Origin of the sequence: Nocardia panacis (assembly GCF_003598715.1) — a bacterium.
GTDB classification, from domain to species: Bacteria; Actinomycetota; Actinomycetes; order Mycobacteriales; family Mycobacteriaceae; genus Nocardia; species Nocardia panacis.
Genome location: NZ_QZFU01000006.1, coordinates 1 through 115,343 on the forward strand (window position 1 = coordinate 1; position 115,343 = coordinate 115,343).

Below are 115,343 nucleotides of genomic sequence, written 5' to 3' on the forward strand. Positions count from 1 at the left end.
GGTGGCACGGTTTTCTTGGTCGTTAACCTCTCTACCAGGAGTTCCGCTGTTCCGCGTCACGACATACCAACCACCACAGCAAGATCCACTTGCACTGCGCTCATCCGCGCTAACTGCGCGGCATTGGGTCTAGACCGGTTTCGGACCGGTCGCGCACGGTGGCTAGTCTGTGGCGCGTGGCAGCACACACCCCCGATCTCGACCTTGCCCTGCGCCTGGCCGACGCGGCCGACGCGATCACCGAAGCCCGCTTCGGCGCGCTCGATCTGCGGGTCGACGCCAAACCGGATCTCACCCCCGTCTCCGATGCCGACCTCGCGGTCGAGCAGGCGCTGCGCGAGATCCTGGCGCGGGAACGGGCCGGGGATTCGGTGCTCGGCGAGGAGTTCGGCGGCGCGGCGGAATTCAGCGGGCGAGGGTGGGTCATCGATCCGATCGACGGCACCAAGAACTTCGTGCGCGGCGTGCCGATCTGGTCCACGCTCATCGCACTGCTCGTGGACGGCATCCCGGTGGTCGGGGTGGTCAGCGCGCCCGCGTTGGCGCGACGCTGGTGGGCCGCCACCGGATCCGGCGCCTGGACCAGTTTCCAAGGTGGGGCGCCGAAATCGATCTCGGTCTCCGAGGTGGGCGCACTGGAGTCCGCGAGCCTGGCCTTCTCCAGCCTGTCCGGCTGGCGCGACCTCGGCATCCGCGATCGATTCCTGGAACTCACCGATGCGGTGTGGCGGGTGCGCGGCTACGGCGACTTCCTGAGCTACTGCCTGCTCGCCGAGGGGGCCGTGGATATCGCCACCGAACCCGAGGTCTCGCTGTGGGATCTGGCCCCGCTCGACATCCTGGTGCGCGAGGCGGGCGGGCGGTTCAGCGCGCTCGACGGCACGGCCGGGCCGCACGGCGGCAATGCGGTGGCCAGCAATGGCCTGCTGCACGACGAGGTGCTGGCGCGGCTGCGCTAATCGAGCAGCTTCTCCATCAGCGTGACCGTGCTGTTGCCACGGAAGCGCTCGGGCAGCGGCGCTTGACGCACCTCCCGAAAACCCTGTGCCACATAGAATTTCCGCAGCACCGGATTATCGGAGGCGAAGTCGAGCCGCTGCACCCCGATACCGCGCGAGCGGGTGCGCTCGGCGCAGAATCGCACCACCCGCGCGCCCAGGTCGTTGCCGCGGAATTCCGGAGCGACCATCAGGCCGTGGATATAGCCCGCCTCCGCGTCATCCGCGCCCCAGAAATCCGGATCGCGCCACACCAGTCGCGCGACGGCGGTGAGCGCGCCGGATTCGGCCCGCCAGATGAACCACTCGCCGCGCGCCACCTCGGCGGCGACCGCGTCCTCGGGATATTCCCCCGGCAACCACTGTTGGATTCCGCGCTCGACCATCCACTGAGCGAGGCGATCGCGCAGGGCGACGATCTCGGCGGTATCGGGCGGGGCGGCGGCGACCATCGGCGCGGCTGCGCTGCCGCTCGCGCTGCGCGCGGATTCGAGCACGGTCACTCCTTTTCGGATTCTGTGTAGTCGGCACCCTATCTCGCGACCGATCCCACTGCGCCGCAGTGGGATCGAGTGGGGATTCCGAAGTGGGGAATGGCGAAACCGCAGGTCGGGAAACCAAGGCGTAAGCTGCACCTCGACGTGGTTCTTACTCCAGAGTAAGATAAGCTTACTTCGGAGTAAGAAACCGGCAGACGGATTCACCCCCAGCGAGAAAACAGGTGATGATGAGTACTCGAGACAGCGCGACGACGCGACGTCCTGATACGTCGGCGGTCGGCACGAGCCACCCCAGGCGGGACTGGATGGGCGCCGCGATGCGGGTCATGACGACCCTGACCGGGTCGGAGCTGGCCGAGAAGTACAACCTGCGCAAACCCATCGAACGAGTCACCTACGAGGGCACCAAGACCGGCTTCCGCACCCTCGGCGCCGCCACCCGCGTCTTCAACCGGGTCGCAGGCGGTGGCGCGCCGAAACGCCTGGCCGACAACGAGTCCCGCACCAAAGACTACTTCGACCTCACCCCGAGCGACGAGCAGAAGATGATCGTCGAGACGGTGCGCGAATTCGCCGCGGAAATCCTGCGCCCCGCCGCCCATGAGGCCGACGCTTCCGCCAAGGCCCCGCGCGACCTGTTCGAACGCGCCGCCGAACTCGGCATCACCCTCATCAACGTGCCCGAGGAACTCGACGGCGCCGCCTCCGAACGCGGCGCCGTCACCAATTCCCTTGTCGCCGAAGCCCTCGCACACGGCGATATGGGCCTGGCCCTGCCCATCCTCGCGCCGAGCGGCGTAGCGATCGCACTGTCCCAGTGGGGTTCCGACGCACAGCAGCAGACCTACCTGCCCGCCTTCACCGGCGAGAATGTACCGCAGGCCGCCGTGGTGATCGCCGAACCACGCGCACTGTTCGACCCATTCGCCCTGCAGACCAAGGCTGTTCGCTCCCCCAGCGGCTACCGGATCAGCGGCGTCAAATCCCTGGTGCCCGCCGCCGCCGACGCCGAACTGTTCCTCATCGCCGCCGAACTCGACGGGCGGCCGGCGCTTTTCATTGTCGAATCCGACGCGGCGGGCCTGGTCGTCGAGGCCGATCCGAGCATGGGTCTGCGAGCCGCCGGACTCGGCCGCCTCATCCTGGACAACGTCGCCGTCGCCACGGACGCCGTACTCGGCGAAGGCGATGCCTCGCAGCGGGCCGAGGAGTACGCCGACGCGGTGCGGCTGGCGCGGCTCGGCTGGGCCTCGCTCGCGGTGGGCGCCGGGCAGGCGGTCCTCGACTACGTCACGCCCTACGTCAACGAGCGCGAGGCATTCGGCGAACCGATCTCCCATCGCCAGGCGGTGGCGTTCATGGTCGCCAATATCGCCATCGAACTCGACGGTCTGCGCCTGGTGACGCTGCGCGGCGCCGCACGCGCCGAACAGGGGCTGTCCTTCGCCCGCGAGGCGGCGCTGGCCCGAAAGCTGGCCTCCGACAAGGGCATGCAGATCGGCCTCGACGGTGTGCAACTGCTCGGCGGCCACGGGTTCACCAAGGAACACCCGGTCGAACGCTGGTACCGCGACCTGCGGGCCATCGGCGTCGCCGAGGGTGTCGTGCTCATCTGACCGGCCCGTTCCACACTTCAGGAGACCCCATGATCAATCTCGAACTCCCCAAGAAGCTGCGGGCCAGCGCCAACCAGGCCCATCAGGTCGGCCGCGAGATCTTCCGCCCGATCTCGCGCAAATACGATCTGGCCGAACACGAATACCCGGTCGAACTCGACGCCATGGCCGCCATGGTCGAGGGCCTGGCCGACTCGGGCACCCAGAAGATCGGCGGCGCGGCGGGCGGCCGCTCCGACGACAGCGATCCGCACGCCACCGAACTGCTCGGAAACTCCAACGGCGGCAATATGTCCGCACTGCTCAACGCGTTGGAAACCTCGTGGGGCGATGTGGGTTTGATGCTGTCGATCCCCTACCAGGGGCTCGGCAACGCGGCCATCGCCGCCGTCGCCACCGATGAGCAACTGCGCCGCTTCGGCAAGGTGTGGGCCGCCATGGCCATCACCGAACCATCCTTCGGCTCCGATTCGGCCGCCGTGTCCACCACCGCCGTCCTCGACGGGGACGAGTGGGTTCTCAACGGCACCAAGATCTTCGTGACCGCGGGCTCGCGCGCCACCCACATCGTGGTGTGGGCCAGCGTCGACAAGAGCCTGGGTCGCGCCGCCATCAAATCGTTCGTGGTGCCGCGAGACGCGCCCGGCCTCACCGTATCCCGGCTCGAGCACAAGCTCGGCATCAAAGCCTCCGACACCGCCGAGTTGCGGCTCGAGGACTGCCGGATCCCGAAGGACAATATCCTCGGCAGCCCGGAAGTCAACGTGGAGAAGGGTTTCGCCGGGGTCATGCAGACCTTCGACAACACCCGCCCGCTGGTGGCCGCCATGGCCGTCGGTGTCGCGCGCGCCGCCCTCGAGGAATTGCGCACCATCCTCACCGAGGCCGGCGTGGAGATCTCCTACGACATCCCCGCCGCCAACCAGCACGCCGCCGCCGCCGAATTCCTGCGCATGGAAGCCGATTACGAGGCCGCCTACCTGCTGTCGCTGCGCGCCGCCTGGATGGCCGACAACAAGAAACCCAACTCCCTCGAAGCCTCCATGTCCAAGGCCAAGGCGGGCCGCACCGTCACCGACGTAACCCTGAAGGCCGTCGAACTCGCGGGTCCCGTCGGCTACTCCCAGCGCACCCTGCTGGAAAAATGGAGCCGCGACGCCAAGATCCTCGACATCTTCGAAGGCACCCAACAGATCCAACAGCTGATCGTCGCCCGCCGAGTCCTCGGCAAGAGCAGCGCCGAACTGAAATAGGTTGGCGCACAACAGCTAGCCGGTGCGCTTCCGCTGGGATTCGCACCGGTTCGCCGGGGTGCCTCACATCTCCGATGGATAAATCAGACCCTTACACAGCCATTCCGGTTCGGCCTCGAGGAAATCCCACAGCGACTCGGAATAATCATGGTTGGCCCGTACGTTGTCAACCAGGTGTCCCAGGGTGAGCACCCAGGCCCAGGGAGTGTCTTTGTAGATGGTCTTGTCGGGCTGCTGCTGAAGTTCGCGGGGCGCTTCCAGGGATATGCGGTGATTGCGGTTCGAGATACGCCCATGATGTGCGCACACATTCCGAAGCACGGTCATGGCACGGAAGATTCGCCGCGACGCTCGGTGGCTGATACCGAACCTGGCCGCCAGCGGCTTGAACACCCCCTCGGCATCCTTGACCAAGCCGTACATTTTCGATGTGGTGCCGAACGACATCACCTCGACAGCCGCCCAGATCGGCATCGGCTCACCGAGCGTCGAATGGTGTTGGACAAACCGCTCGTTGGACCGTCTGCTCTCATTGCGGATGTCCTGGAGCAGCCGATCCCGTGCTCCGTTCTTGTCATCGTAGGTTTGCTCATCCAGATACGAGGTCGGACCTGCGGATCGCGCCATCAGGTAGGCCAGTTGGGAACGGAAGACGATCTCGAACTCGGCGAGTCCGGACTGGAGCCGCTGCGCGAGTCGCCGATCGAATTCGTATGCGGTCCGGATCTTCTCGAAGCTGGACTCCGATCTGAACTGATTCAGACCGGCAGGCGGGTTGACCTGGAAGTAGCGGAAGGAACCGCTGACTCGATAGTAGTTGTGGTCTCGGAGAAAGTGCTCAGCCACGACGCTTTCGTCCTCGCGTAGCGCAAGGCCGTTGTCGCGCAGCCTGTTTACTTGCTCCGTGACGCTGAGGAAGGGCTTCATACCGCCCGAGGATAGTAAAGAGCCCGCCGAAGTAAGGAAGCTTGCGCTCTAGCCTTGGCGGGCATCGTTGCCCCCATGTTAGCAAGGTTGGCGCGATGCGCCAAGTGATGCGCGCCGGGGTGCCCTGTTGGTTGGATTGGCGGCGACACGCGGGGCGTGTGCGGGTGGGCGGGGTTGGTTGGTATTAATGGGAGGCTTGGCGGCCGGTGGTCGTTGGGTTTTTGGTTGTACGGACGGAATATCGGTGAGCTGTACCAGGGGAACTTAGGAGAACTGGTTATGCAACTGAGAGGTATGCGTCGTATTGCCGCTGTTTTGGCTACTGCGGTGGCTTTGGCCGTCGCATTCGCCGGGAATGCGGTGGCCGGTCCACCGACGGTGGATTGGACCGCCGCCGCGCAGCGATTGCGGGCGGTGGCGGAGGGAAATCCGGCGGCTCTGCAGGCGGTGGACCGCCTGCTGGCGTCGGGAGCCATTCCGAGTGCGGGCGCGGTCGCGTTGCCCGCGCAACCGTTTCAGATTCCGGCCCAGTCCGATATCGGGCGCGATGGTTCCGGTCCCGGCGTTTACGGGTCCGGGATCGCGCTCGGGCTCGACGGGTTCCGATTGGCGTTCTTCGGTGGGCCGGGAAGCATCGCACCCGATCAGACCGGCGCGAAACTGCAAGTGCTGTGGATCAACCTGTCCAATGGGCGCAGCGGCACCGAAACGCTACTGGAACACGCCGATGTCCCGGTGGACACCACCATTCGCACCCGCGCGCTCGATATCGGGGGCGGAATGGTCGTGGCCGCCGTGTACGGCAGTCTCTGGCATCGATGGTCGGTGCCGGTGAGCGATGCGAATCCCGATGGGTACCAGTATCAGCTGGCCACCATCTCGATTCCGTCGTTCGGGGCGGTCTACAACTAGTTCGCGATCGGGGATGGGCCGGTGTGAATTTCACACCGGCCCATTCGCCGTATTCGGATACGGCCCGAGGCAAGCCGTCGGGCGACGCAGCGGGACTGTCCGGGTAGCAATGCGCCACCATGTCTGGATGGCCGAATTCCTTGTGCTGGTCAATGGTTTGCCGGGAGCTGGAAAGACGACGCTGGGCCGTGGGCTCGCGGGCGCGATGGGTGCCCGATTTCTGTCCAAGGATGCCGTGAAGGAGGCGCTGGCGGACTGTGTCGACGGCGCGGCGGACCTCGCGGAGCTGGGCGGGATCGCGATGGACGCGGTGTGGGCGCTTGCCCGCGCCTCGGCGGGGACGGTGGTGGTGGATTCGTGGTGGTTCAAGCCGCGCGATCTGCGGTATGCCGCGGCAGGGATCGCACGATCGGAAGCCCTTCGGGTGGTGGAGGTTTGGTGTGACGTGCCGGTGGAGACGGCGCGGGCGCGGTATGCGGGGCGGCGACGGGCCGGATTGCATCGGGATGGCGAGCGGCTGGTCGGGGTGTGGCAGGAGTGGGCGGATCGGGCGGAGCCGCTGGGGCCGGCACCGACGGTGGTTGTCGATACTTCAGGGGAGGTTGATTCTCTCGCGTTGGCGGCGCAACTTGTCAAGAGTTACGTAATTACGTAGATTCATACTCGTGGATCTCGAGGCACGGGTGGCGGAGTTGGAGCGGCGCATCGCGACGCTGGAGGAGCGCGGACGGGAGCAGCCGGCGATGACGTCGGAACCCGAAGAGCTCTGGGCGCTGACGCGCCTGCAGCATGATTTCGAGGCCGCCGGGCTCGCCGCGGGCGGAGTGCTGTTCACCGGGGCGCTCACCCTGCCGACCAGGGAACGCTACCGCTGGCAGATGACGTTCACGACGGACGCACTGCTCGAGGATGATGCCGATGAGGCCGCGGAATGCCTTGCGGCACTGGGCAGTCCGGTGCGGCTTCGCCTGCTGCGGGCGATCCTGGCCGGGCGTAGGACGGCGGCGGAGCTGACCGAACTCGACGGTGTGGGCACCTCGGGCCAGATCTATCACCATCTGCGGCAGTTGGCCGCGGTCGGCTGGTTGCAGACGGCGGGTCGCGGGCGCTTCGAGGTGCCCGCGGGGCGGGTGGTGCCATTGCTCGTCGCGTTGGCGAGCGCGCGAAGGTGAGAGGAAATACCGTGGCGCCGAAGGTTTTATCGATCCTGCACCGTATACAGGCGGTGTTCTTTGTTGCCGCGCTCGTCAATACCGCGACCGTGTTGGCCGGGTGGCATCCGACAGGGAATGCGAAGATCGTCCAGACCGTATTCCACGGGATTCTCGCGCTGACCGCGTTCGCCGTCGTGGCCGAACTTCTGTTCCGCGCGGTACAGCGCCGGATCCGGCCTGCACCGCTGCGCGAGGCAGTGGTCACGGATCCGCCGGTCAGCGGCACCTGGGTGGCCTGCAATAGTCCGGCGGACCGGATCCCGAGTCACGGCACACGCTGGGGCGGCCAGAGCCACGCCATTGATCTGGTCGAATCGCCCTACCGCACAAGGGGTTTGTGGCAGTTCCGCAAACCGGAGGAGTTCGCGGCCTTCGGTCGCCCGATCCTGGCCCCCGCCGATGCCACCGTGGTCGCCGTGGTCGACAAGCGCCGCGATCATCGCGCGCGCAACAGCGTGCTCGGGGTGCTGTATCTGTTCCTGGTGGAGCAGTTCGTGCGCTCGGTGGGTCCGCGCAGCTTCATCTTTGGAAACTCCATAACGCTGGAGCTCGCGGACGGAACATACGCGAAACTGTGCCACCTGAGACGGGGTTCGGTCAGCGTGCGCGTCGGCGAGCACGTCACCGCCGGTCAGCAGGTGGGCCGCTGCGGCAATTCCGGCAACAGCACCCAGCCGCACCTGCACTTCCATCTCATGGATACGATGAATCCCGATACCGCGCAGGGTATTCCGTTCGAGTGGCGCGGCGTCGGGGTGCCGCGCAACGATGCGGAGTTCACCGTCGAGCGGCAGCGCGATCAGCAGGCGTAGGCCCGTCCGGTGAGCCGGTCGGTGCGCTCGGACAGGCAGCCGAAAGCGACGATGCCCGCATCGCTCATCTTCACGCCCGCATTGCCATCCGGTGCGAGGCAGTACATCCCGGTGGTGTCCATTCGACAACTGAAGTCGTGCACGGTGATTCGGGATCCGTAGGGAAGTTCCGGTCCGCTGCCACGCAGGAATGCGCCCGGATCACCGTGGAAAGAACCGACATTCAGGTCCGAACCGCCGAAATCGACCCAACCGCCGACCCAGTTCCCGATGCCGCCGTCCGGACGCGGCGGCGGATCCTTCAGATCGACCCGGCAGATGAGCCCGGACTGTCCGTCCTGAAAGTTGGTGAGGCATTTGATTTTTCCGGTTGGACTGACGAAAGACAGATCCCCATTCCGCAATTGGGTGGACGTTCCGTCCTCTTCGCGAATAGCTATGCCGTACTTGGCCGTAGCGACCGAGCTGCCCGCCTCGACCCACCCGATGAAGGTCTTCATCGATGCCCCGGAAGCGGGTGGTCCGGCCTTGGACGGCGCGGCCGAGACCGTCTCCGGCGCCGCGGGCGCCGCATTCACGGCCTGCGGTGGGGTCTGGTCCTTGGACGCGGCGCAACCGGTCGCCAGCAAGAGGATGGCCGCGAGGGCCGCGATACGCATGGGTGCACCTTAGTGCCGCGTGCCACCTACCCTCGAAACATGATGGACAACCGACTGACTGCCTTCATCGATGACGCGCTGGGCCGACTGGACGCGGTGGCGATGGCCGCGGCCGTTCGCGACGGTTCGACCACGCCGGAGGAACTGGCCGCCGCGGCGGCGGCGCGCGCGCAGGCCGTCGACCCCACCCTGCACGCCCTCGCCTACGCGATCCACGAGCAGCCCCGCTATGCCGAGGGCAAGGACGGCGCGCTGTTCGGTGTGCCGACCTACGTCAAGGACAACACCGATGTGCGCGGTCTGCCCAGCAATCACGGCAGCGCCGCCTTCCGCGCGGCCCCCGCCCGCCGCGACGGCGCGTACACCAGCCAGTTGCGCAGCACCGGGTTGACCGTCCTGGGCAAGACCCGGATGCCGGAGTTCGGTTTCAGTCCCACAACGGAATTCATGACCGAGGAGCCCACGCGCAATCCCTGGCACACCGACTACTCGGTCGGCGCGTCCTCCGGCGGCGCGGCGGCACTGGTCGCCGCGGGCGTGGTGCCCATCGCGCACGCCAATGACGGCGGCGGTTCGATTCGCATTCCGGCGGCCTGCGCCGGGTTGGTCGGTCTCAAGCCGAGCCGGGACCGCCATGTCAACGGCGAGCAGTCCCGCACCATGCCGATCAACCTCATCTCCGAGGGCGTGCTCACCCGCAGTGTCCGCGATACCGCCGCCTATCTCGCCGCCATCGAGGATTACCGACGCAATCCGGCGTTGCCCCCGATCGGGTTGGTGCAGGGTCCGGCCCGCCGCCGCCTGCGGGTCGGTCTGATACTCGACACCATCACCGGCGCCCCGACCGATGACCAGACCCGTGCCGCCGTCCTGCGCACCGCGGCCCTGCTCGAGCAGGCCGGGCACCTCGTCGAACCGATCGAACTGCCGGTGGGCCGCCAGTTCGCCGACGATTTCCTCCAGTACTGGGCGCTGCTTGCCGATCTCGCCGCCTCGACCGGGCGCTTCGTCTTCGACCGCACCTTCGATATCGCGGCCCTGGATGGGCTGACGCTGGGCTTGCGTGCCCGCCACCGCGCCGCACCGCAACGCACGCCCGGCGCGCTGCTGCGACTGCGCGGCACCGCCCGCGCCTGTGCCCGCATGTTCGATCGGCACGAACTGGTGCTGTCCCCGGTGCTCAGCCACATCACACCCGAACTCGGGTACCTCAGCCCCACGCTCGATTTCGAGGAGCTGCGGGAGCGGCTGATCGGCTATGTCGGCTTCACCCCGCTCAATAATGTCGCGGGCACACCCGCCATTTCGCTGCCGATGGGGATGGCCGATACCGGGGTGCCGATCGGCGTCCAGTTGGCCGCCGCGTACGGCGATGAGCGCACCCTGCTCGAGACGGCGTACGAACTCGAGGCGGCACAGCCGTTTCCGCTGCTCGCCGAAGCCGTGTGAGCCACGCCACCGCACGGTACCGTGAGGTTCCGTTGTCTGGTGGAGGTGTTGGATATGAAGCTGGCGCACGCGCTGGAGGCCGTGAAGGCGCTGGGGATCCTGCGGGCCAAGGGGATCATCGACCCGACGAGACCGCGGGAGGCGCTGCGCGCGATCCAGGATTCGCACGTCTACGGACCCGCAGTCACGGCGTCCCGGCGCGCCGCGCGCGCCACCCCCGACGCACCGGGGCTGGTGGACGAGCACGGCGAGTTGACCTTTCGCCAGATCGATGACCAATCCACCGCTCTGGCACGCGGTCTGCGCACGGCTGGGATCACCGAGGGCACGGTCGTCGGTTTGCTGGCGCGCGATCATCGCGGCCTGGTGCTCGCGCTGATCGCCGCGGGCAAACTCGGCGCCAAGGTGGCACTGCTGAATACCGGCTTCGCCAAACCGCAGTTCGCCGAGGTGTGCGAGCGGGAAGGGGTGCGCGCCGTCCTGCACGACAGCGAATTCCTCGGTCTGCTCGACGCGCTTCCCGAAGAGCTGCCCCGCTATCTCACCTGGGTCGAGGGCGAAATCCCCTCGGGCGCACGGACTCTGGACGAGTTGATCGCCGAGAACTCGAGCGAGCCGCTGCCCGCGCCCGCGCACCCCGGCGGAATCGTCATACTCACCAGCGGCACAACGGGTCTGCCGAAGGGTGCGCCGCGCAGTCGGGTCAACCCGCTGGCCACCGCGGGCATGGTGGATCGAATCCCCTACCCGCGCCGAGGAACTCAGGTGATCGTCTCGCCACTGTTCCACAGCACCGGACTCGGCACCTGGCTGGTGGCCATGTCCCTCGGCACGAAAACGGTGCTGCGCAGGCGTTTCGACGCCGAGGCCACCTTGGCGCTGGTGGCCGAGCATCGGGCGCAGATGCTGGTCGCGGTGCCGACCATGCTGCATCGCATGGTCGAGTTGGATCCGGCGATCCTCGCGAAATACGATCTGTCCCAACTGAAGTGCATTCTGGTGGCCGGGTCGGCGCTGGCGCCGGAACTGTGTCAGAAGGTGGCCAAGGTATTCGGGCCGGTGCTCTACAACCTCTACGGCTCCACCGAATGCGCGGTGGCGACGGTGGCCACCCCCGAGGATCTGGCCCTGTCCCCCGGCACCGCGGGACGCTCGCCCATCACCTGCGAGGTCCGCCTCCACGACGACAATGATCGCCTCATCACCGCCCGCGAGACCACCGGCCGCATCTTCGTCCGCAGTGGCGCGCCGTTCGAGGGCTATACCGACGGCCGCAACAAGCAGATCATCGACGGATTCCTGGCCAGCGGCGATGTCGGACATTTCGACCGGCACGGGCTGCTCATGGTGGACGGCCGCGATGACGACATGATCGTCTCCGGCGGGGAGAACGTCTTCCCGCAGGAGGTGGAGAACCTGCTGCTGGAGCGCGCGGATGTCTTCGACGCGGCGGTGGTCGGGGTGGACGATGTCGAATTCGGCAAGCGCTTGCGCGCCTTCGTCGTGCCCGAACCGGGGCACACGCCGGAGGAGTCGGAGATCAAGGCGTTCGTCAAGGCGAACCTGGCCCGCTACAAGGTGCCGCGCGAGGTGTTCCTACTGGCGGAGCTGCCGCGCAATGCGACGGGCAAGCTGCTGCGGCGGGAGCTGATGGAGTACGAGCGGCCCAGCTGAGATCCGAGACACAGCGGTTTCACTATCGCTTGCTATTGTTAGCGGCAGCACTGGATCCCGAGGTTGCGGTCCACGCCACCCGCGTGCGGCGGGCGGGATCGCCGGAAGGTTGTTGTCGATGTCTGTGTCCTTCCCCGCGCTCACCGACGCCGTCCGCAAGGCAGGCGAAACCGCCAACGTGCTCGCCGCCAGCGTCAATGTCATGGTCAAACGGCAACTGTTCAACCCGTTACGACCCGATCACGCGGTGCGATCCGGGTTCAACATGCTCAAATTCGGCCCATTCGCGGGCGTCGTCATGCATGCCGCCCAGACCCGACCGCACGCCGGTGCGATCGTCGACGAACGCGGCGAGATGACCTTCGAACAACTCGACGAACAGTCCAACGCGCTGGCCCGCGGGCTCCGGGACATGGGCATCGCGCCCGGTGACGTCGTCGCCGTCCTGGCCCGCGACCATCGCGGCATGGTGCTCAGCCTCGTCGCCACCGGCAAACTCGGCGTGCGCGCCGTCCTGATGAACACCGGCTTCGCCAAACCGCAATTCGCCGATGTAGCCGCGCGCGAGCAGGTCAAAGCGGTGCTGCACGACAGTGAATTCCTCGACCTGATGAGCGCCATCCCGGCCGAGATCCCGCGCGTGCTCACTTGGGTGGATGACAAAGACGCCGAGGAGAAAAACACTGCTGACCCGGCCATCCCGACCGTCGACTCGCTCATCGCCGGACAGTCCACCGCGAAACTGCCCGCACCCGCCAAACCCGGCGGCATGGTCATCCTGACCAGCGGCACCACCGGAACTCCGAAGGGCGCGCCGCGCGACCGGGTCAGCCCGTTCGCCTCCGCGCAATTCGTGGACCGGGTCCCGCTACCCGCCAATGGCACCATGCTGATGGCCGCGCCCATCTTCCACGGCACCGGACTGTCGCAATTCACGATCGGAGTCGCACTGGGCAACCGGGTCATCTTCCAGCAGCGGCGATTCGACCCGGAGCAGACCCTCGCCAATATCGACGCCTACGGGGCGGATTCGCTGGTGGTGGTGCCCACCATGCTGCAGCGCATCCTCGACCTGGACCAGACCGTCCTCGACAAATACGACGTCTCCAGCATCAAGGTCATCTTCGCGGCGGGCTCGGCCATCGCGCCCGACGTGGTCACCCGCACCCTGGACCACTTCAACGACAGCCTCTACAACCTCTACGGCTCCACCGAATGCGCGGTCATGACCGTGGCGACCCCCGAGGATCTGCGCCGCTTCCCCACCACCGCGGGACGCGCGCCCGTCGGCATCCGCATCGTGCTGCTCGACGCGGACCGCAACCCGATCACCGAACCGAATATCACCGGAACCATCTTCGTGGACAACGGATTCGCCTTCGGCGGCTACACCGACGGACGCACCAAGGAGACCGTGCACGGCATGATGTCCAGCGGCGACGTCGGACACTTCGACGCCGAAGGTCTGCTCTACATCGACGGGCGCGACGACGACATGATCGTCTCCGGCGGCGAGAACGTCTTCCCGCTCGAGGTGGAGAACCTCATCGCCGCGCGAGCCGACGTCTTCGAGGCCGCGGTCATCGGCGTGGACGACCGGGAATTCGGAAAACGGTTGCGCGCGTTCGTGGTTCCCAGCCCCGAGTCCACGCGGGACCCGCAGGAGATCAAGGATTACGTCAAGGCGAACCTGGCCAGGTACAAGGTGCCGCGCGAAGTGATCTTCCTCGACGAGTTGCCGCGCAACGCGACCGGGAAACTGTTGCGCAAACCACTCGCCGAAATACCGGTCCAGGAGAACTGAGTTATCGCGCCCACCGGGTGGTAATTCGGTTCGTTATTCATCGGTTATCATCGGCGCGTGAGTTTCCAGGTCGGGTGCCGGAATGCGGCGCGCAGCGGTGCGGTGGCACGGCTGCGCGGCGCTACGGCCGGGACGACCTCGGGGGCTATCTCCGTCGCGGCCCACGGCTGGGCCGCAGGGGGCGCCGCACCCAGCGGGACCACGCTGATGCTGTTGGTCGCCGGAGCGGCGGTGATCGGGGCGCTGGTGGCGGGGGCCTTGGGCGAGACCGTCATCGGGTTGGTGACGGCGCTCGCCGGTGGGCAGGTGCTCGGTCATATCACCATGGGGTGGAGTTCCGGGCATATGCACCACGGGGATATGCAGATCTCACCCGCGATGGTGGGGGCCCATTTGGTAGCGGCTGTTATTGCGGCCGTGCTGATTCGGGGAGCCGAAGGGGCTTATCGATTCGGGTGTGCGGTGCTTTCGCGGGTCTTGCCGCGGAAGTATTGCCCGCCTGCGATTATCGGACCGGCGACGCTGCGGTTGGCACATCGGGACCGGGTTATTCTGCGGTTGCTCGCGGTGAACGGGCTGCGGAGTCGGGGGCCGCCTACGCGTTCGATATCCGGCCTGTTGGCTGTCGGTTGATTCGGCGCAATGGTTTTCGGGTTGGTCGAGGCGGATTTGTTCGGTCGTTCGACGTCGATGGTCGTGTGGTTCTGTCGTTGAAGTTGTAGTCCGGTCTGCTTGTTGATGAGGGGCGGAATCCGGGCCTGCGGAGACGGGTTGGATCTGCGCGATTGATGGGTTGGGGGCTCGATCATGGTGCGATTCCCTGGGATCGCACTGCGGTTCCCGGCTTCAGTTGGCAGTCGCGCTGCGATTTGCAGGGCACAATGGTCGGTCGCGATACGGCCCCGGCTTCAGTCGGTAGCCACACCGCGACTTCCAGGACTCAACGGTCGGTCGCGATACGGCCCCGGCTTCAGTCGGTAGCCACACCGCGACTTCCCGCGCTCAGTGGTTGGTCGCAATGCGACCTCCAGGGTCCGGCAGTCGCACTGCGATTCGACGATCGAGTGGTCGGTTGCGTTGTGGCAGAACATCGGGACACGATTGCGTTGCCACGCAATCCACCCTTTGCCCGGGCGGTCTACTACACAGATCGCCCGGAATTCGATTGATCCGCGAACTTCCGGTTCGGCGTCCAGTCGCGCTTCGGCGCAGGCTGTCCAGCCGCGATTGCCTTGCGATGCTGTTGTCGCGCGCTCGATTTCACAACGCAGGCCGTCATGCACTCCGGTGCCGGACGGCCTGCACGAACGCACCGCTGCGGGGCAGCCGCAGGACGCTCGATTGCGCTGTAGCACAAGTCGGCCACGTACTTCGGTACAGGTCGGCGCGGGTACCAGGCACTCGAATGCCTTGCGAGGCAGGTTGTCGTTAGCTCGGTTGGGCCTCAGCCCAAACAGTCGTGCACTCCGGTGCGGGACGGCATAGACGAACGCACGGCTGCCAGGCAGTCGTCGAGCGCTCGATCGCACTGTGACGCAAGTCCTCAGGTACTGAGGTACAGGTCGACACAGGCTTTCGGACACTCGATTGCCATGCCACGCAGACTGTCGTGACCTCGATTGGGCCTCGACCTAGGCCGTCATGCACTCCGGTCCGGGACGGCATGCACGAAAGCACTGCTGCCAGGCCGTCGTCGAACTATCGATCGCACTGTGACGCAAGTCGGCCAGGTACTTCGGTACAGGTCGGCACCGGCTTTCGGGCACCCGATTGCCTTGCCACGCAGGTCGTCGTGAGCTCGATTGCGCTTCGCCGTGCCGTCATGCACTCCGGTGCGGGACGACATGCACGAAAGCACTGCTGCCGGGTGGTCGTCGGACGCTCGATTGCACTGTCAAGCAGATCGTCATGCGCTTCGGTGCAGAACGACGCGGGCTATCGGGCACTCGATTGCCTTGCGACGCAGACTGTCGTGACCTCGATTGGGCCTCGGCCCAAGCCGTCGCGCGCTCCGGTGCATGACGGCGTGGACACGAAAGGCCGCCGCCGAACAGTCGTCGGACGCTCGATTGCGCTGTCGCGCAAGTCGTCATGCGCCTCGGTGCAGAACGACGCGGGCTATCGGGCACTCGATTGTCTTGCGACACAGACTCGTGGGCTCGATTGTGCTTCGACCCTGGCCGTTGTGCACTCGGGTGCGGGACGACGTACGCACGACAGTGCTGCCGGGCAGTCGTTGGACGCTCGACTGTGCTGTGGCGCAGGTCGTCATGCGCTTCGGTGCACGATTGACCTGCGACACAGACCGTAGGGCGCTCGAAAGCACTGCGCTTCACATTGTCGAGAACTCGATTTCGCGGCAGCGTGAAGAGTCCTGCGCTTCAGTGCAGGTCGGCGTGCACTCGATAGCACTGCGGCACCGATCGTCGTACGGCCCACTGGCACTGCGATTCAGGCCGTGGTGAGCTCGATTGCGCTGCGGCGCAGGTCGGCACACACTCCGGTGCAGGTCGGGACGCAATCGATTGGTCGGCGAGCGGATCGATCGACTCTTGAAGCAGTGCGATGCAGACTGTCGAGAAGTCGATTGCCCTGCGGCACAGGTCGACACGCACTCCGGCACAGGTCGGTACGCAATCGATTGGTCGGCGGCGCGGACCGGTGAACTCTCGAAGGCACTGCGGCGCAGGTTGTCGAGAACTCGACGGACCTGCGGCACGGGTCGTCGTGTGCTCCGGCACAGGTCGGCACGCGATCGATACGGCTGCGGCGCAGATCGTCCGACGCTCGAAGCACTATGGCGCAGGTTGTCGAGAACTCGATTGCGCTGCGGAGTCGGTTGCCCGGCACGCGACTGGTTCGGCTTGCAGATCCGGCGCGTGGGGTTCGCGAGTGTCGCGGTGCTGACATGCACCGCGCTGAGCAGCGATCGGTGTCGGGCTGTTCGGTTTCGCCGCCGTGCGATATCGGGTGATCCAGATGGATACGGGCCGCTCGGTAGCACCGCTCGGATAGTTCCGAACAACTCCGAGCCACACGATCTCGCAGCAGCGCCTGCTTGTGCAATTTCCGTCCTCACAGTTTGTTCCAATTCCCCACTCTCAGAAACGAATTACCGATGACAATTACCGAGGACCTGAGTGTCCCGGAAGTATCGCCGCGCACCGAACCGACTCGGCGCGCCCGAAACGGGCTGTATCCCTTGGCGATGCGCCTGCACTTCTATGCGGGGATCTTCGTCGCACCGTTCATCCTGATCGCCGCCGTCACCGGCGCGCTGTACGCGATCTCGCCGACGTTGGAGCAGATCGTCTCCCGTGATCTGCTTCAAGTCGCTCCGGAAGGTCCGGTCAAGCCACTGGCGGAGCAGGTTTCGGCGGCGGTGCGGACCAGGCCCGAGTTGTCGCTGGTCGCGGTCGCGCCCGCGCCGGACGCGGGCCGGACGACGCGGGTCCTTTTCGGGGATTCCACTCTCGGCGCGGGTGAGCGGCGCGCGGTGTTCGTCAACCCGCACACCGCCGAACCCGTCGGCGAATCCGTGGTGTACGGCAGTTCGGGTGCGCTCCCGTTGCGCACCTGGATCGACCATCTGCATCGGGATCTACACCTCGGCGAGTCGGGGCGGATCTACAGCGAGTTGGCGGCTTCTTGGCTGTGGGTGATCGCGCTCGCCGGGCTGGTGCTGTGGTGGCGGCGGGTGCGACGCAGGCGGCAGCGCGATGGGGTGGGCTGGCTGCTGGCGCCCGACCGTTCCGCGAAGGGACGCGGACGGACACTGAATTGGCATGGCGCCATTGGCGTTTGGACACTGCCGCTGATGCTGCTGCTCTCGGTGACCGGTATGACCTGGTCCACCTATGCCGGGGACAATATCGCCGAACTGCGTAGGCAACTCAGTTGGACCACACCCGCCGTCAGCACCAGCCTGCCGGGATCGACTGCGCCGGTGCAGCATTCGGGCGGTGAACATGCCGAGCACCACATGTCCGCGACCTCGCCCACCGATCCGACCGCACGCATTCAGCAGCTCGATTGGGTGTACGCGATCGCGAAGGGGCAAGGCGTCACCCAGCCTGCCGAGATCGCCATTCCGTCCGCGGCCGGGCAGGCCTTCGCGGTCAAGGAGCGGCGCATGTCGGGCACCTACACCGTCGATGCGGTGGCCGTGGACGGCGCGACCGGCGCCGTCACCGATTCGCTGCGCTACGCCGATTGGCCGTTGATGGCCAAATTCACCAACTGGGGCATCCAGTTCCATATGGGGTTGCTGTTCGGACTGCTCAATCAGCTACTGCTGCTGGCGGGCATGCTCGGGTTGATCGCGGTCATTGTGCTCGGCTACCGAATGTGGTGGCGGCGCAGGCCGACTCGTGGAGCCGGCTTCGCGCTCGGTCGGGGTCCGCGTCGGGGCGCGCTCGGGCAGACCGCGCCGTGGCTGGTCGCGCCGCTGGTGGTTGTCGCGCTGGTGGTGGCGTGGTTCCTACCGCTGGTCGGGCTGAGTCTGCTCGGATTCCTCGCCGTCGATGTGATCGTCGGCGTGGCCGGGAGGTGGCGCGCCGCGAAGTAGTCCTTCTTTGAATGTGTCTGGCTCCCAAGCCGCGCAGTTCGTCATCACCGCCCCGGTGGCGATCGCGGCGGCCGTTCAGTACTTCAGCACCATCGACTCCCCGATGCCGAATCTGAACAAATAAGTGTCCCGAATTGATTGGCTGCTTCACCCATTTCGGGTGGAGCAGCCTTTCTGTCTGCGGTGCCGAAAATTGTTCACATGACCAGCTTTTCGTGATTTCAACGCGACACGAACGTGATTGGACGCGAAACGCCGTCGTTGACCGAGCAAATTTCCAGCATCGAACAGATTTTCGAGAACCGCGAAGTACGTTGGCGGCCATGGTAAGTGCACAGCATGAAGCAATGCACCGGCTGTTCGAGCACGACCCCGGTGTGTTCACACGAATGTTCAAAGCCCTCGACATGGACTTCGGCGAGACGATCGACAACCACATGCTCTCAACGGATTTGACCACGCTGGAACCCCTCGAGCGCCGGGCCGACATGGTCATGCGTCTCGACACCACCACCGAGCCATTCATCCTGGTCATCGAATCGCAGCAGGAGAAGGAGGACAAAAAGCTGGATTCCTGGGCCTACTACCAGGCCTACCTCCGCAGCAAGTACAAGCTCCCGGTGGTGCTCGCAGTCGTCTGCCAAGACAACGCCGTAGAGCGGTGGGCAAACCAAGCCCACCTATATGGACCGTCGGCCTGGCGTAAAAGCCTCACCGCCTGGCCACTCGTCATCGGCCCCAGCAACGCCCCGCGCATCACCGATATCGAAACCGCCATCGGCGATATTCCGCTGGCCTCGCTGTCGGCCATCGCCCATGCGAAGAAGAAGGGCATCGATGAGATCCTGAAAACAGTGGCCGCAGCCCTGGAAACAATCAAGAATACTGATGATGCCCAAATCTGGATCGAAGTGATCGAAAACGGCCTGAAGGGCACGTCCGCCCTGGAAACGTGGAGGAATCTGGTGACTATTCACGAAAGCTGGTTCCGCGGGATCACCGCGCAGGCTATGCGCGAGAACGCAATGGCGAGGGGAGTGGAGCAAGCGACGGCGGCAACAACTCTGGCAGTGACACGGAGCCACATCATGCAGAACATGTCGTTTCGGGGCATCGCCGTCACCGACGACGCCCGCACCCGAATCATGAACTGCCAAGACCCCGCACAACTCCACCTCTGGTTCGCGCGATCCTCCGTCGCACGTTCGTTCGGCGAGGTGTTCGCATGATGACCCGGAAGATCACCCGACTCACGGATTCAGACCACCTCGTTCACAGTGGAGACCGCCGGTGACCGTCACAGACGAGTCGTCCACCGGCAGCACTCCGCAAACCCTGCGCGAGCACCCTGTGATGATGGCGGTGGTGAAAGTTCTGGTGGAGACGCTGCAAGAGAACATTCTGAATATCCTGGACGCTCGGGGCATCCCCATCGGCGATGGTGCCCGCTCCCGGATCATGGACTGCGAAGACGTTGTACGACTCAAGGACTGGGTGGTGCGATCCGCCACCGTCAAGTCCGCATGCGAGATCTTCTACGTGCTCCCCGATCTGACCTCGTGGCATAGGGGAGAGCCGACATCGAAGCTCGGCTTGCTTTGGATGAAGCTGATCGTGAACGCAATGGCAAATGCCGAAGAGGACAAGGTTGTCGACAGGGACAGGGAAGAACTCCTGCGGATCTTGGATGAGCGCGGTATCGATGTCCCGCCCGACCAGCTCTTCTTCATCAATATGACCAACGTGGCCACAGCGATGCGCCGCTGGCTCGGGAAAGCACACACGATCGAGCGCATCGACGAACTGTTCGTGAAGGACGAGGCCGTCGAGTAGTGCGGCAATACCCGCAACACCCTAGGTGTGAGGTACCCAACCCGAAGGGCGGGTACCTCACCCGCCGGGGTTCGACCGAACCGTGGGTTCGGTCGGGTTGATACCGAAAAGTTCTTCGCTGCTTCGGTTTTGATCGGCGAGTTGGTCGAGGGCGGTGGCGATGCGTCGTTCCTCCCATTGGAAGTGGGATTCGACGATGGCCGACAGCCCCGCCAGTTCGCTTCGGACATCTTGGGCATTGACGGGGGTGACTGTGGTGAGCAGGGATCGCATTCGGCCGAGGATGTCGGAGATGAACTGGTGGTCCTCGCTGAGGCCAGCCAGGACCGGGGCGAGTTCGGGGAATTGCCGTGATAGGGCGGGAAATGCGGTGCGGTCTTCGCTGCGGTGGTGGTCGGTCAGTGCTTGACAGAAGGCCAGGCAGTGGGCCTGTAGGTGGGTTGGTGGCGCGCCGCCGGTGAGGTAGTTGTCGAGTTCTGTTGCGACACGGGATAATTCGCTGCGCAGCCAGTTGTGGATGGCGGTGAGTTCCTTGCCGAGGGCGCGGGCGCGGTCGGCGGCACCGGGGGTGCGGGTGGGTTGGGTCACGACTCACCGCCGGATGCGGGGCGCGGGATCGGCAGAGTGCGGGCATATCCCGGCGATGGACGGATGCACCGACGGCTCGCCGGAAATTGGGGACTTTGTGAATCATCAACAGACATAAGAGATCTCCTGATCGAGGAAACAGCGACCACCGCCGTCGGCACCGAATACGCACCACGGCGAAGGAACTCGGAATGTGTCAGCGGACCCGTCACGAGACGGGCAGGCAGCGAAAACATCCAATGAGCAAACGACCGCCATGAGACGGGCGCGTAACCACGCTCAGACGAGCCGGGAATGTGGACCCATGGCAGCCTCCTCGATATGCGCGCCTCCATGTCGACCGCCGTCCACTCGGCGGCGACACGCGGCACGCGTCAACAGCTTTCACCCAACGGGGTCACCGGTCAAGTCGGGTTTCCCCTGCCCGAGGCGGGTGCTACAGTCTGCGGCGTGACTGCCGGGTCGGCGATATGCCGTGAGCGAGACGGGTTCCCGGCAGCTCCTTGACCTTGTGGCGGGCCAGAGGCCCGCCCCCTCCATGACACCACCGGTTCCGAGGTCCATGGAGGAAGGAGTTCATATGTCGCGTCCACAGGTGGATGTGCGTTTCGACCATACGATTATCGCCGCGCGGGATAAATACGAGTCCGCGCGGTTCTTCACCGAGATCTTCGGCTTACCCGAGCCGAAGGAAGCAGGGTTCTTCGTCGCCGTATATCTGACCGATGGCCGGGTGCTCGATTTCGCGGATCCGCCGATCGATTTTCCAGGGCAGCACTACGCATTCCTGGTCAGCGATGACACGTTCGATCAGATCATGGAGCGCATTCGTGCGCGGGACATCACGTACTGGGCCGATCCCCAGATGCGCCGACCGGGCGAGATCAACACGCACCACGGCGGCCGCGGCGTGTACTTCGACGATCCGGCCGGCCACCACCTCGAAGCGCTCACCGCCCGCTATGCCGGCTACCCGAGCCTGACCTGACGGCGACGGACTGCGCCGGACCCATCCCGGCGCAGCCCGGACCTCATACTGCCTGCGGTCGGCGAAGCACGCTGTCCGATAGCGACCGCGATAAAGGCGACCAGGCCGTGTTTTGAAAGTGGTTGGTGAGTCGGAAGGTGTTGTCCGCGTTGGTAAACAGATGAGGTCTCCGGTAGAGGAGTTGATCGCCCGATTCAACTGAACACCGGAGACCTCGTGATCGGCGTAGCGGTGACGGGGCGCGCAGATCTGACCGATGCCCAGTGGGCACGGCTGGCACGCTGCTGCCCCGGGGCAAGAAGACCGGCCGCCCACCGAAGTGGAGCAAACGACAGCTCATCGACGGGATCCGATGGCGCACCCGCGTCGGCTCGCCCTGGCGTGACGTGCCGGAGTCCTATGGGCCAAGGCAGGCGATCTACGGGCTGGTCCGCCGCTGGCAGCGTGCCGGGACCAGGGTCTTCATCCTGAGAATATTGCAGGCCTTCGCCGATGCGGCCGGTCGTATCGGCCGGCAGGTGCGCGTGGACTCCACCGTCGTGCGCGCTCATCAGCGTGTCGCCGGCGCGCGTCGTGATCCCGACACCCGACTCGAACCGCCCGGTGACGAGCCCGTCGATCGCGCGCTGGGCCGCTCCCGCGGCGGGTGGACGACCAGGCTGCACCTGGGCTGCGAGCAGGGCTGCCGACCACTCGCGCTGCTGCTCACCGCAGGTCAAGCCGCCGACAGTCCGCAGTTCACCGCCGTGCCGGCTGCTATCGCTGTGCCCCGTTTCGGGCTCGGCCGCCCACGCGTGCGCCCCGAGCGTGTCCTGGCCGACAAGGCCTACTCTTCTCACGCGAATCGCGCTCACCTGCGCCGACGCGGGATCAAAGCCACTATCCCGATCCCTGCCGATCAGTCAGGGCACCGCCGCAACCGGGTATCAACCTCCTCGAGCAAAACCGGGCCGTGGCAACATGATTCGACAAACTCGCCATCCGCTACCCGACCACCGTCCACGTCGCCGCAATCAACCAATGGCTACGACACGGATGAGTGTGGATCACGCGGGGCACGTAGTCTCGCGCGGTGCACTCTCATCGGAGCTTTGAGAACCCTCCCGCGCTGCCTCACCTGGTCGTGGTCGAGACGTTGGAGCGGGCTTTGCGTGACCGCACGGCCGAGGGGGAGGCCGCCAGTGTCCTGGTCGGAAGCGCGTTGAACGACGACGACGCGGAGTTCGTTGAGCACTGGTGCGTGCAGGTTGGGACGCAGGCTGTGCCGGGTAGTCCGTTGCTTGGACTGGCCGGCCTATGCCTGGGACACACCGCTCGGCGTTTCGGACGTCTCAGCGATGAAGCCCTCGCACTGGTGAAGTCGCTGGCGGCGCGTGCCGAGGCCGACCCGTCGGACGTGGATAGTCGGGCCGTCGACGGGTATGACGACGTCCGGAGCTTCCTGCACCTGTGGTGACGCGCCCCCGGTGCGGTCAGACGGCGCTGCCTGCTGCGACACCAGGCCGCGTGTGGCTACGACACAACTGAGGGCGGACACCCACCCGCCCTCACCCACTTTCAAACACGGCCTAAGCGTCGGGGTTGTCGGGTGTCTCAGGGGGCGGCGTGTGGATGGGGCGCAGGAAGACCCACACAACGAAGGCCAACGCCACGGCGATCATCGCCAACCCGGCCCACAGGTTGATATCGATACCGCCGGTTTTGGCTTTCTGCGCGGCGGTGTCGCCGACCCAAGAGGTCACGACGAGGATGACGCCGTAGCTCCCGAGCAGTGCGGCGATTATGGTTCGGATGTCGAAAAGCATTGGGAGACTTCCTTATCCGACGGCGATATTGAGCACGATTACCAATGCGAGCGCGATGCCCGCGAGCAGGACGGGGCGCTGATACCAGGGCAGGGTCGCGGCCTCCGGATCGGTGCGCCGTTGTTTCGGGGTTTCGGAGTAGACCAGCCCGACGAGTTCGGCAATGGGTTTGGGGGTGCTCACCCGACTGACGGCAATGCTGACGACGATATCGACCACGAACGCCACTCCGGCCGCGACGAAGCTCGATCCCTGACCGGAGAGGTGGAAGACGTCGGTCTTGTGCAGGATGAAAACGATGATGGCGGAACCGGTTCCGGCGACGAGGCCGATCCAGCCCGCGGCGGCGGTCATCCGCTTCCAGAACATGCCGAGGATGAAGGTCGCGAAGAGGGGCGCGTTGAAGAAGCTGAACAGTGTTTGCAGGTAGTCCATCATGTTCTGGAATTTGGCGGCGATGAACGAGGTGAAGACGGCGGCCACGGTCGCACCGACGGTGGCGTACCGGCCGACGCGCAGGTAGTAGCGGTCGCCGCGGCCGCGCCGCGCGTACTGCTGCCACAGGTCGTAGCTGAATACGGTGTTGAACGCCGAGATATTCGCCGCCATGCCCGCCATGAAGGCCGCGAGCAGACCGGCCAGGCCGACGCCGAGCAGTCCGTTCGGCAGTACTTCCTTCATCAAGTAGAGGATCGCCTGGTTGTAGGTGACGTCACCGGTCGCGCCGCCGGAGGTCTCGGCCTGCTTGTAGTCGATCATCTGCGGTACGAGTACGGCGCTGATCATGCCGGGAATCACCACGATGAGGGGGATGAACATCTTCGGGTACGCGCCGATGATCGGGGTGCGGCGCGCGGCGGAGATGGAGTGGGTGGCCAAGGCCCGCTGCACTTCCACGAAGTTGGTGGTCCAGTAGCCGAAGGACAGCACGAATCCGAGCCCGAACACGATGCCGAGTACGGACAGGAAGTCATTGGCGAATCCGCTGAGCGCGTTACCGGGCCACGAGGTCAACTGCGCGGCGCCGCCGGGCGAGTGGGTCACCTTGTCCCGCAGCCCTTCCCAACCGCCCACCTTGTGCAGCCCCACGAGGGTCAGCGGCAGCAGCGCCGCCACGATCACGAAGAACTGCAGCACCTCGTTGTAGATGGCGGCCGAGAGTCCGCCCAGGGTGATGTAGGAGAGCACGATCACCGCGGCGACCAGCACCGAAACCCACAGTGGCCAGCCGAGCAGCACATTCACGATGGATCCGAGCAGATACAGGTTGACCCCCGCGATGAGGATCTGCGCGACCGCGAAACTCAGCGCGTTCACCAGATGCGCCCCCGGTCCGAAACGCATGCGCATGAATTCGGGCACGCTGCGCACCCCGGACCCGTAGTAGAACGGCATCATCACCACGCCGAGGAACAGCATGGCGGGCACGGCGCCGATCCAGAAGTAGTGGAAGGTCGGGAAGCCGTACTCGGCTCCGTTGGCGGACATGCCCATGACCTCCACCGCGCCGAGGTTGGCGGAGATGAAGGCCAGTCCGGTCACCCAGGCGGGCAGCGACCGTCCCGACAGGAAGAAGTCGATACTGGAGGACACCCCCCGCCGCGCGAGCAGACCGATGCCGAGCACGAAGACGAAATACAGTGCGACCAGCGCGTAGTCGACGGGTCCCGCATCCAATCGCAGCGTCGACGCGGCGTGGACCATCGGTGAATCGGACAGCGGCACAGCGATTCCTCCTGGATCCTCCGGGGCACGCTCGATGCGGCGCACCACGTCGAGCACCGCTCAGTGTGCGTGATTGTGCCGCACTGTGGGCCGGGATCGGCGCATTGCGCACCGCCCGTCCGCGCCGGATTCCGGAGAGGTCGCCGTCTATTCGACTCGGTGCGCGCCCCTGGAGGGCACCGCGACGAAGGTGCGGGGTGCGGCGAAGCCCTTCAGGGCGAGGGCTTCTCGGATGGCAGCGGCGGTGCCCGCTGCGCGGTCGACCAGGGCGATGGCGCTGCCGCCGAAGCCGCCGCCGACCATGCGGGCGCCATGTGCCCCGGATTCCAGGGCGAGGGTCACGGCGGTGTCGAGCGCTGCGGTGGATACCTCGAAATCGTCGCGGAGCGAGATGTGGGATGCGGTGAGTTCCGGACCGATATCGCGCGGGTCCGCACCATCATGCAACTTTTCAGCAACCATGAGGACTCGGGCGTTCTCGCTGACCACATGCCGCGCGCGGCGACGCAGCAGCGGATCGGTCAGTCGCCCCACCGCCGCGGGCTCGGCATCGCGCAGTGTGGGCAAACCGAGGGCGTCGGCCGCGGCGGCGCATTCGGCGCGGCGGGCGGCATACTCGCCGTCGACGAGCCGGTGCGGATGACCGGTGTCGATGACCAGGAGTTCGAGGTCGAAGCGGGCGAGGTCGAACGGGATCTGTTCGGGGGAGCCGCCGTCGGCGAAGGCGCGGACGTCGAGGAATAGGGCGTGGCCCGCGGTGCAGAGGAAGGCGGCGGACTGGTCGAGCACACCGGTCGGCGCGCCGACGTAGGTGTTCTCGGCGGTGCTCGCGATATCGATGAGTTCACGGATGCCGACCTCGTGGGCGAACAGATCGCGCGCGGCGAGCGCGACCGCACAGGACAGCGCCGCCGACGAGGACAGTCCGGCCCCGATCGGCACCGCGCCGTCCACCTCGAGGTCCACCCCGGTCACGGCATGTCCGCGCCGCGCGAATTCGGCGATGACCCCGAGCGGGTATCGCGCCCATTCGGGCACCCGATCGCGTTGCGCCACAAGCTCGGTGCGCGGCACGCGGACGGCAGGGCCGCGACGCTGCCGCGAACGCACCGTCACCAGGGTGTCCCGCCGGGGTTCGGCCGCGCAGCGCACCACGTGCGGCAGGGCGATGGGCAGCACGAACCCGGCGTTGTAGTCGGTGTGCTCACCGATGATGTTGACCCGGCCGGGGGCCGCCCATATCCGCACCGCACCACCCTATGAGAGCCGACCTGTCGCACCTGAGAGCGGAGTGCCGGATGTCGCCCGGTTCGGCCAACTGTCCAACAGGACACCGCGATTCGTGCCATGATCAAGACAGTTGTCCAGGATTGGTGGCCGATCGCGCCGCGATCGGTTGGGGCCTCCACCGCGGCGACACCGGATTCCCGCGCTCAGCCGCGAACCGGTGCGCCCGCGCCCGGCGGGTGAGGATCGAGGGCACGGTGGCGGGTCGCCCAACGAATCCGGCGGTGGGATCGGGACGGTGCGACCGAGGGGGGCCTATGACCGAAATCGCGGGCCGGTTGTCCTTGCGCTGGTTCGCGGCGCTGCTCGGCGGCTGCGCGAGCGCCGTCGCACTCGCGCTCATCGCGACCTCCGCATCGTTGGCGCTGGGCACCGTGCTGGTGGTGATCGCGGGCGCGGTGACCATGATCGGGATCGGGCTGCGCCGTCATCGACCGAGACGGCCGCTGCCCTGGTATCTGCTCTCGACCTCGGCGGCCCTGTTCGCGCTCGGTGCGCTGCTGCGCGAGATCATCGGGAGCGCACCGCATCCGGTCGATGACGCCTGCACCTTGGCGGGCTACCTGTGCCTGGGTGCGACGGCGGTGCTGTGGTTGCGCCCGCGCCGCACCCGAGGCGACTACGACGTGCTGCTGGATTCGGCGCTGATCGGACTCGGGGCGCTGCTGGCTGCCTGGACCTTCCTCATCTCGCCGATCCTGCGCACCCCGGACCCGAATGTCGCCGCGCTGGTGGTGGCCGTGACCTATCCGGTGCTTGACGCGCTGCTGCTCACCCTGGTCGCGCATTCGATGGCCGCGACGGGGCGTTCGGAGACCTCGCTGCGGCTGCTGCACCTCGGCCTGCTCGCGGTGCTGGTCGGCGATATCGGGTATCGGCTGGAAACCGTTGGCGCGCCGGTGGTTCGGCATGAACTGCTGTTGGCCCCGCTGCTGCTGGCCTACACCTTGATCGGTGTGGCGGCGCTGCATCCCACCATGGATTCGCTGGGCGCGCCGCGCCGGCTGCATCCTCGGCATTCGCGGCAGCGGGCCTCGATGATCGCGGCGGCGCTGATCGTGGCCGCGCTGGTGCCGATGGTGGGCGCGGGTCTGAATTTCCTGGATCGGGCGGTGATCTCGACGCTGTTCGGACTGCTGCTGATCGGAGTGCTCGTGCGCAGCGAACGCGCCATCGTGCGCAGTGAACGCAGCGAGCGCCGCGCCCAATATCAGGCTGATCACGACATGCTGACCGGACTGCTGAATCGGGCCGCGCTGCTGCGCACTTCGCACCGCGAGACCTGGGCCGGTCAGCAGCTGTCGCTGCTGTTCATCGATCTGGACGGCTTCAAGACGATCAACGACAGCTTCGGACACGCCGTCGGCGATGAGCTGATCGCCGACGCCGCCGCCCGCATTCGGCGCGTCATCCGGCGCGCGGATGTGGCCGCCCGCTACGGCGGCGACGAATTCGTGGTGCTGGCGGCGCTGGCCCGACCGGAGGCGGTGGCGCTGGCGCAACGCCTGCTCGCCGCCTTCGAGCGCCCATTCGAACTGAGTGCGGGCGAGGTGCCGATCACCGCGAGTATCGGTCTGGCGTGCGGTGGTCCGCGCAGCTCGGACACCACCGTCTACGACCTGATCCGCGCGGCGGATTCGGCGATGTACCACGCCAAGCAGTACGGGCGCGGCTATACCTGCCACGACGAGCTCGGCGGGCCGCCCGCCACCGGACACCGGATCTGGCGCCGGGAGCGGGCGGTGTAGGCCCTGTCTCGCCGGACAGGACTGCGGCCCCGGCCGCTCAGTCGTCGAGATCCTCCAGGGCGCGCCGCGCGGCTTCGAGTTCGGCCTGCAACTGCTCCACCTTGGCCCGCTGCGCGCCGCGCACGGCCTCGAGCACACCCGAGACCACCTCGGCCACCTCCGGATGCAGCAGCTTGGCCGCCTGCGCCACCGACGAACCCGGTACCGAGAGCCCGCGAATGGCGCGCTTCTTGCCGTTGACCACGTCGACGGTCCAGTCGCCGTCGGCGGTGCCGGTAAGGGTGACGGTGACCTCCGGCGTCTTGGCTTTGGCGCGCGCGGCCGGCGCCTTGGCAGCTTTGGCGGCGGGTTTGGGCGCGTTCTTGTCCTCGGCTGAATCCTGCTGCGAGGGAACCGGTTTAGGCGCGGCAGGGGTAGCGTCGGGGACCGGGCGGACCGGGGCGGGGATCGGCGCGCTCGGCAGGGTCGACGGCTGGGTCACGGTGGATTCCTTCCTTGTTGTCGACTTCGGCTGGGCTGGTGCGTCTTCGGTCGCGACAGCGGCCTTGGTGGCCGCCTTCTTCGGAACCGCCTTGTCTCGCTGCGGTTTGGTGAGCGTGACTTCGAGGGGAGAGAAGGACAGTACATCCTTGGACCCGGTGGGTCGCACCTGCAGGAAATCCCCGTCGGACGGGTCGCCGAGCGCGACCACCTTACCGGAGCGGCCCGCCGGAATGCCCACCGCGGCGGCGGTGAACCAGACCATTGGCGGGCGGCCGTCGGCGACCTCGGCCGCGATCTGTTGAATTTCGGTGTCCGACAAGGGCTGTGGCTTGGTTCTGGGGGACGGCATGGTGCACTCCGAGCGATTTCGTGTGTTGGCTGCGTGCACAGATGATGCCGCACGGCACCGACACACCGGCACGCCGGCGTCCAATCCATGGCGCAGAACACGTGTCGCGCGCGTTTGGCCGCATGTCAGCGAACGATCGGCTACATTCCACGAAATTGACATGCCGACCCGCTTTGCGACAACTGCGAGGAGGAGTTCGATGCGTTCGTTCCACCGTGCCGTCGCCGTCTCGGTGCTGGCCGTTCCCGCGCTCGCCTGCGCGAGCTGCGCGGCGCAGCACCCGCGCGCCGACACGCCGCGCTCGGGCGCGACATCCGTGCTGAACTGCGTGGCCAGGGCTCGCGTTCGCCCCGCCGACATACCCATCACCTGCGCGGACCCGAATCACTTCATCACCGGAATCACCTGGGATATCTGGGAGGACGAGGCCGCGCGCGGCACCGGCACCGATGATCGCAATCTCTGTGTGCCCAACTGCGCCGCCGACAAGCGGCAGGCCGAGGCGGTCACGTTGGAGTTGACCAATCCGGTGCACGGGGTGTTCACACTGTTGACGATCACGGATTCCAGTGGGAAGCAGGGCAATTACGCATTGCCGGGGTGAGCGGGCTGCCTGCGGGACGCCGCTGCTGCGGCTCGGCCAGGGAATGCGGCGATGCGGCCGTCGACGATTGCGTGCCCGCTTTGCGCGAGGGAGTCCAGACCCTCGTCGACCCTGGCGTCAGATCCCAAGCAAATGCTAGGTTGTTGCCTACGTCTCGGATGAGGGAGCCGAAACATGGCACAACCTGGTGATCTCCAAGCCCTTGCGGCCGCTGCTCGCGCGCGTTTGACCGGCGCCGGTGCGGAATTCGAGTTGACGAGCGAACAGGTGCTCGGCGCGCCGACCACGGTGCTGCGGCAGCGCATGCCCTCGCTCGGCGAGGTGCTGCGGGCCTCCGCCGACTGGGGTGCGCGAGACTATCTGATCACCGAGGACCGGCGGCTGTCCTTCGCGGAGCACGCCGCGCAAGCTGCCGCCCTTGCGGCCGGTCTGCGGGCACGCTACGGCGTCGAAAAGGGTGACCGTATCGGGATTCTCGGCGCGAATACCCCGGAGTGGGTGCTGGGGTTCTGGGCCGCACAGGCACTGGGGGCGATCGCGGTGGGTTACAACGCATGGTGGATGCCGCCCGAAATCGCCTACGGGGTGGGGCATACCGAACCCGCCGTATTGATCGTCGACGCCAAGCGGGCCGCGCTCGTTGCGGAACTGGATCTTCGGATCCCCGTGCTCACGATGGAACGCGACGTCCCCGAACTGATCGCCGAGTACGCGGGTGCGGAACTCCCGGAAGTCGCCGTGGCGGAAGATGATCCATCCGTGGTCATCTACACCAGCGGCACCAGCGGGCGACCCAAGGGCGCGGTGCACACCCACCGGAATATGGTGGCCGTCATCGACTATCACCGCTTCAACTACGCACTCGCCGACCAGATCTCCGGCGCGCGGGAACGGCGATTCCTGATCACCTCGCCGCTGTTCCACATCGCGAGCCTGCACAACGGCGTGGTGCCGCGACTGCGCACCGGTGACGCGGCGGTGCTGTATCACGGTGCGTTCGAGGCGGATCGGGTGTTGGCGCTGATCGAGCGTGAACGCGTCACACAGTGGGGTGCGATGCCGACCATGGCCACCAGATTGTTGAAGGCGGACCTTTCGCGCTACGACCTGTCCTGCCTCACCGCGCTGTCACTGAACTCCGCGCCGTCGTCGGCGACCTTGCAGCAGCGGTTGCGCGAACGGATACCGGTGGCGCGGACCGCGCTCGTCACCAGCTATGGGCTCACCGAATGCAGTACGGCCGCCACCATTTCCAGTCCCGCCGAATTGGCCGCACAGCCACAGACCGTGGGCCGCCCTGTCATCGGTGCCGATGTGCAGATCCGGGACGCGGACGGCACTCGCGTTCCGGACGGGGACGAGGGCGAGATCTGGGTGCGCGGAGCGTATGTCATGCTCGGCTACTGGAACGATGCCGCGGCCACGGCCGCCGCGCTTACCCCGGATCGCTGGCTGCGCACCGGCGATATGGGCACGATGACCGATGGGCTGCTGCGATTGTCCGGTCGCCGTTCGGATCTCATTCTGCGCGGTGGGGAGAATGTCTATCCGGTGGAGATCGAGCAGTGCCTCGAGGCGCATCCCGCCGTGCGCGAATGCGCGGTGATCGGGATGCCCGATGCGGATCTCGGGCAGTCGATCGCGGTGCTCGTCGTGGTCGAAAGCGGCACCGCCACAACCGAAGCCGAATTGCGTGCCTTCGCCGCCGCGCGGCTCGCCTACTACAAGGTGCCCACCCGATGGCGGCTGACCACCGCGCCGTTGACCCGCAATGCCACCGGGAAAGTGGTGCGCTCCGGTATCGCCGTGTGAGGACCGCACGCGCCTGCAGGGCTACCGTGGAAGGACGACGCATCACCGCCGAGCGTCACCGAGGAGTCACCGTGCCGACCTTCCAGCATCGCGGCCGCACCGTCGTCTACGACCGATGGGGCGCGGGTCCGCCGCTCGTGCTGCTGCACAATGCAGGCACCCAGCGGCATATCTGGGACGAACAGGTCGCCGCACTGCGGCGCACCCGCGAGGTGTTCGCCCTGGATCTGCCTGGTTTCGGAGAATCCGACCAGCCCGCCGACGGCTATCGGCTCGCCGACTACGTGCACATGCTCGAGGATTTCCTCATCGAACAGCGGCGCACCGGTGTGGTGCTCGTCGGCAACTGTCTCGGTGCGGCCACCTCGCTGAGCTACGCGATGGCCCACCCGGAACTGGTGCGCGCGTTGGTTCTCATCAACCCGCTCACTCGCAATACCGTGTACGGCGGACGCTCCGCGCCCCTGGTGTGGGCGGATACCTTGCTTCCCCTCGGCCCGCTGGCCGAGCGACTGGAGCTGCCCCGACCGCTGATTTCGCGAATCATAAACGACCAGTTGGGTTCTCGCGGCCGGGCGCGCAAGCTGGGACGCGCCCCGAAGCTCACCGCCCACTGGGGCGATCGAGGCAGACTGCGCGCACTGCACGGCATGGTGCAGGACTTCGAGAACTACCGTGCGCTCGACACCTTCACTCCCCCATCGGATTTCCCGCCGCTCTGCACGATCTGGGGTGCGCAGAACCGAATCCTGTCCGCACGGGCGGGCGCTGACCTGAACCGGACGCTACGACCACAGGCGAGTGCGGTGCTGGACGACTGTGGTCATTTGCCGATGGTCGAGAACCCGGAGCGCGTCACCGCGATCATCACCGAGTTCCTCGCCTCGGAAGCGGTCGCGCGCCCACTCGCTCAGTAGGCCGGCAGGCACCGATGGACGCCGAGGTCGCCGACGAAGTCAACCGCGCGCTGATCGCGATGGACGCGGCTGTCGGCGAGCGTGCCACCGCGACGATCCTCGGACTCCGCCTGCGTGCCCGATTCGCCGCGGCCAGAGCATCCGAATAGTCAGTCGGCTCGGCCGCCCGCCTTGTCGGCGACGCTTCGCACCATATTGTGCAGCCAATCGGCGGAGTGGATCATCAGTTCCGCCAGTGCCTCGTCCAACCCGTGGGCTTCGGCGAGTGCCTCGCGCGGCATTCCGAGGAGGGTGTCGAGCACGGCGTACAGCTTTTCCCCTTTTTCCGATTCGTCGTCTCCGGATCCGCTTGGCCGCAGGTGCGCGATGAGCGCCTCGACGGTCGTGGGCAGGCCGATGCCGGTGAGTGTTTCCTCCGCGGCATGGCAGGTGCTCCGATAGCTCTCGGCGTCCTGCAGCAGTGCGATCAGGGTCGGTGTCGCCGGTGCGGCGGCAGGGCCGATCCCTTCGAGGGCGTGCAGGATTCGGATCTTGGTGTCCTCATCGTCGAACCAGTGGCCGGTGTTCTGACGGGCCGGGATCGGGAAGGAGAGCAAGGCCGAATGGAGGTGCGGCACCGCGGCTGCCCCGTGCTCGGCAATGGCCCACTGGGTCAGCACCCCGTGGAACCTGTCGCATTCCGACAGGTTCGCCACCAACGCCTCGACCGTCGGATCGGTGTCGCCGGTGAAGTGGGTGCGCAGGCGTCCCGCTACTCCATCACCGGCGCGGTGACGCCTGAACATCCGGTAACACGCGGTGGTGGCCTTGCTTTGGTCGATCGCCGCGAGCATGATCACCGCGTTCTCCCGTGTCGATGGATCGGATGCCTCGACCATCGCGGATTCCAGGGCATCGGTGATCTGTTCGACAAGTGGGTTGGCACCATCGAGGTTCGCGAGCTGGGCCAGGACCTCGTCGGCGGTGTCGATGCGACGGGCGCGAATATCCGCGAGGAGGGCCTCGAGATCAATCCCGCCGGGCACGCCGACCCGAGGCTCATCTGAGTGCTGCATCAGTCATGGGTAGCAGGTCCGGGACGGACCGGCGATCCAATAATTCTGTCGGCCCATCGAGCATTCAGTGGGCACACTCGGGTCGACTTCGATGGCAGCGCAGGTTCGTCGACCGTGCAGCGCGAGGACCGGAAACCCGAAGCGACAGAACAGGAGTAACGGGCGCGACAAGCCGAGGAGCATACTGCCGGGCGCTGCGCGGCACACCGCTCGAGGTGACGGCGCTCATCCAATACCGGATGGCACGAGAACTGACAGCCGAGCGCGGGGCAGCGATGGCGCGGACCGGAAGCAGAATATGCGGAGATCACGCATGCGACTTCCCGGAAACAGCACGGATTTTCGACCGTTGCGACGGGCGGGAGCACGCTCACGGTATGGGATCGAACGCGACTGAAGTGCTGTGGGATGCCGTACTGATCGGCGGTGGAGCCGCCGGATTGTCGGCGGCCGTCACGCTGGCCAGGGCGGGACGGAAAGTGCTTGTGGTGGACGAGGATTCGTCTCGCGCCGCGGCGACGGATCGGATCACCGGACTGTTCTCGCGGGAGGGGATCTCTCCCGCCGGGTTGCTGCGGCTCGGCCATGACGATGCCCAACGGTACGGTGCGACATGTCTCGATGGCCGGGTCACCGCACTGAACTGGCGCGGCGAGGACCAGGGGTTCCTGGTCGAGACGGCGACCGGGGAAGAAGTCGCGACTCGCGCCGTAGTCGTCGGCACCGGGTTGTCGGACCAATTGCCGGATATCACCGGGTTGCGGGAGCGGTGGGGCCGCGAGGTGCTGTTCTGCCCCTACATGGACGGCTACGAGGTGCGCGGTGAGCGCATCGGCTTGATCGGCGGACCCGACGCCGACGCCTCGGTGGCCTACGCGCAGTTACTGCGGCAGTGGACCGGCGACCTCATCTACTTCCCGCGCGGGGCGGCACTGACCGAGGAACACCGGAGCGCTCTGGCGGCCCGCGATATCCACCTGCTCGAGGGCGAGGTCGCGAATGTGGTGACCGTCGAGGACAGGTTGCGCGGCGTGGAACTCGACGATGGGCGTGCGGTGCCGCGCACGGTGTTGTTCGTCGCGCCGATACCGGTTCCGCAGGACGCGCTCTTGCGGACGCTGGGCTGCGATGTCGGCGAAAATGGTTTCATCGCTGCGGATTTCGATGGCGCGACGAGTGTGCCCGGCGTTTTCGCGGCGGGGGATGTGGTGCGGCCGTACGGTCAGTTGGTCGATGCCGTGGCGGCGGGCAACCGAGCGGGCGCGGCGCTGAATCACTATCTGGTGCGGCTGGATATCGCGGCGGCGCGGGCGAGCTACGAGGCGGAACAGCCCTTCTCGGCGGCGCTGGAATCACTCGCGCAGCGGGTGCGACAAACCACCGTCGAGCGCGGGATCTGAACTCGTGAACTGTTGATCGGGAGTGGAACGGCACCGCTTCGGAGATGCGGTGCGTTCGCCCGCATCAGCCGTGTCCCGTCGTTCGCCGAGCAGACCACAAAGCGCTCAGGGCTCCAGCTCAAACGAGCCCGGCGGCACTGCCCGATACCGATCCGGTGAAACGGGTGGAGCGTGAGACGGAGCAGCCCTTCCCGACCGCACCGATATCCCGCGCGAATCGGGTGCCACAAGGTAGCCGGTAGCACGAGATCATTTTCGTAACCCATTGCACAGCAGGTGTTTTCACCGCCGATGGTCAAGCGGGCAGACCTGGAACGCAAGTGGGGTAAACGGCGCGAATCACCGCGAATCAGCGCCGGGCGATGTCATACTTCGGCAAGGGTTTACCTACTCGTGCCGAGGTGGCGGCGACATGACTGTTGCTGAGATCCAGACCGTCCGGCCCTATCCGAAGCGGATGGGGCCGAAGGGTTCATTCCTGCACAAGATGGTGACGACCACCGATCCCAAGGTGCTCGGCATCCTCTACATCGTCACGGCGATGTCGTTCTTCTTCATCGGCGGGCTGATGGCGCTGCTCATGCGCGCCGAACTGGCCCGACCCGGATTGCAGTTCCTCTCGCCCGAGCAGTTCAATCAACTGTTCACCATGCACGGCACCATCATGCTGCTGTTCTACGCGACGCCGATCGTCTTCGGCTTCGCCAATTGCGTATTGCCGTTGCAGATCGGCTCGCCGGATGTGGCATTTCCGAGGCTGAACGCGTTCAGCTATTGGCTGTACCTGTTCGGCGCGACACTGGCCACCTCCGGATTCCTCACCCCCGGCGGCCCCGCGGATTTCGGCTGGACCGGGTATACGCCGCTCAGTTCCATCGTGCACGCGCCGGGGGTCGGCGCGGATCTGTGGATCATGGGGTTGGCCGTCTCGGGTGTGGGCACCATCCTGGGCGGGGTCAATATGATCACCACCGTCATCTGCCTGCGCGCGCCGGGTATGACCATGTTCCGCATGCCCATTTTCACTTGGAATGTCCTGGTCACGAGCGTACTGGTGCTGCTGGCCTTCCCGATTCTCACCGCCGCGCTCATGGCACTGGCCTTCGACCGGCATCTCGGCGGGCACATCTACGATCCGGCGACCGGTGGCGTACTGCTGTGGCAGCACCTGTTCTGGTTCTTCGGCCACCCCGAGGTGTACATCGTGGCGCTGCCATTCTTCGGCATCGTCTCCGAGATCTTCCCTGTGTTCAGCCGTAAACCGATCTTCGGCTATACCGCGCTGGTCTATGCGACGTTGGGTATCGGCGCATTGTCCATGGCGGTGTGGGCGCATCACATGTACGCGACGGGATCGGTGCTGTTGCCGTTCTTCTCGTTCATGACCTTCCTCATCGCGGTGCCGACGGGAGTGAAGTTCTTCAACTGGATCGGCACCATGTGGCGGGGTCAGTTGACCTTCGAATCACCGATGCTGTTCTCGGTGGGCTTCCTGGTCACCTTCCTGTTCGGCGGGTTGTCCGGTGTCATCCTGGCCAGTCCCCCGCTGGATTTCCATGTCACCGACACCTATTTCGTCGTGGCGCATTTCCACTACGTGCTGTTCGGGACCATCGTGTTCGCCACCTTCGCGGGCATCTACTTCTGGTTCCCGAAGATGACCGGGCGCATGATGGACGAGCGGCTGGGCAAGCTGCACTTCTGGACCACCTTCATCGGGTTCCACACCACCTTCCTGGTGCAGCACTGGCTGGGCGCCGAGGGTATGCCGCGCCGCTACGCCGACTATCTCCCGACCGACGGGTTCACCCTGCTCAACACCATCTCCTCCGTCGGCGCCTTCATCCTGGGCGCGTCGATGTTGCCGTTCCTGTGGAATGTCTTCAAGAGCTACCGCTACGGCGAGGTGGTCGCCGTGGACGACCCTTGGGGCTACGGCAACTCCTTGGAATGGGCCACTAGCTGTCCCCCGCCGCGGCACAACTTCTACGAGCTGCCGCGCATCCGCTCCGAGCGACCCGCGTTCGAACTGCACTACCCGCATATGGTCGAGCGGATGCGCGCCGAATCCGAGGTCGACTTCGGGTTCCGGCGATCGACGGAGGTCGCACCGGAGCACACGTCGCCCGAGAGGTGATTGCCGAAACGGCACAGATTGTTGCCGAAATCGGCCACAACCAGGACAGTGGCGGCCATGAGCGATGCACAGGGTGATGCGGGCACACGGGCCGAGTACTGGGAGAACTTCTATCAGGGGCGCGAGCAGGTCTGGTCCAAGGACCCCAATCCGCTGCTGGTGCGCGAGGTAGCGCGTTTGACGCCGGGCACCGCGCTCGACCTCGGCTGCGGGGAAGGCGGTGACGCGGTGTGGCTGGCCGGTCAGGGCTGGCAGGTCACCGCGGTCGACGTCTCCGATACCGCGCTGGAGCGGGCCGCCGCGCTCGCGGAGCACCAGGGGGTCGGCGCCTCGATCGGGTGGCAGCGCCACGATCTCGCCGAGACCTTCCCCGAGGGGCGCTTCGACCTGGTGTCGGCGCAGTTCTTCCACTCCCCCGTCGCCATCGCGCAGGAGCGGGACAAGGTGCTGCGGCGGGCCGCCGAGGCGGTCGCACCGAAGGGCACGCTGCTCATTGTCGGACACGGCGAATGGCCCTCCTGGGTACGCGACGCCCCGCACGAGCACGATGTCCCGGATATCCACTTCCCTACCAATTCCGAGGTATTGACCGCGTTGGGTCTGGCCGAAGGTGACTGGGTCGTCGAAACCGATGAAGCGGTGCTGCGGGACCTCACCGGACCGAACAGGCAGAACGGCACCCGCAATGACATTGTGCTGAAACTGCGCCGCACCACCTAGAATTCGGACACTCCTCGCTTGCCGGTGCCGGGAAGTTCATCGAACTTGTCGGCAACATCGGATGTCCTTCAGTTGAATTCATTGTGACGGTACGGATATTCATGTCCTCGCCAATCCCGCTGTCCTACCTCTGATTTCCACCACCCAACCCCATGGACCTGCGTCGGCGCGGGTCCGGCACGGTTGATGCGGGAGGCGAGATGCGCTCCGGCACAGTCGATATCGGCTCCGGCGCCAGACCGATCAGTCCCTAACGCTCGGCTAGGGTTGGCCCGTCGCACCGCCGGGCCGAGGAGACTGTGGTGAAAATCGAAACCGTCGAGGACCATAGGGCACGCGAGGCCAAGGCCATGCAGCGCGTGACCGACGCGCTGCATGAAACGTTCACCGGCGCACATTCTTCCGATCGGATCGAGCAGACCATCGCCGCGGCGCGAAACCGATTCGAAGGTGATCCCATTCGGGACTTCATCCCGATTCTGGTCGAACGTATTGTTCGTCGTGAGCTGGGGCAGGCGGAATCCGCTGCGGTCGTCGAATCCAACGAACCTGCGGATGCTCGAATTGGTCCTGCGACAGGCGTTACCGGGCCGAGTGGCTCCGAAGAGTCGTCCGGCGAGGTGATTTCGGCTGCCGAGGGCGACTCGACCGAGCTGATATCGGTGGTGGAGTCGAGCAGCGGCTCGGCAACGAATGTGGCATCGAGCAGCGAGGGCGCGGGTCCGGTGAAACCGAACGACGCCACCGCGAATGAGATCGAGGTCGGCGGCAACTCCGCGACGACCGCGACGACCGCGACGACCGCGACGACCGCGACGACCGCGACGACCGCGACGACCGCGACGACCGCGACGACCGCGACGACCGCGACGACCGCGACGACCGCGACGACCGCGACGACGATGCCTACCAGCGATGCCGCGCAGATCGCAACGGTCTCATCGAACGACGGCACGGAACGTCGCTCTGAAAACTCGCCTGCGGATGTCGAAACTCCCGCGCCGATCGGTGCCGGTGCCGGTGCCGGTGCCGGTGCCGGTGCCGGTGCCGGTGCCGGTGCCGGTGCCGGTGCCGGTGCCGGTGCCGGTGCCGGTGCCGGTGCGCCAGAGAACACGATCGGTGTCGTTGCCGCGACCAAGGAGAGCCTCGAAAGTGCCTCGGCGAACGGTGAATCCGCATCGACCCAACGTGATGCTCGAAGCCTGCTGCTGCGGAACAAGCGCGCCGCCGGAGTGATCGGCGCCGTCGCGGTGGTGATCGCCGCCGCGACTGCGATTGGACTCACCCGAGGCGACAAGCCGGTTGCCGCCACTGCTCCGGCTGCGACGCTCACCACGGTGCGCGGCGTGGTCGGTTCGGAGAAGATGCCCTTCTTCGCCGACCCGAATGTGGTCGATGCGTTGGCGCGCAAGGGTTTGCGGGTAGAGGTGACCGCGGCGGGTTCGCGGGAGATCGCCACCTCGGTGGATCTGGCCAACTATGACTTCGCCTTTCCTTCCAGTGAGCAGGCGGCGGAGCGAATTCAGCGGCAGCGCAAGGTGAATGCCAAGTACACGCCGTTTTCCTCCCCTATGGCGATTGCCACCTTCGGCCCCGTCGCGGATCTGCTGACCCGCGCGGAGGTGGTCCGGCCGGGTCCGGTGACCACTTTCGACATGGCCCGCTATCTGCACCTGGTGCAGGCGCGAACGCAGTGGAGTCAACTGCCGGACAATGCCGCGTATCCGGTGCGCAAGAACGTGCTCATCGCCACCAGCGATCCGCGCACCTCGAATTCGGCGGCCATGTATCTGGCACTGGCGGGATACGTCGCCAATGGGGATGCCATCGTGCAGGGCGCCAATGCCGAGCAGGCTGTATTGCCCACGGTGTCAAAGCTTTTCACGGGCCAGGGCTACACCGAGAACAGCACCGGTGGACCGTTCGAGCAGTATCTTTCGGTGGGGATGGGGCCGACGCCGCTGGTGTGGATCTATGAATCACAGTTCGTGGAGGCCGCCGCGCACGGCCGGGTCCGGCCCGACATGGTGTTGACCTATCCCTCGCCGACCGTACTGTCGCGGCATACGCTCGTCGCGCTGGGGCCGACTGGAGATGAGGTCGGCCGGGCGCTGTCCACGGACCCGCAATTGCAGCGCCTCGCCGCCGAGCACGGTTTCCGCACCGGCGATGCCGGTCAGTTCGCGAAGGTCGCCGCTCAGTACGGTGTCGCGGCGCCGGCGACGCTCATCGATGTGGTCGATACGCCCACCTACGACACGATCGAGCACCTGCTCGACGGGGTGGGCCGGACCTACAACTGAGATTCCGCCTGGAACTTGTTCTAGCATGGGCGACAGATCCTCGAAGTGGAGGTTGTGCCATGCCGCCGGAACCAACCGCCGCCGCGCTCGCCGCGGTGCTCGCCTCGCCGCGCGCCGTCGCCGCGCACGACAGGGCAGGCTGGGTGGCCCTGTTCACCGCCGAGGCAGTGGTCAATGATCCGGTGGGTTCGCGGCCGCACCTCGGCACCGCCGTGATCGCCCGCTTCTACGACACCTTCATCGCGCCCAATACCATCGAATTCCGGGTCGACCACGATATTGCCTGCCCGACAACGGTTTTCCGCGACCTGACCATCGAGACCACCATGTCGACCGGCGCGATGGTCGCCGTCCCCATGCATCTGAAATATGACGTCGTTCAACGGGACGGCGCCTGGCGGATCGCCGAACTCGCCGCCCACTGGGAACTCGGCCCGATGATCTGGCAACTCCTGCGCACCGGAGCCCCCGGCCTGCTCGCCGCGACCCGCCTCGGCCCGCAACTGCTGCGCCATCAGGGCTTGGACGGAGCGCTCGCCTTTCTCCGCGCGCTGATCAGCGTGGGCCGCACCGGCAAACGCAGGACAGCACGGATGTTCGCCGCCGCCGCGACCACCGATATCGCCACCCTGCGCATCCTCCTCGGCGACCACGCCACACTGGAACTTCCCGCAGGCCACCGCGTCACGCTGGAGGAGTTCACCAACCGCACCCGAAATATGCGATGGGACAAGCTCATCGCCGCCGGAAGATCGGTCACCGCGACAGTGTGGATCGGCACGGAACGTGGCATCGCGGTCATCGATTTCGCCGCGGGCACCGCGCGAGTCACCACCGTCCGCGTCTACCTCGATCACGCGAGTTGACGACACCTCCCAAAGGCTGACGCCAGCCACTATGAGTCGACACCGAATCGACGACACCCCCACAGGCTCACACAGCCACCATCAGCCGACACCCAGTCGACAACACCCCCACAGGCTCACACAGCCACCATCAGCCGACACCCAGTCGACAACACCCCCACAGGCTCACACAGCCACCATCAGCCGACACCCAGTCGACAACACCCCCACAGGCTCACACAGCCACCATCAGCCGACACCCAGTCGACAACACCCCCACAGGCTCACACAGCCACCATCAGCCGACACCCAGTCGACGAGTGTCTCGAGCCACCACAGTGACCCAACCTTTGATACGCCGCCGAGCGGTACGTATATGGACGGGACGACAGATGCCGACGAGCTATGCCGAGCCCGCAGTGCTCAGCGGCAGGTGGATGCGGACCACCGCACCGCCTTCGGGGCGATTGGCCGCCTCGGCGCGGCCGCCGTGCAGGGCGACGATCGAACGGACCATTGCCAGGCCGAGGCCGTGGCCGTGGCCGTGGCCCCTGGCGAAGCGGCGGAAGACGTGCGGGAGCATTTCCTGGTCGAAGCCGGGGCCATTGTCGGAGACGGTGACCACGGCTTCGGCGCCCTCGATCTGGACTCCGACCCACACGTGGGTCGCACGCTGGGAGGCATTGCGCACCAGGTTGTCGATGGCTTGGCGCAGCAGTACATCGTCGCCGTCGACCACGGCGCGACTGACCTCGGTCAGTTCCACGGCGGTATCGCGGGCGGCTTCGGTCGCCACGATCTCCTCGGCCAGCAGGTCCACCCGCAGTGGCGCGCGCACCGCCTCCACCTGGCCCGCCTCCAAGCGCGCGAGATCCAGCAGTTGAACCACGCCCTCACCCGCGCGCTCGGTGGCGTCGCGGATCTCGGTGAGGGTGCGCACGTACTGCTCCGGTTCGCGCGGACGCGCCAGCGCCTGGCTGGCCGCGGCCCGGATGACCGCGATGGGTGTGCGCAATTCGTGGGCGGCGTCGGCGAGGAAGTCGCGCTGAGTCTGCTGGGTCCGTACAAAAGGCGCGAGCATGCGGCCGCCGAGCAGCCAGGCGGCCAGGGTCAGCGCCGCGATGAGACCGAGCGCACCCAACCCGACCACCAGGTCGTGCCGGGCGGTGTCGGCGTCGTAGTCGTCCAACGACATGGCGGCGACCACCACCCGACCGTCGGATCTGGCGCGGGCGGCCTCGACGAAGTGGCTGTATCTGGTCCACACCTCGCTGTACTGCGCGCCGCCCTCCGGGTCCTCCTGCACGGCCTCGGCCAGGTCCAGCGGGACGCCGAGATCGGTCTCGCCGAGGGAGGTGAGTTTGCCGCTGGTCTCCAAAACCCACGCGTTGTATTGGAGGGATTCGGGTGCCTGATCGAGCCGCGGCAGCGCGGCCAGATCACCGACCCGCTCGGCTGCCGCCCGGTGCGCGGTCAACTCGGTGCGCTGATCCAGCACGGTGGACAGGTAATAGGAGAACCCACCGACCAAAACCAGCGACACCACCCCGACCACGAGCGTGAGCCGCACGCGCAGTCGCCGCAACTGCGTCATCTCGGCGCCGCTTCGTCGTGCAGGCGGAAGCCGACGCCGCGCACGGTGTCGAGTCGGGTCTTGGCGGTGGGCAGATCCAGTTTGCGACGCAGGGTGGAGACGAAGACGTCCACCACGTTCGAGGTGCCTTCGTAGTACAGATCCCACACCTGTTCGAGCAGATCGGTGCGGGTGACCGTCTGCCCGGCCTGGTGCATGAAGTACTGCAATACCGCGAATTCCTTGGCGGTCAACGGGATCAGCACGTCGCCGCGCCAGACCCGGTGGGTGACCATATCCAACCGGATATCGCCCACCCGCAATTCCGATCCGCCGACGGTGACCGGCCTGCGCAGCACCGCGCGCACCCTGGCGGCCAATTCGCCGAAATCGAAGGGTTTGGTGAGGTAGTCGTCCGCACCGGTGTCCAGGCCGATGACCCGTTCGGTGGCGCTGCCACGCGCGGTGAGCACCAGCACCCTGGTGCGGCCCTCGGCCTTCAGCCTGCGGCACAGGGTCAATCCGTCGCCGTCCGGGAGACCGAGATCCAGCACCACCAGCGCGTAGTCGTTGTACGAGCACAGGTCGTCGGCGGCGGCCAGCGTCGCGGCGTGATCCACCGCGTGCCCCTCCTCGCGCAGGCCGCGCACCAGCACCGGGGCCAGCCCTGCATCGTCCTCGACCACCAGCAATCGCACCGACACAGTCGACCACATCACGGGTCGGCGATGATGCCCGGCACCGGCTTGGGACGGCCGGGCAAAACCGGGTCGGCGGGGACTGTGAACCAACTCTCGGCGAGGGTCGCATAGAACTCGGTCATCGCGACGGTGGCCCGCAGATTGTCATCACGGTCCAAGCGGTGCAGTGCGGGGAGTTCGGCATGACGGCCGGGATGGACCGGGCCGGTCAGCAGTGCCGTGCCTGCCGCGCCGTGGTCCAGGCCGCCCGAACCGTTGTCGGGGACGCGGCGGCCGAATTCGCTGAAGGTGGCGATGAGGACCCGACCGGACAGACCGCGCCGATCCAGATCGGCGCGGAAGGCCGCCGGCGCGGCATCGAAGGTGCACATCATGGTGCGGAAGCGGCGCAGATGATCGGTGTGGGTATCGAAATCGTCGGCCAGCGGGACGAGCGCGTGCGTGCGCAGCAGTTGATGCTGCCGCCACATCAGCCGCCACTCCCCCACCTTCTCGTAACTCGAGGTCAGATGGGTGTGCCAGAACCACACCAGCTTCTCGTGCAGGCCCGCAGCGGGATCGGCCGTGCCGGCCAACCAGCAATCGATCGGCCCCCTACCGGAATTCTCGTCGGCCTCCCCGTCACCGAGGTCGGGCTCCTGCGGCCGCGGCGGTGGCGTATCGATCATCGCGTCGACCACCGCCGCGGCGCAATAGCCTTCCCAGCGGGACACCTGCCCCGGAAATGGCCCAAAGGTGGTGCGCCGCAGTATATGTGCGATGAGCGCCCGGTCGGCGCTCATCGCCGCGCCCGCTTACTCGCCGTCATGCCTCGACGATGACAGCGAGGGTATTAACCGATCGTGAAGGTGTGGGTGTCGAGTGTGAGTCGCGGGCCGGCGTGAATCGCCAGTCGACGGGCCATCGCGCGACAGGCATCGCATGATCGGCCGTAGGGCGTCGGTCGACAAGCGATGGACCAAGGGATACGAGGCGTGACGGCATCACACGACACGCGTCCGACCACAGGGGGACCAGGCGAGGCAATCGCGCGGATGCGCGGCGCGATTCGTCGGTGGTTCAGGGAGCGGTGTCTACCAGGCGCAATCGGGCCGCCCTGAATCGTCGGAATTCGCCTGCCGCGCCGGTGATCATCGAGCCGATATCGGATGGTTCGAAGGTTTGCGGCGCACCGCTCAGAGCGTCGAGCGCCCGAATGACGACCTCCACAACTTTCGGCAGGATCTATGGGCTCGCGTCGATGGCGATCATCTTGATCGGGCTCGATTCGGAGTGTGTCGGTGCCGGTTTTGGTAGGCGGGGTCGATCGGTGAATGGCGCTGCGCCCGAGCGGATGTCGCAGTCGTAGCGGTGGGCCACGTCGGCATATTTGTTGGCTCGCAGCGAGTCGGGATCAACGCGATCGCATGGTTGGGCGGCAGGCGCCCGACGAGCAACGGATGTCAGGCGATCGGCGTTGGTATCAGGGATCGGGCATCAGGCGGCGTAGTTGCGCAGAACGCGCAGTGCGGTGGCGGCGCGATCGTCGGTGGTTTGCAGGGCGGTGTCGGCCGGGCGCAGGCGGTGTGCGCCGACTCGACAGAATTCACCTGCCGCGCCGGTGATTACCGATTCGGTTTCGGGCGGTCCGAAGGTCCACGTCGCACCGCTTGGGGCGATGAGTTCGCAGCGGACCGGTCCGCCTTCCACCTGTGCGACGGCGAAGGCGTAGGGCAGGGTTCGGTGGGCGAGTCGGGCGATCAGCCAGAGGCGATCGGTGTCCGGATAGGGCAGGCCCAGGGGGTCGGCGATATCGAGCAGGTGTGCCCAGTGTTCGGCCAGGCGGGTCGCGGCGAGGGTGGGTGCCGATAGTGGGACCCGCACCCAGGTCAGGCGGGCGCCGGGCGGCGCGGAGCGCAGACTCGCCAATGCCGCGGTGCTCGCCCGACGCCACCTTTCGAAAACCTCGGTGCTCGGCGCACCGCGTTCGGCCTCGACCAGGCGCGCGACCGCGTCGTCGGTCGAACCCCCTGCCAACCAAGCCGAACCCATCTCGCCGGCTACCGAGGCGGTGACGAGTTCGTCGGTCTGCGCGAGATGTAGGACGGTGTCGCTCACCGTCCAACCTGCTGCGGCCGAGGGCGATTCCCACTGGGCGGGCGTCATTCGCGCGAGCAACCGATCCACCCGCTCGTACTCGGTCGCGAGCGCCGCCACCGCGTCGAGATCGACCATTCGATCACCTCCCGAAATCACAGAACCTCCCCGCATCATTACCGGCGCGCGCACTGTGCCGCAGCCGAACGGCTCACTCACCGGAATGCCGCTGGACGGGTCATCGGCCACGAACTGCCGTAGGGCGCACCTCCGGCCGCGGACGAACCTGCCATCCGATGGCAACCGCCGAATGCGCCCGAACCATGCCAGGGGGCGTTCACAGGGAAGTACTGCATAATGGGCGTGCGAGAGGTCCGGGTCGGCGGTGAGATGTGGTGGCGGGTCCGGAATTTCGGCGCGGAGCGACACACGGGGAGGCCAAATGGCTGGGTCCGGGAAGTATGGGGTGGCGGCGTTGCTCGCCTGCGGTCTGCTCGTGGCGGCGGGCGCGCCCGCGCGGGCCGCGACGGTATGGACCGCCGATCCGGGGCGCGGGGCGGCCTCCTTCGGGCCGCTGGACTGTGAGACGCCGGGCGGCGTCACGGTGGCGCAGGATCCCGAGCGCGGCGGCGTCTGGCAGTATCGAAAACCCTCGGGCGCCAAGCGGTGCGAGACCCGCGGCATCTCAGTCGACGGCACGAAGTACGCGTTCCAGAACAACGCCACCTACTACATCGGCTGGTGGAGCAAGATGTCCACCCTGGTCGACACCTATGCCACCTTCCAGTGGAAGTCCTACGGCACCGGCTCCACACAGAACTATCCGTTCGTCGTCGCGACGAAGAACGGTCGCACCACGGTCTTCCAACGCCAACCCGACAACAACGGCCTGACTGTTTGGGCATCGGCTCCGATCGCCGCCGACACCTGGTACCACTACGTCATCGGTGTGCACACCTCCGACGAGCCGACCGGCGGTTGGATCCAACTGTGGTTCAACGGAGAGCCGCAAACCTTCACCGATGGCTCCCCCCGCTACCGCTGCCGAACCTGGGACGTGGACAACGATCCCAAATGGGGCGTCTACGGCGCCCAGGCCACCGAGTTCGTCAACACCGTCGCCGCCCCGAAGATCGGAACCACCTACGAGGACGTAGCGAACTAGCCTGTCGCACCACGACTTAACGGCCCGGACCGCACTTCGGCAGCCGCCACCGATCGCCGCCACCGCCTGCTGAGCGAGCGCGGCATCGAATCCGTTGGTTCCGAGGTGATCCCACACCGGAGCCAACCGCGCTGTCGGCTGCGGCGGCCACCCTTCTCCGTTCCCCTGACCTCTGTTCCGGCCATTTCGCGCTAGGTCATGTCTCGGAGTCTCATTCGGATGCATTCGTGGTCGAGCTCGTCGCCTGGCAAGGCGGAGGAGTTCCCGAGACCGGGTGTTGTCTCGGGACGACGACTGCGGCCAGGCGGCGAGCTTGGCCGCGGAGGCACCGGATGAGACTCCGAGGCAAGGCATAGTTGCCACTCGATCCAGGGACCGCGGCCCGCCATCGCAATATGGCCGGGAGCACGGACCCTGGCACGAGATCGGTCGATAGCGCGCGCCCGCCTATCGCGTCGGCAGGCCGCCTCGCAGCACCGCCACCGCACCCACCCCACCGATTGGCTTTCGCGCCGCGTGCGCCCGGAGGCAATTCACGCCTCGGGTACACATCACCTCCTGCGTCCGATAGGCCCGCAGCCGATGGCGACTCGAGCGCAACCACCGCCGCCGCCAACCGAAGCGCGCCGCTGCGACGCGCCAAAGCCACCACGGCACAACATCAATCGATGGCGCGGCCCGGCCTTGGCTTACGCAGCGGACAGCCTGGTGGCCAAGCTGGTCGCGTTCCGCACGCACGGGCCTACCGCTGCTCATCTCACCGACCTGCCCGACCCGTGTGGTCTGGCTGTCGCTGAACTCGTCGGGCGTATCCGGGAACTCGACGCCGACATCATCTCCCGCCAGATCACCGACCACTGCGTCTCGACGGCTTTGCCCGATCGACATTCGCACCCGGCGCTGGCCTGGATAGCCGCCAGCTGATTCACGAGTTCTCGTGAATCACACCGCATTTCGAGTATGAGACAGATACGGGAGCGAACGACTCGCCCTGCCGCGCCGCCAACGCCATCCCACGACGTCACCCTCTTGCGACCCGGCCACTCGCGGATTGCCAAGCGCCGCTTCGGTGTCCATTGCTCGCCGGGCCGCCGAGAACGACCGTCCATCGACGCCGACAAACGCCGAGCCCACGTGAGCCAGGAAACAGATGGCCTAGGCCACAAGTCGCAAAACCCTTCCCAGAAATGAGAAAGCGGCGCGGCCGGATTGGTGGCACACTAGTCAACGTGCCGCTAGATAACGGCACGTTAAGTGCGAAGGGATCGGAACACTTTCCACCCACCGATCCCGCACACATGAACGAATGGAGCTGGACATGACCGTGAACATCACCAACGGCTGGGCGACCCGCATCCTCGCCTGCGCCGCGATCACGGGCGCACTGATGCTGGCACCGGCGAGCCTGGCGGCCCAGGGCGCCTTCGCCGAACCCCGCGACGCCGCGGGTAGCTCCGAAAGCCACGGTGGCTTCGGCGGATACGACCACGGCGGCGACTACGGCCACGCCTCCTACCCCGACAACGGCTATGCCAGGGGGCCGCTCGGCTACCACGACTACGGGTACGACTCGCAGGGCCTGGGCTGGGGCAGGAACTCCCACGGCGACTCCGATTCCGGTTCGAACCGCAAGGTCGACCAGCAGTCCCACACCGGCGGCAGCCGCAGCGACAACCGCCTCGGCGGCGAGACCGACTGGTGCACCGGCCCGCTCGGTATCAACCCGTGCTCGACTCTGACTTCGCACGGCCACTGAGCGCCATACCACACCGATCGCGCAAACTAGCCGCTAACTAACGTGCCGCCACTCAGCGGCACAACACGGCCAGAACTTGCCACATCTGGGAATATCGAGCGGAGAAAAATACGAAACGATGGGCATCGCGCGCGACGCCGCAGCCGTCCCGGCGCCGGGACCGCCGCCAATGCGACGCCGAGGATGTACCACTCGGTAACGGCGCAACCGATTCGAGGGATGAATTCCGCTGCACACCAGTCGATTACACGATCGAAACGATCGCGCGACGGCTAGCGGAACATGGCGGACGCCGACTTCCACCCGCCACCCTCACAACGTCATCAGGCCCCTGCGGAACGTCGCGGAAGCATTCCGCGGGGGCCACCCGAGATCGAGCAAACCACTCCGACAGGGTTCCGCCCCTCGGCCCGGAACCCGCATCCGACCGCCGCTCGCATGCCTCTCTACCAGGCAGTAGCGGCAAAGTCGGCGGATCGTTGCACCGGACCTTGACGAAACGTTGACCAACGGTTCGTTTCACCACGAGCCGTTTTGTACGAAAAGAGTATGGTTTGCTTGAATATGTGACTACTGAGGCGGAGTACACGATCGACGAGCTGGCACGGGTGGCCGAAACCACCGTGCGCAGCGTGCGCGTGTATCACGAGCGGGGGCTGCTCCCGTCGCCCGATATCCGGGGGCGGATCGGCTACTACGGATCCGATCATGTGCAGAGGCTCGAGACCATCGGGCGACTGCTCGGTCGGGGCATGAAACTCAATGGCATCAGGGAACTGCTGGATGCCTGGGATCGTGGCGACGGACTGGCCGATGTGCTCGGTGTACGGGATCAGGCAGCGGCCAATGCCCAGAACCCCGAGCCGACCACACCGGCCGAACCCGATCCCGACCTGCCCGACTATGTGAAGCAGGCGTTGGCGGCGAGCAATGACCCGATCGAGGCGTGCCGGGTGGTCAACCCGCGCTGCTCGGATCTGGCGACCCGGCTGGTCGACGCGGGTGTTCCGGTCGAGACCGCGTTCCGCATGATCGAGCAGATCCGCCTCGACTGCGACCGGATGGCCGACCGCTACGCACCCGAACTGTTCGACCGGCTGGCCGGACAGCCTTTCACGCGATCGAGTCGAACTCCCAAGGACCGCACCAAATTCGAGACGGACCTGGCCATCGCCCGGCTGATCGCGACCCGCGCGGCGACCGAACTGATCGATCAGAGCTTCGCCAAACACACCGAGCCGACCACCGAGCGCGCCTGACACCGAGGAAGATTCCGAGAAGCGGAAGCCGATTGGCTTGCCGCCCAACGGCGATCACCCCTTGATCACGGCTGGACACTGGGTATGCGCACGGGTGCGCGCCCGCACCGGCCGCCGCTCGGACTCCCGCCGCACCCGCTCGACCAGCTCGCTCGGAATATGGCGGGCGATCTCGGAGCGCGAGCCGATCATGAGCTTGTGCCGAATGGCAGCCACCTGCGCGTCGACCGTGCGCACCGAACTGTTGCGCTGCGCCGCGATCGCGCTATTGGGCCAACCTGCCGCGGCGAATACCGCGACCTCGCGTTCGGCCTCCGACAGCGCCGTCCAGCGGGAGTCCTCGCTCGCTGGCACCGCCACCGGCGTCAACCGCTCGGGGGGCAGTTGACCGCGCATATACCGTTGCAGCTCATCGTGTTCCGGCCGCAGCCCGGCCCCGTCTGTTTCAGCGGCGGCGTAGCGGGGCGCGCCGAGCACCTCGACCGCGACCCGCGTGGTGAACTCCATTTCCACCGCCACCAGCGGAATTCGATCGATGGCGGTGCCGAGAGAGCGGTGCGCGGTGCGGAATCCACCTATCAGCCTGGCGATTTCGGTCGCGGTGGTCACCGCGTCCATACCCCGCGCGGGTGCGTCGGCCAGTGCGCGGCCCAGCGCCACCGCCCTGGCCAGGGCCACCCAGCCCGCGATCCAGGTGTCGCCCTCCAGGAGATCCTCGGTGCACACGGTGTGGGTGAGCGAGAGCGCCTGATCGCAGAAACCGTGTCGGGCCAGCGCGACCGACCGCAGCACCCTGGCGATGCCGAGGGACCAGGTCGACCGCGCCGAAGTGGATCGCTGCAGGTAGACCTCGGTCTCGCCGAGCGCGACCCTGCGATCGCCGAGCATGGCCGCGCCGATGACCGCGAACATGCGCGCCCGCTCGGCGCCCTGCTGATCGCCCTCGGCCACGTATTTGGCTCTGGCGCGGGCGATTACGGTGATAGCCGTGATATCGCGATGCTGATGCAGCAGCTCCAGCGCCCACATCCACTCGACCGAGGCGGGTAGCCCGTGATCGATCTCCGGCGCGGCCCGCCAGAACAATCCCGGAAATCCGCGCGGCAACGTGGCGGCGACGGCATCGTCGAGCAGGGTCCTGGCCTCGGCGGTATTGCCCTGCCACATCGCCACCCAGCACAGCAGCGAGGTAGCCCGCAACTGCAATTGCCTGGGCACGGGCGTGACGGCGTTGGTCGCCTCGAGCGCCCGCTTGGTGAGTCTGCTGACCGCGCGCCCGCCGCATTTGACGAACGGAATCCACATGGTGAGCAGTTGGGTGGCCGCGTCGAGCGCGATCAGCGCCTCCTCCGGATCCGACAGACCCGTCTCGACCGCCATCATGATGTTGTCGCAGGCCGAACGCGCCCAATCCATCCACGCCTGCTCGCCCGGCCCGTACCAGTTGGCCCGACCGCGCGATACCCGATCGCGGTAGTAGCGCCGGTGCCGCCTGCCCACCTCGTCGGCCTCGGCGGGCGCCCGTCGCAGCAGCCGCTCGCGCGCGAAGACCCGCACGCTCTCCACCAGATACCACCGCACCGAGGACGCGGTGAGACAGGCAGTCACCAACGAACGCTCCACCAGCCGTTCGAGGGTGCGCTCGATCTCCTCGGCGGGCAGCGCGGCATCGGCGCAGACCTCGACCACGGCATCGAGTTCGATACCGTTGCGGGGAGATTCCTCCCGGTCGGTCTCGTAGCCTGCCGCGAAGATCGACATCCGCTCGAGCAGCAACTGCTCCTCCGGCGCGCACAGCGCGAAGGACCAGGCGATCACGTCGTAGACACCGCGGTGGCGGGTATCGGCACCCGACCGCGCGCCATGCGCCCAGGCCAGGCGTTTGTCCGCCGCGCCGCCGTCGAGTTCGCTGAGCACCTTGCCGGGCGGCTGATGCCGCAGCCGGGCCGCGGCCAACTGAATGAACAGCGGATTATGGTCCACGTGACGGCAGATCTCGGCCACTATCTCCCACTGGCGCGCTTTGTCGGGCACTGGGCGACCGGTGAGTTCGGCCCGGCGCAAGAACAATTCGCTCGCGTGCGTGGCCGAGAGCGGCGGCACCGCCACGATGTACTCGTCCACCCAGCCGATCGGTTCGCGGCTGGTGGCAACAATTTTCAGGCCGGGGGTGGCGGCCAGCAGGTCGCTGATCACGCGGCCGACGCTGGCCAGGACGTGCTCGCAGTTGTCGAGCACCAGCACCCTGTTGTCCTCCGGACCGTCGGAGGTGGTGACCGAGGTGGCCAGATCATTGGTGGTGAAGGTGCTCATCCGGAGGTCCTGCACCGAGCGCGGCCCCACATCGGTGCGCACTATGGAGTGTACCACATCCTCGGCGACCATGCCCCGATCCCAGCCGAGTTCGGCCAGTCGAGCCCAGTACACCGGCCGAGGCCGGGCGCGATGGGCGCGACGCAACGCCTCGGCTGCCAACCGGGTTTTGCCGATACCGCCTGGTCCGACCAGGGTTATCAGCCGCGCACCCGCGTCGAGCAGGCTCTCGATTCGCTCCAATTCCACATGGCGGCCGAGGAACTCAGCGGCCGAGGCCGGTGAGTCGCCGCCGGATTCTGCTAAGCCCGGCACACCGCAACGCTAGACGACGAAGCAAGTACACGGCGTAAATTTTTGTCTACCTTAAGATTGTCATCCTTCTCAAGCCGTACGTACGGCCTGCTGATAGTGCACCTGCACCACATCGCTGTCGAAGGTCATCACATCCACCACATGCAGTCCGCTCGCCTCGATCGGCGCGCGGAACAGCGGCACACCACCGCCGAGCAGCAGCGGATGCACGAACACCCGGTACTCGTCGACCAGCCCGTGCTCCATGAAATATCCGGCCATTTCGGTGCCGCCGAAAAGGACCATGTCGCAGTCGGATTCCGCGCGCAACCGCTCGACCTCGCCGATCACGTCGGTGCGCACGATCCGCGTGCCCCAGCCCGCCGAGCGCAGGGTGCGGGAGAAGACCAGTTTGGACGTCTGCTTCCAGCAGCGCGCGAAATCGACGTAGAAGGTGGAGATGGCCGGATCGGTATCGGCGGTCGGCCAGAAGTCCGCCATGATCTCGTAGGTTTTGCGACCGTAGAGGAACAGGTCGGCGGCGCGCAGTTCGTCCAGGAACGAGCCGCACAGTTCCTCGTCCACCACCGGCCAGTGGATCTCGCGATCCGGTCCCTCCGCGAATCCATCCAGCGACATCTGCATCCAGAGTGTCACGCTACCCATGTCCTCAAACCCATCTGCTGCCCCAACCGACAGTCGGATTGTGGTGCGGCCTCGCGCCGACGCGCATCGGTATGCGTCGGCGAAACTTGCTTAAGTAGGTTCCCCGGCGCGTTTATTCGCGGCTCAGCCGAGGACGCCGTCATCGCAGAGACTCGCCGAGCGCCAGGAGGGTCCGGGGCGCGGCGCACCCTGGTCGAAGGCCCAATTCCCGATCGGTCCTGCCGCCTTCCAGAAGACGAATCCGGTGCGATCGGCGACGGCCTCGTAGACGCTGTCCGCGCCCTCGATCAGCTGGGACCCGACGCAGTAGTCGTTGTAGTCGGTGCCGGGCTGGCGGGCGCCGAGGCTGAACCTACCGAATGGGTTGCCCGTCGACCCGGGGTTGGGAACAGTGCTCGCTCGGCGCACGGTCGCGCCGCGCTCCCAGCGCGGGACCGCTGCCGCGGTGGTGCAGGTGAAGACCGAGCCGCCGGCGATGATCTCGGCGCCCTGATGGTGCGAGGCGCCCGCCCAAAGGCAGTCCGGGCCGGGGTCGGCCGCGGCCGACGGTGCGCCTGCGGCGCCGAATCCGGACGACGCCAGGGCCACGACACCGAGCGCGCCGAGGGCCTTCAATACGGCGGTTCGTCGTGTGGTATTCCTGTATAGCGTCACGTTATAGACCGTACCGCTATCCAACGGCACGTTATTTCATGAATCGCCAGATATGGGAACTATCGGGCCTGCCGCGGCGGATCGACTCAGGATACGTCGCCCTCACCTGCAAGCTGGTCGAAATACCGTGCGGCATAGCGGTTCACGAGTTCGGCGGCGGCTTGACCGGGCAGCACCCGCCGCTCGGCCAGCCGCTTGGTGAACTCGGCCAGATCCCCCTCGCCCGCCGCCAACTGCTGCGCGCCGAGCACATACTCGAACAGGTCGGCGAAGCGGCGCGCGATCCGCTCGCAGTCGGTGCGCAGACGCTCCAGTTCGCCGAGGGCCTCGCCGAGCGGAATATCCAGCGCCACAAGGCGATCGAGGATCGCAACCAAGGCCGGGTCGGCGACGCGGTAGGTGGCGGCATCGACGGGTTCGTAGAGCCCGGCCGTGACCACCCTGGCCAGACCATTGGGCACTTCCTGATAGCGCTGAGCCAGTTCGACGGCCGCGATGGTCGCCACTTCGGCGGCGACCGGCGCGACGGCCTCCGAGATGCCGAGCACCGCGCCCAGATCCTCGCCGCGCTCGAGCGCCTCCAGCAACTCCCGGATGCCATTGAGCTTGATACCGCGCTCGAGCAACCTGCCGATGGTGTGTACCCGCCTCAGATGCTGCTCACCGTAGAATCCGGTGCGGCCCTTGACCTGCGGCGGGGGCAGCACCCCCCGCTCGTGATAGACACGGAGGCTGCGCACGGTCGTTCCGGCGGCGCGCGCCAACTCGTCGATCGTGTACTCCACACCCGCAGTCATACAACAAGAAAACCACACGGGGGAACGTATCGATCGGCACACGGGTGCCGTGGCCGAATTCGAGTGGCTCGTTATGCGACGTCACGACCGTGCGTGTAGAGATCATCCTATCCACTCCCCAACATGGGGAAGAAATTTCCCAGTGCGGGGAAGGTGACCGGGAAGACCCTCCCACCTGGGCTTACGCTTCGGTCATGACCGATGCACCGGAATCTCGGATCGGCGTCACGGAGCGGGAGCGGGCGTTGCGGGAGCTGGTGGCGCATCTCGGCGCGGGCCGACTCAGCCCCGCCGAATTCGACACGCGCAGCGCGGCCGTGGCAGCGGCGACCACAAAGCGGCAGATCGCCGAACTGTTCACCGATCTGCCCGCCGGGGCGCCCTATCCTCCGACGCCGCGGGTCCGACCTGTCCCGCGCTTCCCGATCATTGTCGGCATGTTCGCCGTGCTGTCCATCCTGCTGGCGGTCGTTTCCGGCAACGCGCTGTGGCTGCTGCTCATCATCGCCGGTCCGGCGGGCGCGGTCGCGATCGCCCACTACCGACGCGATCACCACCAGGTGCGCGGCCGCACCTGATTGGCCAGATCCACCAGCCGGTAGCGGTGCAGCCGATTGACGGTGCCGCTCGCCAGCGAACGCAGACTCGACTCCACGCCGCGACGCATCCCCGCCCTGGTCAGCGGGAAACCGAGCACCGACTTGTCCGGCTGCTCGGATCCGCTGGCCCGCAACCACTCCCGCGCCACCCCCATGAGCACCACCTGTAGCTGACGCGCCCGAGGCTCCTCGGCCATGGCGCTCAACCGCACCGCGACGGCATCCAGATCGCCGTGGGTGAGGGTGTTGAGCGGACGCGAGACCGCCAGCAGGCAGCCGGTCATCCTGGCCACGCCGAAATGTCGGGACGCGGCGGGCACCTGCTCGAGCACCGTGACCGCCTCCGACCATGCCCCGGCGGCCGCGAGCAGCCGGGCCAGGCCGAATCCCGCACTCACGATCCCGTGATTGGTGCGCCACACCGTGCGGTAGTGCTCGATCGCCACCTGCCGCCACGATTGTCCCGCCTCCGATTCCTGCAAAACCAGTTCCGCCGCCGCGGCCGAGGCGAGGGCGGGGGCGAGTTCGCCGGGCAGCATGGTCTGCACGCTGTCGAAATGCCGGAAGGCGCGCTCGGGGCGGCCGGTGAGCAGCGCGGTCATCCCGATGTACCACTCGATGCGCCAGTCCGCCTCGTACTTCGGCAGCAGACCGGCCAGCAGGCGGCTCGCCCGGTCGGTCGCGCCGAGATCCAGGAAGGCGCGCACCGCGGCCAGTGTGCCCTCCAGTTCGAAGGATTCGGGTGCGCTGATGGTTCCGGCCGCGATGCGGTCATTGGCCCGCTGCAGCGCGTCCAGCGCGTGATGCGGGTCGCCGTGCAGCAGCGTGGACAGCAGATCGACGCTGGGATCGGTGTTGTCGATGAGCGGAACCGGAAGTCCGGCAACAACACTCGCACCGTCCAAGGCGGGGCTGTGATTGCTGCCGTCGACCAGGCCATCGGTGCGACCGATCAGCGTCTCGATGCCGAAATCGTCGCGCATGGCGCCGAATTCCGTTGAGGGCTGCGGATGTTCGCGTCCGGTGTCGACCGCGAGGACCATGCGCAGGGTGCCCGCCAACTGGCAGTACATCGAATACGCGGACGGAAACCGCCGCGCGGGATCGGGATCGGTGGCGCGCAGCAGCAACCGATACAGGCTCGGATAGCGACGCAGCAGCGGTTGTTCGTCGGGACCGGGGATACCCGGCAGGTGGTGGCCGGACTTGTCACGTGGCAGATCCAGCATGAGCACGGCCAGCGTGCGCCCGACGGTGTAGATATCGGAGACCACGGTCGGACCGGTCTCGGTGATCTCCGGCGCCTGGTAACCGGGGGTGCCGTAGATGCTGCCGTAGGACTCCATGGCGGCCACCGCGCCGAGGTCGATGAGTTTGACCTCGTCCGGACCGACCATGATGTTGTCGGGTTTGAGGTCGTTGTAGGCCAGGCCGAAGGAGTGCAGGTAGTCCAGCGCGGGCAGCACCTCCATTATGTAGGCGATGGCCTCGACGACCGGAATTCGATTGGGGCGGCGCAGATCCAGGATCTTCTTTAGCGAGCGGCCGCTGACGTACTCCATGACGATGTAGCTGTCGGCGATCTCGCGGACGGACTTGTGCTTGACGAAGTTGTAAATCTTGACGACGCCGGGATAGGCGACCTCGGAAAGGAATTGGCGTTCGGCCAGGGCCACCACGTGCGCTTCGAAATCGAGCGGATTCTGCAGCCCCTTGAGCACGACCCAGCGGTCGCTGACATTGCGGTCGATGGCCAGATACAGCCAGCCCAGGCCGCCGTGGGCCAGACAGCCCTGGACCTCGTACTGGGCCGCGACCAGTTCGCCGGGTTCGAGCGAGGGCCGAAAAGTGAAGGGGGACTTACAACGTGGGCAGGTGCCGCTCACCGCGCCCGGCTGATTCCCACTGGCCCGGCCGACCGGGTCCTGACAATTCCAACAGAAACGTTTGGCCTCGGGCACCTCGGGATCCGACAGCACCGCGGTCATCGGATCGACGGGCGACACCCTGGGCATGGCCACCAGGCCCGCGCCGAGTCGGCGGGTGCTGGGGCGGGAACGGGCGCTGCGACCGGAACTCAGCTCGAGATCGAGTTCGGAATCGGGCTCGGTGCCCGCCTGCGAGGGAATGAGCGGATCGGTATCTGACGGCACGCTCGGTGGCGGCGTACTCAGCAATGGGACGCTCTCTGACGGTTCATGATTCGAGTCAGGATTCGAAGCCGGTGTCGAACGGCGCGTCGCCCACGGATGGGACAGCCGCCGGGGCACCTCGGTGCCGCGACGACGCCGATTCGCCCACGGATGCGGCAGCGGATGGTCGGGTGCACTGGCGTGCTCCGGCATACGAAACCTCTCGGAATGCGTGAACCGTGGCAATTCTGGTTCGCCGCTGCGAGATTCGCGCCTGCCCTGTTCCCCGCCACGGGAAACGCCACCCGCCCCGGACTCGCGTCAGGGGCGGGCGATTCGCCGCTCGCGCCTCAGATCTGCGCCTCCGGTGCGGGCAGCACCTGGACATCGCTGTGATATCCACCGAGCGGCCGCTCGGCCACCACCGGGAACTGGCCGGTGAAATCGTTGCGCATGGCCGCGATTCGAGCCACCCGAGCGCGGGCCAGATACCAACCCACCACCAGTGTCGGCCCGCCGATCAGTGCGGCGCCGATGAGCGCGCCACGCTGCACCCCATCGCCACTGAAGGCCATCAGCGCCACGATGCCGGCCAGGAAGACCAGCGTGGCGTAGCTGGTGTAGGGCGCGCCCATCAGCCGGAAGGCCGGGCGGTTGGCCTGACCGTCGCGCCAGCGGCGGTACAGCTTCAGCTGACAGACGATGATCGCCGACCACGCCGCGATGGTGCCGAGCGCCGACATGTTCAGCACGATCTCGAACGCCTTCTCCGGCACCACCGCGTTGAGTCCGACACCGGTCAGCGCGACCGCGCCGGTGGCCAGGATGCCGACGAAAGGCACCCCGCCCTTGGTCATTCGCGCGGCGATGGCGGGAGCGCTGCCGTTCATCGACATCGAGCGCAGGATGCGGCCGGTCGAGTAGAGGCCCGCGTTGAGGCTGGAGAACGCCGCGGTGAGAACCACCAGGTTCATCACCGAGCCCGCCCCTTGCACGCCGAGCCGGTCGAAGAAGGTGACGAACGGGCTCTCCCCCGACTTGAACGCGGTGTAGGGCAGCAGCAGGCCGAGCAGCACCAGCGAGCCGACGTAGAACAGCGCGATCCGGGCGATGACCGAGTTGATCGCCCGCGGCATGGTCTGCTGGGGATTCTCCGTCTCACCCGCGGCGGTGCCCACCAATTCCACACCGGCGTAGGCGAATACGACACCGGTGGTGACCACGACCAGCGGGATCACCCCGACCGGGAACAGCCCGCCATGACTGCTCAGCACCCCGAGACCCGTTGGCGCGCCGCGCAGTTCGAAGCGGCCCGCGAGGAAGACCGTGCCCACCACGAGGAAGGTGACCAGCGCGAAGACCTTGATGATCGCCGCCCAGAACTCCAGCTCGCCGAACCAGCGGACCGAGATCAGGTTGACCGAGACCACCAGGGCCAGCGCCACCAGCGCGATCAGCCACTGCGGGAGCACGTGGAACGCACCCCAGTAGTGCACGTAGGTGGCGATCGCGGTGATATCGACGATGCCGGTGGTGCACCAGTGGAAGAAGTACATCCAGCCCACGGTGAAGGCGAGCTTCTCGCCGTAGAACTCGCGGGCGTAGGAGACGAACGAGCCCGAGGACGGGCGGTGCAGCACCAGCTCGCCCAGTGCGCGCAGGACGAAGAAGACGAAGATGCCGCAGATGCCGTAGATCAGGAACAGGCCGGGTCCCGCGCTGGCCAACCGGCCGCCCGCGCCGAGGAACAGACCGGTGCCGATAGCGCCGCCGATCGCGATCATCTGCAACTGGCGCGGTCGCAGCGCCTTGTGATAACCGGCGTCTTCGTCGTGCAGCGCATCGGCTGGCGCCGATACCTGCGCGGGCGGTCGAACGGTTGTCATGGTGGCCCTTTCACGTGATGGCGATCATATCGACGATGAATGTACCGTTATCTAACGGCACGTTCAATAGGGAATTGAATGTTTAAGTGAGCCGGATCGCTTCCGGGCGGGGTTCACATCTGGGAAAACGCCCGCCTACCAGGTATTGCACAATGGAGCGAGCCGCTGGACAGCGGTACGCTAGTTGAGTCGCCTGCGGATGGAGCACCCATGGCCTGGTTCGAACGCGAGTTCATCGCGGTCCCGGAAGACCGCAAGAACCAACTGGTCTACAAGTGGCCGGATGTGAACATCCGGCGGTTCTCGCGGGTCATCGTCAACGCGGACGAGATCGCACTGTTCGTCAACACCGGCCAGGTGATCGGCGCGATGGGGGCCGGACGGCATCGGCTCGACGCCGACGAACTCCCGGTCCTCGGCGCGCTCGTCGATTCCGTCACCGGCGGCAACTACTACCGCGCCGAACTGTATTTCGTCTCCACCAGGGAGTATTCCGGTATCCGCTTCGGCGGCAGACTGGCCGATATCACCGACCCGGTCAGCGAACAGGTGGTGACGCTGCGGGTATTCGGGGAGTTCGCGCTCACGGTGCGCGATCCGGCCGAACTCATTGTCGCGCTCACCGGCACCGCCGACCTCGCCGATCCGTCCTCGGTGCAGACCTGGTGCTCGGATCTGCTGCTCAAATCCATGAAAATCGCGGTCGCGCAAGGGGTTATGCGCGGCGACTGGCCGGTGCTCGGCATCTCCGCCCAACTCGAGGCCATCGAGGCCGCGGTGCTGCGACAGACCAACACCACACTCTACGAATTCGGGCTGCGCATACCACGCATGGGCAACTTCGATATCTCACTCGCGCCCGACGACGCGGACCGGATCAAACGGTTGGCCAAGGACCGCACCTACATACGGCTCGCAGGCGACTTCCAGCGGTATGCCACCAGCGAAATGGCGCTCGGGGCAGCACAGGGGCTCAGCCACGGCCACGGAATGGACGGCGGGCTGCTCGGGACCGCGCTCGGGATCGGCGCGCTGCAACAGCCCCAGCAGCCGGTGCGCAGTTCTCCCTGGGCCAACGCGGCGCCCAACCCGGAACCCCCGTCCGCGCCGCAGGCAGATTCGACCTGCTCGTCGTGCCGGACGACGAATCCCGTTGGGGCTCGGTTCTGTATGGACTGTGGAGAGCGATTGGCAGCGGCGCTGCATTGTCACGGGTGTGGGGCGGAACTGGCGGCAGTCGCTAAATTCTGCGGTGCGTGCGGGCTGCGGGCCGGGAACTGATCGGGCGCCGATAAGAGTCGGCCGATGGCGCGACCTACGCTTGCCCGCATAGGTTGCGCGGCCGAGACCAGTCCGGAACGTTCAGGGTTGCGAGGTACCGAGTATCGCGGGTAAGCCACGCCCGCAGGCCCGTACGGCGCTCGAGACGATATCCCCGATAGGTGCCATCTCACCCGGCACTGTGAAGCAGCAACCCGCACGACGCGGATAGGACGGTGCCGCAGCGGTTTCCACTGCGGCACCGGATCAACGTCAGGCGGCGGAGTTCGGAACCTCCGTTCCGCTGATCATGCCGCGGACCTGGCGGGCGGCGACCGAGAGGGTGGCCAGGTCGAAACCGTCACCCGCGAAGATCTCGGTGAGGGCGGTGCGGGCGCGCGCGATGCGGGCGCGGTTGGTGGACTCCCAGTATTCGATCTTGTCGGCCACGGTGTCGCGGGATTCGGTGGCCACCAGGACATCCGAGGTGAGCGAGCGCAGGGAGTCGTAGAGGTCGGCACGGACGGACAGGCGGGCCAGGGTGCGCCAGCGGTCGCCGCGGTCGAGGGTGCCGACGGCGGTGAGCAGGCGATCGATCTCGAAGTGGGCATCCAGGGCGTAGTACAGCTCGGCGACCTCGATCAAGTCGCGACCCGCGGCATCGGCGATATCCACCACGTCGAGCAGCGGGAACAGGTAGCCGAGTCGGAATGCCGCCTCCGCCAACTCCTTCGGCATGCCGCGCTGGATGGACGGCTCCGCGCGGCGGGTCAGTTCCTCGGCGAAACGGGCCGGCAGCCAGCTTGGCGCCGTCTGCGCGAGGGTCCGGATGCCGTCCCGGTAGCGGGTGACGGCGGCCGCGACGGCAAGGGGCTGTGGGCGATTGGCCAACAGCCAGCGCGAGGCGCGATCGAGGGTGCGCTTGGTCTCGAGTTCGAGTTCATCCCGAATGGCCGCCGATATCGGTGCGGTGCGAATTCGCTGCCACAGGTCGCGCAGCTCGAAGATCTCGACGGCGGCGGTGTAGGCGCGGACCGCATCGGCCGCGTCCGCACCGGTCTGCTCGGCCAGACGGAAGGCGTAGGTGATGCCGCCGTGGTCGACCATATCGTTGACGACGGTGGTCGCGACGATCTCACGACGCAGCGGGTGTCGTTTGATCTCGGCGGCGAAACGCTCGCGCAGCGGGGTCGGGAAGTAGGCGGGCAGGACGTCGGCGAAGGCCGGGCTGTCCGGCAGGTCACCGGCAAGCAGCTCGGACTTCAGCGAAAGTTTTACGTGCGCCATGAGATTCGCCAGTTCCGGCGAGGTGAGGCCGCGGCCGTCGATAGTGCGACGCTCCATGGCCGCGTCGGAGGGCAGGGCCTCCAGACCTCGATCCAATCCGTGGCGCTGTTCCAGGTCGGTGATGAGGCGGCGATGCACGGTGACCAGTGGGGCGGCTTCGGCTCGGGACATGCCCATGCCGAAGTTCTGGTTGATGTTGTCCCGCAAGACCAACTGTGAGACTTCGTCGGTCATCGAGGCCAGCAATGGATTGCGCTCCGCCTCGGGGAGACCACCGCTGGAGACGACGCCATCGAGGAGGACCTTGATATTCACCTCGTGGTCCGAGCAATCCACACCGGCGGAGTTGTCGAGGGCGTCAGTGTTCATCTTGCCGCCGTTGCGGCAGAACTCGATCCGCCCCAGCGCCGTCGCACCCAGATTCCCGCCCTCACCAACAACCTTCACCCGCAACTGATCACCATTGACCCGGACACTGTCGTTCGACTTGTCCCCCACCTCGGCGTTCGACTCCGTCGACGCCTTGATGTATGTGCCGATACCGCCATTCCACAACAACCCCACCGGAGCCAACAGAATCGCCCGGACAAGCTCCGGCGGCGCCAACGCGGTGACCTCATCACCCAGACCCAGTGCCCGTCGGACCTCGGGCGAGATCGGCACCGACTTGACCGTTTTGTCGAAGACGCCACCACCTTCGCTGATCAGCGATGTGTCGTAGTCGGCCCACGACGAGCGGGGCAGGGTGAACATCCGCTCCCGCTCCCGGAACGACACCGCCGCATCGGGATCCGGATCCAAGAAGATGTGCCGGTGATCGAACGCCGCGACCAAACGAATATGTTCCGAGAGCAACATGCCGTTGCCGAACACGTCACCGGACATGTCACCCACGCCGACCACCGTGAAATCCGAGGTCTGAGTGTCGATTCCGAGTTCGAGGAAGTGGCGTTTGACCGACTCCCAGGCTCCCTTGGCGGTGATACCCATCGCCTTGTGGTCATACCCGGCTGACCCACCCGAGGCGAACGCGTCACCGAGCCAGAACCCGTACCGTTTGGCCACATCATTGGCGATATCGGAGAACGTCGCCGTCCCCTTGTCCGCCGCCACCACCAAATACGTGTCGTCACCGTCATGACGAACAACCCGCTCCGGCGCCACAACTTTGCCCGTCAGGTGCTCGACATTGTCGGTCACATCCAACAAACCGGAGATAAATGTGCGATAGCACTCGACGCCTTCTGATCCCAGTGCCTGACGATCCCGCACCGGATCACCGGTCGCCGCAGGCGGTCGCTTGACTACGAACCCGCCCTTCGCGCCCACCGGTACGATCACCGCGTTCTTAACGGCCTGCGCTTTGACCAGCCCGAGGATCTCGGTCCGGAAGTCCTCCAGGCGATCCGACCAGCGGAGTCCGCCTCGCGCCACGGACCCGAACCGCAGATGCACACCCTCCACCCGAGGCGAGTACACGAAGATCTCGAACTTCGGACGCGGACGGGGCAATTCGGCGATCTCGCGCGGATCGAATTTGAACGACAGGTAGCCCAGCGGATTCCCGGCAGCGTCGAGTCGGAAGTAGTTGGTGCGCAGGGTGGCTTTGATCAGTCCGAGGATGGCCCGCAGGATCCGATCGGTATCGAGTCCGACGGTGGCGTCGATCTGCGCGCGCAGCCGCGTCTCGATCTCGACCACCCGCAGTGTCGATTCCGGTCCGAAGGTGTCCGGATCGAAGAGGGTGTCGAACAGTTCGATGAAGGTGTGCGCGATCTCCGGATGGGTGACCAGGACCCTGGTGATATTGCCGAAGGTGTAGGCGAATCCGGCCTGGCGCAGATACTTGGCGTAGGCGCGCAGCATGGCGATCTGCCGCCAGTGCAGGCCGGCGCGCAGCACCAGGCCGTTGAGTCCGTCGATCTCGGCCTGCCCGAACCACATTGCCGCGAATGCTTGCGAGAACCACTGCTGCACAGCACTTTCGGCACCGGCTGCGAGCGTCTCCAGGTCGCGGTCGAGCGCGGTGCGCGCGGCGGCGGGAATACGCAGCTCGAAATCGTAGATGCGCCGGTGCGATCCGTCGCGCAGCACCAACTGGTAGGGCTGCTCGTCGACCACCTCCACGCCGAGGCTGTGCAGGACGGGCAGCACGCGGCTCAGCGAGACACCCTGTTCGGCGACGTAGAGCGTGAACCGCCACTCCCCGGCCTGCGCGTCGGGCCGCCGGTACAGCGTGGTGTCCACGCCGTCGACCCGAAGTCGGTCCAGCCGACGCAGATCGGCGAGTGCGCGGTCGGGCTCGACGTCCTGGCGGTAGTTCGCGGGGAATGCGGCCGCGTAGTCCGAGGCGAGCGCGGCGGGCACGGAGGTGTCCGCTGCCGCCTCGGCCAACAGTCGGTCGGCCCACGAGCGAGTGACCTCGAAGAGCAGCCCCTGCACGCGCTCGCAATTGCGCTCGGAGATATCGACGGGAGCGGCGTCGGGTCGCCGGTGCACCGTGAAATACACGACGGCCAAGTCGGATTCGCTGGCGCGCGCCGAGTAGCCGACCCGTTCGCCCGCGAATTCGGCGTGCAGGATCTGCTCCATGCGCAGCCGGATCTCGGTCGAGTAGCGGTCGCGCGGCAGGTAGACCAGGCAGTAGACGGTGTTGTCGCGCGCATCGTGGCGCAGGAACAATCGAACCTGCCTGCGCTGCCCCAAACCGGTGACGGCGGAGACGGTTTCGAAGAGTCGGCGCGCGTCCGTGGCGAACAGCTCGACCCTGGGGAAGGACTGCATCAGCTCCAGCATCGCCTGCCCGGAGAACGAATTCTGTTGCAGCCCAGCCCATTCGATGACCCGGTTGGCACGCCCCGAGACCAACGGAATGTCGAGGACGTTCTCGTGCAGCCCGGTGACGGTGAAGGTGCCGACGAAGACGTGCTCGGACCGCACCACCGGTGAGGCCTCGGCCTCAGAGCGTGCCCCGTCGGCATAGTCGGCCACGCTCAGGAAGCACACATCGCGCGATCCCGGCAGCAGCGTGTCCAACGATCCGCTCGACAGCAGCAGCACCGGCCGCTGCGATCCGACCACATGCGCGCCGACATCCACATTCGACCCGTTGCGCAGCACGCCGAGCCCGGTCCCCGGCACTCGCGCCGGTTCGAAATCGGCCGTCGGGCTCGAGCGCTTGAACCGGTATCCGCTGTAGCCGAGCACGGTGAAGTGCCCATCGGCCAACCAGCGCAACAGCTTCGCGTATTCCGGGATCTCGACATCGGCGATCCGGTCCGCGACGTGATCCAGGCGGGCCGCCACCATGCGCAGTGCCTCGAGCATGGTCGGCGTATCCCGCGCCACCTGCCGCAGGTCCGCCAGCAGCGGCGGCAGCGCCGCCTCGATGCGCGCCACCGTCGCCTCGTCGAGCGGACCGCCGAGCTGCACATGCATCCAGGACTCCGCCTGTGTACGCCCGGCCGCCGGTACACCGACCGATGTGCCGTCACCCGCAGGCGCGATGGTCCGCAGCCTGCCCGCCTCGTCGCGCGCCACATCGAAGATCGGGTGCACCACCTCGGTCACGATCACCCCGAGTTCGCGCAGCGCTCCCGTCACCGACTCCACCAGCAGCGGCATATCGTCGTTCACGATCTGCACGGCGGCCCCCAACCCGCTGTCGTCCCCGGACCGATACACCCGGATGCTGGCCGCCCCCGCTTCCCGCTGCGCGGCCAAATCCAGGTGGTGCCGCAGGATCTGCTCGGCTCGATCCGCGATCGTCGGCGCGGTCCCCGGTTGTATCCATCGAAAATAGGCAGCGGCCAGATCCCCCGAGTCCTCCCCGAAGCGCCGCGCCGATATCGGTTGCTGGGTGGTTGTCACGATCCGCGCCTTCCGGAATCCGAGCCGGCCGAACCGCCGAGCCCGAGTGCTACCTGAACAATGAGCCGTTATTTAACGGCACATTGAGGAGTGTAGTACGAACTCAGAAGAGTAGCCCGGAGCGGGAAATGAAGGCCTGAGCTGCGCCGCGACTGGCGAAAGTGCCGGTCTCCAAACGCAGACCGCTGCGGGTATCGGCGAACATGACATTGGCGGATGGTCCGATCGCGACGAAGGTGCGACCACCCGAGATCGGTTGCGCGCCTTGCGCTTGCCACTTCGCGATCACGCCTTGCAAGCGGTCCGGCGCACCCTGCTGGAGGTAGACCGTCAGGTCGGCGCCACCCGCGATCCCCCCGTTCAACAACGGATTGTTCGCCATGATGACGCACTTCTCATCCGCGTCCGGTGACGAGAACGGCCGGCAGTTGAGCGCGGAACGCACCATGTCGGGCATGGTCGGCACGGCGGGCAAGCTCGACAGCGAGGGCAGATGGGCCACACAGGAGCGAACCCCGAGCACCGCCAACACCCCGAGCATGACCGTGAACAGCAGCGCGATCCGCAGGGGTCGACGCGAATGCCGCTGCCCGACAAAGGATTCCAACCGTTCCTCGAGGCTGTTGCCTGCTCGGGCAACCGGGATCGGCTCGACCATTCGCGGACCGACCGTCGGCGCCGCGATCGGGGCCGCGGGAGCGGCACGCGCCACGGTAAGCGGCGCACCACAATTGGCGCAGGTGGCATCGGTGGAGCGGCTGGGATGCGAGCAGTACTGACAGATCGGCTGCGTCATTGGCCCGTCACCACTATCGAGGAGATGGCCGTCGTATTGACGGCCGCGTCGCCCTTGGATTTGAGGATGGTCAAGGTGATCTTGGAGGTGCGCACCGGAGGTTCGATCTTGGTGGTCACCAGGATGCGCTGATCCAGCGTCTGCTGACTGTAGGTCTTGCCATTGTCGAATTGGTACGAAACCAGGCTGACCGTACGGTATTTCGACCACTGGTCGGCGCCGTCGGATCCGATCTGGTCCCAACCGGGCACGATGCCGATCGAATCGACATCGTGCGCGCCGCCCAGATCAATGGTCAGCACCTGGCCGTCGAGCCGATAGGCCCGAATGCACGACCATGCCTTGCCGGTTTGCCCACCGAAAGCGTCCATCGGCGGTGTGCTGCCCGCTGGGCAGTGCGCCTGCGCCGCGCGCACCGTCAGTGGTTTGCCCGCCGCGGGTGCGGCGGGGGTCTCGCTCTTCGGCGCGGCGCTCGGCGCGGGTTGCGCCGAGGGGACGACCAGTGCCTGCTTCTCGTTGCCCCCGCCATTGGACAGGGCGAGCGTGATGACCAGCAACGCCACGACCACTGCGGCGATCCCGAGCAGCACCCTGGGCCGCTTGAGTTTCGACACCAGCCCGCGCGCCTGTTCGAGCGCGGGACCGACCCGGTCACCAACAGCCGGTTTCGGCTCGGGCTCGGGCGGTTCCGGCTCGGGAGGCCGGCCGGTGAGCGCCGAGAGTTCGGCGGACAAACCCGCGGGCTCCGACTCCAGGCCGTGCCCACTGAGCAGCGCGTTGATCCGATCGCTTGCCCGCGCGCGCCGCGGCGTGGACACCGGTGCGCTGGGCGGCGCGGGCGGCGCCGCGACGCTGAGGATCGATGGGTCGACATCCGTCGCGAACAGCGGACCGAGGGAGAGGTCCTCGATCATCGGTGGAACCGATGGCGCGCCGACGGGTGGCCCGAGGGCCGGATCCGCGAGCAGTGCGTCCAGAATCGCGCCGCGATGGCGCAGAATCACATCTCCCGCATCCGAATCCGGCATATCCGGGATGTTATCCAGCGCGATCGCGGCGACGGATCACGCAAACTTCCCATGAATGGGAAGGATTATCGACCCAGAAAACGGACAAAAGTCCGCCCGACACCCGACGGAAATCTGCTCAGCCCCGACCGTTCTCGGACACGAAATACTCCGGTGGCACATCGAATACCCGCGCCAGCGCGATGATCAGATCCAGCCGGGGGATGGCATCGCCGTGGATGAGTCGGTACAGCCCCGACTGCGAGACCGGGACGTCCGGATAGGCCAACTCCAAGTGCTGGGCCAGGGAGTACAGCGTCAGCGAGCGCATGGAGCCGTCCTCGGTGGATACCGAGGATTCGGCGATGAGTTGGGCGAGGCGACTCGAGAACAGCGCCGCCGCGGCTTGTCTCGGGGTCAGCGCGGCTTCGTCTTCCCGGTGTTCGAGTTCGCCGCTGTCGGGTTGGAAGTCCGCTACCACACCGACCGACATTACCGCCTCCATTTGCTCATCCTGTTCGACCGGCGTCCGCCGCCAGCGGCACCGGCGGCACCGGCGCGGCGACATAGCGGGTCTCGCCCCTCGGTTCGATCAGGTCGACCCGAACCGTTCGCATGGGAATTCTGACATCGACCACCGACGCGGCGACCTGATCGATGGCCAGGTCGGCCTGAGCGCGCCGGGGCGCGCCCGGTTCGGCGATGGTCATGGTGGTCTGCGCGGTCGAGGCTCCCGCGGGCATCTTGTCGAAGACCGCGATCGTCGCGGCGCCTGCCCCGCTCTGCCCGGTGGACACACCGTCGGAAATCAAACGCAGCGAACGCGCGTCGCCCACCGCCGCGACCAACTGCCGCCAGCGATCGGGACGCGCCGTATGCACCTCCACCTCCGCGCCGACCACCGTCGCGCGCAGGACGATCTGCTGGGCCACCGGCAATTCCGCGTGGATATCGATGGTCCGGCGGCGCGGGTTGTACGGCGCGGGATCGAAAAGCGGAAGGGCTAGCGTATGGCGCGGTTGGCCACTGATCGACCCGAGAATCTGCCCGCTCGGGCCGATGGCGATGCGCAATTCGGAGAGCAACCCCGCCGGTGCGCCGTCGGCCGAGGGCGCCATCCCCGCGAGGGCGGGTATCGGTGTGCCGGTGGGCAGGGAAGCCATGAGGCCGGCCGACTGCATACCGCTGAGCGGGCGCAGATAGTCGGGCAGCGGGTCCTCGACGGCCGGGCCGACGAAGCGGACCAGGCCCCTGGGGTGCTCGCCCGAGCCGGACAGACTGACCATCACCGTGGTCTGGCCGCGATTCCACGACCAACAGTCGTCCAGATCGATACCTTCCAAGCGCGTCCAGTCGATACGGAAACTCGTCACGCAGCGACCGGGGGTTGAAGTGGTCAAACAGGTCCATCGCTCGGTCAGGTCGGACAGCTCCACACCGGAGTGCAGCAGTCGCGAGGCCTCCCCCACCGCGGACGCGGGCAGCGCGTGCGCGATGATGCCCTGCTCGCGCAGTCGGCCCGCGATACGAAATGCCGCGGTGGCCAACGCCTTCGGCGCGACCACCGCGCTGGGGCCGCGCTGGGCCAAGGCGGGTAGGTTGCGCTCCTGATCGAGTCGGACCACCAACCAGGTCAGCCGATTGCCGACCACCGGATGCGATCCGATCAACTGGTCGTAGAGCAGACTGTAACTGCCGGTCGACCGGACCCGCTGCCCCGTGGTCACGATATCGATCTCGACCGCGATCCCGAATTGATCCAGCAGCGGGACCAGCAACTCCACTGGAACGGTGTCCTCGGTGTATACGGTCTGCTCGGCGATCACCGTCGGTAGATCCAGATCGGGGGCTACCTGAATCATCGCGACGAGAGTCGTTCCGTCCGTGCGGATTCCGCACACCCCGGCGGCCACCCGAATATCGGTGAGCGTCGCGCGTCCCGTCAGCAGGCGCGCTCGGGCGGCGCGGCCGAATCGGAACTCCAGCCAGTCGGTGGTCCATCGCAGCGGTGTGCGTCCCGCGACGCGCACTCCGACGACGATCAATGCCACCGTAGCCAGACTCACGCAGGACCACAGCGGCGTATGCCCGTACATTCCCACCAAAACCACGCTGCCACCAACCACCGTCGCGCCGAACGGCCCGCGATCGACCCGGCCGATCCGAACACTCGGCATCCTCACCGGCGCCTCCGCAACAACTCCAGGCCGTGTGCGGCCGAACCGAACACCAACGCCGCGACTATCGCCCCCAGCGCATGTGTCGCCAGCCGTTTGTCCTCGGGACGCGGCGGGTCCGGCAGGACCAGCGCCCGCGACTCGTAGATGCCGGTCGCCGCGACCGGCGCGGACCGAAAGCTCAGCGCCGCGAGCGGATCGATCATGCCGGAGCCGACCGCGTTGTCCACGCCGCGGGCCGGTGCGTGCGCACCGGCCCGTAGTCGCGCGATCACATCGGCGGGTGTCTCGTTCGGATATCGGGACCGAACCAGCGCCGCCACCCCGCTGACATACGCCGCGGCGAACGACGCCCCGCCGACCGGCACCAGTTTGTCCGGCGCGCCGACACCATTGATCAACCCGCCACCACCGGGGCCGAGCGATTCGACGCCGACTCCCGGCGCCGCGATCGAAACCCACGGTCCGATCAGTGAATCCGGTATGGGCGTGCCATTGGAGCCGGTGAATCCGACCGTCAGCACCTCGGAGTCGTACCAGCCGGGCGTGGCGATCGTCTTGACCCCGTTCCAATTGCGCGGATCGGCGGGCCGAGTCGGATCGATATCCGGATTCTGTTGGCAGCCTTGGTTTCCGGTGTCGCCCGCACCGGTGACGATGAGCGCGCCGCGCTGATGGACGGCATAGCCGATCGCGAGGGCCAGCATCGACTGATCCACGCCCAGATCGGCGGGTAGGCAGATCGGCAGCGATACCGTGATCACACCGGCGCCCAGGTTGGCGGCGTGGGTGATGGCCCGCGCCAACGTTCTGATCTGCAAGCTGAGCTGCTGGAGCTGGTCGAAGTTCTGCGGGGGTTTGTCGAAGGTGAAGGCTCCGGAGCGAACCCGGATCGAGATCACGCGCGCGTCCGGAGCGACGCCGACGAATCCGTCGGTGGGAGCGCCTGCGGCACCGATGATTCCGGCGATCAGCGTGCCGTGCGCATCACAGTCGGCCAGCCCGTCCCCGCCGCCGAGAACGTAGTCGCCGCCGCCGACCAGATTCGGCAGTCGCGGATTCGCCGATACCCCGGTGTCGAGCACCGCGACCGTCACTCCGGCGCCCTGGCTCAGCGACCGGGCGCGCCGCAGTTCGAGCGCCGCCTCCGCAGGCGGCGCCTGGGTGAGGTCGCTGTCGCGCAGCACCCCGGCGGCCAGACATGCGTTGTTTTGTTTGGTCGGCATCTCCGGTCCGGGTGGATCGTCGGCCGGGACCGGACCGACGAGGGCCTGCGGCGGTTCCACCGCACCCGCCGTTCCCGTCGCACCGGCCAACACCAATCCGGTCAGCGCGACGGCGACCAGTTTCCGCATCCGCATCAAATGCCTCGCATGGCGGTGTAGACACCCATGACCCACACCGCGATGACCGGGACGACCAGGATCAGCGCGTATTCGAACAGATCGATCACCCGTCGCGTCACCGGGGACAGCCGCCGCCCCGGAAGCTGTATCGCCGCGACACATCCCGCGACACCCGCCGCCGCGACCACCAACACGACAACCATCCGGGCGATCGGAGTCGTATAGGCGTCGACCAGGACCCAGGCGGTGCCCAACAGGGTCACGGTGGCCCCGACGATCAGCGAAATCGCCTGCACCCGATCGGGATACCAGCGAGCGCGCAGCATCAGCAGACCCGTGACCGCCGCCGCCAGCACGATCTCCCGGATTCCGCCGGGACTCGCGGCCGCCGCGACCACCGTGCCGATCGACAGCAGCGCCGCGAATCCCGCGATCGCGCCGCGCAGGCTGATCACCGCGAGCCGGGCCCGCTGCTCGATGCCGACGCCCTCGCGAACCCGCTCGGGTTCGTTGTCGGACTGGCCATCGGCCTCGGCCCGTGTCTGCGCGGATTCGGTCTCGAAGATATCGGTGAGGGTGCCCGGCGACACCTCGTTGCCGGGGTCGGGCAGATCCGGCGGCCGGATGCGGGCGATCACCACCGCCAGACGCGGGGCCGAGGTGAGCAGGATCAGTCCGATCAACACCGCGCCACCCGCGACCTGGCGAACCGCCAGATGCAGGTAGACCAGTGGCAGCAGGGCGATGGTCGCCGTCACCGCGAGCGCGGTCACGGCCATCAGCGTCGCGATCCCGCCATTCGTTCGACGCAGCATGGTCACGGCGGCGGCGACAACGAAGGCCGCGCCCGCCGTCAGGTTCGCCGGACCGAATGCCCCCGGCACGTCATAGGGCGGGGGCACGAGCATCGCGCCACCGACGAACAGCAGCGGCAGCACCGACAGCGTGAACCCGAGACACACCAGGGGCGGAAATCCCCTGCGCCGGACCTGAATCGCGGCGATCCAGCACGCGAGCGCGAGCGCGAGCGCGGGGACGCCGCACCACAGCAGCGATCCGGTCCTGGTCCAGGACCACGACAGCGCGCCCGCGCAGGCCAACGAGATCAGGCCCAGTCCGAAAACGCCTACCCGAGCGGTGGTTTCGGCATCGAACTCCGCGAACTCGCGCTCATTGGTCAGCGCGAGGGCGTCGGTGATGTCCTCCACCAAAGGCGTGAACACCTCGGCGGATTCGACGGCCGAGAGCATGAGCACCGCGCCGTCGACCACGTCGTCCTCTTCGAGGGTGCGCCAACGGGGCATCGGGGCCTCGCCTGGACGAGCCAGACTCCATTGGCCGACAGGCGGATTGAAATCGACCGACTCGTCCTTGATGGCCGCGGCGAGCACACCGATCAGATCGTCGATGAAGGTCTCGATGGAGAATTTGGTCGGCAACACCACATCGACCTGATAGGTGGCCACCATCACGGCGACGCGAGCCCGCACCACCTCGGCGGTGGCGGGGCTCGCGGTGGGCGCTGCGGCGGTCATCGCCATCCTCCTCGGTCCGGACCGCCCGCCATATAGGTCGGGAAGCCGTCGGCCATGGCGGCCGCCAAATCCTCGAAGGCGAGCGCGGTGTCCTCGCCGAGCAGGCGCAGATCTATCTCGCCGCCTTCGGCCAGGTGCGGATCGTAGGGCACCGTGCAGGTCGGCCGCTGCGCGTTGGCGAACAGGTTCTCGATCGCCTCGACGGCGACGATCGGCTTGTCCGGGCGATGGTGCACGATCGAAATGATCGACTTGGTGACCAACCGGTCCATGCCGTGCGAACTGAGCCAATTGATGGTGGCGACCGCACCGGTCACCCCGCCCACGGTGGCCGGGGTGACCACGACGACGGCGTCACTGGTCCGCAGCACCGACGCGGTGGCCGAATCCAGCACTCCCGTACCGCAATCCACGATCAGCAGGTTGTAGTGGCGGCGCAGGATATCGACGCCGAGCACGTACTCCTCGCCGGAGAGCGCGGAACTCGCCTCGGTCGACCACGGCGAGGCGACCACCGCGAGATCGGCGGAATTGATCGCGGTGAACGACTGCACCGCCGAATACGCGTCGAGATTCGCGGCCTGGGCGAGGTCGCGCAGGGTCAGGCCATAGGGATGGCGGCAGGTGCGGGTGGCCAGGTCACCGAAATCCGGATTGGCATCGACGGCGACGACCCGGTCGGCCCGAATCTTGGCGAAGGTGGAGCCGAGGGTGGCCGCGACGGTGGTGCGGCCGACGCCGCCCTTCACGCTTATCACCGCGATCTGATAGGTGGTGGTGAGCTGGCGGCGGATCCGCGCGCGGCGATCCTCGGTGCGCTGTTCGGCGGGCGAGAGCCCGAATTTGAAGCCGACCTTGTTGAGCGCGCCGCGCATGCCCGCATTCGATTGCAGGTGTGCGCGTTTGGCGGCGGCGATATCGGCGAACAGTTCCATCGAGGTGAACGCGGCGGGCAGCACCTCGACGCGTTGGGCCTCGGTCTGTTCGAAGACCGGACGCTCGATACGGTCCGGCAGGTGTGGGGGATTCTGCTCGGCGAAATGCGCCGGTTGGGGCGCGCTGTGCACCATCGGGGTCCAACCGACACCGGGTTGGCTCGTATTCGCCTCGGGTTGTGCCTGATTCATCGGCAGATAGGTGACCCCTGCGTTGGGCGGTGGCGCGAAGGTCTCGGCAGCCGGATAGCCCTGCGGTTGAATGGGATTGGCTTCGGAGGTGTTCCACGGAGGGCTCGGTGGGATGGAATTCGCCTGCGACAAGGTCGGACTAGCGAACGACGGCGGTGCCGAGGGCACGTACGTGGACTGCGTCGGATCGGCGGGCGGAACATGGGATTGCGGCGCTACGTTTCCAGACGGAACGAAACTGGTATCGATCGGCGGCTGGGGCTGGTCCGATGTCGAATCGGGCGCACTCGGCTGCGGGTTGTGCGAGATCACCGGCGGCTCGACCCGGCCACCGTTGGGCAGGTCCGGTTCCAAGTTCAACATGCGCGGTGGCATTGCGGCCGAGTGGATCTGCGAGGCCGGCTCGGGATTCAGCCCGCTGCTCATCGAATCGGGTGGTGGCGAGCCGATTTCACTGCTCTCGGGAGGACGCGCCGCGAAATCCGAGTCGACCGGTCCGGGCGCCGATGGCGCGCTCGCGGACGGCTCGACTCCCGATCCCGCCACCGGAACCGACCCGCCCTGCTGCTCCGGCGAGAAGTAGGCGTCATAGCCGCCGCGCGAGCGCACGGATTCGACGGTGTTGCCGTTGCGGCTCGGTGCTCGGCTCATGTGGTCGTCCTCTCGAGGCGGGCGGGTCAGCGAATTCGGCTGGTATCGAACCAGCTTCGGCCGGGGAGCAATTCGACCAGTGCTTCGACGCCGGTGCGCAGCGCGGCATCGTCGCCGGGAGAGTAGGTGACCCTGGTTTCGCCGTCCAATGCGATGCGCGGGGTCACGGCGAATCGCCCGGATTCGGTGTCGAACACGCTGAAGCACAGGTCCGGCTGGGGATCGGTGCCGTCCTGGTGCTCGATCATCAGTATTTCGGCGCGACGGTGGATCTCGTCGAAAGCCCGACTGAGCACCAGCGCCGAACGCGGGTGCGCGCCCAGTTCCATCAGTGCCCGCCTGCGCTCCTCCTGCTCCTCGGGAAACTCGTGCATCTGTCCGGTGGAAACGGTCAGCGGTTCGAAGGTGAGCGCGGGAGCCGAACCCAGTGCGGCCGCCAGTGCGGCGGCCAGGGTTTCGAGTCCGCGCCCCTCGTGGAAGACCGACTGGATCACCACGTGGTCGTCGGAACGGACCGCGAGGACATGCGTATCCCCATTGCGCACCAGCGACATTCGCAACACCTCGGAGGGTAGCCCGCCGTCGGGTCCCGCCGTGGCGATCCGAGCGGCCAACTCGATATCCGGCCGTGCCAGGCACCGGACCCAGTGTTCGACAACGGGATGTACGCGGCCGTCTTCGAGAATGCCCACTTCGGTGAGTTCCTCGGTGACGACCGCGTACACGCGATCCCGGTCATCGCGCCGGAGAATGTTCGGCCACACCGCCAACACCAGGGGGTAGGTGTCGATGCCGACCAGTTCCCGCAGCAGTAGCGCACCGTCGACATTCAGGTCGATGGCGACCGGATCATCCTCCACCGAGCTATGCTCGCCGCAAGGCGCCGCCGCCGATCATGGCCGCGTTCCTGAAATCAGCATTCTGGAGATGGCCACCGGAACCCGCGGTGATCGAGACCTTCGCGTTGACCCGAGTACCCAACTCCTTGTACTCGTTGAGATCATTTTGAAGCTGATTCCCATAAGCCCGGTACGAATCGGCACCATCACCGGTGAACTCCGACAGCAACGTTTCCTTGAGATTCTCTACACGCTCGAACAGCAAGGCCATTCCAGCGATAATTTGCTGAATACTGTCAGTAGCAGCATCAACATGTTTGAAGTTGATTGAAATTCTACTGTCGTCCATTGTTCACTGCCTTTCTCGAAATAGCTGAAATCGTCGGGTCAGGAAAAGCTGAGGTCGACGACGCTGGATGCGGCGGGAGCCACGCTGTCCATCTCGGCGTTGGCGTCGACGTCCGCGTTGTGGTAGGTCCGGCCCGCGTTGATCAGATCTTGGTGCAGGCTGTCCAGCGTTGTGGCCAACTTCCCACCCAACTCGCGGACCGCGGTGAGCACCTGCTGCGCTTTTGCGCTGGTTGCACCGCTCGATGCGGCGGCGTGCAGATCTCCCTGCGAGCTGTCCAACCGAACCATGAAGGACTCCAACTGCCGACTGCATTCGCTGGTCTCATGCGCCGTGTGTTGCAGCACGGGGAGACTGACTGAAAATGCCATTGAAATTTTTCCTTTCGCATTCGAATGATTCATTCGGCCCCGGTGCGGGCTACCGTGGACGTTCAGTGGTGTCGAGCACCGGTTCGTCCTCGACGTGTTCGATGACGCCGACCAGCACCGGCTCCGGCATCGACTCCTCCCCGCGGTCGGCGTCGTCGTATTCGATGACGCCGATCACCGGCGGACGCTCGAGCACCGGAATTTCTTCCGATACGACGCCGGGCACGAATATCTTGGACGTTTTCTCCTCGTCCTTGTCCCGCCGTCGCCGCATGGTCGCTTTCGATGCCGTCACACCCCGGCGTGGCGCCGTGCGTGCGATCGGACCGCCCGCATTTCCGGTTCCCGCCCCGAATGCCGTCGGGCTTCCCGCGGGTCGCCAATTGGTGGGCATTCGAAATCCGGTCCCCGAGCCGGACATGGTCCCCATCCCGCCGCGCAGCATATTCGCGCCGACGGAACTGCCGAAACCACCCGCATTCAATCCGGCGAGGGTAGACGAATAGGGCGAGGTACCGAGCGGACCGGACTGATCCGCCCCTTCGAACACCCGATCGAAACTGGGGTCGCCGGTGGACGGAATGGACGGTGCGAGATCCGGTGGCGCCGGTTGGTCGCCGGGAGGGAGCTGTTGAGCGGGCGGCTGCGGATCGACGGGCGGCCGCCCCGGTTCGGCGGGCGGCTGACCGGTCTGCGAACCGGAGCCGGGCTGGTTCGGTCCCGGTGCGGGTTGGTTTCCGGACTGACCGCCAGTCCCGCCACCGCCGGGGGTGTGTCCGGAGGACGGCCCGGTGTTGGAATTGTTGAGGTCATGCGGTCCACCGATGCTGGGCGGGACATAGTGCGATCTCGAACCGAACCGATACGACTCGCCGCCCGTTCCGGGGCCACCCTCAGCCAACAGGTCACTCACCGGTACCGGACCGGCGCCAGGGGTCGCGATCTGCGGCGCGGGTGTCAGAGCAGGTAGCTGGCCGACAAGACCAACGGCACCCGCCATATAGGAGTTCATGGCCACTGTCGCGCGCGCTTGCAGTATCGAGTAATGAAGTTCGGTGATCGCAAGCGCCGCGGCGGCTCCCGCGCTCGTCGGCGCGGCGGCCGAGAACCCCGCCGCGGCCGCTCGATTGGCAGCCACCTCCTCGGGTTTCGGGGCCATGGCCACGGCGGCGCTGTACAGAACTGCCGCACTCGTCGCGATACCGGCCAATTTCCGGGCGGCCATCGACTGCTGCTGCAACCAATTGGCGTGATCGAGCAGACGCGCCTGCATTTCGGAGCCCGCGAGACTGTCCCAGTGCTCGGCCATATCGCGCACGGTGGCCATCGCATCCGACGCCGCGAAGTCGAGTTGCCCCGCCATGTGGTGATAGCCGGATGCGGTGTCGCCCAGGCTCGTCGCACCCTTGCCGTCACCCCGCAATGCCACGGCGATCACCTCGGGCGGCGCGGCCTCGAACAGGACCATCCCGACCAGGTCGAGCGCCCCCGAGGCGGCTCCGACCAGCATGGCGAGACTGACCGCCTCCGACATAACCGGAACTCCGCTCGCCTAGACCGAACGTGGCGCCGTGGCGGTGACCGCCGCAGCACTGGCCGCATCGGCGGCGGCGTAGGTGATCCCCGCTTCCACCACGGCCGCACTCGCGGGGGTCAGGGTGAGCGCTCCTTCGGCGGTGTGGTCGAGCATCGCCGCACCCGCAGTCCCGAGCACGGTTCTGGCCAGGAATCCGCTGACCGGATCGAATCCGGCAGCCGCCGGGAAGGCAAGGCCACCGGTGGATACCACCGCACCCATGATGGAGGCTTCGATGTCGCCGAGCCGTGCCGCATGGGCAGGCATTCGCGAAGGAGTTACCTTTTCGTGGTCCATGAAAGTCCCCTAGGTGCCTATTTAGCTGGGTGCGACTACAGAAAGAACATTAATTCATTCCCATTCAAGGGAATCGGCTCAGGATTCGGGTGACCAGGCAACCTGTACGAGATCTTTGGTGGATCGCAGCGGTTCGACGAAGATTCCGCGCCCCACCGGCTGCTTGGTGGCCTTCACATCGCCGATCAGCATGCCGTCCAGCCGCGATCCGTCCAGAATGAGGCCGGAGGAGTTCACGTTTTTCATCTGCCCGAGAACGTTGTCGTACATAGCGGTATCGGCCTGCGCGATATTGCGAGCGGCTATTACGTGCATACCGGTGTCGCGGCCGTCGACAATAATTTCTTTCAATGGTTCCAGCGGATTCACCGACCCGCGCTGCGCGACCATGTGATAGTCATCGATCACCACGAAGATCTCCGGACCCTCCCACCAGGACCGCTCCCGCAATTGCTGTGCGGTGACGCCGGCCGGTGGTCGCCTGCCGCGCATCTTCTCGACAAATGCCGGTAGACCGCCCCTGACCTCGCGCTCATTGCTCAGATACCCGATGACCATGTCCTCCGGGATCTCCTCCATATGCCTGCGCCGGTAGTCGATGAGCAGGACACGAGCCTGGTCCTTGGTGAACTGGGCGCCGATCGAGCGCAGCAGTGCAGCCAAGGTCGTGGATTTACCCGAACCGGAGGAGCCGAGCACGATGAAGTGCGTGGAGACGCCGAAGTCGAGCGCGGCCGCGCCGAGGTCGGATTCGCGCACGCCGAAGGGCACCACCAGGCGCTCGGCCAGTGTCGTCGGTGGGCGCAGCCGAGAGCGGATATCGGCCAGCGTGATCTGCGCGGGCAGCAGTTTCACCTCGGGCGCTTTTCGCCCCGGATACCGTCGATTCAGTTCCTCCACCGCGGCCGCCAAGCCCGCGCCCGCCGAGTCGGCGTGGCCGAGACCGTCGATGCGGGGCAGCGCCGTCAACATGTGGAATGCGTCGGTGGAGATGCAGCGGCCGGGGCGGTCGGCGGGGATGGCCGCGACCATGCTCCGATGCGCGCTGAAGGTGGTGTCGGTGAGGTCGCCGAGGCGCATCTCCACCCGCAACTGCACCATGTCCTTGATCGCGGGCCGCAGCGCCGCCCAGCGCGAACTGCTGAGCACCAGGTGGATGCCGTAGTTGAGGCCCTGCACCGCAAACGATTCCAGCATCGGGATGTAGTCCTCGTAGTACGGCCCGGAGACCGCGAAGCCGAGATCCCAGCCGTCGATCACGAGGAAGACATCGCCGTGTTCGTCGCCGCGCCTGGTCAGTTCGGCAGCGGCGGCGGGATCGGCGCGCCTGCGCCGGAATTCGCGCATCGAATCGATACCGAGTTCGGCGAACAGCGTCTGCCTGGCGATGAGAAGATTGTTGATCAGCGCGAAGGTGCGTCGGATGCGGTCGGCATCCCTGGCTGCCGCCACCGCCCCCACATGCGGCAGATTGCGCATCGCCGACAAACCTCCGGAGAAGTCGAGGCAGTAGAACTGCACCTGCTCCGGGGTGTGGGTGAGCGCGGCCGAGATGATCAGTGTCTGCAATACCGTGGATTTGCCCGACTGCGGTCCGCCCACCACGGCCATATGGCCGGATGCTCCGGACAGATCGATCATCCAAATGTCCTGCCGCTGCTGACGGGGCTTGTCGATGATCGCCAGCGGCAATGTCAGGGAGCCGGGGACGACGGCACCGAGCAACTTGTCGAGGGTCGGGGGAATTTCCAACGGCGGCAGCCACATTCGATGCGCCGGTAGCCCGTGTCCCGCCAACTGCTGCAACGCGGTCTCCATAACCGTGACCGGATCCCCCTCCGGGGTCACCACCGGCGCACTCGGCACGGGCTCGGGCAATTGGACCTGTCGCTCCTGGATATGGGCCGAGGTGAACAACTGCGGCGGACGATAGCCGCCCGCCGCAGCGCGCCGGGCACGCTGCGCGGGCGTCGCGGTCCGCGACGGCGCGATATACGGCGAGCCGACATAGGCGGCCTGGAACCGTTGCAGATCACCCGCGCCGACCCGCAGATAGCCCGCGCCCGGCTTCTTCGGCAGATGGTAGGCGTCGGCGGTGCCGATGGCGTCGCGCGAATCGCTGGTCTGGTTGGTGCGCAAGGCGATTCGATACGACAGGTGCGCCTCGAGCTCACCCATGCGGCTGGCGGGCACCTTCTGCGAGGCGAGCAGCAGGTGGATGCGCAGTGAGCGGCCGAGTCGGCCGATGGCGACGAACAGTTTGGCGAAGTTGGGATGCTGTTCCAGCAGTTCGGCGAACTCGTCGAGAATGATCAGCAGGGTCGGCAGCGGCGCCAGATCGGCTCCCTGCTCCCTGGCCCGCTCGTAGTCGGCGACGCTGGCGAAATTGCCGCCGTCGCGCAGAATGCGCTGTCTGCGCGCCATTTCGCCATTGATCACGTCCTCCATGCGGGTGACGAGATCGGCCTCCTCCTCCATATTGGTCACCACCGCCGTCACGTGGGACAGCCGGTCGAAGCCGAGGAAGGTCGCACCGCCCTTGAAGTCGACCAGCAGCAGGTTCAGCACTTCGGGTGCGTGCGTCGTGACCGCCGAAAGCACCAGGGTGCGAAGGAATTCCGACTTACCGGAACCGGTCGCGCCGATGCACATGCCGTGCGGCCCCATCCCTTCCTCGGCCGATTCCTTGATGTCGAGGTGCACCACCCCGCCCGCCGGATCGTGGCCGAACGGGATATTGAGGCGGGACCGGTCGGCGTCGCGACGCGGCAGCCAATGCTCGTTGAGGCGAATATCGCCGGGATCGGCGAGGCTGACCAATTCCTCCCAGGTCGTGCCGCCGCTGGCCTGTTCGGCGGCGACCGCCTCGATGACCGTGGACAATCGGAACGGGGACAGACCGCGCACCAGTGCGGTCATCGACGGCAGCAGCATGGCGTCGGCCAGGCCGACCCGGCGGGCGCCGCGCGGGGTCACCTCGTGCAGCACCCGTTCTCCGTCGAGGGTGAAGCTCAACGCACGCGGCAGGGTCTGTTCCGGTGCGCCCAACCGCAGCCAGGTGCAGCCGTCGATTCCGGAGACATCGCGTTCGTTGGCCGCACCGCCGACCGCGACGATCAGCACGAAGTGTTTACGGTCCAGCGTTGGTTCGGAGTTCGCGGAGAACGGTCCGCGATTGAGCCCGGCCAGCAGCTTCGCACGCAACTCCGACACGCTGCGATACACCATGCGCCCCGAGCCGATCGCGTCGGAATCGCCCGAATGCTGCACGTGCGGCAGCCATTTCAGCCAGGTCCACTCCGGTGCGTCCGGATCGGGCAGCACGGCGGCGATCCCGACCTGGTCGGGTCCGTGCAGTACGGCGATCTCGGCGATCATCGCCCTGACCAACGCGCCGACGTCCGACGGCTCGCCATCGAGGACGATCTGCGGTGCGGACAGCAGGTTGATCGCGACCGGCATCCCGCCGACCGTCGAATACGCCTTGGCGAATCGGGTCACCTCGACCACACCGACCGGATCGAGATCCGAGGTGGGGGCCGCGTCCGGGACGATGACGCGCACCTGGTTGGCGATGCGCCCGCGCCCGACCCGCACCCGAAGGAACTGTGGGCTCGAGACCTGCACCTCCCACATGCGGGGCGTGCCGACCAAGCGCGCGATCTCCGCGGGTCCCGGATGGGTGTAGCCCAGATAGGCGTGCAGTTCGGTCTCGGCCGCGTGCACGGTCTTTCGATTATCGGTCAGGCTGCGCAGGTAGTCCTTGCGCTCCTCGTTCAGGCTCGCCGACCCGGAATTGCCGCCCCCCTGACCGCCCATCATGCCGAACATCGACACCAGCATCATGACCGGGAAGAACATCGACATCGGCGAGGCGCCGACCCCGCCGTTGCGGAACATCATGAACATCATTCCGGCCATCCCGGTGACCATGACGACCGGCATGATCATCTTCAACCGCGACGGCGGCACCGGTTTCGGCAGTTCCGTCGGCGGTTGCAGGCGCAGTTCGGTGACGGCGGGAGCTTTCGGGCCGCGCGCCGTCCTGGCCGGACGGACGAACCGACGGGTGGTGGTCACTAGGGCGGTCCTCCGATTCCGGCGACCACCTTGCCGGGTGGGATCGCGTCGTGTTGCAGCCGCGCGTCACCCTGCGACAGGACCGGCCCCACCGCGAACAGCGACACGATATTCCAGGGCGCGGGCACCGGGTTGCGCAGCGCCAGCGCGGCGATGACCGGATCCCTTCGCCAATCCTGCTGATGGGTCTCGATGCCGTAGCGGACGCCGCTATCGGAGATCCAGAACAGCGATTCGCGCCGCGGCGAGGCCGGATCGACCCCGGTGACCTGTACGAACCGACCGACCCGCTGGGACAGGTAGGCGGCGTCGGCGGTGTTGCCCCGAGATGTGGTGGCGCTCACCAACTCCACGGGCCGTCCCTGATCCTCCGGTGCGAGCGGCAACTGTCGTCCGACCAGCAGGGTGTTGACGGCGGCTTGATCAGCGGGACCGCGCGACCAGCGAAAACAACTCACCACGGAGCGGTCGGCGTCGACGATGCGCACCGGCTTGGCGGGATAGGCGGCCGTCCCCGGCCAGGCGCCGGAGCGCAGATTCGCGGCGATCACGCCGGGGGCCGCGACCTCGGAGGTCGAGATCCCACGGGTATCGCCATTGCGGATCATCGCGGCCAGCACCGAACTGATCTGCACCACACCGGATTGCGAGACCAGATAGTAGGAAGCGCCTTTCTCCGGCGCGGAGACCGTGAGGATTGATCCGACCGTGAGGGTCAGCCCCGAGGCCAGCGTCACCGGAGCGCCCGCACCCGGCACCGAGGGCACCCGCAGCGGCGGCACCTCCGGAATCGCGCCGATCAACCCCTTCGACACCGGAAGCACCGGCGCGGTGGCGTCGATGCCCAGTGCCAGCGTGACCGGCGCGTCCGAAAGATCAATGGCGGCACGGACAATGCCCTTCTCGCTGTCCCGATAGACCAGCCAGGCCGTGGTGTCGTCGCGCAGCAGCCGAGCCTGGTCGTTGGCGAGTTCGCGAATTCCGTCGCCATCGATGACTATCGGACCGCCGATGACCGTGCTGCGCATGGCAGCACCGGCTGTCGTGGGCAGGCCGGTTGCCGGGTTGATCGGCGTGGCGCCGCCGGGGCGCACCGTATCGCACACCGTCCAAACGGAATTCAGATCATTGCCCTCGGAGATACTGTCCGGCGCACCGGGTATCCCGACCAGCGGACCACGGGGAAGATGGGAGAGCTCCTCGGTGGACACCTGCACCGGATTGTCCGCCGCGCCGAGGATCAAGCGCGCCGAGGTGAGGTTCAGCGCCGGATGCAGGCGGTTGCCGATCCGCACGAACAGCGCGCCGGTGTCCTTCTCCGCCACCAGCCGCGAATCCCCCACCCGCTTGGCGGGTTTGAAGAAGGCCAGCGCCGCGGACCCGGCGATGACGACGCACGCGAGCACCACACCCACGGTCAATGCCGTGGCGCGCCCGCGCTGCGGGTCGTCGACCATCGACGCGTCCCGGCGCACCAGCGCGTGTTCGATCCGGTGCAGCAGGAAACGCCATCCCGAGATCTGGTGTTTGGTCACCACCCGGAAGCGCGCCATGATGATCAGTTCGCCGCGCTGGGCGCCAGACTATTGAAGGCCGCGGCGATATCGGAGTCCACGATGGTCATCAACTGCTCATCGGTCATCTCGGCGATATTCGCGTTCTCCCTGGTGAATCGGTAATCGCGCTCGGCCTCGGCCGATTCCACGATATTGCGCACGAAACGACCGTTGCCCGCGAGATCGATGAGTTTGCGGCCGCGCTTGGTCTGCTCGGTCAACTGCCCGCAGCGGCGCTCCAACTCCTCGCGCGCGTCGGGAGCGAGGATCGAATCCTTCTTGTTGGCAATGTGATCGGCGATGCGCACCAGTTCATCGGCGGTGTAGCTGGAGAACCGGATCCGCTTGGTGAAGCGGGAGGCGAGCCCGTCATTGGAGGCCAGGAAGCGGTCGATCTCGTCGTCGTAGCCCGCGATGATCACCACCAGTTTGTCGCGATCGTTCTCCATGCGGGCCAGCAGCGTGTCGACGGCTTCCTTACCGAAGGCATCACCACCGGAAAGTCCTTCTTGGATAAGGGTGTACGCCTCGTCGATGAACAACACACCGCCGATGGCGGTATCGATGAGGGCATTGGTCTTCGGCGCGGTGTGACCGAGGTGGGTGCCGACCATGTCATTGCGCGACACCTCGATCACCTCGGAGTTCTGCACGACGCCGAGGCCCGCGAAGATCTTCGCGATCACCCTGGCGATCGTGGTCTTTCCGGTTCCCGGCGGCCCGGAGAAGATCAGATGCTGGGATTTGGATTCCACCGCGAGCCCGCGCTTGACCCGGACCTGGTCCATGAGCACACCGGATTTGAGTCGGTCGACCTGCTCCTTGACCGAATCCATCCCGATCTGCGCGCGCAGCAACTCCGATGCCTCCTCCAGCAACGCTTCGCGGCCTGCCTGCGCGGCCGAGGCGGCCAGTTCGACCGGATCGTCGCCGGAGGCCGGATCCCAGGTATTGGTGCGGGAGGCGATGAGTTCGGCGGAGGTGATCTCGAGCCGGTAGGAACCGTCGCGAACCGCGAGCTGCCATTCCGGGCGGTCCGACCACAGACCCGAGCCCTGGAGCCCCTTGAGGATTCGATCCGCCTGCTCTTGTTCTCCAATGTGCCGCAACAGCATTCCGAGCAGGAAGTGCGCATCGGCCCAGATGTAGGACAGGCTGCCGGAGGCGCTGTCCTCGACGATCTGACGCGCCCGAGGCATCGCCTCGCCGAAGCGGCCCAGGTGGGTGAGGGCGGTGGCGACCATGAGTTCGGCCGCGATATCGAGCAGTCCGTCATCCAAAGCCGGACGCGCGGACCTGGCCGCGAGAACCTCGGGCCACAATTTGGTGCGGTAGGCCAGCGACATCCTGACGAAGGCGGCGACCTCATCGCCGCGCAGCTCGTCGAGAATCGCGGCGGCTTCCTGCCATTCGCCGCCATCGGCATAGAAGCACGCCTGCGCCACCGCGATCTGATCGCGGTCGGCCATGGCGACCCGCAGGCCGAAGATGCCGACCTCGACCTGGCACCACAGCGCGCGATCCACCAGACCGGCTCGCTGCTGGTCCCGGTAGAGGTTGTGGACCGAGCGATAGGCCCCGTACACAACCTCGGAGGTGATCTCCCCCGCCATGGCACGTCCGAGCCAGGCATCGCACATATCCGGATCGAGGTCCGTCGCCGCTGTGAAGGCCGCAGCCGCGTGCGCCTCGTTGCGCACACCTCCAGCGACCAAGCCGAGGCTCTGAACACCGGTGTAGAACGCGTCTTCGGCCGCTGACAACTCGGATTTCCTTCCGCCGATCTGGACTCGTGCGGACGATATCCATCGGCGGTGTCGACCGGGCGGCACCGATTCCCATCGATGAGAAATGTCAGACCTGACCGTCATTTATCGGCACGGTATTGATCGGCACGATGCATGGGGGTACATTCGATTCAGGGCCGACAGTCCCTCATCCTGAAGGCCCCAACCGCGCGTCACCCCAAGTGGAGCCAGACCACTCGACAGCGCGACGAGGTCAGCGGAACCCCTGCCGATGACCTGTCTGCAGCGGGGCCGGTTGCCCCATCGACCGGCCCCGTGCGGCGAATTCTCCTCGCTGCGCGCCATGCACGGGAAAACCGGGCAAATGACCGCAGTGGGCGGCGCTTTCGGCGGCAAAAGTACCCCCATCTCCAGCGATGCGCCGGGACCTATCGCCGCCGCTGGGAATTTCCGGTGACGTTAGAAGCCATGGCTACTCCACGGCATGAATACGCACCGCCGAGCGCGACGAGGTGCGCACCAGGCTTTCGCCGCGCGAGCCCCAATCTGCAACCCTCAAAATTAACCATCCACTATCGACACACTATTGATCGTGCCGTTATTCAGGTGTACATTAGTCCATAGGGCCAACAGTCCCTCATCCTGAAGGCCCCACAACCCCGATATCGGCCAGCGGAATCCGGCACCGCTGGCCGATATCTATTTCGGTGGCATATGCGGCTGCGAGATCGATTCCGGCCCGGCCACTTCCGGCCCGGTAACCGCAGGCGCGATCACCTTCGGCCGCTCCGGCGAGTTTCGCACCCGCTCGGCAGGAGCGAAGACCGCGGACCGATCGATCCCCTCGGCGGATTTCGACCACGGGGTGCCGCTGCCAGGCGCCACGCCATCATCCGTCCCCGAAACCGGCTCGGCGGCGGCGCGTTTCGCGGACAGGCGACGGCGCTTACGCCTGCGATGCCCGGCAGATCGCCACGGGGTGGCGGGAGTCGCGCCGCTGCCGCCGGACACCGGACGCGGCAGGTCGGGTTCGGGGACCGAATCGAGGGACTGCCCGATACCATCGAGCGGCGCGATCGCTGCCGCGCTCCGGCTCTCGGACCACCCGGCGGGCGGGCTCGACGCGCCCGCCGCCTCGGAGCCGGCGACGGACATTCCGGCGGCCGACGACCAAGGTGACAGGGTCCGTTCTGGATGGTCGGGTATTGCGGGCACAGCCGGTGCGCGACCGGGATCGACCTGATCCGGTTGTCGCGCTGGGTCGATGCTGTTCGCCGCGTGCGTATTCGGGGAGTGCCACGGGCTCGATATCGAATGCTGCGGCGGCCCCGAATCATGGGCGGGTCCGAAATCGGAACTGTGCCGCAGATGCGGCGCGTCGATCGAGTCGGGCGGGATACTCCGCGAAGCGGGCCGGTCCGACTCGGTGCCCGAGTTGATATGTGCCGGACCGGAATCGGTGCTGGGAGGACCCGAAGGGTCCATGCCGGTATAGGGGGCGAGCAGGCCCTCGTTGCCGCCGGCGCCGATGGCCGAGGAGGGTTCATGTGGCACTGCGGCCCACGGAAAACCGGACACACCCGACGGCGTATCCGGCGAGCCCCTCAGGTACTCGGAATCTGGGACGTGCCAGGGCAAGTCGGACGGCAGTCGCACCGGTCCCCAATATCCGGGTCCGGTCGGGCCGGGAGATGTGGTGTAGCCCGGCCCCGCCGGTGTCTCGAAAGTCAATGGCGCAACGTCATTGCCGAAGGTATCGGCGTGGTTCAGAACATCTTGCGCCAACTGTTCAAGCAACTGCGAGTAGCGAAGGACTTCGGCGGGATCGAGGTAGAGCTGGTCGGTCGGGCGGGTATCGACCGGTGGGGCAACAGAATACGGCGTCGACGCGTAGGCGGGATGACCGCTTCGCGGAGCTGCGGCGGCCGAAGTCGGCACGTCAAGCAGCGCACTCAACCCGCTGTACATGATGTCGCCGACCATCCGCGCGATCACCTGCTCCAGCGGTTGGATGGCTTTGCTCACCAAATCGAAGGTGAGGTATCCGAGCACCGACTGCTCAAGCCGCCTACAGATCTCGCGGGCGGCCGAGGCGATGATGGGTCCGACAGCCGCACGTGGGGTGAAAAGCGAGGACATGAAAGTCCGTGTCATCCAGGCTAATTGAGCGATCACCGCGAGCTTGGCCGCAGTGATCATCTTGGCCGCCCCGTGCAGTGCGGAGGCGACGAAGTCGCACGCCGCGTCGAGTTCGGCCATATGTGTCCCGCTCATCTGCGCCCACGATTCGACCAGCGCTCGGTAGGACGCGGCGGAGTAGTGCTGACCCATATCCTTGATCGCTTGGGTCGCCTCCCCGTGGGTGGCGCTCACACTTCGCGAGAACCTGCGCACCGCTTCGCCGGCCCTGTCGATATCGTCCTCGTTGATATCCGGCCACGGTATGTTGCAGAAGTTCAGGAACAGCGCGATCTCATGCGGCAACTCGATTGCCACGAACTCTCCCCCGAGTCAGAGCACCCGCCGGACGATCACATTGCTGTCCATCTCTTTCCATCGCACGCTCGCTCCGGTGTACGGCGCTTCGATGACCATCCCATTGCCCGCGGCCAATTGGACGTGTTCCGGCGAACCATACTGGTTCAACGAGGTCCTCGGGAACACCAGATCCCCCGGTCGCACATCGCGTGGATCGACGGCTTCGCCGCAGTGGACCTGGTCGTAGGTGGTTCGGGGTAGAACGACATTCCCGTTGCTGGCCTGGGCAATTGCGTATTGGGTCAGCCCGGAGCAGTCGAAACCGCCGCCGCTGGGTCCGCCCGCGCCGCCCCCGGCCCACACGTACGGCGTGCCGAGGTAGGCACTGGCGTATTCGACCGCCTGGCCACCGGTCGTGCCATCCGATAACATCCCGCTGTGTCCGGCGCGGCGGGCATGCCCGCGGTGGTGACGCAGGCGGCGGGGTCGTTCGCTGTCCATCGCGGGAGCCAAGGGCGCCATGGGTGGCAGCACCGGCGGCGTGGCCGGCGCCGCCGCGGGCACGGCGGGCGGCATGATCTGCGCGGCGCGCTGCTGTGCCGCAGCGATATCCGCGTCCACCTGCTTGGTGGCCGCGGTGAGGCTGGAGTTCGCGGCATCGAGCAGCGCGGGTCCGCTGAATCGCGGATCACCGAGCGCGCTCGCCGCGCCGACGCGACTGCGGAATTCGGCGAGCTGATCGGTCAACGCGTTGCGGCCGCCGACGGTTCCGGTCGCGGATTCGGCGACCGCCCCGGATACCGCACCCTGCTTGTCCGACTGCTCCTGCGCGGTCGACTGGTGTTCTTGTCTGCGGTTGTCATAGCCGCTGGGACCGGATGCCGGATCGGGCAGTCCCGCGACGATCTCACCCACATCACCGACCGCGGGATCCGGCGCGGGCGCACCGGTTCCGTAGAGGTCGAGCAGTGAACGCAATGCGTCGTCCACGCCGCCCATCAGCCCCGGCACCATGCGACCGACCTGCCATCGCTCATCACCGACCGCCTTTCGGCTGCTCGAAATCCCTACTGCCGCCATGTTTTCCTCGACTATGCGGCATCGGGAGAATATTTCCCAGCGGGGAGAAGGCCGCAGAATACGGGGGGAATAGTCGGGAGGCGGTGGGTATGTCATGGCGGTAGGTGTGGCACAGGTCGACGGCGGTGCGCGGATCGATACCGGGATAAACGCCGCGCTCAGCGAAAACTATTACGCCACAGCCAAAACCGATCAAACGCCACCGTCCGTCGCTCCCACTGAGGCAGGCACATCGACCAAAGCCGACGCTGCCACCGGGTCGGGGGCACCGACCAAATCCGACGCGCCCGCGAATCCCGATACGCCGTCCAAACCCGGTGCCAAGAAACCCACCGGCGCGGGGAAACCCGGCACCGGGGGGACGATAGCTCCTGGCGAACCAGCGCCGAGCGGTGACGGCCCACCACCACCGCCGCGTCTGGTATGGACCGGAACCGCCTCGCCGATATTGGCCCAAACCATCGAGGTCGCCGACAAGATCATCCAGCTCGCCGCCGAAGCGCTCGGCAAGGGCCAGGTCCAACTGCCGCCCACGCCCAAAAGCCCGGAACTCGTGCAGCAGACCCAACTTCCCGCCAGTGCGACTGCGACGCAATACGAACAGCGCACCGCCTCGCTTCGGTCCCAACACGAATCGCTGGCGAACATGGACGACCAGGTCACCAACGCGACCGGAACGGTGGCGGAGCAGCGAGATCGTGCTCGGTGGAAAGTCTATCGGATCGCCACGGCATTGCATGACCAGCTCGCCGTCTACAACGGCAAGAAACTGGAGCCCGCCGAAGAGTACACACTGACAAAGCTGGTGCTGCGCGCGATCAAGCAGGTCGCGGACACCATCGGCTTGACCTTCGACCTCAACAAGGCGATAGCCCAGGGTTCGGATAGTACGGGCGGGATCCCACAAACCGGTGCGACATCGGGCGTCGATCCGGCCAACGGCCAAGGGGGCACTCCTGCCGCAGGTGGCGGCGGAGGCGGCGGTGGCGACATCATGTCCTCGCTGATGCAGTTGCTCACCACGCTGCCCATGCTGGCCATGCCATTGCTGAGCGTGCTGCCGCAACTGCTGAGGCAGCAGCAGGAGCAGAATCACGCAGGCAGAGACGGCGATACGAAGGACGGCAACTCGGGGGCGAAACCTGCCGCCGCAGCACCTGCCGATCCCAAAGCGGCACCGCCCGCCGATCCCAAGACCGCGCCTGTGGATCCCAAAACAACGGCACCCGCCGATCCGAAATCCGCGCCGCCCCCGGTCGCCGCGTCGGAAGCCGGTGCGCCCCCTCCGAATCCGACTCCGGACAACAAGCCGCAGGACGCGGCAGCCACCAACCCGCCGCAACCGGCTTGATCACACTGAAACGGGGCTCCGGTCATTGCGACGACCGGAGCCCCGCTTCGGTGTGAGCAGTATGGCCATTGCGGTCCTCGGATACGGATGAACCTCCGGCGCAATGGAGCACCGCGATAGATGCTCAGATCTGAACCGGCGGACGCTCTTTGGCCGGATCGGTCGACACCGGCGGGGCAGGCGCCGGGGCCTCGGGCGTGGGATCACCGCCCGCAACGGGGTTGCTGCTCGGCGCGGGAGGAACGATATCCGTGCCGGGAGTATGGAAGAAGCCCCGGAAATCGCCGTATGCTCCGACTCCGCCTTCGGGCATATTGTTCGGATCGGTCAACGGAACAGTATTCCCGTTGAGGAGTATGAAATACCCGTCGGCGTTACGCAGGACCAACGCAGTGTGGTTGTCCCACTTCGCGATATCGCCGGTCCGCACCAGAGAGGGGTCCACCGGCTGCCATGTCGAGGCATTGGCCGGTGTCCCCGCGTAGGCGGCGCGGGCATCGCTGCCGCTGTGGTTGGCCTGCTCCTTGGTCACCGCTTGTTCGACGACCCGCGAGACCACCTGGTTCTCCTTGCCCACCGCCAGATTCACGCCCTTGTCCGGGTGGGGCGAGCCACCGGGATCCTTCGCGGTCACGGGAGTGGGCTGCTGCGCGGACGACCCGGTCGCCTGCTGTCCATCGGCCGGGGCCGAATTGCCTCGTGCAGCACGGGAATCCGAACCGCGGGAGGAATGCCTGCCGGAACCGTCGAACTGTTGGCGTGCCGTGATGTTGTTGGCCAGCGCGGGCATCATCTGGGACATCGCAATAAGGGGGCCTATCAGGCCGGCCGTAGAGTTGTTGTTCGACCGGTTCGGCGGAGCCGTCGACGGTTGAAGGCCGGCCCGCCGAACCCCGGAATTCGACCGCCCGGCAAGGTGATTGTCGAGCCGGTTCCACGCCTGAGCATTCGGGTCGGCGGCCGAGCCATTCGACCCGACGCCATTACCGACGCCCGAATCGTCGGTGGGCTGTCCCGAATCGCCGAGGTGCTCGGGATCCAGGAGATCACCCGAACCATTGGGCGCGGCGGACTTGTCCCCGGCGGTATCACCCGAACCGGTCAGATCGATGCCATCGAGTGCGGAATTCACATCGAAGGGCGCGTTGACGGGTTTTGCGGGAGCGCCCGTGTCGGCGGATTGGCCGTTGCCGAGTCCCGCGTTGCCTCCGGACCCGTTGCCATTTCCGGCCCCGGTACCGGTACCCGTACCAGCACCGGTATCGGTGCCGGTACCGCTCTCGCCACCGCCGGGTGTCGCGCCACCGCCGGTGGCTCCGTTCACATTCCCGCCCGCGGCCGCCGCCGCGGTCTTGACCGCATCCACTTTCTGGTGCACGGTGCCGACCGTGTCCTCCATCTGTTTGATGAGGCCCTGCTCGATATCCTGCATGATCGCGTTGAACTCCGGCGAGAAGCGAGCCTCCGGTAGATCTCCCTCGTGCGGCACCGTTGCCGGATCCATGCGGTGCGAGATCAGTTTGTCGGAACGGGGCACCTGGGTGGTGTCGCCGGTCGCACCGCCCACACCGCGCGGCACATAGGCCCCGAACATCTGTGCCGCGGACAGGGATCGGTCGAGAGCTTCGATATCGTTTTTAATACCTTCGAAGGCCGCGTCGATTTTCGCACCGGTCTCATGCACCGCGGTCGCCACGATGGAATCCCTGGTTTGCAAGTCCTTGATCATGTCGTTCATCCCGGCCTCGGCTCGGGAATATTGCTCCATGGTCAGCGAGGAGATCGTAGCGGGGTCGACGCCCCGTTTCGTCAACATATCGCTGAAATCGGGGACCGGAGAGGTGTCGCCGCTACCGAGTTTGTCCACGAGCAATTGCAGCCTGATCGTGGTGAACCGGATGAAGTCGTACAGTTGCGTTCGCGCGTAAGGGGGCTGGTGCAGGACAACGGTGTAGCGCGGATGAGGACCGGAGTCCGCCGAGTTCACCGTGTGGATCGGCACGCCGTCCTTGTTGAATACGACAAGGCTGCCATCGGGATTCAGTCGCACCCCGACCGGTTTGCCGTCGGCTTCGGCTGGACCGTATTTCCCTAGTGCCAGCGTCGTGACGCCGTCGTTGGTGAGGTTGAACGCGCCGGTCTCGTCCACCATCGCCGAGGCGGCGTTCTTGTACCCCTTGCCCCCCTCCCAAATGACGCGCGGTCCGCCCGCGCCGACGTATTTTTCGACCAACCCGAGGTTGGGATCCCAGGAGACCTCGTAGTTTCCCGACTTGAGAGTCATCCCCGGCTTGAATTCCTTGCCCGCCGCAAGAGAATCCGGACCCAATTGTCCTTGCTGCCGAGTGATTTCCAGTTTTTCGTCCTGGTCCCGCCGTCGCCGGAGGACGCTCAAAAGGTCGTCTTGCTGTTTTTCCTCTATTTTGTCCGAAGCGGCGGCCCATGCCTGTTGGTCTTCCTGCCTGGCACCGACACCCGGAGGGTGTTGCGCGGCCTGCGCATACGCCTCTTCCAGCGTGGGCGGCTTCTTCTTGCCGTCCTCGTCGTTGTTCTTATCGCTCATGGAATCAGCCGATTGACGGCGGCGCTTCCGTCGGCGGCGCGCTGACCGACGGCGCGGTGACCCCACCGACCGGCGGCGCCGTCCGCGCCACCCGATCGGCAGGCGCGGCCGACACCGGGGCCGGAGCCGCGACGAAGGTCGGATGATTCACGATCTGCTCGTGCGCGTAGGCCGCGTCGCGCAGCACCTGCGGCTGCGGCTCTTCGGCCAGCAACAGCACCAACTCATTGCAGCGGCGTTCGAAGACCAGGTCGCGCAGGTCGGCCGCCTCGTCGACGATGCGCAACTCCCCGAGTCCGACTCGACCCACATCGACCCGGTGGGTCAGCATCGAGGCGGCCAACAGGTCATCGGCCTCACGCAGTTCGGCCCACAGGGCGCGGGAGACGGGTTGCCTGGCATGCACCATGGCGAGGATCCGATCGCGGGCTCGGCGCGCTTCGGCCGCCTCGGCGCTGCGTGCGCCGTGGTAGGACACGTGCCGGTGCGCATCGGAGGCCATCTGGACGGTCCGCGCGTGAACCTGTGAATCCGGCACCTGCGCAAGAGATTTCAGGCCGTCGATGGATCCGGTGAGCCCGAGCCGGTCGGTCGTGTCCGCCGTGGCGACCCGCAGATCGACGTCGTAGTTCGGCGCGACCATGCCTTCCATCGCCACTTCCGGGAGTTGGGCGCGCAGACCGGGATCGATCGATCCCGACGACACCAGGGCCGAGGTCGCTCCACCGGCCTTCTCGCCCCAGGCCAGTCCGAACTCCGCGAGCACGCGCGCCGGATCCGCGACGCCCTCCCACGGCGATCCTTCGGTGACACCGAGGAATTCGTCCCACAACCAGGGGGTGGACACCGTGCGCGGCAGGAAAAGTCCGGCGGGCAGCCATCCTCGACCCTCGTTCGAGGTCAGGAAGACACCGATACCATCGGGGCCGCGTACCACCGATACCGCCCACATCATGCCGACCGGCGTGTCCACCGCGGCGAGCACCGCACCCAGCAGTGTCTTGGCCAGGACCAGATCCTCGTTGACCGAATCACCCACCACGTAGTCCGGTTCGGCCGCTTTCTGCTTTGCGGCGGCGACGGCGGAGGAGAAGGGCGTCGGCACGACGGCGGGCACCGCCTCCGTGGCTTCGTTGGCAGCGGAAGGCGATTGGGTCTCGCTGCCGCGCCCGGTGCCGGATGTGACACCACCCTCTGGAGCGAAGGCAGACAAGGGGGGTATCGAATCATTGACTGCCGCAGACGAGTTGGTCGGTGCGGCGACACCGTGTTGACCGGGCGTCCCCGCTGATGGACCACCGGTCTCGGATCCGGGCATGCTCGGATGCGACACACCGGGCATGCTCTGGGCCGGCATGCCGGAACCTTGCTGTCCCGCAGTCGGATTCGGGGCGGCCGACATGCCCGAGGACTCGTGCTGGGGATTCGGGTCGCCCGTAGGACCGGCGGCGTGCCCGCCCGCAGCAGGCGGGTGGCCCGGTGCGGCGGGGGTCGCGTCGTGCGCCGGAGGTGGCGTATGGGATGCGGGCACCGGGTGAGATCCGGGCATCGGATCGTGCGGCCCGGGTGAACCGTGGCCAGGGAGTGTGTTGTTGAATTCGGCCACGTTGTTACCTTCCGTTTGACGGAAGGTTTCGACGGCGGCTTGGAGTTGTTCGGCGGTATCGTCGTGACTTTTCGCGAGCTCGAGTCCGGCCTCTTCTCGCGCATGATAGTACCTGCCCAGCGCTTCGTAGACATCATCGGCGATGTGTCCGTAGGTCGCTTGGAACCTCGCGAGCCAATCCCTAGGCGGCTTGGACCACTCCCGCGTCTCCTCGGCCGCGCGCCGATGTTCGGCGGCCAGCCGCAGAAACTCCTGGTAGTCGACATCGAAGTTGCCCGCCATGCCCGAGAAATCCTTTCCGCCGCCGACACTTTCATTCTCGATGCTTCCCACCTGTGGCGATCGGCGCGCAACTTCCCAAGCCGGGGAAGCGGATTCGCGGGTGCGGCGGAGAGCTGCCGCACAATCGGCGGCGGAGTGCACACCGGCGGACGGCGCGCACCGAATCGGTCGTGCACTGTCCGAATACCGGCGCGCGGCAGGGCTTCCCACACGGCCTGGCCGACCTCGAGGCGAGCAGGGGGCGCAGGGTGAATCAGGCGGCGCACAGCGAGATCGGTGACGCGACGCAGCTGGTGTCGACGCTGGACCGGATGATCGCACAGGCCGCCGCGATGGTCGGGGAGTTGCAGGCCGCGATCGCACAGGCCGAGGCGCTGCGCGACCAACTGTCGGGATACCCCGGACAACCCGCGACCGCGAACGAACCCGCGCGGGCCGCTAGTTCCTCCGAGCGCGCCGGGTCGGAATCGCCGCGACGTCCCACCACGCCGTGGACGAGGAGGCATCGACCCACCGGAACATCGACGCGCACCCCGCTCAGATCCGTACCTGTGCAGCGACGTTCGTCGCCGGTTTCGCGTGCCACACCGCCCGAGCCGCCGATCCCCGCGCTCGAGCAGGTGGCCGACGAGCGGGCCACACCCGCGCTGCTCGAGCACCCTCCGACCCCGATGGAAAATTCCGCTGCCACAGCACAACACGCACCGAAACCGAACGCTCACCCCTCGGTGCCCGTCTCGGACCTGGAGGTGCTGCGCATCGCCGAGGAGATCTCGGCCCGACATGGGATCGCGGTGATCGGATTCGACCGGATGGGCGTACCGGAGCAGGCAGCCAGAGAGATCGCGGAGACCATCGCCCAGATGTCGGCGAAGTACCCGATACCACTGCGCGGCATAGAGATCGCCGAATTGCCCGCCGGAGTGCCCGCGCAGTTGATCCGCGAGATCGGGGCCGAACCAGAACGAACCGGTGTCCGCATCGCGATCAACGGCGCGCTTCTCGCACAGGCGGGGACGAAAGCCGGTCCCGCAGTGGAGCTGAGGTCGGTCATCGTGCGCGAGTTCGGGCGAGCCCTCGACGTGGCGGGCGGCTTCCGCGCCCGCATGTCGGCGCAGAAGGATCTGCTTGGCGGATTCCTGCGCATCGACAGCCGTCCGGGCACCCTGACGGCCGATGCGCTGCGACTACCGGGGCAACTCGATCCCGGCCAGGCGTTGGCCGAGGCTTTCGCCGAGGTCGAACTGTCCGCGGGTCACGCGAGTGACCACGCGAAACACCTGCACCGACTGCTGCTCTCCGTGGTGCCGCGGGAGATGAAACCGCGGCGTTGAGCCGCGTTCTCACACCGGCCCCGCGCTGATCGACGGCGGCCGCGGCGCCGGATTCGCGGGCGGGCGAGCGAAATCGGGGTGGCCCACGAGCGACCCGTGCGCGTACACCGCGTCGCGCAGGCTCTGCCTGGTCGGCGCTCGCGCCAACAGCAGGACCAGTTCATCGCATCTGCGCTCGAAAGCCATGGCGCGCACGAACGCCGACTCCGCCGCCGGACGACCCGCCGCGTCGGAACGCAGGCCGCCCAGCGGAATTCGCGACACATCCAAGCGGTGCCCGGCCATCGTCGCGGCGAGCAGATCGTCCGCGTCCCCCAGTTCGGTCCACCACTGCTCCGGAATATCGTTCCCCGAACGCAGGGCGAGCAGGATGCGCTGCCGAAGCTCGTTCAGTGCCACCGAATCCGGTGCGATCGAACCCAACCTCCGCACGCGCACATGGGCATCCACCGCGAGCCCGAGCCGGTGCGCCGCGATCCGCTCGTCGGGGATCGCGGCCACCTGGTCGAGGAGTCGAGCGTCGGCAATCAAACTCAGTCGATCGATCAATCCCGGTGCGGATGACCGGAATTCGGGTCCGGGACCGATCTCGACCGGCCCTTCGAGCGCGACCTCGCGCAGTTGTCCACGCAGCTCGCGCTCGATCGACTCGGAGGAGACGATCGCCGACACCCGCCCGCCCGTCTTGCGCCCCCAGGCGGTGCCGAACTCGGCGAGGACCCTGGCGGGATCGGAAATCCCTTCCCACGCACCGCTGTCCGCTTCGGCCCAGACCCACGGCGTCGACATCTCGCGCGGCAGGTACAGACCGGCGGGCAGCCATCCCCTGCCCTCATTGGAGGTGAGGAACGCGCTCACACCGCCCTGATGACGCAGCACCGCGACACCGAATCCGGTGCCGATCGTCGAGTCGTCGACCGCGCTCAGCACACCGCGCAGCAGCGTCCTGGCCAGCACCAGATCGCCATCCGCACGCTCTCCGACCACGAATGCCGGGGCAGCGGCGGTGAGCAACGCCGCGCCCACCGCGTCGCGCAGCACCTCATCGCTGCCCTTGTCCTCACGGCGCGCACCGGGATCACGGTGCGAATCCGGCAGACCCGCAGGGCGATTCGGTGCCGTCGGACGCGCCTGCTGACCCGAGGACTCGCCCGGCGCGGCAACTCCCGAACCGCTCGGGGCGGTCACGCCCGGCCGGATATCGGCGATCGGCGCACGCGGGGGCGCGGCGGCCCGTCCTTCCGAGGGTGCGGCGGCGGCAGCTGTATTCGACGCGGGAGCCGATGCTTGATGTGGTACAGCAGGCGACGATGCGACCTGCGGTCCAGCGTTCGCGGCAAGTTGCGCCAGCGCCGCACCCGCAACCGAAGTCATCGAGTCGTCGGCCGAAAATCCTTGTGGTCGTGCGGAATCGGTGTCATGTCGACTTCCCGATAGACGACTGTCGGCCCCCGAGGGGCCTGCCGAGCCACTTCGTGCCGCGCCGGGAACATCGGTCGGGGCATCGGCAGCGGGCGAACCTGTCGAGCCGTTCACCGTCCCGGAGTGCGACGCGGTCGTCCCCGCATCGGTGGCTTTCGATACGGGTTCGGTCCCATGGTGCGCGGTCTCACCGACGCTCGACCCGGTCCCTGATGGCTGCCCGGCGTGCGATTCGAGTCCGTATGCCGCCCCGGACTGCCCCGGGTAGACCGGGGTTGCCATGTGACCCGGCCCGGCGGCGGGAGCGGGGGCAGAACCCTGTCGCGAGTCCGCCGTGCCGGGCGGATTCGCCGATCCGCCTTCATCAATCGGCATCCGGTGCTGCGGCGATCCGGTGTGTCCTGCGGTGCCGCCGTCGGGTCTGCGGTCGTGCTCGCTCGGCGGTCGCACCGGGTCATGCGGCTGCGGTGAACTCCCATCGACTCGACCATCGTTGGGCTCCGGCCCGGTGCCGGGAGTTCCGATCGGCGGCAGGTTTCCGGTATCGATCGGTGCCACCACTACCGGTGCGGGATCGGTTTCGGTCCGCGAATTCCCGCCCGTCCCTTCGGTATTCGGCCCCGGTGGCGGGTGCTCCCCCGATTTCGAGCCGCCCTGCCCCATGGGCGGGCCGGGACGGGACGGACCGCCACCCCCGGTGGGCTGGGGGACGATACCGGGCAGATCCAGCGCCTCGGCCAGCGCGGTCAACCCCGGTAGCGCGGCGGCGGGCACTTTCTCCACCGCCTCGTCCACTACCTTGCGCACAGTGGCGCGGGCGTGGCCTTCGATATCGGAGACGCGAGACGGGAGATTCTTCTTCGCCTCCGCGTCGACGGCGTCCTTGGTCTCGGCCCGAATATCCCGGTCGGCATCGTGCACCGCATCCAAGATCGCGTTCTGTGTCTTGCGAACCAGGTCCCCGTATTCGGTGAAGACATCGGCCGCACCGTGCAGCGCTGCGGCGAGCGCGGCCGGGACACCGGTCTCGGATTGCATCGCGTCTTTGGCCGGCTGCAATCCGACACTGGCCGGGACCGCGGCGGCGAACTCCCGCCCGACCCGCGCCACCGCATCGGTATCGAGCGACTGCGCGCCCTCCTGCGCCAAACGGGCCATGCGATACCACTCCGACGGACCTATGCGCGGCCAGTTGTCTTCGACAATGGCCTCCCAGCGGTGACCGCTGTCCGGCTGCGGGTCCATGTTCGCGCTGTCAACTCTCCATCGATCCGCGCACCGCGGCCGCGCCCTCGGTGTCGGCCGCGCGGTAGATCGCCGCCGCGGCGACAACCCCCTCGTGGGTATCCTCGGCCCGCCGCACGCACGCCTGCCCGAAGCCGTGAATCGCGGTGGGAATCGCCGAAACCTGATCCACCATCGCCCGGTCGAGGGGCGAACCGGCGGCGGTGTGCGGCCGCAGCCGCACCTCGTCGACGTGACGCGCGCAGGACCGCACCGCCTCCGGGAAGTGCCCGGCGGCGACAACCATCTTCTCCAGCGACCTGATATCGAGCCGATTCCCGGTCATCGCCATCAGCTCCGCGTCTCGCGGAACGCTTCGCGCTCGGCATTGCGGTAGGCGACCTCGGTCGGCAGATCGAACGCATCGATGGTGGAGGTCTCGGCCCCCTGATAGGCCATCTCGGCGCGCAATCCGACCCGCGACTTCATATGCGCCAACTTGGCGACCCGCAGGATCTCCGCCGACAGCCAGGCGTCGCCGTTGTCGCGGGCCTCCTCGGCGATGTGCATGCCGACGATCTCACCGCTGCGGCTACAGGCAACCCCGACGGAGTTATCCGGATTGAGTGTTTCGTAGACCATCCGGTTCCAATCCGGCGCCGCGGTCGCGTCGTCGTCCCAGTCGTTCATGCGATGCTCTCCTCCAACTGCGCCGCCAGCGCGGCCCATACGTTGTCGTCCACGGTCATGACCTCGTCGAGGGTCCAGCAGCGCGTCCCGAGGTACATCTCCCCCGAGCGGTCGATCTCGACATCGAGGTGGTCGGGTCCGTCGGCACTGGAATTGAGGGTGATGGTGGTGACAGGTGGGCGCGTATCGTCCACGCTCACAATGGTTCCGCCGCCGCCCGGTATGAAGGTGTGCCTGCATCGGTTGCCTGCCTCCAGCGCCACCTCGGCGCTATTGGTGGTGATGGTGATCTCCGGATTCAGCAGCAGTTGCAGCACCCAGGACCGGGCCGGACTCTCCGGCCGATCCGAATTGATGGTCAGGGCCAAGGTGGTGGCCAGATCGACCACGAGCACCGAGTTCGTGGTGGTCACGCCGACGACCACCAGCCGCCGGGTCGAACCGTCCGGGAACGGCAGATCGTCGGCGGCATAGGCGAGTACGCCTGCGCTTCCCGCCGAACCCGCCGCCGGATACGCCGTGACGGTGCCGGCCGCGACATCGATCGTGTAGGCGGCGATCACACCCGGCACCTGATCGGACAGGCCCGCGAGTCGGCTCAGGCCCTCCTCGTGCAGCCACCGCACCGTATCGGCCACGGTGACGGCATCCGGCTCGGTCACAGCACCTGGTCGGCGAGGTCCGCCGGGTTCATCAAGGCGTCGTACTGTCGGGCGGCATCGGCGGCGCTGTCCTTGATGGCCGCCATGATCTCGACCACCAGTTCCGGACCGGAGAATCGGTCGACCGTGCCCGGCGCCAGATAGAGATTGGTGAGCCTGCCCATCGCATCGACCTCCGGAATCACCAGGCCGCTCGGCGAGGGGCGGCGCGCCCGGATCGCATCGATCCGCTCGCGCAGGTCGGCGATCTTGTGGCGCAATTCCCGCGCCGCGTCGAGTGCCGCCTGCACACTGGATTCCGTCTCGCTCATACACTTCCTCCGGACTGGGACTGATTGGTTTGGGTGGGGGTCGGCGGAGTCACCGTCGGCGCGATGGTCGGCTTCTCGCCGATCACGAGTTCGGTGTGTTCGGTCTCGTCCACGTACAAGCGGCGGTCCGGATGCCACGCCACCACCCGGCTGCGCTCGTTCTTATTGCCCGCCCCACCGCCCATTCCCGGCGACAACGGCATATAGGGCATCATCGGCGAACCCGCGCCCGCGACGCCACGCGCGTTCGCCGCTGCGGCGGCTGCCGAGAGCGGCTCGACCAAAGGCGCTCGGGCCGAAGCGCCTGCGATGTTGGCGAGCCCACCGCCCATCGGAATGGACGCGGATTCTGCTGCCGCGATGCCCGAATCGCCGCCCGGCCCACCCCCGAAACTCGGAATGCCGGAAATGCCTGACACATTCGGATAGTCGTCGTAGCCGTAGTCGTCGAGCGGATTGAGTCCGTCGCCGCGCCCCATCTGCTGCATGGAGGCCATATTGCTGAGCAGGCCCGGCAGCATCGAGGAGAGCATGCTCATCTCGTTGGCGCCGTTCTGACCGCCGCCGCCGCTCTGATTCGCTCCGGAAGGGTCCGTACCGCCAGGTGCGTTGCCGCCGGGCGCGGTACCGTCCGGAAGCGAACCGTCGGACGACGGCATGGTCACGCCGCCGGTCTTCGCGAAATCGGTCATCGTTTCCGCAGACCGCAGGTGCTTCTCCTTATAGTTGGCGAGCGCGGCCTGAGTCGCGGCTTGGTTCTTCGATTTGGTCGCCGCGACCAACTGGTCGCGGGCCTGTTGGATCTCATCCGGAGTCGGGTGCTGTTTCCTGGCACTGGTATAGGCGGCTCCGTACACATTGATATCGGCGGAGAGTTCGCGCAGCCCGAAACCCAATGCGTCCAATTGGCCGCGAAACTTGGTGATCTTCTCCGCGGCCTGCGCGCCAACCGGCACCCACTCGTTCAGCACCGGCAGCGCGTTGTCCAGGCCCACCAGCGCCTCGGTGAGCGGACCATTGACGAAATCGCCGACCTTCGTGGCGAACTCCATCGCGTGGGCAGGCCCTTGACCATCACGGAACTGCTGGGCGATGGTCATCGAACTGGTCGGACCCGCGGGAACCGCCGCGTCCACCGGGACCGGGCGCGGTGGATAGCGCATTTGACCATCGGCATGATTGCTCACGATCTCGCGACCGATCCCACCGAGCTCACGCGCCGACTGGTCGTCGGCGCGGCTGTATTCCACGGCCGCCGCACCGATCCGCTCCGTCAAATCCTGGAGTTCGCTCACCGTGCCCAGCAGCGCGTTGAAGAGCTTTCCCGTCCGCTTCTTCAGCTCCGGTACCCACACCCGCGACACCGGGTCGGCTCCCGCGGCTTCGACCGTGCCAGCGGGCAGCATCGTGCCCATCGCCGTCATCAGCCGCGCGAGTTTCGGTGCGAGGCCGACGAGTTCGTTGATGTCGACGTTCATTGCCATGGTCTATCCGACTCCCTCCGTCTCACACGCCGATCGTCGACACTGCGGCCGGATTCGGATCATGCGCGGGTCCAGGGGCGTGCTGATCGCCCTGCGCGACAGCGGTGACGCCCTTCGGACGCTGGAACGACAGGCCGGTGTCCGAGTCACCGTTCTTGGCCGACTGTTCGGCGGCCTCGTCTTCCACCAGCCGAAGCTTGCCCTCGACAAGGGTTTCCGGCTTGCCATCCTCCGCGAATTTGACCACGATCGTCGTCCGTTTGCCCCAGATCGCGACGTCGCCGGTGATCAGCTCGTCCGGCCCCTTGGGCTCGCCGACCTGAGTGGCGTCGGTCCATTTCGCACTGGAATTCATATAGGCCGTCTGCGCGTCGGCGCCATTGATCTCCGCCGCGTGCAACGCGTCGTACACCAGTTGCGGAACCCACACCGTTCGATTGTCCTTGAACTTGTAGGGCAGACCGCCATCCGAATTCGGCTGCGGCAGTGGCGCTCCGCCCGCCGCGACCGGAGCGCCCGGTGTCGTGGCGTGCGACGCCGGAGTGATCGTGGGCTGGGGTGGCACGGCCAGCGGCGGACTCACCGGCTGCGGCGCGACCGGCTGCGGCATGCGCTCGGGGCGTGGTTCGCGCCCGTATGGCTGATATCCCATATCCGCGTTCTGCCGACCCGCTGCCTGGGCCAATAGCGGACCCATCATCATCATCGTCGGGTCCAACCCACCGTATCCGCCCATGGCGCCCAACGCACCCCCGGCCTGCGCCGGGAGCTGCGTTTGGGGCGAGTTGCTCGACGACGAATCCCCCGGCGACTTCGGCCAATTCGTACTCGGGAAACCGGTGGTCGGGTCGGTGCCCGGCTTGTCGGTGATCGGATTCGTCGGGTCCTTCGGGACTTGCGGGAGCTGCGGGTTCAACCCATCACCGACGGGCAGCGTCGGCGTCTTGCCATCCGGTCCGGAATCTTTGAAGGTGGGGAGGGTAATGGGCTCCGTTTTCTGCTGTTGCTGCTGATTCTGCTGCTGCCCCAGCAAACCGCCGTTTCCGAGATTCCCGCCGCCCAAGTTTCCGCCCGCGCCACCAGCCAAACCTCCGGCACTCGCGTCGATCTTGCCGGAGTCGTTCTTCAACTGGTATTGCAGTAGCGAGCGCCGCTGCTTGGCCGAATCAAACGCTGCCATCGCCACGTCGGAGACATATTTATCCTCTATACCCCGCCCCGGCATACCCATGCCGAATTTCGTGTTCAGCTCGCCGATGAACTGCTCGAGATCCTTCTTGCTGGCCGCTCGATGTTGCCCCGCAAGTTTCGTGGCATCGCGAAACTCCTTGTCGATCCTTTCGAATTCCCTGGCCTGCGCCGACAGTTGCCTCGCGCGTTCTGCGTAAGCCAAGCCTGCCTGCGTCCCTTGCCCTGCCCCTTCAAAAGCCACCACGGACAGAGGCGGGGGCGCAGGCACCGGACTGGGCTCAGGCGCGCCGTCTTCGCCGAACTCATTCCAGTATGAGACAAGAAATCCGAACAGGCCGCCATCCAGAAACTGATCGGTAGCCGCGCTGATCCTGTCGACAGTAGACGGCCAGGAAATGCCGTTGATATCAGGAATCCAGAGTGGCGGCATATCGGCCGGTTTGTTCACCATTTAGAGCTCCACGCCTCCGCCAAGGTCGACATAACGATTCTATGCCCTGGCCGGGGCCGAGCCATTTCCCTTGGGGAGCTCCACCCTGGGTGAAGCCTCCGTATTCTTATCCGACTTCGGCGTGGTCGAACCCGAGCCGGGCGAAGTTGATGATCCGGGTGGCGTTGTCGACGAACTCGACCCAAGCCCCAATCCGGCCATTCGGGTCGGAACCGGAACGGCCGCACCGCCGCCAAGAGGATTAGTATCGCCGCCAGGGGAATTAGTTCCTGATCCCTGCTGACCTTGCGTCGCACGGGTTTCTCCAGTGGTCGCACGGGTTTCTCCAGTGCGGGAACCACCACCACCCAAGCCTGTGACCATACTGATGAGGTCCGATGGACTAGTATATTGGGTCGCGATGGCGGCGGCAGATGAGCCCGCACCCGAATAGAGCGGTGCCTTGATCCATGGATATTTATCGATACTCTTGCCGTAAATCTGATAGGCTTTTTTTCCGCCTTCGGTAAATCCGAAGGCATTTTCCAACTTCAGTCGCGTCAATTTGGTGGCGTCCCGCACGGCGATATTCGCGGCAGCATTCGCGCCTGCAGCCGTACTACCGGCGGCCACCGCTTCATCCACCCCTTTCCTTGCCGCCTTGAAGCCCTTGAACACACCGGCCGCACCGAGGGTGGCGCCCCAGCCAACCTCCTTCGCGAAATCCACCCCACTCTCCTCTTGGTCGATGGCTTTCAAGGAACCCGCGAAAGCACCACCGGCGACACCAATAACTTTTCCGAACGGCCCACCGAATGCCGATGCGAACATGGTGGCACCGCCAATGAAACTGGCAAAATCTCCGAGGCTCATGGCCAAGCTCCCGTCCGCGCAGCCGAATCTCCGGCACCTGCACCGATTGTCGAGGATTCCCAGCGTCGGGAAACGATTCCGGCATCCGACCGGCGACGATGAAGCGCCGGCCGCCCGGCCGTACCCGGCCGAGGTTCGCCGTGGGAAGAGGGACCACTGATGTCGGAGACCGATCGAAACACACCGGCGCACAGCGGTGATGCCGTCGATGCCAAGGTCTCGGTACCAGAGCCCAAGAAGCAGGCTGCGAAAGCGCGCCGCTCATCCACACCGTCCAACCCTCGACACGGCAGTCCTCCAGCGGTAGTGGGCTCCCCCCAGCAAGCCGCGCCGGCGACTCCGCAAGCCGAGACCGCCACTGCCGCACCACCTTCGCAACACCTGAACGCAGGCGATCCTTCGGCCGCACTCGCTGGCGGACCGCTGGCCGCCGCGACGCTCGGCGCGCTGGCCGGCATCGCGGCACAGTTCGGTGATGGTCGCCCCACCGCCGATACCGGCCTGCCGACGCACCTCACCGAACCCGCGAATGTGCGGCCCACCGGTCCGGTCCTGTGGGATGGGGGAACCGGATCCAGCTACGCGGCAAAGGCACTCGGCGACGCCAACCAGGCGAACGCACTGAACACCCTGCACACCGAACTTGGTTCACTACTCAATGGAGCGGTCGACACCACCACCGGCGGCCGTGCGCAGATCGGCATCATCATGGCCGAGGTGGACTCCGCGCTCAACGCGCTCGGCGGCGTCGCCGACACTCCAGCAGGCAGGCAGATGCTCGTCTCCGCCCTCGGCAACGCCCTGCAGCGCGCGTCGAATGTGCTCGGCAATGGCCAAATCGCCGCCGCCGCGACGGCCGAGGGAATCGCGGCACTGTCCGCCCGCTATCTGCGGCAGACCCAGCCGCAACGGCGCACGAACCGGCGACCGTTCCGCCGCGGCATCGGCTCGGGTCCCCCGACCACCATGCCGACCGGCGAACAGGGCCAGTGGATAAATGAGGCGCTGCGCGTGCTGCGCGCCAATGGCTATGACACCCACGCGATCTCACCGTCCGATGTCGCCGCGATCATCCAGCACGAATCCGGCGGCAACCCGCATGCCATCAACCTGTGGGACAGCAACGCCGCCGCGGGCATCCCCTCCAAGGGTCTGATGCAGACCATCGATCCTACTTTCAACGCGTATTCCCTTCCCGGACACCGGGATATCTGGAACCCGGTCGACAATATCGTCGCCGGAGTGCGCTATGCCATCGACCGATACGGCTCCGTCGGCAACGTCCCCGGCATCGCCAATCTCCGCTCCGGCGGCCACTATGTGGGGTACTGAGGTATCGCCGAGCAAATCGGCGATCTCCAAATAGCACCGGCCATAAACGAATTCATCCTACGCCACCGGATTCCCGTCGCTGGGGAGCCACAACAATTCACCGCGTGACCCCGCCTCTGCACCAGGCGGCCTTCGAACTGGTGACGATGCTGAACAAGAACATCGCCATGAGCGCGAAGGCCATATGTAGCTTCTACAGCGAGCTCATTCGCAGGCTCCGATTGGCGCTGTCGACCGCAGCGCGGATCGATCGCGAATTGGGCGACGAATTGTCCGGCGTGACACAGATGAGGAAGGTGCCGATCGGCGGTCCGAGCGATATCCGCACGGCCCGCGCGACGGCTCGCGATCTCATGCATGGATGGTCCGATGCCGATCAGGTCAAGGATGCCGAACTCCTGGCCCAGGAGTTGGCCAAGAAAGCGGCACGCCAGGGGGGCGGCAGTGCCGTGATGCGCATGGAGGTCGCGGGAGAAGAAGGCAATCGTCGGTTCCGGGTGCGCGTGATTCGAACGAGAAGCGACGAGGTTCCCAAAGAAGCCGCACTCGGCGACCAGATATTCGCCGGAATTCCCAATGAGCGGGGGCGGGCGCCACTCGAGGGTGCAACGGGTGAGCGAGCCTTCTTCGAAATCCAAGAAGGAAGGGCCGCAAATCCGAAACCCTACGATAACAATCCATTCGAACCGGTCGATCCGATGCATCACTTCCCGAAATCCTATTTCGAGAAGCATCCGGGGGATTTCCGGGACGGCAAGGCGATAAAAATAGGCCCCGCAGAACCATCCGATACGGAGGATCTAGCTCGCATAATGCAGGATCGAGCTCGCACAGTGTTGGATCTAACTCGTACACAATGCCTCGCCACAGCGGAAGCGTACCAGCATCTGAACTGCCAGGAAAACGTGCTCAAATTCATCCACGAAAGCCTTGGCCCACGGAAGGTGATCGATTGGTTCACCTGGATCGCCAATCGAGAGCCGATAATTGTCGCACGGTCGAGCAGCGGCGACGTTATCGGCATGGTGAAGTACTATATCCAGAAAGACAGCATGGCATATATCGACGCCGTCTATGTCAGGCCAGGATGGAATGGTGGCGGAATCGGGCAACAGTTGATGCACGCCGCATTCGATGAATTCAGAGAAAAAGGCTGCATCGGCGTTCGATTGCATTCCACCGAACGCTCAGCCGCACATGAATGGTACATGAAACACTTCGGGTTCACAGAGGGCACACTGGATCCGGTGCCGGGACCACTCGAAAATGCGCATATCATGGCTCGGCAACGAGAGCTTCTCAAGTATCTAGTGAAGCTCCAACCCTAAAAAGTGGCCTGAACATTCACCTCTGTCGAAATGAACCATACCAACCCCTCGGTTCACAGCAAGTGCAGGTCGGATCTTCGCACGCGCCTTCCCTCGACCTCCGGTGCACCGAATATCCGCGCAACAGCGCACAGCGCCAGAATCCCCATAGCCGCGACCACCTCGCCCCTGGTTGCGATCAGCCCGAGCGTCGAGGTCAGATATCCGGCTCCGAGTGCGCCCAGCGCGATCGCGGCTTCGAGCACCATATTGATGGTCGCGACCGCGCGCCCGAGAATCTGCTCCGGCGTCACGGCCACCCGATAGACCGTCAACGCCACATTACTGACGACCCCGACGCAACCGACACCGCCCCAGCAGAGGGCGAGCACAAAGGGGTTGTCGCTCAGCGCGACCGGTGCCAGCAGCAGGGTCCACGCCCACAGCGCCATGCGGTAGACCCGACGGGGTTCGATTCTGGCCAGGAGCCACGTCGCCCAGGAGGTGCCCGCGATACCGCCGACGCCAGCCGCCGCCAAGACGAACCCGATCACCCACATCGGTCGCCCATCGGCCTGCAATTCGACCATGATCAGTAGCAACACCACCTGGATGACAATGTTCGACGCCGCGATCATCGCGGTGGAGACGCGCAGCACCGGTTCGCGCCACACCACGTGCAAGCCCTCGGCGATATCGCGCCAAAGGGTGCCGTGCGGCGAGGAATCACGTTCTACCGCTGGGATTTTCGAGCGGGCGGCCGTGAGCGATCCCGCACTGTAGAGATAGGTCACGGTGTTCAACAGGAAGGGCAGCCAACGTGCCACGCCGAACAGCGCCGCGCCCACCGCGCGCCCCAACAGGCTGGCAATGGGTTTCTCCGATTCCAACAGGGCGAAGGCGGCGGCCCGCTGCTCGACGGACACTACGTCACGTGTCACCGCCAACTCCGCGAGGTTGACGAAGACGAGCATGCTGCCTTCGACGAACGCCGCCAGTAGCAGGATCAGCGCGAACCCCGGTGGTCGCGACCACGCGGCGAAGGTGGCCACCGCGGCGGCCGCGAGACCGATCCACTGGCACCACAGGAGGATGCGAACCCTATCCAGCCGGTCGACAATGACCCCCGCGTACAGCTGAAAGACCAGGCTCGGGACCGACAGCGCGAATCCGGCCCAGCCCGCCGCGGCCGGGGAGCCCGTCTCGGCGAGCGCGAGCAACGGATAGGCGATGCGCACCAAATGGAATCCGACCAGCGAGGTTCCGTTGGCGGACCACAGCAGCAGGAAGGTCCGGTTCGCGCGGATCGAGCCGCTATCCATCGGCACGTTGGCTGAGCGAGAGCCAGCGCAGCAGGCTGACCGGTTCGGCGCCTTCCGATCGGACAGCGCGATACAGCCATGCGGCGACTTCCGCACGGGTCTGCAAAATACTGAAGTCGAAGTCGGGATAGGCCCGCGGCAGGGCCAGCGCCAATCCGGCCCACACCTGCGGGCGCAGCGGATCCTCGTACAACTGCACGAGATAGCGGCGGGCCGCCTCGTCGAATCGACCCGACAAATAGGCCCGATCGCCGCTCGGCTGGTCGATGTGGCAGTGCGAGACGGCCGCGGTCTGGTCGAGTAGCTTCACTTGGGCGGCCAAGCGCAGCGACCGGTACTCGTCGGCAACCAACCGCTGATCCATCCGGACCGCAGGCGCGAAGTCCACCGGGCACGGTTCCAGCGCCCGCCACTTCGCCGCCAGCGCGCCGATCTCATCGATCGGCGGCACCAGATTGCGCACCTGCCAGAAGGTGCGATGTGCTCGAACAACCTCCGCCGCCGCGAGTTTCGCGGCGGAGGGGACCGCCTCGCGCTCCCATGACGACATGGTCGATTCGAGCGCGTCGAGCAGCCGTCGCCCGTGCTCGGTGAGCAGATTCGAACCCACGGCCTGCTCGATCGCCCCGAGCACCTGTCTGCGCCACAGTTCGAAGTCGACATGGGCTTGCGCCGTCGCATGGCAGTCGGCGCCGCGGTGCACCCGCCAGAAGTCGGTCACGCCGAAGAAGGCGTAGATGCCGTGCAGAAGACCGGGCAGCGGGCGCGGGTCGTCACGCCACGGCGCGTAGTAGCGCGGCGCGTTGTCCGGCTCGCACAGCGCGACCTGATCGAGCAGCAGATTGAATTTGGTGTGCTGAACCTCGTGAATCAGGGTGAGCGCCAACTGGCACGGGTCGGCGGGGGCTGTGGTGTAGACCGCGCCGACGCCATTGGTCGAGGTGTGGCTGGTGCTCGCCACCAGCGGCTCGGCGCTCAGGGGAACAACCACTTTCAAGCAGTCGCGCATCGGCTCGAAATAGCCGACCAGGTCTCGTCGCAGCAGATCACACGCTCCGGTGAAATCCCGCTGCCACTGTGCCGCCTGCTCGGCGGTCAGGCGAGGTGGCGCCGATCCGGCGTGCAAGTCGCGGAAGGGGTCCAGATCGTCGAGCAGCACAGCGCTTTCGTCGGACGCGCCCTGAACGCGTCGCATCGGCAACCACGCCGGATCGTCCTCGGCCGCCGGCGCGGCCACCGCCAGTACGGTTTCGCCAACGGTGAACGTCAGTGCGCCATTTGACCATTCGAGCTCGCAGTGGCCGTGGAAGTCCGACGGGGCAAGGCGAGCGAGGCCGATGCCCGGCAGCAATACCGTGCCCGCGCGCACCACCAGGGTCATCGTCCCCTCGGGCGCGCAGGCGATGGCACAGGTCGCGGTGAGCCAGCCCAGGTACCCGCAATCGGCCCACACCGGCACCTTCGACCCCTCGGTGTCATCGCGGACCCGCCGCAGCACGGTGGCCAGCCAGGGACCGGCGTGCGGATAGGACAGCGCCGCCTCGACGTGTTCGGGATGCGACCCTTGCAGTTCGGCAAGCCGCCGGTAGGCCGAGGCCAGCCCGGCCCGCTCCGCGATATCGGGTAGTCGCGAGGTGGTTTCGGCGACGAGCGTGCGCACCAGGATCATTCGCGTCCGCAGCAGGCCGCGCGCCAACTCGGCCATCGCCGCCGCCGATCCGTGACCCGTGCTCAAATCCGCGGTGATGTCGTCGATTTCGCTCGCTGGCCCGGCCATATTTTCCTGTCCTATCGGCGGGATGCCGCGCCGAGGTCGGTGCGGATCCGGTCCTCGATGTGGCGGATCAATCTCGTCAGATCGGCGCAGTAGACCGATCTGTTGCGGAAGCCGCTCTCGGCTCGGTATCGATGCGCGTAATGGCCGCCGCCGCATACGGTGTGAATCGGGCAGGCGCGACATTCGTCACTCAGCGCCTGGGCACCGATCTGGCGAGCCACGATGGCGGGTTGGTGCATGGCCTCGTCCAAGGCGTTGTCGTGCCCGTCGAGGCGAATCTTGGTGGCCCCCGCGAAAGTGGACTTCAATTCGTCGACCTGTTCCAGCGAGCCGTCGGTCTCGAAGACGGCGAGCCGAACCGGTTGCAGCCCCACGGATTCCGATCCCGGCGCACCACCGAACAGCAGGTCGATGATGTCGTCGAAGAGCCTGATCTTGGTACCGAGCTCCGGTGCGGAGTACCAGCGATCGAAGATGGGGATCAGCCAGTCGGCATAGGGAGTCTCGGTCCCATCGATCGCGAGTCCAGGGGGCGGCGTGGTCCAATTCCCGTGCGGTAGTAGAAAGTCCACGGCGGGAGGATGGAAGCGCAACAAAGCCTCATAGGTACGGACGGGATCGTTGGCGATATCGATCGTGCTGAGCAGCCCTGAGAACAGGTGCCGATACTCCATGGCGCGCAGCCGGGCGATACCCGCCGCCACCTTCGCGAAGCTGCCCTGGCCGCGCCGATCGCGCCGATGGCGATCATTGTCCGCTTCGTCGCCGTCGAGGCTGACGCCGATCCTGATATCGGAATCGGCGCAGATGCGCAGGAACTCGGCATCGATCAGCACACCATTGGTCTGCATTCCCAAGCGCACCTTGGTGATCGGCTCCAGCACCTCCCGCGCGTGCCGCGCGAAGAACTCGAGTTCGCGATGGCCCGCCATGAGCGGTTCCCCGCCATGGAACACCAACGCCACCTCGGGCACCCGCCCGCGCCGGGCATGGTCGGCGATGGTGCGACAGGCATCGGCGAAAGCCTTGCGGCTCATGGTCTTCGGCTGGTCGCGCCAACTCTGGTCGGCCATCTCGTACATGTAGCAGTAGTCGCAGGCCAGGTTGCATCGACTGTGGATCTTGACCACGAATTCCCGAAACGGCAGCGGCGCCCAGCCGTCGCGGCGCAGCGCGGCCGTATCCAGGCCGCTCTCGGGCCACCGGGCCATGGGCTTGGGCAGCCCGAGCGAGACCGGGACCGATTCCATATCCACTCCTTGCCGAATGCGGACCGAGCGGGCGGCTCGTGAAATACGGACCACCCGCTCGACAATCCGATAAACGGATTACTCGCCCGCGTTGATGAAGGAGTTGAAGGCGAGGGTGTTGCCCGCGTCATTCAGATGCCGATCCAGCGCGGCACGCAGAGCGGGGGTGACATCGCCGAGCTGAGTGGGGTCCAGCGCGGCCAGTTCGGTCAGGTTTTCCATTTGATACCTCTTCTCTTCGCCGGGAACCAAAAGTGGGGAAATCCAAAGCAGATCATGGACCACCACCTTTGAATCCTCGGCCGATTTTCAAAGATGGACGATCAACTGCCGTCCTGAGCAGAGCCTACTTCGCCGCAATACCTTTCGACTATCGACTTGTTCCCACGGCCGATAAGGTCCGAAGGTCCAGAAAAGCCTGGTTGATCAATCGAACGACAATACGACACCGGCAATACGTGCCCGTATCATCGTTTTATTATCACCTACTCAATTCCATCCCGTTCGGATCCGCATATATAACACCGGATATGAATCCGACTCCCTGGAGCATTTCGGACAATTCCACAAGCCGACTGCCGAATGAGTGCGAATCCGAGTGAATACGACAATGCGCTCCGGCGGAATACCTCCGATGCCGCATCCATCACGCCCTCGGGTTGTACCAGCGCGCGGCGCTGAAGCTGTCCGGCAGCGGTACGACGCCGATCGGCACACCGGGACGGGAGGCCGCGATGCACTGGTTGTTGCCGATGTACATGACGACGTGACCCGGCGGGTTGGGATCATCGAACCTGGTGAAAATCAGGTCGCCGGGTTGAATGTTCTGCGGTGCGACTCTCGGCAGTCCCGTGTACTGCTCCTGTGAGGTGCGCGGTATGGACACACCCGCGGCTCGGGCGGCGTACACCATCAGTCCGGAGCAGTCGAAGACATCCGGCCCGTTCCCACCCCACACATACTGCTTCCCGCGCTGTGCCAGTGCCACCATGATGGCCTGCTGGATCGCAGTCGGCATCCCACCGCCGGTCCAGGACGCCTGGGAGATGCCCGGTGTCGGCATATTCGGCGTGAAATCCTTGCCCGCCAGATTGTAGACGTACTGGGCGGTCAACTGCTCGACGGCAGCTGCGGTATCGGCGCTACTGCCTGCCGAAATCTGGACCTGCAAACCCCCCTGCTGCAAGGCGGAGGTCAGCAACTGCCGAATGTACTGCTGCCCCTCCGGTGTGAACGCCCTCGGCCCGAGCGCCGCGAGTTGTTTATCGAGCTCGTGCACGAGGACCTGGAGCCGCTGCTGATCCACGGCGGTATTGGCTGCCAATTGGTAGAGGTAGTGGACGAGCTGGTTGTCCAGATTGATGAAGGCAGTGCGTACATTCCGCAGATAGAGTTTATTGACCGCCGCGGCCCGCGAGGTCGCCCCTTTGTCGGCAGACGTCCCGGAGTTCGTGCCCTTCGCGCCGTTGCCCTGCGTCTTGTCGGTCTTTCCGGCCGATTCGGGACCCTTGTCGCCTTTCTTGCCGGACTTGCCTTGTTCGGCCGCACCGGGTTGTCCGTTGGGCGGGGCTTCGGGCATTCCGTCAGGATACAAATCGGCCAGGTCACGCAGCAGGCGCTTGGTCTGCTCCGCGTCAGTCGTGGCCCCACCGTTGACGTTCTGGTTCTGTGTGGGCGTTTGTCCTGCCCCGGCGCCTCCGCCACCCAGCCCGGACAGCGCGGACGCGATCTTGGGCAGCATCGTGGCACCCATCATCGCGGCCATCGAGGCGGCGGGCAGCAACCGCTCGATCAGTTCCGGATCCACTTGCGGCGCAGGGGGTTCGGCCGGTGCGGCCGCGCTCGGTGGCGGGTCCGGCGCTTTCTGCTGCGACTCGGGTTCGCCGGGCGGGGCCTGCTTCGGTCCTGACTCGACCTGCGGCTTGTCTTGCGGGTCATCCGGTTTCACCGGCGCAGCGACGGTCGACCGCGCCTGGCGGCCGAAGTCCCAAGTACCCACTGGTGCGACGGAGTTCGGCGCGGACACCGTATTCGAGCCTGCGGTCGGGGCAGGGGGTCCGCTGTCGCCACGCTGTCCGATGGGCGTCGCGGACGGTCCCCGCCACGGCGAGCCGCGCAATGGCTCGCGCCGTCGCGTCGCCGTACCCTCCGGTGCGACAGTCGTTTCGGGTTCGGGGCCGAGGGCCTCCGCCATGGGGCTCGTCATCTCGCGCCGATCAGGTAGCGCTTGATACGCACATCGGCGTTCGTCGGCATCGTTCCCATCACGGCACGCCCGGAGACCGGGTCCTCGGTGACCATCGAGGTCGCACCAACGGCGATCGCCGCCCTGGTCGGCGTATTGTTCCGATACTCCCAGAAGACGAGATCACCCGCCGATACCGCCTTCGGATCCACGATCTGACCACAGATGGCCTGTGCCGCAATAGTATTCGGCAGCACGACCGAACTCGACAGCTCCGAGGAGCATGATCCGGGTGCGGACTCGGGCGGTAGCGGGGCAGCGGAATCCCTGACGCAACTGCCGGTGAGCGCGGCCACCGAGGCCCGATACAGCACATGCTTGGTGACCGCGGTGATTCCAGCGGCGACATTACGATCCTGCTCGGACCCCGACGGCGAATTCACCTGCGCAAGTGCCACTTCCCGCGCGCATTCGACGGCGGGGCCGGAGTTGGCGACTCGCAATGCGGGCTGTTGATACGGCGCGGACCGCATGGCCGACAGGCAGGCCCGCTGCCGAGGGGAGGCGGCAGCCTCTTCGTTCGGCGTAAAGGTCATCACCGCGAAAGGGTTCGTGGTCGGCCCCACCGTTTCCGGGGCGCTCAGGCTGCCCGGATCGAAGGCCGAACCAACGGTGGGAGTGGTTGACGCTCCCGACTCCGGTCCCACGGCGGCATCGCACTGGCGATCGAAATCCGAACCCGCCTCCGACACTGTCGCGCCCGCGATAATCATCAGGAATATCAGCGGCAGCGAGAACAGTGCCGGGAACACCAGCACGAAGATCTTCATGCGGATCGAGAAGCCGATGTAACGGGTCAGGAAGCTCAGCATTACGGGTTTCTATTTCCGAGTAGGACATCGACCGGGCTGAGCGGGCCGGCGAAGTTCCGCCGCAAGTGCTCCGGAATCTCGGTCGACCGAGGTGGAGTCGGTGCCGTATCGAAGGACGGAACCGCCTTCTTGGTTTCACTGTGTACGAAGTCCAGCCATCGGAGATCTCGAACACCTTGCGGATCGGTCGGGTGGTCCAGAACATATCTGGATGCACTAAGATATCTGTCGGAAAGTTGGATTCGGGTTGCACTCAGCATTCGTTGCGCTATTTGCACCTTTTGCGGATTGTCGAAACTGTCTCCGAAGATGCTCGTCAACTCACTCACTATGCCCTGCGTGACGGGAAAATCCGGGTCGCCGTACAGCCCACGGTAGTTTCCAGGACGAGTCTCCGCTGTCAACCCCTGCATAAGCAGGTGTTCCTTGCCATCGACTATCAGCTCCAGCGCCTTCATCCTGCCGAGATCCGGCGGCGTATCGAACTCCTGCGGCCGACCGATGAAGGCAGCCACATATCTTCGCATCGGCCCATCCAACTCATCCGGCCGATCGAGAGAGACAGCCCTCCCGGTATTGATACGGTATTGATCGGCAATCTGGTAAAGATTCGCATAGGAAGCGGCGACCTCCTGTGGTGTTGCCTCGCTCCGCATGAGTCGCATTGCCGTATTCTCGGCATGTCTCGACGCCGCCGACAGTAGGCCGAGATGGTCGTTTTGGAACGCCATGTAGCCTCCGCGACTTTCCATTGCCTGACGAGCGCCGATGACCAAATCATTTACCTCTTCGTTGGCGTAGCCTGCGGTTATCAATCCGCCCAGGCCGTTCTCCAAAGTTCCACCCATCCGCATGAATCCCTGCAATGCGGCAGCGGTTTCGCCGAAGAGATTCGCCTGTGCCCCGAAATTTCGACGATACCGGGCGGCCCAGTCCACTGCGCCCTGGGTCGCCTGAATATTCTTGTAATTCGCTGCCGCACCGGACTCGACCATTCGACGATCGGTAAGGTATGGCAAGCCGAGTTGCTGCGCCAGGCGGAGTCTTCGCGCATCCGGCTTGAGCATCATCGGCACCCCGACCAGCCGCTCGGACAACTGCCAGCCGACCATGGCATTGAAGTTATTGAGGTCGGTGAACGCCCGGTTCCGCAAGGTCCGCTTCGCTCCGGCGCCACTTGTGCCACCACCACCGCTACCACCGCTCACGGCAGCCGCCTTGCCGGGACTACCGAAGCCGCCCTGGGTGGCTGCCGCGAACCGATTGACGATATCTTCGGCACCGTTTTCGAATGCTTTCATGAATCTCTTGCCGCGCATTAGCATCAGCAGCACGAGTAGGAGTGAGATCACTATGGGCTGCCCACTCATCAGTAGCATAACCGCGTATGTACCCGCGATGACCATTGCCAGCTCGAAACAGCAATACGCTCCATGAAACGCACAGCGAACCATGAAGATCTGGAGTCTGCCGTAAACGAATCCGCCTGCACAGAAGCAAAAGATCGTCGCGACCGCCATGGCCAAGCCGTCGATCACGGTTCGCATGATGTATAGGCTGACCCTTGTCAGGCAGATCCATAGTACGATG

At 66.3% G+C, this 115,343-nt stretch carries 90 protein-coding genes and 2 pseudogenes (1 of these 92 running past the window's edge); 38 read left to right on the plus strand and 54 right to left on the minus strand.

Features of this window, described 5'->3' with window-relative positions:
• Window positions 1-176: 176 nt before the first annotated feature.
• Window positions 177-959: an inositol monophosphatase family protein gene (locus D5S18_RS00460; RefSeq protein ID WP_120036801.1), complete on the plus strand. Its 783-nt coding sequence runs from the start codon at window positions 177-179 to the stop codon at window positions 957-959.
• Here D5S18_RS00460 and D5S18_RS00465 read toward each other — a convergent pair.
• Complete coding sequence (locus D5S18_RS00465; protein ID WP_239003442.1) at window positions 956-1,495, minus strand: GNAT family N-acetyltransferase; 540 nt, start codon at window positions 1,493-1,495, stop codon at window positions 956-958. The genes D5S18_RS00460 and D5S18_RS00465 overlap by 4 nt on opposite strands.
• 224 nt (window positions 1,496-1,719) lie before the next feature.
• Between D5S18_RS00465 and D5S18_RS00470 the strand changes: the two genes are divergently transcribed.
• Together D5S18_RS00470 and D5S18_RS00475 are read left to right on the plus strand one after the other, a co-directional pair.
• Complete coding sequence (locus D5S18_RS00470) at window positions 1,720-3,114, plus strand: acyl-CoA dehydrogenase family protein (RefSeq protein ID WP_439651061.1); 1,395 nt, start codon at window positions 1,720-1,722, stop codon at window positions 3,112-3,114.
• Window positions 3,115-3,143: 29 nt separating this feature from the next.
• The gene (locus D5S18_RS00475) at window positions 3,144-4,367 is read left to right on the plus strand and encodes an acyl-CoA dehydrogenase family protein (RefSeq protein ID WP_120036805.1); all 1,224 of its coding nucleotides are present in this window, start codon (window positions 3,144-3,146) and stop codon (window positions 4,365-4,367) included.
• 63 nt (window positions 4,368-4,430) lie between these two features.
• On the opposite strand, the gene D5S18_RS00480 is transcribed toward D5S18_RS00475, so the two are convergent.
• Window positions 4,431-5,294 carry an Abi family protein gene (locus D5S18_RS00480; protein ID WP_120036807.1) on the minus strand — a complete coding sequence of 288 codons (864 nt, stop codon included), beginning with the start codon at window positions 5,292-5,294 and terminating at the stop codon, window positions 4,431-4,433.
• A 279-nt stretch (window positions 5,295-5,573) separates the two neighbouring features.
• On the opposite strand from D5S18_RS00480, the gene D5S18_RS00485 reads away from it, so the two are divergent.
• The 4 genes from D5S18_RS00485 to D5S18_RS00500 all read left to right on the plus strand — a co-directional run bounded on the left by D5S18_RS00485 (window position 5,574) and on the right by D5S18_RS00500 (window position 8,232).
• Window positions 5,574-6,206: a hypothetical protein gene (locus tag D5S18_RS00485; protein ID WP_120036809.1), complete on the plus strand. Its 633-nt coding sequence runs from the start codon at window positions 5,574-5,576 to the stop codon at window positions 6,204-6,206.
• 127 nt (window positions 6,207-6,333) lie between these two features.
• Window positions 6,334-6,861 carry a P-loop nucleotide/nucleoside kinase family protein gene (locus D5S18_RS00490; RefSeq protein ID WP_158607763.1) on the plus strand — a complete coding sequence of 176 codons (528 nt, stop codon included), beginning with the start codon at window positions 6,334-6,336 and terminating at the stop codon, window positions 6,859-6,861.
• A gap of 10 nt (window positions 6,862-6,871) precedes the next feature.
• Window positions 6,872-7,378 (plus strand): ArsR/SmtB family transcription factor, encoded by a 507-nt coding sequence (locus tag D5S18_RS00495; protein WP_203236521.1) that lies wholly within the window; start codon window positions 6,872-6,874, stop codon window positions 7,376-7,378.
• A gap of 11 nt (window positions 7,379-7,389) precedes the next feature.
• A complete protein-coding gene (locus D5S18_RS00500; RefSeq protein ID WP_158607764.1) occupies window positions 7,390-8,232 on the plus strand; it encodes a M23 family metallopeptidase in 843 nt (280 codons plus the stop codon).
• Here the strand turns inward: D5S18_RS00500 and D5S18_RS00505 are convergent.
• On the minus strand, window positions 8,220-8,891 hold the full coding sequence (locus D5S18_RS00505) for a hypothetical protein (protein WP_120036815.1): 672 nt from the start codon (window positions 8,889-8,891) through the stop codon (window positions 8,220-8,222). The two genes, D5S18_RS00500 and D5S18_RS00505, sit on opposite strands and share 13 nt — an antisense overlap.
• Before the next feature lie 42 nt (window positions 8,892-8,933).
• Between D5S18_RS00505 and D5S18_RS00510 the strand changes: the two genes are divergently transcribed.
• The 7 genes from D5S18_RS00510 to D5S18_RS00540 all read left to right on the plus strand — a co-directional run bounded on the left by D5S18_RS00510 (window position 8,934) and on the right by D5S18_RS00540 (window position 20,218).
• A complete protein-coding gene (locus D5S18_RS00510; protein ID WP_120037275.1) occupies window positions 8,934-10,340 on the plus strand; it encodes an amidase in 1,407 nt (468 codons plus the stop codon).
• A gap of 54 nt (window positions 10,341-10,394) precedes the next feature.
• Window positions 10,395-12,014, plus strand: coding sequence for an acyl-CoA synthetase (locus D5S18_RS00515; RefSeq protein ID WP_120037277.1), 1,620 nt, complete (start codon window positions 10,395-10,397; stop codon window positions 12,012-12,014).
• A gap of 118 nt (window positions 12,015-12,132) precedes the next feature.
• Window positions 12,133-13,818, plus strand: a complete 1,686-nt coding sequence (locus D5S18_RS00520) for an acyl-CoA synthetase (RefSeq protein WP_120036817.1) — start codon at window positions 12,133-12,135, stop codon at window positions 13,816-13,818.
• 57 nt (window positions 13,819-13,875) lie between these two features.
• A complete protein-coding gene (locus D5S18_RS00525; RefSeq protein WP_120036819.1) occupies window positions 13,876-14,451 on the plus strand; it encodes a hypothetical protein in 576 nt (191 codons plus the stop codon).
• Between the two features lie 2,485 nt (window positions 14,452-16,936).
• The gene (locus D5S18_RS00530; protein ID WP_120036821.1) at window positions 16,937-18,385 is read left to right on the plus strand and encodes a PepSY-associated TM helix domain-containing protein; all 1,449 of its coding nucleotides are present in this window, start codon (window positions 16,937-16,939) and stop codon (window positions 18,383-18,385) included.
• 323 nt (window positions 18,386-18,708) lie between these two features.
• On the plus strand, window positions 18,709-19,614 hold the full coding sequence (locus D5S18_RS00535; protein WP_147403781.1) for an RpnC/YadD family protein: 906 nt from the start codon (window positions 18,709-18,711) through the stop codon (window positions 19,612-19,614).
• Window positions 19,615-19,675: 61 nt separating this feature from the next.
• Window positions 19,676-20,218, plus strand: a complete 543-nt coding sequence (locus tag D5S18_RS00540; RefSeq protein ID WP_120036825.1) for a hypothetical protein — start codon at window positions 19,676-19,678, stop codon at window positions 20,216-20,218.
• A gap of 57 nt (window positions 20,219-20,275) precedes the next feature.
• Here the strand turns inward: D5S18_RS00540 and D5S18_RS00545 are convergent, their stop codons facing one another.
• Entirely contained in the window at window positions 20,276-20,806 is a 531-nt protein-coding gene (locus D5S18_RS00545) for a hemerythrin domain-containing protein (RefSeq protein ID WP_120036827.1), read from the minus strand.
• Between the two features lie 595 nt (window positions 20,807-21,401).
• Here D5S18_RS00545 and D5S18_RS00550 point away from each other — a divergent pair.
• From D5S18_RS00550 to D5S18_RS00560, 3 genes and pseudogenes are all read left to right on the plus strand, one after another.
• Window positions 21,402-21,794: a VOC family protein gene (locus D5S18_RS00550; protein WP_120037279.1), complete on the plus strand. Its 393-nt coding sequence runs from the start codon at window positions 21,402-21,404 to the stop codon at window positions 21,792-21,794.
• Between the two features lie 216 nt (window positions 21,795-22,010).
• Window positions 22,011-22,833, plus strand: a pseudogene (locus D5S18_RS00555) (IS5 family transposase).
• A gap of 84 nt (window positions 22,834-22,917) precedes the next feature.
• Window positions 22,918-23,250, plus strand: coding sequence for a hypothetical protein (locus D5S18_RS00560; RefSeq protein WP_120036829.1), 333 nt, complete (start codon window positions 22,918-22,920; stop codon window positions 23,248-23,250).
• A 112-nt stretch (window positions 23,251-23,362) separates the two neighbouring features.
• Here D5S18_RS00560 and D5S18_RS00565 read toward each other — a convergent pair whose 3' ends face one another.
• The 3 genes from D5S18_RS00565 to galK all read right to left on the minus strand — a co-directional run bounded on the left by D5S18_RS00565 (window position 23,363) and on the right by galK (window position 26,572).
• On the minus strand, window positions 23,363-23,599 hold the full coding sequence (locus D5S18_RS00565; RefSeq protein WP_120036831.1) for a hypothetical protein: 237 nt from the start codon (window positions 23,597-23,599) through the stop codon (window positions 23,363-23,365).
• Between the two features lie 12 nt (window positions 23,600-23,611).
• On the minus strand, window positions 23,612-25,303 hold the full coding sequence (locus D5S18_RS00570) for a sodium:solute symporter family protein (protein WP_120037281.1): 1,692 nt from the start codon (window positions 25,301-25,303) through the stop codon (window positions 23,612-23,614).
• 168 nt (window positions 25,304-25,471) lie between these two features.
• Complete coding sequence (galK, locus tag D5S18_RS00575) at window positions 25,472-26,572, minus strand: galactokinase (RefSeq protein WP_120036833.1); 1,101 nt, start codon at window positions 26,570-26,572, stop codon at window positions 25,472-25,474.
• 296 nt (window positions 26,573-26,868) lie between these two features.
• Here galK and D5S18_RS00580 point away from each other — a divergent pair, with 296 nt between their 5' ends.
• On the plus strand, window positions 26,869-28,359 hold the full coding sequence (locus D5S18_RS00580) for a GGDEF domain-containing protein (protein WP_120036835.1): 1,491 nt from the start codon (window positions 26,869-26,871) through the stop codon (window positions 28,357-28,359).
• Window positions 28,360-28,396: 37 nt separating this feature from the next.
• Here D5S18_RS00580 and D5S18_RS00585 read toward each other — a convergent pair whose 3' ends face one another.
• The gene (locus tag D5S18_RS00585) at window positions 28,397-29,191 is read right to left on the minus strand and encodes a DUF6319 family protein (protein WP_120036836.1); all 795 of its coding nucleotides are present in this window, start codon (window positions 29,189-29,191) and stop codon (window positions 28,397-28,399) included.
• A gap of 199 nt (window positions 29,192-29,390) precedes the next feature.
• On the opposite strand from D5S18_RS00585, the gene D5S18_RS00590 reads away from it, so the two are divergent.
• The 4 genes from D5S18_RS00590 to D5S18_RS36060 all read left to right on the plus strand — a co-directional run bounded on the left by D5S18_RS00590 (window position 29,391) and on the right by D5S18_RS36060 (window position 32,673).
• Entirely contained in the window at window positions 29,391-29,795 is a 405-nt protein-coding gene (locus D5S18_RS00590) for a hypothetical protein (RefSeq protein ID WP_120036838.1), read from the plus strand.
• Window positions 29,796-29,969: 174 nt separating this feature from the next.
• Window positions 29,970-31,607: a steroid-24-oyl-CoA synthetase gene (gene casG / locus D5S18_RS00595; RefSeq protein ID WP_120036840.1), complete on the plus strand. Its 1,638-nt coding sequence runs from the start codon at window positions 29,970-29,972 to the stop codon at window positions 31,605-31,607.
• A gap of 71 nt (window positions 31,608-31,678) precedes the next feature.
• Entirely contained in the window at window positions 31,679-32,524 is an 846-nt protein-coding gene (locus D5S18_RS00600; RefSeq protein ID WP_158607765.1) for an alpha/beta fold hydrolase, read from the plus strand.
• Between the two features lie 14 nt (window positions 32,525-32,538).
• Window positions 32,539-32,673, plus strand: coding sequence for a hypothetical protein (locus D5S18_RS36060; protein WP_282434812.1), 135 nt, complete (start codon window positions 32,539-32,541; stop codon window positions 32,671-32,673).
• Here the strand turns inward: D5S18_RS36060 and D5S18_RS00605 are convergent, their stop codons facing one another.
• Window positions 32,674-33,579 carry a hypothetical protein gene (locus D5S18_RS00605; protein WP_147403782.1) on the minus strand — a complete coding sequence of 302 codons (906 nt, stop codon included), beginning with the start codon at window positions 33,577-33,579 and terminating at the stop codon, window positions 32,674-32,676.
• A gap of 377 nt (window positions 33,580-33,956) precedes the next feature.
• Between D5S18_RS00605 and D5S18_RS00610 the strand changes: the two genes are divergently transcribed.
• The 6 genes and pseudogenes from D5S18_RS00610 (at window position 33,957) to D5S18_RS00635 (ending at window position 41,005) form a co-directional block, all read left to right on the plus strand.
• On the plus strand, window positions 33,957-34,979 hold the full coding sequence (locus tag D5S18_RS00610; RefSeq protein WP_158607766.1) for an NAD(P)/FAD-dependent oxidoreductase: 1,023 nt from the start codon (window positions 33,957-33,959) through the stop codon (window positions 34,977-34,979).
• Window positions 34,980-35,391: 412 nt separating this feature from the next.
• A complete protein-coding gene (ctaD, locus tag D5S18_RS00615) occupies window positions 35,392-37,116 on the plus strand; it encodes an aa3-type cytochrome oxidase subunit I (protein WP_203236523.1) in 1,725 nt (574 codons plus the stop codon).
• A gap of 57 nt (window positions 37,117-37,173) precedes the next feature.
• Window positions 37,174-37,836: a class I SAM-dependent methyltransferase gene (locus D5S18_RS00620; protein ID WP_120036846.1), complete on the plus strand. Its 663-nt coding sequence runs from the start codon at window positions 37,174-37,176 to the stop codon at window positions 37,834-37,836.
• Window positions 37,837-38,186: 350 nt separating this feature from the next.
• Window positions 38,187-38,285 (plus strand): annotated as a pseudogene (locus D5S18_RS36300) (hypothetical protein); the annotation flags it as partial.
• 783 nt (window positions 38,286-39,068) lie between these two features.
• A complete protein-coding gene (locus D5S18_RS00630) occupies window positions 39,069-40,139 on the plus strand; it encodes a hypothetical protein (protein WP_203236524.1) in 1,071 nt (356 codons plus the stop codon).
• Between the two features lie 59 nt (window positions 40,140-40,198).
• Complete coding sequence (locus D5S18_RS00635; RefSeq protein WP_120036848.1) at window positions 40,199-41,005, plus strand: nuclear transport factor 2 family protein; 807 nt, start codon at window positions 40,199-40,201, stop codon at window positions 41,003-41,005.
• Between the two features lie 382 nt (window positions 41,006-41,387).
• On the opposite strand, the gene D5S18_RS00640 is transcribed toward D5S18_RS00635, so the two are convergent.
• From D5S18_RS00640 to D5S18_RS00655, 4 genes are all read right to left on the minus strand, one after another.
• Window positions 41,388-42,578 (minus strand): sensor histidine kinase, encoded by a 1,191-nt coding sequence (locus D5S18_RS00640; RefSeq protein WP_120036850.1) that lies wholly within the window; start codon window positions 42,576-42,578, stop codon window positions 41,388-41,390.
• On the minus strand, window positions 42,575-43,255 hold the full coding sequence (locus D5S18_RS00645) for a winged helix-turn-helix domain-containing protein (protein WP_120037289.1): 681 nt from the start codon (window positions 43,253-43,255) through the stop codon (window positions 42,575-42,577). Before D5S18_RS00645 ends, D5S18_RS00640 begins: the two co-directional genes overlap by 4 nt.
• 17 nt (window positions 43,256-43,272) lie before the next feature.
• Window positions 43,273-44,040, minus strand: coding sequence for a DUF1800 family protein (locus tag D5S18_RS35205; protein ID WP_203236525.1), 768 nt, complete (start codon window positions 44,038-44,040; stop codon window positions 43,273-43,275).
• Window positions 44,041-44,734: 694 nt separating this feature from the next.
• The gene (locus D5S18_RS00655; RefSeq protein WP_120036852.1) at window positions 44,735-45,472 is read right to left on the minus strand and encodes a maleylpyruvate isomerase family mycothiol-dependent enzyme; all 738 of its coding nucleotides are present in this window, start codon (window positions 45,470-45,472) and stop codon (window positions 44,735-44,737) included.
• 304 nt (window positions 45,473-45,776) lie between these two features.
• Between D5S18_RS00655 and D5S18_RS00660 the strand changes: the two genes are divergently transcribed.
• From D5S18_RS00660 to D5S18_RS00675, 4 genes are all read left to right on the plus strand, one after another.
• On the plus strand, window positions 45,777-46,499 hold the full coding sequence (locus tag D5S18_RS00660) for a polysaccharide lyase family protein (RefSeq protein ID WP_120036854.1): 723 nt from the start codon (window positions 45,777-45,779) through the stop codon (window positions 46,497-46,499).
• 708 nt (window positions 46,500-47,207) lie between these two features.
• A complete protein-coding gene (locus D5S18_RS00665) occupies window positions 47,208-47,423 on the plus strand; it encodes a hypothetical protein (protein ID WP_147403783.1) in 216 nt (71 codons plus the stop codon).
• Between the two features lie 394 nt (window positions 47,424-47,817).
• A complete protein-coding gene (locus D5S18_RS00670; RefSeq protein WP_147403784.1) occupies window positions 47,818-48,255 on the plus strand; it encodes a hypothetical protein in 438 nt (145 codons plus the stop codon).
• Window positions 48,256-48,821: 566 nt separating this feature from the next.
• Entirely contained in the window at window positions 48,822-49,514 is a 693-nt protein-coding gene (locus D5S18_RS00675; protein WP_120036860.1) for a MerR family transcriptional regulator, read from the plus strand.
• Window positions 49,515-49,568: 54 nt separating this feature from the next.
• Here the strand turns inward: D5S18_RS00675 and D5S18_RS00680 are convergent, their stop codons facing one another.
• The 4 genes from D5S18_RS00680 to D5S18_RS00695 form a co-directional block, all read right to left on the minus strand.
• A complete protein-coding gene (locus D5S18_RS00680; protein WP_147403785.1) occupies window positions 49,569-52,142 on the minus strand; it encodes an ATP-binding protein in 2,574 nt (857 codons plus the stop codon).
• A gap of 69 nt (window positions 52,143-52,211) precedes the next feature.
• Window positions 52,212-52,778: a dihydrofolate reductase family protein gene (locus D5S18_RS00685; RefSeq protein WP_239003444.1), complete on the minus strand. Its 567-nt coding sequence runs from the start codon at window positions 52,776-52,778 to the stop codon at window positions 52,212-52,214.
• A 132-nt stretch (window positions 52,779-52,910) separates the two neighbouring features.
• Window positions 52,911-53,441 (minus strand): hypothetical protein, encoded by a 531-nt coding sequence (locus D5S18_RS00690; RefSeq protein ID WP_147403786.1) that lies wholly within the window; start codon window positions 53,439-53,441, stop codon window positions 52,911-52,913.
• An 86-nt stretch (window positions 53,442-53,527) separates the two neighbouring features.
• Window positions 53,528-54,238, minus strand: coding sequence for a MerR family transcriptional regulator (locus D5S18_RS00695; RefSeq protein WP_120036866.1), 711 nt, complete (start codon window positions 54,236-54,238; stop codon window positions 53,528-53,530).
• Between the two features lie 194 nt (window positions 54,239-54,432).
• Between D5S18_RS00695 and D5S18_RS00700 the strand changes: the two genes are divergently transcribed.
• The gene (locus D5S18_RS00700) at window positions 54,433-54,816 is read left to right on the plus strand and encodes a DUF1707 SHOCT-like domain-containing protein (protein ID WP_120036868.1); all 384 of its coding nucleotides are present in this window, start codon (window positions 54,433-54,435) and stop codon (window positions 54,814-54,816) included.
• Here the strand turns inward: D5S18_RS00700 and D5S18_RS00705 are convergent.
• Complete coding sequence (locus D5S18_RS00705) at window positions 54,789-56,990, minus strand: serine/threonine-protein kinase (protein ID WP_239003445.1); 2,202 nt, start codon at window positions 56,988-56,990, stop codon at window positions 54,789-54,791. The two genes, D5S18_RS00700 and D5S18_RS00705, sit on opposite strands and share 28 nt — an antisense overlap.
• A 329-nt stretch (window positions 56,991-57,319) precedes the next feature.
• On the minus strand, window positions 57,320-58,855 hold the full coding sequence (locus tag D5S18_RS00710) for an amino acid permease (RefSeq protein WP_120036873.1): 1,536 nt from the start codon (window positions 58,853-58,855) through the stop codon (window positions 57,320-57,322).
• A gap of 210 nt (window positions 58,856-59,065) precedes the next feature.
• On the opposite strand from D5S18_RS00710, the gene D5S18_RS00715 reads away from it, so the two are divergent.
• Complete coding sequence (locus D5S18_RS00715; protein ID WP_120036875.1) at window positions 59,066-60,136, plus strand: SPFH domain-containing protein; 1,071 nt, start codon at window positions 59,066-59,068, stop codon at window positions 60,134-60,136.
• 252 nt (window positions 60,137-60,388) lie between these two features.
• Here D5S18_RS00715 and D5S18_RS00720 read toward each other — a convergent pair whose 3' ends face one another.
• The 18 genes from D5S18_RS00720 to D5S18_RS00810 all read right to left on the minus strand — a co-directional run bounded on the left by D5S18_RS00720 (window position 60,389) and on the right by D5S18_RS00810 (window position 88,219).
• Window positions 60,389-65,272 (minus strand): NAD-glutamate dehydrogenase, encoded by a 4,884-nt coding sequence (locus tag D5S18_RS00720; RefSeq protein ID WP_239003446.1) that lies wholly within the window; start codon window positions 65,270-65,272, stop codon window positions 60,389-60,391.
• 103 nt (window positions 65,273-65,375) lie between these two features.
• Window positions 65,376-66,068, minus strand: a complete 693-nt coding sequence (locus tag D5S18_RS00725; protein ID WP_147403787.1) for a hypothetical protein — start codon at window positions 66,066-66,068, stop codon at window positions 65,376-65,378.
• On the minus strand, window positions 66,065-67,096 hold the full coding sequence (locus D5S18_RS00730; RefSeq protein WP_120036880.1) for a discoidin domain-containing protein: 1,032 nt from the start codon (window positions 67,094-67,096) through the stop codon (window positions 66,065-66,067). The genes D5S18_RS00725 and D5S18_RS00730 overlap by 4 nt, the downstream gene beginning before the upstream one ends.
• Before the next feature lie 118 nt (window positions 67,097-67,214).
• Window positions 67,215-67,568: a helix-turn-helix domain-containing protein gene (locus D5S18_RS00735; RefSeq protein WP_239003447.1), complete on the minus strand. Its 354-nt coding sequence runs from the start codon at window positions 67,566-67,568 to the stop codon at window positions 67,215-67,217.
• A 16-nt stretch (window positions 67,569-67,584) separates the two neighbouring features.
• The gene (eccE, locus tag D5S18_RS00740) at window positions 67,585-69,252 is read right to left on the minus strand and encodes a type VII secretion protein EccE (RefSeq protein WP_120036884.1); all 1,668 of its coding nucleotides are present in this window, start codon (window positions 69,250-69,252) and stop codon (window positions 67,585-67,587) included.
• Window positions 69,253-69,254: 2 nt separating this feature from the next.
• Entirely contained in the window at window positions 69,255-70,613 is a 1,359-nt protein-coding gene (gene mycP / locus D5S18_RS00745) for a type VII secretion-associated serine protease mycosin (protein ID WP_120036886.1), read from the minus strand.
• A complete protein-coding gene (gene eccD / locus D5S18_RS00750; protein WP_239003448.1) occupies window positions 70,613-72,133 on the minus strand; it encodes a type VII secretion integral membrane protein EccD in 1,521 nt (506 codons plus the stop codon). The genes mycP and eccD overlap by 1 nt, the downstream gene beginning before the upstream one ends.
• Window positions 72,130-73,911 carry a MinD/ParA family ATP-binding protein gene (locus D5S18_RS35530; RefSeq protein ID WP_239003449.1) on the minus strand — a complete coding sequence of 594 codons (1,782 nt, stop codon included), beginning with the start codon at window positions 73,909-73,911 and terminating at the stop codon, window positions 72,130-72,132. Before D5S18_RS35530 ends, eccD begins: the two co-directional genes overlap by 4 nt.
• 26 nt (window positions 73,912-73,937) lie before the next feature.
• Complete coding sequence (locus tag D5S18_RS00765; protein WP_120036892.1) at window positions 73,938-74,771, minus strand: ESX secretion-associated protein EspG; 834 nt, start codon at window positions 74,769-74,771, stop codon at window positions 73,938-73,940.
• 4 nt (window positions 74,772-74,775) lie between these two features.
• Window positions 74,776-75,099 carry a hypothetical protein gene (locus D5S18_RS00770; protein WP_147403788.1) on the minus strand — a complete coding sequence of 108 codons (324 nt, stop codon included), beginning with the start codon at window positions 75,097-75,099 and terminating at the stop codon, window positions 74,776-74,778.
• Window positions 75,100-75,137: 38 nt separating this feature from the next.
• Complete coding sequence (locus D5S18_RS00775; RefSeq protein ID WP_120036896.1) at window positions 75,138-75,470, minus strand: WXG100 family type VII secretion target; 333 nt, start codon at window positions 75,468-75,470, stop codon at window positions 75,138-75,140.
• Window positions 75,471-75,519: 49 nt separating this feature from the next.
• Window positions 75,520-77,004 (minus strand): PPE domain-containing protein, encoded by a 1,485-nt coding sequence (locus D5S18_RS00780; protein WP_120036898.1) that lies wholly within the window; start codon window positions 77,002-77,004, stop codon window positions 75,520-75,522.
• A gap of 18 nt (window positions 77,005-77,022) precedes the next feature.
• Complete coding sequence (locus D5S18_RS00785; RefSeq protein WP_147403789.1) at window positions 77,023-77,313, minus strand: hypothetical protein; 291 nt, start codon at window positions 77,311-77,313, stop codon at window positions 77,023-77,025.
• A gap of 108 nt (window positions 77,314-77,421) precedes the next feature.
• Window positions 77,422-81,423 (minus strand): type VII secretion protein EccCa, encoded by a 4,002-nt coding sequence (gene eccCa, locus D5S18_RS00790; RefSeq protein ID WP_120036902.1) that lies wholly within the window; start codon window positions 81,421-81,423, stop codon window positions 77,422-77,424.
• Entirely contained in the window at window positions 81,423-82,976 is a 1,554-nt protein-coding gene (gene eccB, locus D5S18_RS00795; RefSeq protein ID WP_120036904.1) for a type VII secretion protein EccB, read from the minus strand. Before eccB ends, eccCa begins: the two co-directional genes overlap by 1 nt.
• Before the next feature lie 5 nt (window positions 82,977-82,981).
• Window positions 82,982-84,742, minus strand: a complete 1,761-nt coding sequence (gene eccA, locus D5S18_RS00800; RefSeq protein WP_120036906.1) for a type VII secretion AAA-ATPase EccA — start codon at window positions 84,740-84,742, stop codon at window positions 82,982-82,984.
• A 684-nt stretch (window positions 84,743-85,426) separates the two neighbouring features.
• Window positions 85,427-87,223: a WXG100-like domain-containing protein gene (locus D5S18_RS00805; protein WP_120036907.1), complete on the minus strand. Its 1,797-nt coding sequence runs from the start codon at window positions 87,221-87,223 to the stop codon at window positions 85,427-85,429.
• A 15-nt stretch (window positions 87,224-87,238) separates the two neighbouring features.
• Window positions 87,239-88,219 carry a C40 family peptidase gene (locus D5S18_RS00810; protein WP_120036909.1) on the minus strand — a complete coding sequence of 327 codons (981 nt, stop codon included), beginning with the start codon at window positions 88,217-88,219 and terminating at the stop codon, window positions 87,239-87,241.
• A gap of 160 nt (window positions 88,220-88,379) precedes the next feature.
• Here D5S18_RS00810 and D5S18_RS00815 point away from each other — a divergent pair, with 160 nt between their 5' ends.
• Window positions 88,380-89,636, plus strand: coding sequence for a hypothetical protein (locus tag D5S18_RS00815; protein WP_120036911.1), 1,257 nt, complete (start codon window positions 88,380-88,382; stop codon window positions 89,634-89,636).
• A 124-nt stretch (window positions 89,637-89,760) separates the two neighbouring features.
• Here the strand turns inward: D5S18_RS00815 and D5S18_RS00820 are convergent, their stop codons facing one another.
• A complete protein-coding gene (locus tag D5S18_RS00820) occupies window positions 89,761-92,199 on the minus strand; it encodes a hypothetical protein (RefSeq protein ID WP_147403790.1) in 2,439 nt (812 codons plus the stop codon).
• A 4-nt stretch (window positions 92,200-92,203) separates the two neighbouring features.
• A complete protein-coding gene (locus tag D5S18_RS00830) occupies window positions 92,204-94,087 on the minus strand; it encodes a type VII secretion target (RefSeq protein ID WP_147403792.1) in 1,884 nt (627 codons plus the stop codon).
• 170 nt (window positions 94,088-94,257) lie between these two features.
• Here D5S18_RS00830 and D5S18_RS00835 point away from each other — a divergent pair, with 170 nt between their 5' ends.
• Window positions 94,258-95,421: a hypothetical protein gene (locus D5S18_RS00835; RefSeq protein WP_147403793.1), complete on the plus strand. Its 1,164-nt coding sequence runs from the start codon at window positions 94,258-94,260 to the stop codon at window positions 95,419-95,421.
• A 9-nt stretch (window positions 95,422-95,430) separates the two neighbouring features.
• Here D5S18_RS00835 and D5S18_RS00840 read toward each other — a convergent pair whose 3' ends face one another.
• The 8 genes from D5S18_RS00840 to D5S18_RS34295 all read right to left on the minus strand — a co-directional run bounded on the left by D5S18_RS00840 (window position 95,431) and on the right by D5S18_RS34295 (window position 103,708).
• Window positions 95,431-98,088 carry a hypothetical protein gene (locus tag D5S18_RS00840; RefSeq protein ID WP_120036920.1) on the minus strand — a complete coding sequence of 886 codons (2,658 nt, stop codon included), beginning with the start codon at window positions 98,086-98,088 and terminating at the stop codon, window positions 95,431-95,433.
• A gap of 10 nt (window positions 98,089-98,098) precedes the next feature.
• Window positions 98,099-98,413, minus strand: a complete 315-nt coding sequence (locus D5S18_RS00845; protein WP_147403794.1) for a hypothetical protein — start codon at window positions 98,411-98,413, stop codon at window positions 98,099-98,101.
• 5 nt (window positions 98,414-98,418) lie between these two features.
• The gene (locus D5S18_RS00850; RefSeq protein ID WP_120036924.1) at window positions 98,419-98,757 is read right to left on the minus strand and encodes a hypothetical protein; all 339 of its coding nucleotides are present in this window, start codon (window positions 98,755-98,757) and stop codon (window positions 98,419-98,421) included.
• Window positions 98,754-99,419 (minus strand): hypothetical protein, encoded by a 666-nt coding sequence (locus D5S18_RS00855; RefSeq protein WP_239003450.1) that lies wholly within the window; start codon window positions 99,417-99,419, stop codon window positions 98,754-98,756. Before D5S18_RS00855 ends, D5S18_RS00850 begins: the two co-directional genes overlap by 4 nt.
• Window positions 99,416-99,730 (minus strand): YbaB/EbfC family nucleoid-associated protein, encoded by a 315-nt coding sequence (locus tag D5S18_RS00860; RefSeq protein ID WP_120036926.1) that lies wholly within the window; start codon window positions 99,728-99,730, stop codon window positions 99,416-99,418. Before D5S18_RS00860 ends, D5S18_RS00855 begins: the two co-directional genes overlap by 4 nt.
• Window positions 99,727-101,214 (minus strand): hypothetical protein, encoded by a 1,488-nt coding sequence (locus tag D5S18_RS00865; protein ID WP_147403795.1) that lies wholly within the window; start codon window positions 101,212-101,214, stop codon window positions 99,727-99,729. The genes D5S18_RS00860 and D5S18_RS00865 overlap by 4 nt, the downstream gene beginning before the upstream one ends.
• 22 nt (window positions 101,215-101,236) lie before the next feature.
• Window positions 101,237-102,607, minus strand: a complete 1,371-nt coding sequence (locus D5S18_RS00870; RefSeq protein WP_120036930.1) for a hypothetical protein — start codon at window positions 102,605-102,607, stop codon at window positions 101,237-101,239.
• A gap of 288 nt (window positions 102,608-102,895) precedes the next feature.
• Complete coding sequence (locus tag D5S18_RS34295; RefSeq protein WP_147403796.1) at window positions 102,896-103,708, minus strand: hypothetical protein; 813 nt, start codon at window positions 103,706-103,708, stop codon at window positions 102,896-102,898.
• Between the two features lie 159 nt (window positions 103,709-103,867).
• Here D5S18_RS34295 and D5S18_RS00875 point away from each other — a divergent pair, with 159 nt between their 5' ends.
• Both D5S18_RS00875 and D5S18_RS00880 read left to right on the plus strand, forming a co-directional pair.
• Complete coding sequence (locus D5S18_RS00875; RefSeq protein WP_120036932.1) at window positions 103,868-105,040, plus strand: lytic transglycosylase domain-containing protein; 1,173 nt, start codon at window positions 103,868-103,870, stop codon at window positions 105,038-105,040.
• Between the two features lie 104 nt (window positions 105,041-105,144).
• Complete coding sequence (locus D5S18_RS00880) at window positions 105,145-106,368, plus strand: GNAT family N-acetyltransferase (RefSeq protein ID WP_120036934.1); 1,224 nt, start codon at window positions 105,145-105,147, stop codon at window positions 106,366-106,368.
• Between the two features lie 53 nt (window positions 106,369-106,421).
• Here the strand turns inward: D5S18_RS00880 and D5S18_RS00885 are convergent, their stop codons facing one another.
• The 7 genes from D5S18_RS00885 to D5S18_RS00910 form a co-directional block, all read right to left on the minus strand.
• Window positions 106,422-107,669, minus strand: coding sequence for an MFS transporter (locus D5S18_RS00885; protein ID WP_147403797.1), 1,248 nt, complete (start codon window positions 107,667-107,669; stop codon window positions 106,422-106,424).
• Window positions 107,662-109,446: an HEXXH motif domain-containing protein gene (locus D5S18_RS00890; protein ID WP_120036938.1), complete on the minus strand. Its 1,785-nt coding sequence runs from the start codon at window positions 109,444-109,446 to the stop codon at window positions 107,662-107,664. Before D5S18_RS00890 ends, D5S18_RS00885 begins: the two co-directional genes overlap by 8 nt.
• A gap of 11 nt (window positions 109,447-109,457) precedes the next feature.
• Window positions 109,458-110,696: an FxsB family cyclophane-forming radical SAM/SPASM peptide maturase gene (locus D5S18_RS00895; protein WP_203236526.1), complete on the minus strand. Its 1,239-nt coding sequence runs from the start codon at window positions 110,694-110,696 to the stop codon at window positions 109,458-109,460.
• A 78-nt stretch (window positions 110,697-110,774) separates the two neighbouring features.
• A complete protein-coding gene (locus D5S18_RS34700; RefSeq protein ID WP_158607767.1) occupies window positions 110,775-110,918 on the minus strand; it encodes a hypothetical protein in 144 nt (47 codons plus the stop codon).
• 424 nt (window positions 110,919-111,342) lie between these two features.
• Entirely contained in the window at window positions 111,343-112,644 is a 1,302-nt protein-coding gene (locus tag D5S18_RS00900) for a C40 family peptidase (protein WP_158607768.1), read from the minus strand.
• Between the two features lie 254 nt (window positions 112,645-112,898).
• The gene (locus D5S18_RS00905; protein ID WP_120036942.1) at window positions 112,899-113,753 is read right to left on the minus strand and encodes an NlpC/P60 family protein; all 855 of its coding nucleotides are present in this window, start codon (window positions 113,751-113,753) and stop codon (window positions 112,899-112,901) included.
• Window positions 113,753-115,343, minus strand: partial view of a hypothetical protein gene (locus D5S18_RS00910; protein ID WP_120036944.1) — the 3' portion only. 968 nt of this gene lie beyond the right edge of the window; only the last 1,591 of its 2,559 coding nucleotides appear in the window; its start codon lies off the right edge, out of view — the gene reads right to left on this strand; its stop codon occupies window positions 113,753-113,755. The genes D5S18_RS00905 and D5S18_RS00910 overlap by 1 nt, the downstream gene beginning before the upstream one ends.

Coding starts and splice junctions, on each gene's coding strand:
- D5S18_RS00810 (WP_120036909.1), bottom strand. CDS start 88,219: ATGGTGCCGGGGCTGATGGGCGGCGTGGACGACGCATTGCGTTCACTG.
- D5S18_RS35530 (WP_239003449.1), bottom strand. CDS start 73,911: ATGAGCCGAGCACCGAGCCGCAACGGCAACACCGTCGAATCCGTGCGC.
- D5S18_RS00840 (WP_120036920.1), bottom strand. CDS start 98,088: ATGGACCCGCAGCCGGACAGCGGTCACCGCTGGGAGGCCATTGTCGAA.
- D5S18_RS00655 (WP_120036852.1), bottom strand. CDS start 45,472: ATGGTCGATCTCGACGCGGTGGCGGCGCTCGCGACCGAGTACGAGCGG.
- D5S18_RS00710 (WP_120036873.1), bottom strand. CDS start 58,855: ATGACAACCGTTCGACCGCCCGCGCAGGTATCGGCGCCAGCCGATGCG.
- casG (WP_120036840.1), top strand. CDS start 29,970: ATGGCACAACCTGGTGATCTCCAAGCCCTTGCGGCCGCTGCTCGCGCG.
- D5S18_RS00605 (WP_147403782.1), bottom strand. CDS start 33,579: ATGCAGCACTCAGATGAGCCTCGGGTCGGCGTGCCCGGCGGGATTGAT.
- D5S18_RS00490 (WP_158607763.1), top strand. CDS start 6,334: ATGGCCGAATTCCTTGTGCTGGTCAATGGTTTGCCGGGAGCTGGAAAG.
- D5S18_RS00770 (WP_147403788.1), bottom strand. CDS start 75,099: ATGGACGACAGTAGAATTTCAATCAACTTCAAACATGTTGATGCTGCT.
- D5S18_RS00480 (WP_120036807.1), bottom strand. CDS start 5,294: ATGAAGCCCTTCCTCAGCGTCACGGAGCAAGTAAACAGGCTGCGCGAC.
- D5S18_RS00510 (WP_120037275.1), top strand. CDS start 8,934: ATGGACAACCGACTGACTGCCTTCATCGATGACGCGCTGGGCCGACTG.
- eccD (WP_239003448.1), bottom strand. CDS start 72,133: ATGACCGCCGCAGCGCCCACCGCGAGCCCCGCCACCGCCGAGGTGGTG.
- D5S18_RS00885 (WP_147403797.1), bottom strand. CDS start 107,669: ATGGATAGCGGCTCGATCCGCGCGAACCGGACCTTCCTGCTGCTGTGG.
- D5S18_RS00865 (WP_147403795.1), bottom strand. CDS start 101,214: ATGGCAATGAACGTCGACATCAACGAACTCGTCGGCCTCGCACCGAAA.
- D5S18_RS00565 (WP_120036831.1), bottom strand. CDS start 23,599: ATGCTTTTCGACATCCGAACCATAATCGCCGCACTGCTCGGGAGCTAC.
- D5S18_RS00620 (WP_120036846.1), top strand. CDS start 37,174: ATGAGCGATGCACAGGGTGATGCGGGCACACGGGCCGAGTACTGGGAG.
- D5S18_RS00895 (WP_203236526.1), bottom strand. CDS start 110,696: ATGGAATCGGTCCCGGTCTCGCTCGGGCTGCCCAAGCCCATGGCCCGG.
- D5S18_RS00475 (WP_120036805.1), top strand. CDS start 3,144: ATGATCAATCTCGAACTCCCCAAGAAGCTGCGGGCCAGCGCCAACCAG.
- D5S18_RS00660 (WP_120036854.1), top strand. CDS start 45,777: ATGGCTGGGTCCGGGAAGTATGGGGTGGCGGCGTTGCTCGCCTGCGGT.
- D5S18_RS00785 (WP_147403789.1), bottom strand. CDS start 77,313: ATGCCTGCCCATGCGGCACGGCTCGGCGACATCGAAGCCTCCATCATG.
- D5S18_RS00905 (WP_120036942.1), bottom strand. CDS start 113,753: ATGCTGAGCTTCCTGACCCGTTACATCGGCTTCTCGATCCGCATGAAG.
- eccB (WP_120036904.1), bottom strand. CDS start 82,976: ATGGCGCGCTTCCGGGTGGTGACCAAACACCAGATCTCGGGATGGCGT.
- D5S18_RS00875 (WP_120036932.1), top strand. CDS start 103,868: ATGTCGGAGACCGATCGAAACACACCGGCGCACAGCGGTGATGCCGTC.
- D5S18_RS00610 (WP_158607766.1), top strand. CDS start 33,957: ATGGGATCGAACGCGACTGAAGTGCTGTGGGATGCCGTACTGATCGGC.
- D5S18_RS34295 (WP_147403796.1), bottom strand. CDS start 103,708: ATGAGCCTCGGAGATTTTGCCAGTTTCATTGGCGGTGCCACCATGTTC.
- D5S18_RS35205 (WP_203236525.1), bottom strand. CDS start 44,040: ATGAGCGCCGACCGGGCGCTCATCGCACATATACTGCGGCGCACCACC.
- D5S18_RS00520 (WP_120036817.1), top strand. CDS start 12,133: ATGTCTGTGTCCTTCCCCGCGCTCACCGACGCCGTCCGCAAGGCAGGC.
- D5S18_RS00635 (WP_120036848.1), top strand. CDS start 40,199: ATGCCGCCGGAACCAACCGCCGCCGCGCTCGCCGCGGTGCTCGCCTCG.
- D5S18_RS00590 (WP_120036838.1), top strand. CDS start 29,391: ATGCGTTCGTTCCACCGTGCCGTCGCCGTCTCGGTGCTGGCCGTTCCC.
- D5S18_RS00535 (WP_147403781.1), top strand. CDS start 18,709: ATGGTAAGTGCACAGCATGAAGCAATGCACCGGCTGTTCGAGCACGAC.
- mycP (WP_120036886.1), bottom strand. CDS start 70,613: ATGCGGATGCGGAAACTGGTCGCCGTCGCGCTGACCGGATTGGTGTTG.
- D5S18_RS00820 (WP_147403790.1), bottom strand. CDS start 92,199: ATGAGCGATAAGAACAACGACGAGGACGGCAAGAAGAAGCCGCCCACG.
- D5S18_RS00695 (WP_120036866.1), bottom strand. CDS start 54,238: ATGACTGCGGGTGTGGAGTACACGATCGACGAGTTGGCGCGCGCCGCC.
- D5S18_RS00580 (WP_120036835.1), top strand. CDS start 26,869: ATGACCGAAATCGCGGGCCGGTTGTCCTTGCGCTGGTTCGCGGCGCTG.
- D5S18_RS00850 (WP_120036924.1), bottom strand. CDS start 98,757: ATGAACGACTGGGACGACGACGCGACCGCGGCGCCGGATTGGAACCGG.
- D5S18_RS00640 (WP_120036850.1), bottom strand. CDS start 42,578: ATGACGCAGTTGCGGCGACTGCGCGTGCGGCTCACGCTCGTGGTCGGG.
- eccE (WP_120036884.1), bottom strand. CDS start 69,252: ATGCCGAGTGTTCGGATCGGCCGGGTCGATCGCGGGCCGTTCGGCGCG.
- D5S18_RS00715 (WP_120036875.1), top strand. CDS start 59,066: ATGGCCTGGTTCGAACGCGAGTTCATCGCGGTCCCGGAAGACCGCAAG.
- D5S18_RS00830 (WP_147403792.1), bottom strand. CDS start 94,087: ATGGCGGGCAACTTCGATGTCGACTACCAGGAGTTTCTGCGGCTGGCC.
- D5S18_RS00670 (WP_147403784.1), top strand. CDS start 47,818: ATGACCGTGAACATCACCAACGGCTGGGCGACCCGCATCCTCGCCTGC.
- D5S18_RS00890 (WP_120036938.1), bottom strand. CDS start 109,446: ATGGCCGGGCCAGCGAGCGAAATCGACGACATCACCGCGGATTTGAGC.
- ctaD (WP_203236523.1), top strand. CDS start 35,392: ATGACTGTTGCTGAGATCCAGACCGTCCGGCCCTATCCGAAGCGGATG.
- D5S18_RS36060 (WP_282434812.1), top strand. CDS start 32,539: ATGGACGCCGAGGTCGCCGACGAAGTCAACCGCGCGCTGATCGCGATG.
- D5S18_RS00700 (WP_120036868.1), top strand. CDS start 54,433: ATGACCGATGCACCGGAATCTCGGATCGGCGTCACGGAGCGGGAGCGG.
- D5S18_RS00730 (WP_120036880.1), bottom strand. CDS start 67,096: ATGCCGGATTCGGATGCGGGAGATGTGATTCTGCGCCATCGCGGCGCG.
- D5S18_RS00860 (WP_120036926.1), bottom strand. CDS start 99,730: ATGAGCGAGACGGAATCCAGTGTGCAGGCGGCACTCGACGCGGCGCGG.
- D5S18_RS00515 (WP_120037277.1), top strand. CDS start 10,395: ATGAAGCTGGCGCACGCGCTGGAGGCCGTGAAGGCGCTGGGGATCCTG.
- D5S18_RS00775 (WP_120036896.1), bottom strand. CDS start 75,470: ATGGCATTTTCAGTCAGTCTCCCCGTGCTGCAACACACGGCGCATGAG.
- D5S18_RS00725 (WP_147403787.1), bottom strand. CDS start 66,068: ATGACGCAGCCGATCTGTCAGTACTGCTCGCATCCCAGCCGCTCCACC.
- D5S18_RS00505 (WP_120036815.1), bottom strand. CDS start 8,891: ATGCGTATCGCGGCCCTCGCGGCCATCCTCTTGCTGGCGACCGGTTGC.
- D5S18_RS34700 (WP_158607767.1), bottom strand. CDS start 110,918: ATGGAAAACCTGACCGAACTGGCCGCGCTGGACCCCACTCAGCTCGGC.
- D5S18_RS00570 (WP_120037281.1), bottom strand. CDS start 25,303: ATGGTCCACGCCGCGTCGACGCTGCGATTGGATGCGGGACCCGTCGAC.
- D5S18_RS00735 (WP_239003447.1), bottom strand. CDS start 67,568: ATGTCGGTCGGTGTGGTAGCGGACTTCCAACCCGACAGCGGCGAACTC.
- D5S18_RS00485 (WP_120036809.1), top strand. CDS start 5,574: ATGCAACTGAGAGGTATGCGTCGTATTGCCGCTGTTTTGGCTACTGCG.
- D5S18_RS00780 (WP_120036898.1), bottom strand. CDS start 77,004: ATGTCGGAGGCGGTCAGTCTCGCCATGCTGGTCGGAGCCGCCTCGGGG.
- D5S18_RS00845 (WP_147403794.1), bottom strand. CDS start 98,413: ATGACCGGGAATCGGCTCGATATCAGGTCGCTGGAGAAGATGGTTGTC.
- D5S18_RS00585 (WP_120036836.1), bottom strand. CDS start 29,191: ATGCCGTCCCCCAGAACCAAGCCACAGCCCTTGTCGGACACCGAAATT.
- D5S18_RS00530 (WP_120036821.1), top strand. CDS start 16,937: ATGACAATTACCGAGGACCTGAGTGTCCCGGAAGTATCGCCGCGCACC.
- D5S18_RS00815 (WP_120036911.1), top strand. CDS start 88,380: ATGGCGGTAGGTGTGGCACAGGTCGACGGCGGTGCGCGGATCGATACC.